99 protein-coding genes and 4 pseudogenes (2 of these 103 running past the window's edge) are annotated in these 115,343 nt (G+C 59.7%); 49 read left to right on the forward strand and 54 right to left on the reverse strand.

All coding sequences use genetic code 11. The features are described from left to right. Positions 1-728 carry the 3' portion of a sulfite exporter TauE/SafE family protein gene (locus tag ACA073_RS12155; RefSeq protein ID WP_497403703.1) on the forward strand. Its footprint begins 73 nt before the window's first position, so 728 of the gene's 801 nt are visible here — the last part of the coding sequence; its start codon lies beyond the left edge, outside the window; it ends in the stop codon at positions 726-728. Positions 729-731: 3 nt separating this feature from the next. Here the strand turns inward: ACA073_RS12155 and ACA073_RS12160 are convergent, their stop codons facing one another. From ACA073_RS12160 to copC, 6 genes are all read right to left on the reverse strand, one after another. Continuing rightward, positions 732-1,601 (reverse strand): aldose 1-epimerase, encoded by an 870-nt coding sequence (locus ACA073_RS12160; protein WP_497403705.1) that lies wholly within the window; start codon positions 1,599-1,601, stop codon positions 732-734. Further along, complete coding sequence (locus tag ACA073_RS12165) at positions 1,598-2,482, reverse strand: SMP-30/gluconolactonase/LRE family protein (protein WP_497403707.1); 885 nt, start codon at positions 2,480-2,482, stop codon at positions 1,598-1,600. Before ACA073_RS12165 ends, ACA073_RS12160 begins: the two co-directional genes overlap by 4 nt. 53 nt (positions 2,483-2,535) lie before the next feature. Next, positions 2,536-3,354 carry an NAD-dependent epimerase/dehydratase family protein gene (locus ACA073_RS12170; protein WP_497403708.1) on the reverse strand — a complete coding sequence of 273 codons (819 nt, stop codon included), beginning with the start codon at positions 3,352-3,354 and terminating at the stop codon, positions 2,536-2,538. Between the two features lie 271 nt (positions 3,355-3,625). Next, the gene (locus ACA073_RS12175; RefSeq protein WP_497403709.1) at positions 3,626-4,927 is read right to left on the reverse strand and encodes an OprD family porin; all 1,302 of its coding nucleotides are present in this window, start codon (positions 4,925-4,927) and stop codon (positions 3,626-3,628) included. A 236-nt stretch (positions 4,928-5,163) separates the two neighbouring features. Beyond that, the gene (copD, locus tag ACA073_RS12180) at positions 5,164-6,021 is read right to left on the reverse strand and encodes a copper homeostasis membrane protein CopD (protein WP_497403711.1); all 858 of its coding nucleotides are present in this window, start codon (positions 6,019-6,021) and stop codon (positions 5,164-5,166) included. A gap of 3 nt (positions 6,022-6,024) precedes the next feature. Next, positions 6,025-6,390 (reverse strand): copper homeostasis periplasmic binding protein CopC, encoded by a 366-nt coding sequence (gene copC / locus ACA073_RS12185; protein ID WP_497403713.1) that lies wholly within the window; start codon positions 6,388-6,390, stop codon positions 6,025-6,027. A 146-nt stretch (positions 6,391-6,536) separates the two neighbouring features. On the opposite strand from copC, the gene ACA073_RS12190 reads away from it, so the two are divergent. Then, the gene (locus ACA073_RS12190; protein ID WP_084320882.1) at positions 6,537-7,157 is read left to right on the forward strand and encodes a TetR/AcrR family transcriptional regulator; all 621 of its coding nucleotides are present in this window, start codon (positions 6,537-6,539) and stop codon (positions 7,155-7,157) included. Positions 7,158-7,272: 115 nt separating this feature from the next. On the opposite strand, the gene preA is transcribed toward ACA073_RS12190, so the two are convergent. The 3 genes from preA to hydA all read right to left on the reverse strand — a co-directional run bounded on the left by preA (position 7,273) and on the right by hydA (position 11,511). Then, positions 7,273-8,547, reverse strand: a complete 1,275-nt coding sequence (gene preA / locus ACA073_RS12195; protein WP_497403715.1) for an NAD-dependent dihydropyrimidine dehydrogenase subunit PreA — start codon at positions 8,545-8,547, stop codon at positions 7,273-7,275. Continuing rightward, complete coding sequence (locus ACA073_RS12200; protein WP_497404074.1) at positions 8,548-9,915, reverse strand: NAD(P)-dependent oxidoreductase; 1,368 nt, start codon at positions 9,913-9,915, stop codon at positions 8,548-8,550. Positions 9,916-10,071: 156 nt separating this feature from the next. After that, complete coding sequence (gene hydA, locus ACA073_RS12205) at positions 10,072-11,511, reverse strand: dihydropyrimidinase (protein WP_497403717.1); 1,440 nt, start codon at positions 11,509-11,511, stop codon at positions 10,072-10,074. A 549-nt stretch (positions 11,512-12,060) separates the two neighbouring features. On the opposite strand from hydA, the gene ACA073_RS12210 reads away from it, so the two are divergent. From ACA073_RS12210 to ACA073_RS12235, 6 genes are all read left to right on the forward strand, one after another. Beyond that, positions 12,061-13,545: an NCS1 family nucleobase:cation symporter-1 gene (locus ACA073_RS12210; protein WP_497403719.1), complete on the forward strand. Its 1,485-nt coding sequence runs from the start codon at positions 12,061-12,063 to the stop codon at positions 13,543-13,545. A 142-nt stretch (positions 13,546-13,687) separates the two neighbouring features. After that, entirely contained in the window at positions 13,688-14,971 is a 1,284-nt protein-coding gene (locus tag ACA073_RS12215) for a Zn-dependent hydrolase (RefSeq protein WP_497403721.1), read from the forward strand. Positions 14,972-15,152: 181 nt separating this feature from the next. Then, complete coding sequence (locus ACA073_RS12220; protein ID WP_497403723.1) at positions 15,153-15,866, forward strand: hypothetical protein; 714 nt, start codon at positions 15,153-15,155, stop codon at positions 15,864-15,866. A gap of 83 nt (positions 15,867-15,949) precedes the next feature. Continuing rightward, the gene (locus tag ACA073_RS12225; protein WP_497403725.1) at positions 15,950-17,446 is read left to right on the forward strand and encodes a helix-turn-helix transcriptional regulator; all 1,497 of its coding nucleotides are present in this window, start codon (positions 15,950-15,952) and stop codon (positions 17,444-17,446) included. Between the two features lie 175 nt (positions 17,447-17,621). Next, the gene (locus ACA073_RS12230) at positions 17,622-17,885 is read left to right on the forward strand and encodes a DUF1652 domain-containing protein (RefSeq protein WP_497403727.1); all 264 of its coding nucleotides are present in this window, start codon (positions 17,622-17,624) and stop codon (positions 17,883-17,885) included. A 489-nt stretch (positions 17,886-18,374) separates the two neighbouring features. Then, complete coding sequence (locus ACA073_RS12235) at positions 18,375-19,037, forward strand: hypothetical protein (RefSeq protein ID WP_497403729.1); 663 nt, start codon at positions 18,375-18,377, stop codon at positions 19,035-19,037. Between the two features lie 78 nt (positions 19,038-19,115). Here the strand turns inward: ACA073_RS12235 and ACA073_RS12240 are convergent. After that, positions 19,116-19,265: pseudogene (locus tag ACA073_RS12240) on the reverse strand (SDR family oxidoreductase); the annotation flags it as partial. 314 nt (positions 19,266-19,579) lie between these two features. Between ACA073_RS12240 and ACA073_RS12245 the strand changes: the two are divergent. Then, complete coding sequence (locus ACA073_RS12245) at positions 19,580-21,280, forward strand: hypothetical protein (protein WP_497403730.1); 1,701 nt, start codon at positions 19,580-19,582, stop codon at positions 21,278-21,280. Positions 21,281-21,512: 232 nt separating this feature from the next. On the opposite strand, the gene ACA073_RS12250 is transcribed toward ACA073_RS12245, so the two are convergent. Continuing rightward, positions 21,513-22,280 (reverse strand): SDR family oxidoreductase, encoded by a 768-nt coding sequence (locus tag ACA073_RS12250; RefSeq protein ID WP_497403731.1) that lies wholly within the window; start codon positions 22,278-22,280, stop codon positions 21,513-21,515. A gap of 188 nt (positions 22,281-22,468) precedes the next feature. Continuing rightward, positions 22,469-23,536 carry a phosphotransferase family protein gene (locus tag ACA073_RS12255; RefSeq protein WP_497403732.1) on the reverse strand — a complete coding sequence of 356 codons (1,068 nt, stop codon included), beginning with the start codon at positions 23,534-23,536 and terminating at the stop codon, positions 22,469-22,471. A 190-nt stretch (positions 23,537-23,726) separates the two neighbouring features. Here ACA073_RS12255 and ACA073_RS12260 point away from each other — a divergent pair, with 190 nt between their 5' ends. Continuing rightward, positions 23,727-24,119, forward strand: a complete 393-nt coding sequence (locus ACA073_RS12260) for a DUF4280 domain-containing protein (protein WP_497403734.1) — start codon at positions 23,727-23,729, stop codon at positions 24,117-24,119. A gap of 135 nt (positions 24,120-24,254) precedes the next feature. Here ACA073_RS12260 and ACA073_RS12265 read toward each other — a convergent pair whose 3' ends face one another. From ACA073_RS12265 to tssB, 11 genes are all read right to left on the reverse strand, one after another. Continuing rightward, positions 24,255-24,797, reverse strand: coding sequence for a toxin-antitoxin system YwqK family antitoxin (locus tag ACA073_RS12265; protein WP_497403736.1), 543 nt, complete (start codon positions 24,795-24,797; stop codon positions 24,255-24,257). A 14-nt stretch (positions 24,798-24,811) separates the two neighbouring features. Then, a complete protein-coding gene (locus ACA073_RS12270; RefSeq protein ID WP_497403738.1) occupies positions 24,812-26,821 on the reverse strand; it encodes a type VI secretion system Vgr family protein in 2,010 nt (669 codons plus the stop codon). 59 nt (positions 26,822-26,880) lie between these two features. Further along, on the reverse strand, positions 26,881-27,918 hold the full coding sequence (locus ACA073_RS12275; RefSeq protein ID WP_497403739.1) for a hypothetical protein: 1,038 nt from the start codon (positions 27,916-27,918) through the stop codon (positions 26,881-26,883). Between the two features lie 10 nt (positions 27,919-27,928). Next, positions 27,929-28,339, reverse strand: coding sequence for a Fic family protein (locus tag ACA073_RS12280; RefSeq protein WP_497403741.1), 411 nt, complete (start codon positions 28,337-28,339; stop codon positions 27,929-27,931). Between the two features lie 24 nt (positions 28,340-28,363). Beyond that, complete coding sequence (gene tssH, locus ACA073_RS12285) at positions 28,364-30,907, reverse strand: type VI secretion system ATPase TssH (RefSeq protein WP_497403742.1); 2,544 nt, start codon at positions 30,905-30,907, stop codon at positions 28,364-28,366. A gap of 2 nt (positions 30,908-30,909) precedes the next feature. Next, positions 30,910-31,935 (reverse strand): type VI secretion system baseplate subunit TssG, encoded by a 1,026-nt coding sequence (gene tssG / locus ACA073_RS12290; RefSeq protein ID WP_497403743.1) that lies wholly within the window; start codon positions 31,933-31,935, stop codon positions 30,910-30,912. Next, positions 31,899-33,692 carry a type VI secretion system baseplate subunit TssF gene (gene tssF / locus ACA073_RS12295; RefSeq protein ID WP_497403744.1) on the reverse strand — a complete coding sequence of 598 codons (1,794 nt, stop codon included), beginning with the start codon at positions 33,690-33,692 and terminating at the stop codon, positions 31,899-31,901. The genes tssG and tssF overlap by 37 nt, the downstream gene beginning before the upstream one ends. Continuing rightward, positions 33,676-34,119 carry a type VI secretion system baseplate subunit TssE gene (gene tssE, locus ACA073_RS12300; RefSeq protein ID WP_497403746.1) on the reverse strand — a complete coding sequence of 148 codons (444 nt, stop codon included), beginning with the start codon at positions 34,117-34,119 and terminating at the stop codon, positions 33,676-33,678. The genes tssF and tssE overlap by 17 nt, the downstream gene beginning before the upstream one ends. A gap of 15 nt (positions 34,120-34,134) precedes the next feature. Beyond that, complete coding sequence (locus ACA073_RS12305; protein WP_497403747.1) at positions 34,135-34,632, reverse strand: Hcp family type VI secretion system effector; 498 nt, start codon at positions 34,630-34,632, stop codon at positions 34,135-34,137. Between the two features lie 230 nt (positions 34,633-34,862). Further along, positions 34,863-36,344 (reverse strand): type VI secretion system contractile sheath large subunit, encoded by a 1,482-nt coding sequence (tssC, locus tag ACA073_RS12310; protein ID WP_497403748.1) that lies wholly within the window; start codon positions 36,342-36,344, stop codon positions 34,863-34,865. 28 nt (positions 36,345-36,372) lie between these two features. Then, complete coding sequence (gene tssB / locus ACA073_RS12315) at positions 36,373-36,921, reverse strand: type VI secretion system contractile sheath small subunit (protein WP_497403749.1); 549 nt, start codon at positions 36,919-36,921, stop codon at positions 36,373-36,375. A 226-nt stretch (positions 36,922-37,147) separates the two neighbouring features. On the opposite strand from tssB, the gene ACA073_RS12320 reads away from it, so the two are divergent. The 5 genes from ACA073_RS12320 to tssA are packed head-to-tail and all read left to right on the forward strand — an operon-like array spanning position 37,148 to position 44,667. After that, the gene (locus ACA073_RS12320; RefSeq protein WP_497404076.1) at positions 37,148-37,597 is read left to right on the forward strand and encodes a type VI secretion protein; all 450 of its coding nucleotides are present in this window, start codon (positions 37,148-37,150) and stop codon (positions 37,595-37,597) included. Positions 37,598-37,652: 55 nt separating this feature from the next. Next, positions 37,653-38,984: a type VI secretion system baseplate subunit TssK gene (gene tssK, locus ACA073_RS12325; RefSeq protein ID WP_497403750.1), complete on the forward strand. Its 1,332-nt coding sequence runs from the start codon at positions 37,653-37,655 to the stop codon at positions 38,982-38,984. A gap of 18 nt (positions 38,985-39,002) precedes the next feature. After that, positions 39,003-39,770 (forward strand): DotU family type IV/VI secretion system protein, encoded by a 768-nt coding sequence (locus ACA073_RS12330; protein ID WP_497403751.1) that lies wholly within the window; start codon positions 39,003-39,005, stop codon positions 39,768-39,770. Further along, the gene (locus ACA073_RS12335; RefSeq protein ID WP_497403752.1) at positions 39,767-43,582 is read left to right on the forward strand and encodes a type VI secretion system protein; all 3,816 of its coding nucleotides are present in this window, start codon (positions 39,767-39,769) and stop codon (positions 43,580-43,582) included. The genes ACA073_RS12330 and ACA073_RS12335 overlap by 4 nt, the downstream gene beginning before the upstream one ends. Next, complete coding sequence (gene tssA / locus ACA073_RS12340) at positions 43,579-44,667, forward strand: type VI secretion system protein TssA (RefSeq protein ID WP_497403753.1); 1,089 nt, start codon at positions 43,579-43,581, stop codon at positions 44,665-44,667. Before ACA073_RS12335 ends, tssA begins: the two co-directional genes overlap by 4 nt. Here tssA and ACA073_RS12345 read toward each other — a convergent pair whose 3' ends face one another. The 3 genes from ACA073_RS12345 to ACA073_RS12355 form a co-directional block, all read right to left on the reverse strand. Continuing rightward, complete coding sequence (locus tag ACA073_RS12345; protein WP_497403755.1) at positions 44,668-45,636, reverse strand: 2-hydroxyacid dehydrogenase; 969 nt, start codon at positions 45,634-45,636, stop codon at positions 44,668-44,670. It lies immediately after the preceding gene. A 112-nt stretch (positions 45,637-45,748) separates the two neighbouring features. Beyond that, positions 45,749-46,333 (reverse strand): TetR/AcrR family transcriptional regulator, encoded by a 585-nt coding sequence (locus ACA073_RS12350; RefSeq protein WP_497403757.1) that lies wholly within the window; start codon positions 46,331-46,333, stop codon positions 45,749-45,751. Between the two features lie 29 nt (positions 46,334-46,362). Continuing rightward, positions 46,363-46,746: a tautomerase family protein gene (locus tag ACA073_RS12355; RefSeq protein ID WP_497403759.1), complete on the reverse strand. Its 384-nt coding sequence runs from the start codon at positions 46,744-46,746 to the stop codon at positions 46,363-46,365. A gap of 387 nt (positions 46,747-47,133) precedes the next feature. Between ACA073_RS12355 and ACA073_RS12360 the strand changes: the two genes are divergently transcribed. Further along, a complete protein-coding gene (locus tag ACA073_RS12360; RefSeq protein ID WP_497403761.1) occupies positions 47,134-48,414 on the forward strand; it encodes a serine/threonine transporter in 1,281 nt (426 codons plus the stop codon). A 1,066-nt stretch (positions 48,415-49,480) separates the two neighbouring features. On the opposite strand, the gene acnB is transcribed toward ACA073_RS12360, so the two are convergent. Then, positions 49,481-52,090 carry a bifunctional aconitate hydratase 2/2-methylisocitrate dehydratase gene (gene acnB / locus ACA073_RS12365; RefSeq protein WP_497404078.1) on the reverse strand — a complete coding sequence of 870 codons (2,610 nt, stop codon included), beginning with the start codon at positions 52,088-52,090 and terminating at the stop codon, positions 49,481-49,483. Positions 52,091-52,497: 407 nt separating this feature from the next. Here acnB and ACA073_RS12370 point away from each other — a divergent pair, with 407 nt between their 5' ends. Then, positions 52,498-52,968: a DUF1289 domain-containing protein gene (locus ACA073_RS12370; RefSeq protein ID WP_497403763.1), complete on the forward strand. Its 471-nt coding sequence runs from the start codon at positions 52,498-52,500 to the stop codon at positions 52,966-52,968. 112 nt (positions 52,969-53,080) lie between these two features. Here ACA073_RS12370 and uspL read toward each other — a convergent pair whose 3' ends face one another. Next, positions 53,081-53,944: a universal stress protein UspL gene (gene uspL / locus ACA073_RS12375; RefSeq protein WP_497403765.1), complete on the reverse strand. Its 864-nt coding sequence runs from the start codon at positions 53,942-53,944 to the stop codon at positions 53,081-53,083. Between the two features lie 159 nt (positions 53,945-54,103). On the opposite strand from uspL, the gene ACA073_RS12380 reads away from it, so the two are divergent. Further along, positions 54,104-54,712: a MiaE family protein gene (locus tag ACA073_RS12380; RefSeq protein WP_497403767.1), complete on the forward strand. Its 609-nt coding sequence runs from the start codon at positions 54,104-54,106 to the stop codon at positions 54,710-54,712. A gap of 94 nt (positions 54,713-54,806) precedes the next feature. Here ACA073_RS12380 and ACA073_RS12385 read toward each other — a convergent pair whose 3' ends face one another. Next, the gene (locus tag ACA073_RS12385) at positions 54,807-57,056 is read right to left on the reverse strand and encodes a TonB-dependent siderophore receptor (protein ID WP_497403769.1); all 2,250 of its coding nucleotides are present in this window, start codon (positions 57,054-57,056) and stop codon (positions 54,807-54,809) included. Between the two features lie 120 nt (positions 57,057-57,176). Beyond that, on the reverse strand, positions 57,177-57,665 hold the full coding sequence (locus tag ACA073_RS12390; RefSeq protein WP_497403770.1) for a GFA family protein: 489 nt from the start codon (positions 57,663-57,665) through the stop codon (positions 57,177-57,179). Positions 57,666-57,884: 219 nt separating this feature from the next. On the opposite strand from ACA073_RS12390, the gene ACA073_RS12395 reads away from it, so the two are divergent. The 3 genes from ACA073_RS12395 to ACA073_RS12405 all read left to right on the forward strand — a co-directional run bounded on the left by ACA073_RS12395 (position 57,885) and on the right by ACA073_RS12405 (position 61,078). After that, the gene (locus ACA073_RS12395) at positions 57,885-58,769 is read left to right on the forward strand and encodes a LysR substrate-binding domain-containing protein (protein WP_497403772.1); all 885 of its coding nucleotides are present in this window, start codon (positions 57,885-57,887) and stop codon (positions 58,767-58,769) included. 99 nt (positions 58,770-58,868) lie between these two features. Continuing rightward, a complete protein-coding gene (gene aguA / locus ACA073_RS12400) occupies positions 58,869-59,978 on the forward strand; it encodes an agmatine deiminase (RefSeq protein WP_497403773.1) in 1,110 nt (369 codons plus the stop codon). A gap of 2 nt (positions 59,979-59,980) precedes the next feature. Next, positions 59,981-61,078: an extracellular solute-binding protein gene (locus ACA073_RS12405; RefSeq protein ID WP_497403775.1), complete on the forward strand. Its 1,098-nt coding sequence runs from the start codon at positions 59,981-59,983 to the stop codon at positions 61,076-61,078. A gap of 124 nt (positions 61,079-61,202) precedes the next feature. On the opposite strand, the gene ACA073_RS12410 is transcribed toward ACA073_RS12405, so the two are convergent. The 4 genes and pseudogenes from ACA073_RS12410 to ACA073_RS12425 all read right to left on the reverse strand — a co-directional run bounded on the left by ACA073_RS12410 (position 61,203) and on the right by ACA073_RS12425 (position 64,233). After that, the gene (locus ACA073_RS12410; RefSeq protein WP_497403777.1) at positions 61,203-61,820 is read right to left on the reverse strand and encodes a DNA-3-methyladenine glycosylase family protein; all 618 of its coding nucleotides are present in this window, start codon (positions 61,818-61,820) and stop codon (positions 61,203-61,205) included. After that, positions 61,817-62,629 carry an isocitrate lyase/PEP mutase family protein gene (locus ACA073_RS12415; protein WP_497403779.1) on the reverse strand — a complete coding sequence of 271 codons (813 nt, stop codon included), beginning with the start codon at positions 62,627-62,629 and terminating at the stop codon, positions 61,817-61,819. Before ACA073_RS12415 ends, ACA073_RS12410 begins: the two co-directional genes overlap by 4 nt. A 29-nt stretch (positions 62,630-62,658) precedes the next feature. Further along, positions 62,659-63,741, reverse strand: coding sequence for a bifunctional transcriptional activator/DNA repair enzyme AdaA (locus tag ACA073_RS12420; protein WP_497403781.1), 1,083 nt, complete (start codon positions 63,739-63,741; stop codon positions 62,659-62,661). A gap of 282 nt (positions 63,742-64,023) precedes the next feature. Beyond that, positions 64,024-64,233 (reverse strand): annotated as a pseudogene (locus ACA073_RS12425) (hypothetical protein). Between the two features lie 202 nt (positions 64,234-64,435). Here ACA073_RS12425 and ACA073_RS12430 point away from each other — a divergent pair. Beyond that, positions 64,436-66,571, forward strand: coding sequence for a calcium-binding protein (locus ACA073_RS12430; RefSeq protein ID WP_497403783.1), 2,136 nt, complete (start codon positions 64,436-64,438; stop codon positions 66,569-66,571). A gap of 195 nt (positions 66,572-66,766) precedes the next feature. On the opposite strand, the gene ACA073_RS12435 is transcribed toward ACA073_RS12430, so the two are convergent. Beyond that, positions 66,767-67,126: a DUF6124 family protein gene (locus tag ACA073_RS12435; protein WP_497403785.1), complete on the reverse strand. Its 360-nt coding sequence runs from the start codon at positions 67,124-67,126 to the stop codon at positions 66,767-66,769. 378 nt (positions 67,127-67,504) lie between these two features. Beyond that, positions 67,505-68,401: a DMT family transporter gene (locus ACA073_RS12440; RefSeq protein WP_497403787.1), complete on the reverse strand. Its 897-nt coding sequence runs from the start codon at positions 68,399-68,401 to the stop codon at positions 67,505-67,507. Positions 68,402-68,504: 103 nt separating this feature from the next. Between ACA073_RS12440 and ACA073_RS12445 the strand changes: the two genes are divergently transcribed. Further along, positions 68,505-69,836 (forward strand): aminotransferase-like domain-containing protein, encoded by a 1,332-nt coding sequence (locus ACA073_RS12445; RefSeq protein WP_497403788.1) that lies wholly within the window; start codon positions 68,505-68,507, stop codon positions 69,834-69,836. A 274-nt stretch (positions 69,837-70,110) separates the two neighbouring features. After that, positions 70,111-70,698 (forward strand): LysE family translocator, encoded by a 588-nt coding sequence (locus ACA073_RS12450; RefSeq protein ID WP_497403790.1) that lies wholly within the window; start codon positions 70,111-70,113, stop codon positions 70,696-70,698. 221 nt (positions 70,699-70,919) lie between these two features. On the opposite strand, the gene ACA073_RS12455 is transcribed toward ACA073_RS12450, so the two are convergent. The 5 genes from ACA073_RS12455 to ACA073_RS12475 all read right to left on the reverse strand — a co-directional run bounded on the left by ACA073_RS12455 (position 70,920) and on the right by ACA073_RS12475 (position 76,527). Continuing rightward, the gene (locus ACA073_RS12455; protein ID WP_497403792.1) at positions 70,920-71,753 is read right to left on the reverse strand and encodes an AraC family transcriptional regulator; all 834 of its coding nucleotides are present in this window, start codon (positions 71,751-71,753) and stop codon (positions 70,920-70,922) included. Positions 71,754-71,788: 35 nt separating this feature from the next. Continuing rightward, complete coding sequence (locus ACA073_RS12460; RefSeq protein WP_497403794.1) at positions 71,789-72,292, reverse strand: VOC family protein; 504 nt, start codon at positions 72,290-72,292, stop codon at positions 71,789-71,791. A gap of 91 nt (positions 72,293-72,383) precedes the next feature. Next, positions 72,384-74,864 (reverse strand): TonB-dependent siderophore receptor, encoded by a 2,481-nt coding sequence (locus ACA073_RS12465; protein WP_497403796.1) that lies wholly within the window; start codon positions 74,862-74,864, stop codon positions 72,384-72,386. Positions 74,865-74,984: 120 nt separating this feature from the next. Further along, positions 74,985-75,998, reverse strand: a complete 1,014-nt coding sequence (locus ACA073_RS12470; protein WP_497403798.1) for a FecR domain-containing protein — start codon at positions 75,996-75,998, stop codon at positions 74,985-74,987. Between the two features lie 4 nt (positions 75,999-76,002). Next, the gene (locus ACA073_RS12475) at positions 76,003-76,527 is read right to left on the reverse strand and encodes a sigma-70 family RNA polymerase sigma factor (protein ID WP_497403800.1); all 525 of its coding nucleotides are present in this window, start codon (positions 76,525-76,527) and stop codon (positions 76,003-76,005) included. A 281-nt stretch (positions 76,528-76,808) separates the two neighbouring features. On the opposite strand from ACA073_RS12475, the gene ACA073_RS12480 reads away from it, so the two are divergent. From ACA073_RS12480 to ACA073_RS12490, 3 genes and pseudogenes are all read left to right on the forward strand, one after another. After that, positions 76,809-77,057 carry a transmembrane sensor/regulator PpyR gene (locus ACA073_RS12480; protein ID WP_497403802.1) on the forward strand — a complete coding sequence of 83 codons (249 nt, stop codon included), beginning with the start codon at positions 76,809-76,811 and terminating at the stop codon, positions 77,055-77,057. Next, positions 77,057-77,398, forward strand: a pseudogene (locus tag ACA073_RS12485) (NnrS family protein); the annotation flags it as partial. The gene ACA073_RS12480 and the pseudogene ACA073_RS12485, both read left to right, overlap by 1 nt. A gap of 407 nt (positions 77,399-77,805) precedes the next feature. Beyond that, positions 77,806-78,387, forward strand: a complete 582-nt coding sequence (locus ACA073_RS12490) for a GGDEF domain-containing protein (RefSeq protein ID WP_497403804.1) — start codon at positions 77,806-77,808, stop codon at positions 78,385-78,387. Between the two features lie 133 nt (positions 78,388-78,520). Here ACA073_RS12490 and ACA073_RS12495 read toward each other — a convergent pair whose 3' ends face one another. Then, the gene (locus ACA073_RS12495; RefSeq protein ID WP_497403806.1) at positions 78,521-78,946 is read right to left on the reverse strand and encodes a VOC family protein; all 426 of its coding nucleotides are present in this window, start codon (positions 78,944-78,946) and stop codon (positions 78,521-78,523) included. Between the two features lie 114 nt (positions 78,947-79,060). On the opposite strand from ACA073_RS12495, the gene ACA073_RS12500 reads away from it, so the two are divergent. After that, a complete protein-coding gene (locus tag ACA073_RS12500) occupies positions 79,061-79,927 on the forward strand; it encodes a LysR family transcriptional regulator (protein ID WP_497403808.1) in 867 nt (288 codons plus the stop codon). Positions 79,928-80,107: 180 nt separating this feature from the next. On the opposite strand, the gene fabI is transcribed toward ACA073_RS12500, so the two are convergent. The 8 genes from fabI to gloB all read right to left on the reverse strand — a co-directional run bounded on the left by fabI (position 80,108) and on the right by gloB (position 90,846). Further along, positions 80,108-80,902 (reverse strand): enoyl-ACP reductase FabI, encoded by a 795-nt coding sequence (gene fabI / locus ACA073_RS12505; RefSeq protein WP_008152082.1) that lies wholly within the window; start codon positions 80,900-80,902, stop codon positions 80,108-80,110. Positions 80,903-80,923: 21 nt separating this feature from the next. Further along, positions 80,924-82,534, reverse strand: a complete 1,611-nt coding sequence (locus ACA073_RS12510; protein ID WP_497403810.1) for an ABC transporter ATP-binding protein — start codon at positions 82,532-82,534, stop codon at positions 80,924-80,926. Between the two features lies 1 nt (position 82,535). Next, entirely contained in the window at positions 82,536-83,555 is a 1,020-nt protein-coding gene (locus ACA073_RS12515; RefSeq protein ID WP_461950270.1) for an ABC transporter permease, read from the reverse strand. 1 nt (position 83,556) lies between these two features. Next, positions 83,557-84,630: a microcin C ABC transporter permease YejB gene (locus tag ACA073_RS12520; protein WP_150630560.1), complete on the reverse strand. Its 1,074-nt coding sequence runs from the start codon at positions 84,628-84,630 to the stop codon at positions 83,557-83,559. Positions 84,631-84,633: 3 nt separating this feature from the next. Further along, a complete protein-coding gene (locus tag ACA073_RS12525) occupies positions 84,634-86,475 on the reverse strand; it encodes an extracellular solute-binding protein (protein ID WP_497403812.1) in 1,842 nt (613 codons plus the stop codon). Further along, complete coding sequence (locus ACA073_RS12530; protein ID WP_497404080.1) at positions 86,472-88,286, reverse strand: extracellular solute-binding protein; 1,815 nt, start codon at positions 88,284-88,286, stop codon at positions 86,472-86,474. The genes ACA073_RS12525 and ACA073_RS12530 overlap by 4 nt, the downstream gene beginning before the upstream one ends. Positions 88,287-88,536: 250 nt before the next feature. Next, complete coding sequence (locus ACA073_RS12535; protein ID WP_497403813.1) at positions 88,537-89,979, reverse strand: transglycosylase SLT domain-containing protein; 1,443 nt, start codon at positions 89,977-89,979, stop codon at positions 88,537-88,539. Positions 89,980-90,078: 99 nt separating this feature from the next. Beyond that, complete coding sequence (gene gloB / locus ACA073_RS12540; RefSeq protein ID WP_497403815.1) at positions 90,079-90,846, reverse strand: hydroxyacylglutathione hydrolase; 768 nt, start codon at positions 90,844-90,846, stop codon at positions 90,079-90,081. A gap of 65 nt (positions 90,847-90,911) precedes the next feature. Between gloB and ACA073_RS12545 the strand changes: the two genes are divergently transcribed. From ACA073_RS12545 to ACA073_RS12565, 5 genes are all read left to right on the forward strand, one after another. Further along, positions 90,912-91,670, forward strand: a complete 759-nt coding sequence (locus tag ACA073_RS12545; protein ID WP_017338266.1) for a methyltransferase domain-containing protein — start codon at positions 90,912-90,914, stop codon at positions 91,668-91,670. 91 nt (positions 91,671-91,761) lie between these two features. After that, entirely contained in the window at positions 91,762-92,214 is a 453-nt protein-coding gene (rnhA, locus tag ACA073_RS12550; protein WP_008028618.1) for a ribonuclease HI, read from the forward strand. A 213-nt stretch (positions 92,215-92,427) separates the two neighbouring features. Continuing rightward, positions 92,428-93,186: a DNA polymerase III subunit epsilon gene (dnaQ, locus tag ACA073_RS12555; protein ID WP_497403817.1), complete on the forward strand. Its 759-nt coding sequence runs from the start codon at positions 92,428-92,430 to the stop codon at positions 93,184-93,186. Between the two features lie 226 nt (positions 93,187-93,412). Further along, positions 93,413-95,668 (forward strand): Orn/Lys/Arg family decarboxylase, encoded by a 2,256-nt coding sequence (locus ACA073_RS12560; protein ID WP_497403818.1) that lies wholly within the window; start codon positions 93,413-93,415, stop codon positions 95,666-95,668. Positions 95,669-95,682: 14 nt separating this feature from the next. Beyond that, entirely contained in the window at positions 95,683-96,297 is a 615-nt protein-coding gene (locus tag ACA073_RS12565) for a GNAT family N-acetyltransferase (RefSeq protein WP_497403820.1), read from the forward strand. On the opposite strand, the gene ACA073_RS12570 is transcribed toward ACA073_RS12565, so the two are convergent. Then, the gene (locus ACA073_RS12570) at positions 96,263-97,156 is read right to left on the reverse strand and encodes a LysR family transcriptional regulator (protein WP_497403822.1); all 894 of its coding nucleotides are present in this window, start codon (positions 97,154-97,156) and stop codon (positions 96,263-96,265) included. The genes ACA073_RS12565 and ACA073_RS12570 overlap by 35 nt on opposite strands. Positions 97,157-97,244: 88 nt before the next feature. Then, positions 97,245-97,496 (reverse strand): hypothetical protein, encoded by a 252-nt coding sequence (locus ACA073_RS12575; protein ID WP_497403824.1) that lies wholly within the window; start codon positions 97,494-97,496, stop codon positions 97,245-97,247. Between the two features lie 174 nt (positions 97,497-97,670). On the opposite strand from ACA073_RS12575, the gene ACA073_RS12580 reads away from it, so the two are divergent. Beyond that, positions 97,671-98,231, forward strand: coding sequence for an NADPH-dependent FMN reductase (locus ACA073_RS12580; RefSeq protein WP_497403825.1), 561 nt, complete (start codon positions 97,671-97,673; stop codon positions 98,229-98,231). Between the two features lie 30 nt (positions 98,232-98,261). After that, positions 98,262-99,272: pseudogene (locus tag ACA073_RS12585) on the forward strand (arsenic transporter); the annotation flags it as partial. Between the two features lie 115 nt (positions 99,273-99,387). Here ACA073_RS12585 and ACA073_RS12590 read toward each other — a convergent pair. Next, positions 99,388-100,338 carry a DUF1853 family protein gene (locus ACA073_RS12590; protein WP_497403827.1) on the reverse strand — a complete coding sequence of 317 codons (951 nt, stop codon included), beginning with the start codon at positions 100,336-100,338 and terminating at the stop codon, positions 99,388-99,390. 123 nt (positions 100,339-100,461) lie between these two features. Between ACA073_RS12590 and ACA073_RS12595 the strand changes: the two genes are divergently transcribed. From ACA073_RS12595 to ACA073_RS12630, 8 genes are all read left to right on the forward strand, one after another. After that, entirely contained in the window at positions 100,462-101,352 is an 891-nt protein-coding gene (locus ACA073_RS12595) for an NAD(+) kinase (protein ID WP_162436772.1), read from the forward strand. Continuing rightward, positions 101,349-102,323, forward strand: coding sequence for a metallophosphoesterase (locus ACA073_RS12600; RefSeq protein WP_497404081.1), 975 nt, complete (start codon positions 101,349-101,351; stop codon positions 102,321-102,323). Before ACA073_RS12595 ends, ACA073_RS12600 begins: the two co-directional genes overlap by 4 nt. Beyond that, complete coding sequence (locus ACA073_RS12605; RefSeq protein WP_497403829.1) at positions 102,320-103,201, forward strand: rhomboid family intramembrane serine protease; 882 nt, start codon at positions 102,320-102,322, stop codon at positions 103,199-103,201. Before ACA073_RS12600 ends, ACA073_RS12605 begins: the two co-directional genes overlap by 4 nt. Positions 103,202-103,223: 22 nt before the next feature. Further along, a complete protein-coding gene (locus ACA073_RS12610) occupies positions 103,224-103,484 on the forward strand; it encodes a YeaC family protein (RefSeq protein WP_427580296.1) in 261 nt (86 codons plus the stop codon). Next, on the forward strand, positions 103,481-104,311 hold the full coding sequence (locus ACA073_RS12615; protein ID WP_497403831.1) for a DUF2797 domain-containing protein: 831 nt from the start codon (positions 103,481-103,483) through the stop codon (positions 104,309-104,311). Before ACA073_RS12610 ends, ACA073_RS12615 begins: the two co-directional genes overlap by 4 nt. A gap of 10 nt (positions 104,312-104,321) precedes the next feature. Beyond that, positions 104,322-106,979, forward strand: a complete 2,658-nt coding sequence (pepN, locus tag ACA073_RS12620; protein ID WP_497403832.1) for an aminopeptidase N — start codon at positions 104,322-104,324, stop codon at positions 106,977-106,979. 1,083 nt (positions 106,980-108,062) lie between these two features. After that, positions 108,063-109,115 carry a WD40/YVTN/BNR-like repeat-containing protein gene (locus tag ACA073_RS12625; RefSeq protein ID WP_497403834.1) on the forward strand — a complete coding sequence of 351 codons (1,053 nt, stop codon included), beginning with the start codon at positions 108,063-108,065 and terminating at the stop codon, positions 109,113-109,115. Positions 109,116-109,140: 25 nt separating this feature from the next. After that, positions 109,141-111,516: an efflux RND transporter permease subunit gene (locus ACA073_RS12630; RefSeq protein ID WP_497403835.1), complete on the forward strand. Its 2,376-nt coding sequence runs from the start codon at positions 109,141-109,143 to the stop codon at positions 111,514-111,516. Between the two features lie 180 nt (positions 111,517-111,696). Here the strand turns inward: ACA073_RS12630 and ACA073_RS12635 are convergent, their stop codons facing one another. Next, positions 111,697-112,416: a FadR/GntR family transcriptional regulator gene (locus ACA073_RS12635; RefSeq protein WP_497403837.1), complete on the reverse strand. Its 720-nt coding sequence runs from the start codon at positions 112,414-112,416 to the stop codon at positions 111,697-111,699. A gap of 263 nt (positions 112,417-112,679) precedes the next feature. On the opposite strand from ACA073_RS12635, the gene ACA073_RS12640 reads away from it, so the two are divergent. The 6 genes from ACA073_RS12640 to ACA073_RS12665 form a co-directional block, all read left to right on the forward strand. Then, a complete protein-coding gene (locus ACA073_RS12640; RefSeq protein ID WP_497403838.1) occupies positions 112,680-112,976 on the forward strand; it encodes a DUF5629 family protein in 297 nt (98 codons plus the stop codon). Then, the gene (locus ACA073_RS12645) at positions 112,969-114,138 is read left to right on the forward strand and encodes a lactonase family protein (RefSeq protein WP_497404083.1); all 1,170 of its coding nucleotides are present in this window, start codon (positions 112,969-112,971) and stop codon (positions 114,136-114,138) included. Before ACA073_RS12640 ends, ACA073_RS12645 begins: the two co-directional genes overlap by 8 nt. A 155-nt stretch (positions 114,139-114,293) precedes the next feature. After that, a complete protein-coding gene (locus tag ACA073_RS12650) occupies positions 114,294-114,473 on the forward strand; it encodes a hypothetical protein (protein ID WP_031318838.1) in 180 nt (59 codons plus the stop codon). 211 nt (positions 114,474-114,684) lie between these two features. Further along, positions 114,685-114,810: a hypothetical protein gene (locus tag ACA073_RS12655; RefSeq protein ID WP_497403840.1), complete on the forward strand. Its 126-nt coding sequence runs from the start codon at positions 114,685-114,687 to the stop codon at positions 114,808-114,810. A gap of 115 nt (positions 114,811-114,925) precedes the next feature. After that, positions 114,926-115,138, forward strand: a complete 213-nt coding sequence (locus ACA073_RS12660) for a hypothetical protein (protein WP_497403841.1) — start codon at positions 114,926-114,928, stop codon at positions 115,136-115,138. Then, positions 115,135-115,343: the 5' portion of a hypothetical protein gene (locus tag ACA073_RS12665; protein WP_497403843.1), read on the forward strand. 49 nt of this gene lie beyond the right edge of the window; 209 of the gene's 258 nt are visible here — the first part of the coding sequence; its start codon is at positions 115,135-115,137; its stop codon lies off the right edge, out of view. Before ACA073_RS12660 ends, ACA073_RS12665 begins: the two co-directional genes overlap by 4 nt.

The raw sequence follows: 115,343 nt of genomic DNA on the forward strand, positions 1-115,343 counted from the left end.
TTGCTGTCCCGGCCCTGGTGCTGGGGTTGGGGTTGACCATGACTCAGGCGGCGCCCGTCGCCTTGTTTGCAGTGGGAAGCGCGGCGGCGGTCGGGGCGATTGACGGGTTGCGCCATGGTCTGGTGCGTTACCGCGCAGCGCTGTTGATTGCTTTGCTGGGGGCGATTTTTTCGCCAGTCGGCATCTACTTTGCCCATCAGTTGCCGGAAAAGATTCTGATGATTCTGTTCAGCCTGCTGATGGTCATGGTGGCCTGGCGGATGCTGCGCCGCGAGCGCCAGGAAGAAGGCCCGAGCGACCACGGCCACGCCAACTGGGGCCAGAAAAACTGTATGCTCGATCACCAGACCGGACGCTTTTCCTGGACCGCAAAATGCACCGCGACCCTGGCGGCACTCGGCGCGGTGACTGGTGTTGTTTCCGGGTTGCTGGGGGTTGGCGGCGGGTTTCTGATCGTCCCGGCGTTCAAGCAACTGACCGATGTGCAGATGCGCGGGATTGTGGCGACGTCCCTGATGGTGATCAGCCTGATTTCCGCCATCGGCGTGATCGGTGCGTTCCATGCCGGGGTGCGGATCGATGGTTTAGGCGTGGCGTTCATCATCGCCAGTGTGGTCGGCATGATCATTGGCCGACAGCTTTGCGCGCGCGTACCGGCCCGGGCGTTGCAGGTAGGATTCGCCAGCGTCTGCGTGATCGTCGCGGTGTATATGCTGGTTCGGGCCTGAGGCCTACAACGGGCGATACTGCAGACTGAACGCCAGTTCAGCGGACTGATCCTGCTCCAGCAAGACCAGCCCCGGACGGCCGGGCAAGTGGTGCGCATTGACCGGATGGCTCACAGGTTCGATGCAGAAAAATGCCAGGTCAACCGGGCAATAGAGCAGGTAGTAATCGCTGCCACTGGCCTGGCATTCCAGTTCATAACCGAGGTCGGATTGCTGGATCAGGCAGTGGCCATCCCATTGGCAGAAACCGTTATCGACCAGTGTGTCGGGCAATGTCTTGAGTTGTTGGAAATTCCAATCGGCAGGCAATGAACCCAGGCGTGTAGGCAGCCTGGACGCATCGCACAACCAGACTTGTTCAGCCTTTGCCTGCAACCGCGTGCCAGCGGTGCGCGGCAAATAAGGATGTAACCCAAGGCCATGCCACGCCGCACGCTCGGCCAGGTGCGTGACGTGCAACTCGATGCTCAGTTTGCCCTCGCTCAGATGAAAACGTTGCCGGGCGCGATACGCGAACGGCGTGGTGCTGTCGAGTTGCAGGACGACTTCATCATGCGTCTGCGAAACCACCTGCCACGGTTGCTGCCAGGCGCTGCCGTGAATCGGCAGCGGATCGGTGAGGCTGTTGGGCTCGAGTGCCAGGCAACCATCCGGGCGATCGAAACCACCGTCGGAAATGCGGTTCGACCATGGCGCCAGGGGAAAGCAACCGAGCTTGCCCGGCAGGCCGGTGTTCAGCGCGTGCGTATCACTGTGGCGCAGTAGCGGTTGACCCGAGCTGCGCACGGTCCAGTTGACGATGCTGCCGCCGGTTTCGGGGGCGAGGGTGAGGTGGGTGAACACGTCTTTGAGTTCGAGCAGTGTTGGCGTCATGTGAAGTAAGGTTCCGGCAAGCCTTTCACTCCGGGGTCAACGGCGAACACGCCTCCGGCCAGAGACTGTGAATCCTGGTCGTCACCGGGGCGGATCGAGGTCACGAACAGCGTGTCCAGTCGACTGCCACCGAAGGCGCACATGGTCGGTTTTTTCACGGGTACGGCGAGGGAGCGATCGAGGCGGCCATCGGGGGTGAAACGGTGAATCAGCCCGGCGTCGTTGGCGCAGGTCCAGTAACAGCCGTCAGCATCTACAGCGGCGCCGTCGGGGCGGCCGGGGAATTGATGCATGTCGACGAACAGCCGCCGGTTGGACGGCGTGCCGCTGTCGGTGTCGTAATCGAAAGCCCAGATTTGCTGGACCAGGGGATGCGAGTCCGACAGGTACATCGTCTGGCCATCCGGGCTGAAACCAAGGCCGTTGGGCACGATGAATCCGCCCAGTTGCGCATCGAGTGGCCCGCGTTGTCCGGCACTGTAGCGATACAGCGCGCCGTCGGCCGCATTGGCGCCCATATTCAGTACCATGCTGCCGGCCCAGAAGCGCCCCTGACGGTCACAACGACCATCGTTCAGGCGCATGTCCGTGCGGGCGTGGTCGACGTGCGCCAGCAATTCACTGTCAAGGCTGCCGTCGCTGTGCGTATGCAGGCGAAAGAATCCGCTTTCCATTCCTGCGACCCAACTGCCGTCAGGATTGCGCACGATGCAGGCAAGCATTTCCGGCGCGGTCCAGGCCTCGACATGCCCGCTTTCGGCACTCCAGCGTTGCAGGCGCCCGGTGGGAATATCGACCCAGTACAGGGCGTTTTCCTCGGGAACCCAGATCGGGCTTTCACCGACCGCGTTACGGGCATCGACAATCAATTCGGCTTGCATGGCGACTCATTCCCTTGGGTTTTTGTTGTGGGGATCAAGTGAAACACAGTGGTTCAGTCGCCGAACGGGCCTGACGCGACAAAGGCGCCGCCCTGGTAAACCATCGCCGGGTCATCCGCGGCCGGCATCGGTTGGGCTTCGACTTTTTCGCGGAACACTTCAGAGGTGTCCTGTGGTGCGTAACCCAAGGCGGTAGCGTAGCGGTTATCCCACCAGACCTTCTTGTTGTCGGAGGCGCCGTAGACCACGGTGTGGCCGACGTTCGGCGCGTACAACGCGCGTTCGATCAATCGGGTCAGGTCGCCGAAGCTCAGCCAGGTGCTCATCATCCGACGGTTTTGCGGTTCCGGGAACGAGGAGCCGATGCGGATGCTGACGGTCTCGATGCCATAGCGATCGAAGTAGAAACTGGCCATGTCTTCGCCGTAAGACTTGGACAAGCCGTAGTAGCTGTCCGGGCGGCGAGGGGAGCGGGCGTCGATCACTTCATCCTGTTTGTAGAAACCGATGACGTGGTTGGAACTGGCGAAAATGACCCGCTTCACGCCATGGCGGCGCGCGGCTTCGTAGATGTGAAACACGCCGCAGATGTTGGCGCCGAGGATGTCTTCGAACGCATGCTCCGTCGAGACGCCGCCGAAGTGCAGGATCGCGTCCACGCCTTCAACCAGTTGATGCACGGCTTGCTTGTCCGCGAGGTCGCAGGTCACGACTTCTTCGCGGTCATCGATGGCGGGTGCGATGTCGGCGATGTCCGACAGGCGAATCACGTTGGCGTAAGGCCGCAGGCTTTCGCGCAGGACTTTACCGAGGCCACCGGCAGCACCGGTCAGCAGCAGGCGATTGAAAGGGGCATTGGGCGTGGTGGTCATGGCTGTTCCTGGACGCAAAATTATTGTTGTTGGATTCGTTGTAGGTTGTCGTACGACTGTGCCGAAGTATCGTTAGGGTCTCCGGGTCTTGTCAACGCGACTTTTGTGGAAATTGACGGAGGGTTGTCTCTCTCTCTGGGTAAACGCAGGCCCCCTGTGGGAGCGAGCCTGCTCGCGATGGTCGTAAACGATAACGCGTGCTTCCTGAATAAGCGCGTCGTCCTTGAGCCCATCGCGAGCAGGCTCGCTCCCACAGGGAAGGTGCCTAGCCTTACAGCAACGAAATCGGATAGCTGACGAAAATCCGGTTCTCATCGAATTCGTTGGTACTGAAGTCCTTGCGGATGCTCGCGTTGCGCCATTTGACGTTGAGGTTTTTCAGCGGGCCGCTCTGTACGGTGTAGGCCAGTTCCGATTCGCGCCCCCATTCCTTGCCGTCGGTAATGACGCCCGTGTGCACGTTATCGCCGCTGATGTAGCGGTTCATCATCGTCAGGCCGGGAATGCCGAGTGCCACGAAGTTGTAGTCATGACGCAGCTGCCAGGATTTCTCCTTGGCATTGTCGTAGCTGGAGTTGTAGCTGTCGTTGGCCAGAGTGCCGCCGCTGGTGCCGTTGACGCGCATCCAGACATCGTCGCCGCTGAGTTTTTGCAGGCCGACATAGAACGTGCTGCCACCGTATTTGGCCGAGAGCATGGCGAACGCGGTTTTGTTGTCGAGGTCGCCGGCCAGGGCACTGCCGTCTTCCTTGCCGATGAAGTAACCGAGGTTGGCGCCGAGGGTCCAGTCGCCAATGGGCTGACTGTGGCTCAGGTTGAAATACTGCTGTTGATAGATGTCGCTGAGTTCTGCGTACCAGACGCCGACCTGGGTGCGCTTCTCGTTGAACGCATATTCACCGCCGCCGAAGTTGAAACGGTCCGAGGTAAAGGCTGCCGATTTGCCGTTCATGAACATGTCTTCCATGCTCGCATCGTTACGCGGGCTGTTCTGACGGAACTGGCCGCCGTAGAGCGTCAGGCCGCTGATCTCGTTGGACGTCACCTGGCCGCCGCGAAAGGTTTGCGGCAACGAGCGACCGTCGTCGGAGCGCAGAATCGGCAGCACCGGCATCCATTCTCCGACCTTCAATTCGGTTTTCGAGATTTTGCCTTTCAGCGCCACGCCCATCCGGCCGAAATTGTCCGCCGGGCGGCCGTCGTCGTGGATCGGCAGCAACTGGGTGCCGCCCGTGCCTTTGCCGCCGTCAAGCTTCTGCGAGTACAGACCGAGCACATCCATGCCGAAACCGACCGGGCCCGAGGTGAAGCCGGATTTGGCGTCGAGGATGAAGCTCTGCGTCCATTCTTCAGCCTTGCCCTGAGGGTAAGCCGGGTTGGTGTAGTTTCGATTGAAGTAGGCGTTACGCAGGTTCAACGTGGCCTTGGCGTCATCGACGAAACCTTCGGCGTTGCTGGTCATGGGCATAGCGAGTATGGCCAGGCTGCTGCAACCGATCAGGCTCAGGGTATGACGGCGTGCGAAGGTTGGGCGAGGGGTGCAGGCGAAGGAATTACGGACGTGCTTGCTCACTGTGACGCTCCCGTTGTTTCTTGTTCTTATTGTCGTTATACGTCGTCGTACAACATTGGAGGCGATTATTTGCGAGGGTTTCAGGGATTGTCAATTAGAAGTTATACGATGACTTGTAGGAGGCGCATAACCCGGTGGGAGCGGGCTTGCTCGCGAAGAGGCCGTCACATTCGACATCTTTGCTGCCTGATCCACCGCTTTCGCGAGCAAGCCCGCTCCCACAGGGGATCGTGTTGTCAGCTCGAAATCATGGGAGGCATAGTGCCCAGGAGGGAGACCGCCGCCACTGCGCCAATCCCAAGCAACCATTCCAGGATCACACTGGTCTTGAGCGTTGCGAGACGCTCTTCGCAATCCCTGATCCGCAACCGATTGAACAGCGCCAGCCCCAGCATGACGGCGACCAGCACAACCTTGATCAGCAGAATCAGTGCGAAACCGGACAGTAGCGGTGTGGGCCAGAATTGCCCGGTCAGTACCCGCACATTGATCAGCCCGGTGATGACCAATCCGCCAACCAATGCGTAACCCACGCCGCTGAAGCGTTGCAGTATTTCGCGAACGGCATGGCCAGCCGGTTGCCGCAGAATCATCACCAGCAACATCAGCCCACCCAACCAGGCACCGACACAAATCAGGTGAACGATCTGATTGAGGATCAGCAATTGGCCACTGAGACCATCAAGCATCGCCCCGTGGCCGACCGGTGCCAGCGTGGCGAGCAACAGGCCGCCGAGGATCAGGCGCAAAGGCAGGTGGGTGCGGAGCCGCGTCAGCAGCACAATCAACAGCAAACCATTGAGCAACAGATGCCAGGTCCAGACCTGACCAAAAAACGTATTGCCCAGCACCAACCCCAGGGTCGGCGGATCGAATGCCGCCGCCCAGTCCCCGGCCATGCTGGCGGTGATCAGCAGCAACCAGCTGATGCCGCTGACCAATGCCACTGCCGCGAGCCAACGGCTGACTCGCGCCAGGGGTGGATCCAGCAACGTCTCACGGCCCAACAGTAATGGCCTGAATACCCAGGCCCCGAACAGCATCAGCACCACGGTGAAATGCAGGAAGCGGCACAGCACCATCGTGCTCGTCATGAATTACTGGCCAACCTTGAAGCTGTAAGCGCCTTCGCTTTTGTGGGTATCGACCGACACCGCATGCCATTCAACTTTGTAGGCACCCGACGTCAACGGCGCTGCCGGGGTGACGATCAAGGTCTTTTTATCGCTGCCTTCGGTGGCCAGGCTTTTCACCGGTACGTCGGCGCCGTCCTTGCTGATCGTGACTTTGGTGAACGTCGCTTCGACACCTTCGGAAAACTCCAGACGCAGTTCAGACGGCGCACTCACGGTGCTGTTGGCAGCCGGGGTCTGGCTTTTCAGGTGGGCGTGGGCAAAGACCGACGAAGCGGCGAGCAGCGAGCCGAGCAGGGCGGCGGTGGACAGGGTTTTCTTGAAAAGCATCGTAGGTACCTCAGAGGCAGGTTCGAAGAAGTGGCACAGTTTAGCTGCGAGCGAGAGCGGACGGGTGTACGAAGTTTCGTTTTCCCCTGTCGCCGCGAGGTAGAGCGAATGCTAGTCTTGAGCAACGCTGTTGTCAGGGAGCCCTCATGGGCAATCACAAGATCGAGATTCGCCGCAGTAACGTCGAAAAAATCCTGCTCGGGGCGGAAAAGGTCTTTGCCGAAAAAGGCTTCGGCGGTACGGCCATGGCCGATATCGCTGCTGAAGTGCAACTGCCGCGTTCCAATCTGCATTACTACTTCAGCACCAAGACCGAGTTGTACAGCGCCGTGCTGTTCGATTTGCTGGAGGTGTGGAAGCAGGACGCGCTGTGTTTCGAGATGTTCGATGACCCGCGCGTGGTACTCAGCAGCTACATCCGTGCGAAGATGAACCACTCCCGCAGCCGGCCTTACGGCTCCAAAGTCTGGGCCAACGAAATCATCCACGGCGCGCCGACGTTGGGCGTGGCACTGGACGCCAGCCTGTACGACTGGGCCAAGATGAAAGAAGCAAAAATTCGCCAGTGGGTGGACGACAAACGCATCCTGCCGGTGGAGCCTTCAAGCCTGCTGTACATGATCTGGGCCTCGACCCAGCATTACGCTGACTTTGATCATCAGGTGAATATTTTGAATGATCATCAGCCGCTGTCGGACATGCAGTTCGAGCGGGCGGTGCAGACGGTGACGAGTGTGATTTTGCGGGGGATCGGGTTGGAGCCTTGAGATCTCGAGTGTTGCTACCGGCCTCTTCGCGAGCAAGCCCGCTCCCACATTTGAAATGCATTCCAATGTGGGAGCGGGCTTGCTCGCGAAGGCGTCAGCTCAGGCGACGCAAATCTCAAACAGCGACGTGATACGGATTCCTCGGATCATGATTCCAATCCAGAAACGGCTTCCCGTTTTCCATCGGCACCATCTCGATGCAATCCTGTACCGGGCAGGTGATCTGGCACAAATTGCAGCCCACACAGTCCTCATCGACCACTTCATACTTGTGCGTGCCGTCCGCCTGCTTGAGGCTCGCCACCGCCTGATGCGAAGTGTCTTCGCAGGCGATATGGCAACGCCCACACCCAATACACGCGTCCTGATCGATCTTCGCAATCACCTGATAGTTGATGTCCAGGTACTTCCAGTCCGTGGTATTGCCCACAGCGCGCCCGGAAAAATCCGACACGCTGGCGTAACCCTGACTGTCCATCCAGCGTGACAAGCCGTCCTTCATCTCTTCGACAATACGGAAGCCATGCAGCATGGCCGCCGTGCACACTTGCACCGAGCCGCTGCCCAGCGCGATGAATTCCGCCGCGTCGCGCCAGTTGCCGATGCCGCCGATGCCGGAAATCGGCAGGCCTTGCGTCTGCGGATCGCGGGCGATTTCAGCGACCATGTTCAGCGCAATCGGCTTCACCGCCGAACCGCAATAACCGCCGTGGGTGCTTTGGCTGCCGACGATGGGATTGGCGACCATGCGCTCCAGGTTGACGCTGGTGATCGAGTTGATCGTGTTGATCAGCGACACCGCATCGGCACCACCACGATGGGCCGCACGGGCCGCGACGCGGATGTCGGTGATGTTCGGCGTGAGCTTGACGATTACCGGCAGCGAGCAATAGGTCTTGCACCAGCGGGTGACCTGCTCGACATACTCCGGCACCTGACCGACCGCCGCGCCCATGCCCCTTTCCGGCATGCCGTGCGGACAGCCGAAATTCAATTCAATGCCATCGGCGCCGGTAGCCTCCACCAACGGCAGGATGTGTTTCCAGGACTCTTCGACGCAGGGCACCATCAGCGACACGATCAGTGCGCGATCCGGCCAGTCCTTTTTGACCTGAGTGATTTCCCTCAGGTTGATCTCCAGCGAGCGGTCGGTAATCAGCTCGATGTTGTTGAAACCCAGCACCTCACGGTTGGCACCGAAGTGCGCCGAGTAGCGCGACGACACGTTGACCGCCGCCGGGTCTTCACCCAGGGTTTTCCAGACCACGCCACCCCAACCGGCTTCGAAGGCGCGAACCACGTTGTAGGCTTTGTCAGTCGGTGGCGCGGAAGCCAGCCAGAACGGATTGGGGCTTTTGATGCCGGCGAAGACAATCGACAGATCGGCCATTTACGCAGCCTCCACATTGAGCATCAGTTGAGCGTTGATGGCCTCGGCGGCCAGTTTGCCGTGCTGCACCGCCTGCACGGTGAGGTCCTGATCGAGGCTGGTGCAGTCACCGCCGGCATACACGCCCGGAATGCTGGTGCGCAGGTGTTCATCGACTTGAATCCGATCGCCCTGGCGCTTGAGTTCGCGAGCCAGCGGATCGCTGAGGGAGTTTGAGTCGAAGGCCTGGCCGATGGCTTTGAAGATCGCATCGGCGGCCAGTTCGAAGGTTTCGCCAGTGGTTTGCAGGCGACCTTCCACCAAATGTGTGCGGGCAAAGCGCATGCCGCGCACGTTGCCTTGATCGTCGAGCAGCACTTCTTCGGGTTGCGCCCACGTCAGCAAGCGCACCTGATTGGCTTTGGCGATGGCTTGTTCGTGGTGGGTGGCGCCCATGTCCTCGACACCGCGGCGATACACCAGATTCACGTCACGTGCGCCGAGGCGGGCCATTTGCACGGCCATGTCGATGGCGGTGTTGCCGGCACCCAGGACGATGCAGTGGTCGGCTAAAGGCAGTTGTGTCAGATCATCGGCCTGGCGCAATTCACGGATGTACTCGGTGGCGGGGAGCAGACCGGGCGCATCTTCGTGGGCCAGTCCCAGCTGATTGCTGGCATTGAGGCCGAGGCCGAGAAACACCGCGTCGAATTGCTGATGCAGTTCGCTGAGGGTCAGGTTTTCACCGAGTTTATGTCCGTGACGGATTTCGATGCCACCGATCTGCAACAGGAAATCCAGCTCCTTTTGCGCGTAATCGTCCACCAGTTTGTACTTGGCGATTCCGTATTCGTTGAGGCCGCCAGCCTTTTCCCGTGCTTCGAAAATCACCACGTCATGTCCGTGCATGGCGCTGCGATGGGCGCAGGACAAACCGGCCGGGCCGGCACCGACCACGGCGATGCGCTTGCCGGTGGCTGCGGCGCGAGGGAAGGGGTGTTCGCTGAAGTGCGCGTTGTCCACGGCGTAGCGCTGTAACAGGCCGATCAACACCGGCGCGCATTCATGGGCGTTGTTGCGCACACAGGCTTGCTGGCAAAGGATTTCCGTCGGGCAGACCCGGGCGCAACTGCCGCCGAGAATGTTCGCCGAGAGGATTTTCTGCGCCGCGCCTTGCACGTTGTCCTGATGGATATTGCGGATGAACGAAGGAATGTCGATGTCGCTTGGACAGGCATTCACGCACGGCGCGTCGTAGCAATACAGGCAGCGCGAGGCTTCCAGATGCGCCTGGCGGTCGTTTAACGGCGGCGCCAGATCGGTGAAATGGCCGGCGAGGGTGGCCGCATTCTCGTAGGGATGCGGGAGGTGGTTCAGGGTTTTGATCACGGTGTTGGCCTCACGGTTGTTGAGGTAACTGCCTCTGGTGGGCATTGGTTTTTGTGTCGCCTGTGCCGGCCTCTTCGCGAGCAAGCCCGCTCCCACATTTGGAATGCATTCCCCCTGTGGGAGCGGGCTTGCTCGCGAAGGCCGAAGGCCTCGATTTCAGCGTTTCACAGCAGTCGGCCTGTTCAACTCCGCCCGCTTGCTCAGCAAATCAAACACCGCCGGATACGCCGGCCGTTCGACATACCGCCCGGCCCCACGCTCGGCGCGCAAATCCCCATCGGCCCAGACCACCCGGCCCTGGCTGATCGTATGGCTCGGCACACCGCGTACGGTCTTGCCTTCGAAGATATTGAAGTCGACTTGGTGGTGATGCGTCTTCGCCGAAATCGTCCGCGAACCTTCGGGATCCCACAGCACCAGATCCGCATCGGCACCGACGCGAATCGCACCCTTGCGCGGGTAGAGGTTGAAGATCTTCGCGGTGTTGGTGGAGGTGAGCGCGACAAATTGCTGCATCGAGAAGCGCCCGGTGTTCACCCCTTCATCCCACAGCAAGGCCATGCGGTCTTCGATACCGGCGGTGCCATTGGGGATCTTGCTGAAGTCATCACGCCCCACGGCTTTTTGTTCGGCGCAGAAGCAGCAGTGGTCGGTGGCGGTGGTGTGCAGGTTGCCGGATTGCAGCCCATGCCAAAGCGCTTCCTGATGACCGCGAGGACGGAAGGGCGGGCTCATCACGTAACCGGCGGCGGTCTGCCAGTCAGGGTGTTGATAGACGCTGTCGTCCAGCAGCAGATGCCCGGCCAGCACTTCACCGTAGACTGGCTGGCCCTTGCTGCGGGCGTAGGTGATTTCGTCGAGGGCTTCCTTGGTCGAGACATGCACCAGATACAGCGGCGTGCCCAGCGTTTCGGCGATGCGGATTGCCCGGCTCGCCGCTTCACCTTCAACTTGAGAAGGGCGCGACAGCGGATGCGCCTCAGGGCCGGTCATGCCCTGGGCCATCAGCTTGCGTTGCAGGTGATAAACCAGTTCGCCGTTTTCCGCATGCACGGTCGGCACGGCGCCCAGCTCCAGGCAACGCTCGAAGCTTGCCACCAGCGTGTCATCGGCCGCCATGATCGCGTTCTTGTAGGCCATGAAATGCTTGAAGCTGTTGACGCCGTGATGGCTGACCAGCTCGGCCATTTCCTCGCGGACCTGCTCGCTCCACCAGGTGACCGCGACGTGGAAACCGTAATCCGAGGCCGACTTCTCCGCCCAGCCGCGCCACTGATGAAAGGCTTCCATCAGCGACTGCTGCGGATTGGGAATCACGAAGTCGATGATCGACGTGGTGCCTCCGGCAAGACCTGCCGCCGTGCCGCTGAAAAAGTCTTCACTGGCCACGGTGCCCATGAAGGGCAGTTGCATGTGCGTGTGCGGGTCGATGCCACCGGGCATCAGGTATTGGCCGCTGCCGTCGAGCACTTCGGCGCCCGCCGGAACATCAAGATTTTCACCGATGGCTTTGATCACGCCGTCGGCGCAATAGACGTCGGCGCGATAACTTTCATCGTGGGTAATAACGGTGGCGCCACGGATTAACAGTGACATTCCGAGTTCCTCGCAGGCATGACCGACTGGTGCCGGTTCTAAATGTTTTTTATGAGGCAGACGCAAAAAGGCGTATTCCTGTCAACGCTGTCAGGAATAGAAACTAGTATGAGTTCATGGAATCAGCAAGAATATTTTTTATAAGCATATAGCCGATCTAAGTTGCTGAAAAATAATGATTTAAATGATAAAACACCAAAATGGTGAGGCCCCTCACCATTTTGACGCACTTGACAGGTTCTAAAAATGGTCAAGATTTCTTATGTGAAATCAGCCGCTTGAGGATGGTCTATGGTTGATGCGCAACTTTGAAAAAAAGATCGATGCACCAGATTGAGTCCTGACGGTTCGGACAACTTGCCTGGCTTTTGGCCTGAGGGAGCAGGCAAGTCACCGAAGACTCACCAGATAAATAAATAAAACTGATAAATATCAGTGATATACAGCGTTTTATGGAACTGCCCGATGCGCAATCGGGGCGCCCGGCATGTTTATTGATGACGCCAGCCCCTGATGAGCAAAAACAATTCAAAGAACAATGGAGCGGCCATGCAACAGATCAGATCACAAGTGACCGAGCGCGACGGCTTGTTCGAGCTCGAAGCCGGCAGCGACGTCCTCGACAGTCCCCGTTACAACCACGACATGGCACCGACCAAGGTGCGCGAACGAACCTGGAACAAATGGCACATCACCGCGCTGTGGGTCGGCATGGCAATCTGCGTGCCGACCTACACCCTCGGCGGGGTGCTGACCGCGTATTTCGGCCTGACGGTCGGCGAAGCGCTCCTGGCGATTCTGTTCGCCAACATCATTGTGTTGATCCCTCTGACACTGAATGCTTTCCCCGGCACCAAATACGGCATTCCGTTTCCCGTATTGCTTCGCTCGTCATTCGGCGTTCTGGGTTCCAACATTCCCTGCCTGATTCGTGCCCTGGTGGCGTGTGGCTGGTTCGGCATCCAGACGATGTTCGGCGGGTTGGCGATTCACCTGTTTCTGGGCTCGGTGTTCGAAGGCTGGAAATCCCTCGGCGGCACCGGCGAAGTCATCGGCTTCATGATCTTCTGGGCGCTGAACCTGTGGGTGGTGATTCGCGGCGCCGACTCGATCAAATGGCTTGAAACGCTTTCCGCTCCGCTGCTGGTGCTGGTCGGTGTCGGCCTGCTGGTGTGGGCGATGCCGAACGTGTCGATGAGCGAATTGCTGGCGATCCCGGCCAAGCGTCCGGAAGGGGCGAGCGTGGTCAGTTACTTCGCCGCCGGTCTGACCGCCATGGTCGGGTTCTGGGCCACGTTGTCCCTGAACATTCCGGACTTCAGCCGCTACGCCAAAAGCCAGAAGGACCAGATCGTCGGGCAGATCATCGGTTTGCCACTGACCATGTTCCTGTTCGCCTCGCTGGGCGTGGTGATGACCGCCGCGTCGGTGAAACTGGTGGGCGTGACCGTCTCCGATCCGGTGACGTTGATCGGCCATATCCAGAGCCCGGTCTGGGTCGCGGTGGCCATGGCACTGATCATCATCGCCACGCTGTCCACCAACACCGCCGCCAACATTGTTTCGCCGACCAACGACTTCCAGAACATCGCGCCGAAAGTGATCAACCGCACCAAAGCCGTGTTGCTCACCGGTCTGGTGGGGTTGTTGCTGATGGGCCATGAACTGCTGAAGAAGCTTGGGCTGATTGTCTCGGACCTGAGCCTGGAAACGGTCTATTCGAACTGGCTGCTGGGCTATTCCAGCCTGCTCGGCCCGATCGCGGGGATCATGGTGGTGGACTATTTCCTGATCAAGAAACAGCAACTGGATCTGGCCGGGCTTTATCGCGATGACGTTTATCCGGCGTGGAACTGGTTCGGGTTTATCGCGTTTGGTGTGCCGGTGGTGTTGACGCTGCTGTCGCTGGGCAGCGATGCGTTCAGCTGGTTTTACAGCTATGGCTGGTTTACCGGCTCGGCGCTGGGCGGTGTGATTTATTACGGGTTGTGCTCGCTGCGGCCGAGTCCGTCAGTGGCGAAATCTGCGGTGTAGCGGATGACCCCTTCGCGAGCAAGCCCGCTCCCACAGTTGAAATGCATTCTCCTGTGGGAGCGGGCTTGCTCGCGAAGACGGCCTCAAAAACACCAGAAAAAAGCCTGAAAAAAACCTATAACAACAGCCTGAGGAGATCACCATGAACGCTGCCGTAGACGTTCTGCAATCCACCCATCAGCACATCAACCGTGACCGCCTCTGGCAGTCACTCATGGACCTCGCCAGGCTCGGCGCCACCGTCAAGGGCGGCGTCTGTCGCCTGGCCCTGACCGACCTCGATCGCCAGGCCCGCGACATCTTCGTCAAGTGGTGTGAAGAGGCCGGCTGCACCGTCAGCATCGACGCCGTCGGCAACATCTTCGCCCGCCGCCCTGGCCGCAACCCGAACCTGCCCCCCGTCATGACCGGCAGCCACATCGACACCCAACCTACTGGCGGCAAATTCGACGGCTGCTTCGGGGTGCTCGCCGGCGTCGAAGTCCTGCGCACCCTCAACGACCTCGGCGTAGAAACCGAAGCACCGCTGGAAGTAGTGGTCTGGACCAACGAAGAAGGCTCGCGCTTCGCTCCGTGCATGATGGGCTCCGGCGTGTTCGCGGAAAAATTCACCCTCGAAGAAACCCTGGCCAAAGTCGACGCAGAAGGCGTCACCGTCGGCGAAGCTCTGAACGCGATCGGCTACGCCGGTCCACGCGCGGTCAGCGGTCACGCCGTCGGCGCCTATTTCGAAGCCCACATCGAACAAGGCCCGATCCTCGAAGACGAACGTAAAACCATCGGCGTCGTCATGGGTGCCCTCGGCCAGAAATGGTTCGACCTGAAACTGCGCGGCGTCGAAGCCCACGCCGGCCCGACCCCGATGCACCTGCGCAAGGATGCACTGGTCGGTGCCGCCGTGATCGTCGGCGCCGTCAATCGTGCCGCCCACGGCCATCAACCCCACGCCTGCGGCACCGTCGGTTGCCTGCAAGCCTACCCCGGCTCACGCAACGTCATCCCCGGCGAAGTGCGCATGACCCTCGATTTCCGTCACCTGGAACCGGCACGCCTGGACTCGATGATCGCCGAAGTCCGCGAGGTCATCGAAACCACCTGCGAAGAACACGGCCTGACCTTCGAACTCACACCGACTGCCGACTTCCCGCCGCTGTACTTCGACAAGGGCTGCGTAGACGCCGTACGCGGTGCCGCGCAAGGTCTCGGCTTGTCGCACATGGACATCGTCAGCGGAGCAGGGCACGACGCAATCTTCCTCGCCGAACTCGGCCCGGCCGGGATGATCTTCGTCCCGTGCGAAGGCGGCATCAGCCATAACGAAATCGAAAACGCCGCACCGGATGACCTCGCGGCCGGGTGTGCGGTGTTGTTGCGGGCGATGCTGGCGGCTTCGGCGGCGATTGCTGAGGGGCAACTCGCGACTTGAAGCGGTCTATTACGATTAGGATTTTTAGTTATTTAAATTATCCGATTGCGGCTATTTAATAATAAAAAACTGTCATATTTGACAGTGGTGCTGAGGCCGATTTTCTTCGATATTAGACGTGTTGTTTAGCGCGTTATCTAATGTAGAGGTTTTAATCATGGGGAATGGCTCAGCAATCGAAATGCCCGACGACCCGCTTGAAAAAGCGACAATGATGGTGAACGGCCTATTTTATACTTTGAACTCGCCGATGCTGTTGCAGAAAGGTATTCAGAACAAATTTCAGATTGATGGTGTGACGGTGAGTGCAACTGTTCGCCTGGTGGATGTTTCTGGAAAATCTCTAATCGAGCCTGAAGGATGGGTAAATCTTGGCGGGGCAAAATGGTCGATAACCCCTGCAGTTGAACAGAGCCAATCCACATTCGTATTATTTAGCCGGGAATTTGTAAAGCCCTGGGAAATTAGTTGCGAGTTCTTTGGCGCTGATCACCCCTTTTACATAAGCACCACTTTTGGAGTAAGTGGGCCATTCGTGTGGGGGTATCCAACTCACAAAGCGGTAATTCCCTTACCTCGAACTCTGCAATACAGTAGCCTCTCCATTTTGGCTGATAGCCGGATTGGTGAAAGCGTAAGGTTGATATTCACTGGGGATGATGGAATACCTGAAATTACGTCCGCCAACCCCCAGCCTATGACTCGCGGAGGAGTTACCTGGAACTTTAATTTTAAAAAGTTAGAAGGAGTAACGCAGTTTAGAGCTTCGGTTGAATGTGAAGATGGTTCAAAGCCCTATTTGGACTATGTACCCACTGATAGGGTCGAAACCGGGTCTAGCCTGTCGGAGCATTCAGAGACAATTGAGAGCTCCACAGATTCAGCCAAGGAGTAGAAACAACGCACGATCACAACCCCCTGCGGTCGTAATCTTCACAGAGCGCCACACACAGGCGCGACCGGAGTTGTGGAGACCCAATGAGCCAGGACGTCCTGACCACAGAAACCAATCGTCGCCAGTTGCAGCAGATCATTGCCGGGCTATCTGACGGGGTGATTCTGCTGGAACTCGACCAATCCATCCTCTGGGCCAACGAAGCCGCGCTGACCATGCACGGTGTCAGCCAAATCAGCGAACTGGGCGCCAATGCCAAGGAATACGCCAAGCGCTTCACCTTGCGCTATCGCAACAATCATCCGGTGCCGTCCGATAACTACCCGATCAACCGCGTGGCACGCGGTGAGACGTTCAGCGATGTGCTGGTGGAAGTGACACCGGCAGACGACGAAGAGCGAAACTGGGTCCACAACGTGCGCAGCATGGTGTTGGCCGACAGCCGCGGTGAGCCGGAGTCGTTGGTATTGATCATGGATGACGTCACCGAATGGGCCAGCGCCGAGCAGCGCTTCGAAAAGACCTTCAACGCCAACCCGGCTCCGGCAGTAATCTGCCGCCTCAGCGATCTGCGCTACATCAAGGTCAATGCGGGTTTTCTGGAAATGACCGGCTACACCCGCGATCAGGTTATCGGCGTTTCGACCTATGAGCTCGACATCCTCGAAGGCGCCGAAAAGAAAGACCTGGCGATCGAACGCCTGCGAGCGCACGCCACCATTCCGCAGATGCAGGCCGAGCTGAAGTTGCCCGAAGGCGGCAGCAAGCAGGTGATCGTCGCAGGCCAGCCTCTTGAGCTCAATGACGAAGACTGCATGCTGTTTTCTTTCGTCGACATGGAGCCCCGGTACATGGCTGAAGTCGCCCTTCGCCAGAGCGAGGAGCGGTTCGCCAAGGCTTTCCGACTGACGCCGGTGCCGATCCTGGTGTGTAACGCCAGTGATCAGGTGGTGCTGGACGTCAACGAAGCCTTCCTCGAAACCCTCACTTATCCAAGTGAGGAAGTGCTCGGCAAAACCATCGCCGAAATCGATTTCATCCATGACGCGGGCACACGCACACAACTGTTCGCGGCGCTGGAGAAAACCGGCAGCCTGGATCGCATCGATGTTCGGGTGCGTAAAAAAGATACCGAACTGATCGATTGCGCGATTTCGGCCGACACCGTGAACATTCAGGACAGCCCGTGCTACCTGCTGGTGTTGATGAACATTACCGAGCGCAAACGCACGGAGCTGGAACTGGTGGCGGCGATTGAAGAGGTGATGAAAGACGCGTCCTGGTTCAGCCGCACGCTGATCGAAAAACTCGCCAATGTGAAAAGCGTCAACTCGCCGAACCTGCCCAGTGTGTCCTTCACCGACCTGACGGCGCGAGAGCGCGATGTGTTGGGTTTGATTTGCGAAGGCCTGGCCGACAAAGAAATTGCTGCGCGACTGAAACTGGCACCGAACACCGTGCGCAATCACGTCGCGACGGTTTACTCCAAGCTCGATGTGCACAGCCGCAGCGAGGCGATCGTCTGGGCGCGCGAACGCGGATTGTTCTCCAGCGAACGCCGACCGAAGGGGCAGAGCTAAGGTACAAATGCACTAGTTGGGGTGGTGCAAATGGATGTTTTGATCCGGCACAGTGGTTCTTAGGCTTTAAGGGTGCGACATGAGTCTTCGTGTCACTTCGAAACAAGCAAAGGATCCGTCACATGGTTAAGTACAAAGCGTACGGGTTTATGCGCCGCCGCCAAGGTGAATCGCAATGATTTCCCTGGCGCAATTACGCCTGCAACTGGAACGCAGTTTTTCGCCGCTGGCCTGTGAGTGTGCGCTCACGGGGGATCATTCGTTGACGGTGAAACTTTATCACCCGGTGTCCGGGCAGGTGGATTTGGTTGTCAGCGGGTTAAGCGTGACAACGCTCGGGACGCCGGACTCTGTGCTGGCACTGATCGAAGAACTGCGCTACGAACTCGAAAGCAACACCCTGCATCAATGTGCCCTACATACTTTTGGAAATAACTGACAGTTCAAACGGAAGAGCACATTATTTTTTTTGTGGCCGGATCGTGAACTTTCCAGCGTAGTTTTGATGTCACAAAAAATGAGTACATCATTTCTCGCAGGTCAGCCTAATGAACAGTCTTGGGAAACGCGTTTCTTCACCGTTATCACTCGCCTTCTGCGCCGCCCTACTCGGCGGTTGCGCAAGCCCGCCACCTCCGCTACCAGCCACACCGCCACCGATTCCCCAACGCAACTGTGAAACGTCTGAAAAGACTGATGTGCTGGGTGATGCAAGGGCTGACGGGCAAGTGACGAGAGAGACCACGTTGACTCGTTGTGTTACTCAGTGAATCCACTTTGCGTTTCGGTGATTTGTATTTACGTATATCCTTTTTATCGCCAATCGTTCTAACCGAACTGTCAAATCTGACAGTACCGGAGTTCGGCATTTTCCTTGATAGTCGAGTGGCCTGATTTCTCTCGCCACTTCGATTATCGAGACAATGCCATGATCCAAGACAACAATTCAAAATCACCGCATTTTTCGTGGGCCAAGTTGTTCGTTAACGATAAGCCGGTCCCGGTAGGCGAGGAAATAACCTTGTACGGCGGGCAGGTCAACACGATCCAGATAGAAGATACCTCGGGCCAGGTGAAGCAAGTCAGGGTTGGCTTGGCGCATAGCGCCGTGAAGATCGATGCGACTCCTGATTTTTTAGAAGGAGTAAGTCCTGTCGATAGCTTCTTCAATTGGTCACTCAAGCCCGAGGACAACCGCAGTGGTACAGCGGCGCTCGTTTTTTTCACCCCTGATGATGTGACTACACGGGAGGTTAACTGCAAGATTGAGCCGAGCATTTCTTTTAGATTCATTGACCTAATACACAAGCCGTTGCCTGTTCCACCGGCGGTAGTTGATACCTTCATCAATTTGTATCTATTCCCTGGTGTGTTGCTGACGTCAAAAGGATCACCGGTGGAAGGAGTAACGGTGGATTTTACCGTCCCAGAGCATGAACCTTCGCAAGGCTTGACCGGTCCCGCGGGAATAACAACCGCGGGAAACGTTCGATACACCACCGTTGGTCAGCGTACACTCCGTGCAGTAGCTGCGCTTGAAGAGGGGAACGTATCGGTAGAGCTGTTATTGAATTTCAAGGCGCCGTCGTGATTTCGAAGTACGTGAACGCATAAAAAAGGCAGCCAAAGGCTGCCTTCTGTTATCCATCGGTAGATAAGGACAGGAAACCCCATCCACATCCAATGAAACCCCAGTCGTATAACTGGAAGCATCACTCGCCAAATACAAAACCGCCCCCGCCATCTCACTCGGATCTGCCTCGTGCTTGAGCGGAATCTGCGCCAGCGCGGTCTTCAAAATCGCGGTGCTTTTGACCAGGATGTTGAGGCGGCCGAACTGTTTGCGGATGCCGGCGAAGACCTGGTTGACCTGTTCCAATACGCCGATGTTGCTCGCAACGATGCTAAGTCGCCATCGCCAGTAACTTTGCGGCCTACTGATCGACGAGCTTTGAAGCGCCTGAAAACCGATATCAGGCCGATGTGAGGGGGAGTGCATAATGGTTGTTCAAGATGCCGTTTAATCGCAATTTGTTCTAATCGATCTGTCAGATATGACAGTTATGTAAACTCCTTTTTTTCTCGATAGTTGCGTGGCGCCACTTCTAAGCCACCCGACGTCGAGACTTCGCCATGACCATCGAAGATAAATCCGGATCAACCACTCCAGACCATCAGTGCACTCTTGATGTTCTTACCAGCAAGGCTGCCGCCATGTCCGTATCACGATACGGAACCAATCCCTGGGAGCAGTTCGAACTCAAGGTCAACGGCGAAATCGTGGAGTTTGGTAGTCCAGTTCCATTAAAGCGTGGCGAAGATAACGAGGTAAGCCTGAAGGGGCCGTCGGAAATCAAGCGCGTGCGAATCGGGTTGGCCGACGGCGGAGGCATGACTATCCATGCGGATCCACCTTTCCAAACACCCCTTCCGCAAGAGGATGATGTTTTCCGTTGCACGATCACCACCGGGGCGGAACTGAGCGGGCTTGGAAGGCTGGTCGTGTACAGCAGTGACGTGCCGCTTCCATGGGAGCGGGAATTCGCAGTGATGTGGCGGGATTTGGCGAAAGAAGTGGAAAGTGTCCTGGTGGACGGTGAAGAGTATGACAAAGCGGCGTGGTTTTTCCGTGGTGTCGCCCAAACAATCGAGGTGGTGCCCCAAGCAGGTAGCCCCCTGAACAGCATGGGCCTCACGCCCGAGTTCATACCGCTCACCGGGTTGCAGGGCGGCGACGGGGTAGTCGCTGAGACTGGGCTAAATGAGTCGACACTCACAGTTCTGAATCGAAGCGGCACGTTCAGAGTTCAACTAGTGGGTCCGTTAGGCTTTACGGCCATGGCATTGCCGGAGAGTAAGGCGATGTCCACCAATTTGCGCCATGAAGTGAGAGAGATTCGATTGAATGGACTAGTGTATCCGCCCAATCATGCGTATCTCAGGGGCGTGAGCGGGACACTTACGCTGATCTACCATACCCACAGCCCCATAGCGGGTTACACACTGGACTGGGTCATCACCCTTTTGTCCGGATTGCAACCTGGCGACGTGGTCATCACGCTGACTGCGCCACATACGTGGACGATTACTGCCTCCCGCAACAGTGGCACGTTCAAGTTCGAGTTGGGTGGGGAGGGGTTCACTACAGGGATACAGTCGGCCATCAACAAAGTGATTTCTCCCAATCTGGACGACGAAGTAAAGGTTTTGGTGAATGGAGAACTGATCCCGGTAGGGGCTGACCTCACAGGAGGGGACAACGTAACACTAACGTTGCAGTACCTGAACGGCGACGTAATGAAAAGCGTGGACCTTGCGCTGGACGTTAACCTGAAGGAGGGACTCGCACCCGGTGATATTTCCACTCAGCCGCCACTGCGTCAATTAACACGGCAGCATGAGTGGGGATTCGTGGCTCCGAATAAAAAAGGAGTATTTAATTTTAAGGTGTACACGAAAGACGAGAGCGCTACGCTGCTCACCCCGGAGAACAGAATCGAGAGAAAAGTAGAAGAAGTTGTTTTTGTTTTTTATAAAGAGGTAGGGCAAGATCCTTTGGATGAATTCGTGTTGCCCTATGCCCAGATTTTGGATCAATTCTACGTTTTTCTAAAAACGAAAGATGGTATTCCGATGGCTGGTGTAACTGTAAATATCCTACAAGAAGATGTTGGTAATGGTTTAAGCACTGATTGGGTAACAAAAGCTGACGGAGGTACGAGAATTTTCATTACCAATGACATGTGGATCGCTGGATATGTCACCAGCGTGCATGCTACCGCTTCATCGCTTCCCGGAAAACCACACGTGGAAATACCGTTAAGGATTGTTTAGACAGACTCAATGTAGGGGTTAAATATATGGATTGTTTTTTTAGCTATTTGGAGTGACCGGCGCGATAAATCCGAGATCGGTGCATGTTTTGCTGTGCGCACCGTTGTCCCATCTTATGGGTTCGGATAGGCGAAATTACGGGTTGGAACTGTTGAAGCCGAAAACGAAATCTGATGCAAAATGTGGACTTACATCTGGCGCCCCGTTTTGATGGGGCGCCTTTCTCCGCTAGTTACGATAAAAACCCCCCATCCACATTCAACGAAACCCCAGTCGTATAACTGGAAGCATCACTCGCCAAATACAAAACCGCCCCCGCCATCTCACTCGGATCCGCCACGCGCTTCAACGGGATCTGCGCCAACGCAGTCTTTAAAATCGCATCATTCTTCACCAGCGCCGAAGCAAACTTGGTATCCGTCAACCCCGGCAACAACGCATTACAACGAATCCCGAACTGTGCGCATTCCTTGGCGAACACTTTGGTCATGTTGATCACGGCCGCTTTGGTCACCGAATAGATGCCCTGGAAAACTCCCGGCGAGACGCCGTTGATCGACGCCACGTTGATGATGCTGCCGCCGCCGTTGTCGCGCATCAGCTTGCCGGCTTCGACCGACATGAAGAAGTAGCCGCGGATGTTCACGTCGACGGTTTTCTGGAACGCGCCAAGGTCGGTGTCGAGCACGTTGCAGAACTGCGGATTGGTCGCGGCGTTGTTGACCAGGATGTCGAGGCGGCCGAACTGTTCGCGGATGCCGGCGAAGACCTGGCTGATCTGCTCCATTTCACCGATGTGGCACGCAACGGCGGTGGCTTTACCGCCGGCGGCGATGATCGCGTCGGCGACGTGTTGGCAGCCCTCGAGTTTGCGACTGGAAACGATAACGTGAGCGCCTTGCTGGGCCAGCAGTTTGGCGATGGCTTCACCGATGCCGCGGCTGGCGCCGGAGACGAAAGCGATCTTGCCGTCGAGGTCGAACAACTGAGTCTTGGACATGGGATTTTCCTTATTGGAGATCTGGATCAGAGGCTAATGCTGTTCACTTAAGCGAATAAGGTCCCTGTAGGAGCGAGCTTGTTCCGGGCGGCGTTCCGACGATGGACTCGAGGGCGCAGCGTTTAACCAGCAAACACGCGTTATCGTTAACGACCATCGCGAGCAGGCTCGCTCCTACAGGGGGCCGGTCAGAGGCTGGATTTCTGGATGACCTGCAGGCTCATCTGCTCCAGCAGTTTGTTCATGTGAATGAACTGCGCGAAGCGTTTGTCCTGGGTCTGGCCATGGAAGAAGCGGTAGTAGATCTGCTGCACGATGCCGGCGAGGCGGAACAGGCCGTAGGTGTAGTAGAAGTCGAAATTGTCGATCTGAATGCCTGCGCGTTCGGCGTAGTAATCGACGAACTCGCGGCGGGTCAGCATGCCGGGTGCGTGGCTCGGCTGGCGACGCATCAGTTGCACCGGCGCCGGGTCGTCGGCTTCGATCCAGTAGGCGAGGGTGTTGCCCAGGTCCATCAGCGGGTCGCCGAGGGTGGTGAGCTCCCAGTCGAGCACGCCGATGATCTGCATCGGGTTGTTCGGGTCGAGGATCACGTTGTCGAAGCGGTAGTCGTTATGGACGATGCTCGACGTCGGGTGATCGGCTGGCATCTTGTCGTTGAGCCAGGCCTTGACCACATCCCACTTCGGCGCATCAGGCGTCAGGGCTTTTTCGTAGCGGTCGCTCCAGCCTTTGATTTGCCGCGCCACGTAACCTTCGGGTTTGCCGAGGTCACCGAGGCCATAGGCGTTGTAATCCACCCGGTGCAGTTCGACGAACTTGTCGATGAAGCTCTTGCACAGGGCTTCGGTCTTCGCCGAATCCAGGCCCAGTTCCGGTGGCAGTTCGGAGCGCAGGATGATCCCGTTGACCCGTTCCATCACATAGAACTCGGCGCCGATCACCGATTCGTCGGTGCAGTGCACGTAGGCTTTCGGGCAGTACGGAAAGCCGTCGCGCAGTTGATTGAGGATACGAAATTCGCGACCCATGTCGTGGGCGGATTTGGCCTTGTGGCCGAACGGCGGCCGGCGCAGGACGAACTCCTGTTCGGGGTATTCCAGCAAATAGGTGAGGTTCGATGCACCGCCGGGAAACTGGCTGATCTGCGGCAAACCGCTGAGACCCGGAATGTGGGCCTTGAGGTACGGATCGATCAGGCTGGCATCGAGTTCTTCGCCGGTGCGGATACGGGTGGACTGGTCAGTAAGCGCCATGCTTATCCCTTCTACTTATTTTGGAGGCCAGACATCATTGGCTAATCTAATGGTGCGCCGGGGCAGCCACAAGCGTGGCAAGGTCTTATAGGTTAGCGTGTTGCTGGATAATCAGCGTTCCTGATGTGCGAGAACAGACACGGCGGACTATGGTTCAGGGGAAAGGATACTTCCAGGAAGGAGGTTTGAAATGGGCTGTCCGCAAGTGTGTGCCACCGCCACTCTGCAATGCAGTTTCGGTGCGGCGCCGGCCGTGCTCAACGTGCTGCCGGTCAATCGCGTGATGACCGCGGGCATGCCGGCGGCGAACATCATGGATCACATCCCGTTGGTCAACGTCATGCCGTTCGGCATGTGCATGAGCATGGCTAACCCCATGGTCGCCGCCGCCACTGCCGCAGCGCTTGGCGTGCTGACACCGATGCCCTGCATCCCGGCCACTGCCTCCCCGTGGCTTCCCGGTGCGCCAACAGTGCTGCTGGGTAACATGCCGGCGTTGGACGCCAACAGCCTATTGATGTGCAACTGGGCGGGGGTGATCAAGATCGCCATGCCGGGGCAGATGCAGATGCTGATTCCCTGACACTTTCATCCTTGATGGTGGATGTACCGGCTCCTTCGCGAGCAAGCCCGCTCCCACATTGGATGTGTGAACGCCACAGATCCCCTGTGGGAGCGGGCTTGCTCGCGAAGAGGCCAGCACTGTCGACACAAGACTTCAGGCCAGCTCGGGATCCGTCCAGCGCCGAAACCACCAACGCACCCGCGAAATCGGCTTGCCCTCGGCATCCAGCGGCCGTCCATCGTTGGCAAATCCCTGTTCCGGCTCAACCAACTGCCCATTGAGATAACGCGCATCAACCGCCGGTTTACCGTTGGGATGAAAGCGCTGATAACGCCCCTCACGCACACCGTCGCGGTAGAACTCGGCCTCGGCCAGTTGCCCGTCAGGGAAGTAGTTGTTCGCTTCACCGTTCAGCAAGCCCCGGCTATAAGAAGCCTTGCGCTGCAACCAGCCCTCGGGCGCATAAAAACTGGCCACGCCTTGCAGTTTGTCGTGCACATAAGGCAATTGCGCAGAGACCTTGCCATTGGGGTGATACAGCACGCTCGTGCCTTGCAGTTCGCCCTGGCTGTAGTTCAGATCCGCCTGTGGCCGGCCGGCTTCTTTGATGTGCAGCGGGCCTTCGAGTTGACCTTCAAGCAAGCGACCGTCCAGATGACTGTCACCGCGGTCCAGGTCCAGTTTGCTGGATGACATCGGGGTCGTTCTCCTCAGTTAACCTTCACCAGCCCGCCCTTGATGGTCAGCATGCCACCGCCGTCCACGGTCTGATCGGCCGCGGCCTTATTCATCAGGCTGATCCCGGCGTCATTGGTCAATGTAGTGCCGGCCTTGTTTTCCAGGGCAGTTCCGGCCTGATTGCTCAGGGATGTACCGGCCTTCTGACTGATTGACGTACTGGCCTCGGCCGCCAGGTCCGCGCCACTCTTGATCGTAAAGCTGCCGCCGCTTTGCAGGGTCAGGGTGCCGGTCACCTTGATGGTCAGATTGCCGTCCACGGTCAGGCTGTAATCGCCAGTAACCTTGTGTTCGTAATTGCCGCCGGTGCTGTGGGTCTGGTCGGCACCCACCGTCACCGTGCGACTGTCCTTCACGTCGAGATTGTCGCTGCCGGTCTGGATCGTCACGCTGCGCTTGCCTTTCTCCAGCGTCACAGTCTCGTCGCCTTCCTTCACCGTGCGGGTGCGAGCGTTCTGCACCGTCAGGGTTTCGTCGTGGCCGACGGTGGCGGTGGTGTCGTTGAGTACGTTGATCTTGAAGTCCTTTTGCGCCTGGAGAAACACCTCTTCGGCGTCCTTCTTGTCCTCAAAGCGCAATTCGTTGAACCCGCCGCCGCCCTTGGACGATTGGGTCTTGATCCCGGACTGGGTCTGGTTTGCCGGCAAGGCATAGGGCAGGGCGTTGTCACCGTTGTAGACGCAACCGGTCACCAGCGGCCGGTCCGGATCGCCATCGATAAAGGTCACGATCACTTCCTGGCCGATGCGCGGGACGAACTGCATGCCAAACCCCTTGCCGCTCCAGGGCAGCGCCACCCGGACCCAGCAGGAGCTGGTTTCATCGTTCTTGCCATCGCGGTCCCAAGGGAACTGCAACTTGATGCGGCCGTATTCATCGGTCCAGATCTCTTCGCCGGACTTGCCGACGACGATGGCGGTTTGCGTGTGCATTCGTGGTTTCGGTGTGGTTCGCTGCGGCCGGAACGGGGCCGCTTTGGGGATCGCTTCGAAGCGATTCTGATAGCTGTCGTGGCTCGCCTCGTGAGTGACCACCGTCACCACCCAATCAATATTCAGTGCGGTGTCATCATGGCCGGCAAGGGTGAACCAATGCCCCGGCACCAGCCAGCGACAGTCGCTCTCACCGACAAACCGCTTCTCCTGACTCCGCAGGCCATCGACCCGCTGCTTGGTCAACGCATCGCCCCGCGCCTTGGCGTTGTAGCTACCGGGATGCTCGTACATCGACCGTGCCCCGGCGACGGCTTCGGCCTGGCTGTAGAGTGACGTGGTCGGTGTAGTGAACTCGTAATCCGTTGCCCGATACACCCCGGCCACCGCTTGCAAGCACACGTGCCCGGAGCGGATGCCATGCAGTTCGCGCGCTCCCATTTGCTGGCCGACGTAATTCACGTTTGGCCCGTTGGGGATCGGCGGGAATGCATCGTTGCTGTCCCCCAGCACCAGCGTGTGTTTGCCGTCTTCATGGGTGTAAAACCAGAAAATCCCGTCTTCTTCCAGAAGGCGCGAGACAAAGGCGAAGTCGGTTTCGCCGTACTGCACGCAGTACTCGCGAGGGGTGTAACTGCCGGTGAGTTTCAGCAGGAAGTCGGTGAATCCGTGGGCCTGGAAAATCGTGGTGACGATGTCTGAGGTGGAGAGGTTCTGGAATACGCGGTTGTTGCTGGCGAGGGTCAGCCACCAGAGCCAGGGGCGCAGCACTAACTGGTAGCGTTCGGCGGTGGCGTCGGCGGGGAGTTGATGGATTTCGGCGACGAGCGCGTCGAAGGGGCGCAGCAGTGAATCATTGTGCAGGGTGATAGTGAGGTGGGTGGCGATGGCAGTGCTCAGCGTCAATGAAGTCCCATCGTTGAGGCCATTCAGGGTTTGCCGGCCAAGGTGGTTGAGGGTTTCCTCGCCGGAAATGGATGCAGGGTAAAGTGCCGAGAGTGACGAGGCAGTCAGGGAAAGGCTGGTGTTGCTGTCGGTGGATCGTGGCATCGAACAATCTCGAATGGGAGTCCGTGACAAGCACAGGGGCTGGATCAACCCTTAAAAAATCAGCTGCCGTAAGCCGAGTTTCTGAGCAGTGAAACCTTGGCTTTTGAAGGGAAGTAATGCCATTCGAACAAGTCTCCAACCAACGCCAGGATCATGTCGATCAGGTCCTGAATCAGGAGGCCGCGCAATGCGGTTGAAAGGGCTGCTTTTCGGGCCACATTCATGGGCGTCAACAAATTGAGTTGGTCGCGAGTATCGCCGAACGCCGATAACGCAAGAGGTGGAGGACCTTCGGTGCTGGCGCCTGACACCAGAAATCCCGGGGGGTTGGAGAAGTAGTTACCGGGAGTGCCCGGTAACTTGATGACTCTCTTGCCAATCAAGGAATAAATGGCATCGTCGGCAACGCCTTGGATCTGACCGACGATGGCAGGATTGAAGACCGCGGTGAATGCCTTGAAATTTCGATGCAGGGCAATGGTCGTCGCCAGTTCTCCCGAGAGCTTGGTCATCAACATCGCCGCGTGGGTTGAACGGCTGTTTTCCAATAAGCGCAGGCACACCTCGGCATAGCCGTTGACGATTCTATTGAACTGGGGAATGTCCGTTATGAGTTTGATGAGAAAACGGATGTCGAAGAGTGTTACATAGGCCTGCCATGCAACGACCTTGATGGGATGTTTGCTGATCCAGCATTTCCCTATCTTTGAAATATAGGTAGCGCCGTTATCTCCCCGAGCAGTGCCACAACCGATCAGACACAGTTTTTCCATGGGCACATCGACCGGGACCTTGACCGAATACTTCAAAAAGCCTTGTAAAAGCGGCACGAGCAAGTCCGCTTCAAATCCGCCGAAGGTGCCGCCGACGCTATGGGAAATGACATATAACGATACGGTGTCGAATATCGGGTTGTTTGAAGTGGTACACATCAAGGTATGGGTAATAGTGGTGCTGTGTTCTCCAGTTGCCTGAATGTGCGCGTCGTACCAGCTGACGTCGTGACCTCTGGACATGTGTTTGAAATACAGCGCAATCCCGCCCTGATGCGTTTCCTCGTCATAAGCGTTGGATATTGTCAAAATGATGTAGTGCATTGCCCATTCCTCACGCCACTTCGCCAGCTTGTTGCTGGGGAATAAGTTTCTGGAGCGCAGTCGTAAGTTGGCCATTGGCGATGGTCAATGCCGGGTGTGGATCGGCGCACTGGTTGACGACATAGATGGCTTTTTGTTTGCCTCCGGCAATTCCCCTGCCGCTGCGGTTTTTCTTGATGAATTGATCCAGCGCTTCGGTAGCGGTCCTTTTGTTCGCATCATTGAAAGGGTGCCCTTGGGAAATCTCGATGATCAAGGTCGCCGCCTTGTCCGCGAGTGTGGGTCGCAGATCCACGCCTCCAAAACCCATCGCCGGGCCCTCTGCGGCAGCCGTAACCCCCCCGGCGTTGATGGTGGTCGTGCCTCCCGCCGCGCGGTTGATCCGCGTTATTTCCGCTTCGCTCAAATAGACATATGGCATGTCATTTCTCTCCTGGATTAAGTGTTATTCCAGTACCCACTCCGCCAACTTCCCCGTCACCTGGGTCATCAACACGTTCTCGACATCCCGGGCTCCCGCCGCACTGCACTTGGCCAGTACCGCCTGCACAATCCCGGCCTCAAATTCAAACTGCTTGCCGGTCGCGGCTTTATAGCGGCCGCGTAATTTCTCCAGCTTCGCCAACACAATCCCTTCCAGCGTCGCCTCATCCAGCGGCCGATACGCGACCACCGTCATGCGTGCGAGAAACGCCGGGCGGAATGCTTGCAGCAGTACCTTGTGCAACGCTTCGTTGAAAGGATCGGTGCCGAGTTGCGCCGCCGGTGTATCAAGCAACAACTCGGCGCCGACATTGCTGGTGGCTAACATCACAGTGTTCTTGAAGTCCACCACCAATCCGGTCCCGTCCTCCATCACGCCTTTATCGAAGACGTTATAAAAAGCCTCCAACACATCGGGATGAGCCTTTTCGATTTCGTCGAGCAACACCACCGAATAGGGTTTGCGCCGCACCGCTTCCGTCAACACGCCACCGCTGCCGTAGCCGACGTAGCCGGGCGGGGCGCCTTTGAGTTGGCTGACGGTGTGGGCTTCCTGGTATTCGGAAAGGTTGATGCTGATCAGGTTACGTTCCCCGCCGTATAACGCGTCGGCCAACGCATAAGCGGTTTCGGTCTTTCCTACGCCAGTAGGGCCGACCAGCAGGAACACGCCGACCGGTTTTTGCGGATCGGTGAGGCCGGCGCGATAGGCTTGCAGGCGTTGGGCGATGGTGTTCAGCGCGATGCTTTGGCCCATGACCCGTTGGCCCATGCGCTGGCCGAGGGTGCGTACGGCATGGGCTTCGTCGGCGAGCATCTTGCCCACGGGGATGCCGGTCCAGCCGGCAATCACGGCGGCGACGGTTTTCGCGTCTACTTGCTCCGGCACCAGCGGGTCGTCCTGGCGAATGGCGTCCAGTCCGGCCTCCAGGCGTACCAGTTCGGCGGCCAGATGATCGATGCGGCTGTCGGTGACTTCATCCGGTTTGTCGCTGTCGGCGCGTTCGCTCAAGGCCAGCAGTTCGCTGCGGGTTTTCAGCAGTTCGCGCACGGCGACCCGTTCTTCGTTCCAGCGCACTTCCAGTTCGCGAATGGCTTGCACGTTGCTGCGGGATTCGGCTTCCAACAGGGTGATGCGCTCACGGTGATCGAGCCCGGTGGCCTGTTCGCGACGCAGGCGTTCGACTTCGTCCTTGAGGCTGTTCTGGCGGTGGCGCAGGCTTTCCAGCGGTGGCGGCACATCGTGCTGGCCGAGGGCGACCCGGGCGCACGCGGTGTCGAGCACGCTGATGGCTTTGTCCGGTAACTGCCGACCGGAAATGTAGCGGTGGGACAGTTTCACCGCTTCGTGGATGGCGGCGTCCAGCACTTGCACGCCGTGGTGCTGTTCGAGTTTGGCGGCGACCCCACGAAGCATTTCCACGGCGGTCATTTCGTCCGGCTCCTCGACTTGTACCAACTGAAAACGCCGGGCGAGGGCCGGGTCTTTCTCGAAGTATTTTTTGTACTCGAGCCAGGTCGTCGCGGCGAGGGTGCGAAGTTCGCCACGGGCCAGCGCCGGTTTGAGCAGATTGGCCGCGTCGCTGCCACCTTCTGCGCCACCGGCGCCAATCAGAGTATGGGCTTCGTCGATGAACAGAATGATCGGTTTGTCCGCGCTGCGCACTGCGTCGATCACCCCTTTGAGGCGTTGTTCAAACTCGCCCTTGACCCCGGCCCCGGCCTGCAACAGTCCGAGATCGAGTACCCGCAGGCTGACGTCCTGCAACGACGGTGGCACATCCCCGGCGGCAATGCGCAAGGCCAGGCCTTCGACCACGGCGGTCTTGCCGACACCCGGGGCGCCGACCAGGATCGGGTTGTTCTGTCGACGTCGCAGCAGGATGTCGATGCACTGACGGATCTCGCCGTCGCGCCCGACGATGGGGTCGATGCGCCCGGCGTGGGCGTCGTCGGTCAGGTCCTGGGTGTATTGGTCCAGCACGCAATCCTGTTTGGGCGCTGCAGGGCCAGCCACTGAAGGACGTGCCCCGCCGACGTGCTCGCGAGAACTTTCGGTCCACTCCAGCAGGTTGCTGCGCAAGGCTTCCCGGGGAATCTTCAGCAGTGACGAAGCACTGTTGAGCAGCAAGCTGCGGCGCTCGTCACGATCGATCAGGGCCAGCAGCAACAACCCGGAGCGAATGCTGTCCAGCCCCAGCACACTGGCTTGCACCACCGCATCTTCGAGCAGGCCCGTCGTGTGTGCCGAGAGTGCCGGTGTACGCGTGCTGCCGGATTTGAACAGGTCCAGCGCCTTGTTGATTTCCGCCGACAGGGCATCGCGCTCCAGGCCGAAGCGCGGCAGCAGATAAGCAAAGTCGCCGCCCTCGATGTCCAGCAGCTCAAGGAGCAAGTGCTCGATTTCGACGTAATGATGACCTCGTTGCAGGCAGCGTTGTGCCGCGCGCTCCAAGGCGCGGCGGTTGTCCGGGTTGAGGCGTCCGATCAGGCTGGCCAGTTCCATGTTCAGGTGATCTCCAGCTGACGAAGGCGGGTTTCGATCCGTTGCACGGCGAGGCTGGTCTGACGCTGCAAACCGCCGTTCCAACTGAGGAGTGGCGGCATTTCACGACCTAGTTTCATCGGGCCGGCGCCGCGCACCAGCAACACCAGGGTGCAATCCAGGTCCGGGCCGAAGTAGAGCGCGCTGAGGCTGGCCAGCGCCGGGTGGGATTCGCCGTCCGGCAGAAACCGTGCAGCCTGGGCCGAAGATAACGGGCCAAGGGTCAGGCGATAGCCGGCATGTTCATCCCAGACTCGGGTGCCGGCAACCGCCGTGCGGCCCAGTTGCAGATTTCGGCCACCCGGGATCATGCGGCTGCGACTGGCGGGCGGGATATCGCGCCAGGCACCTTCGTAGGCACTCAACTGCACGGGCAATTCGAACTGCTCGCGCACGATCGCGGCGAAACCGGCGAGGGAGCGGCGCCCGTCGGCGAACAGCGCGCTACAGGCCAGCACGGCAGAATCGGGTATGGCCTGACGTTCCTGCAAGGCTTTGGGCAGCAGCCCGGTCAGCGCCCTCAATTGCGCCTGCACCGGGGACGCACCGGGCACGGTGAAACCCACGGCTATCCGGTGTTTGCGCATCACCTTGTACAGCAGGCTCAGCAGCCGATGCTGGAACAGGTCGAGGAATTCGGCCGGTGCATGATCCTTGGCCCGCGCCCGTTGCTGCAGCCATTCCTGATAGGCGTAGGGCAGGGGGCCGTCGGGGCCGCCGAGGCCGAACACCGGCGTGCTGAGGATCGGTGGCTGGCCGGGCTCCTGGGTCAGGCTTTCGATTTCACTGGCGGAAAACAGCGGCGTCAATGGCCCCCGCAAGCGCAGCGCTTCCGCTTGCGGAGCGGTGCCGCTGCCCAGGGATTCGGCCTGGGGATGTTCGCGCTCCAGCAGCAATAACGCCTGCAATAATTCGAAAGACTGGGGATCACGTCGCAGCCGTTGGCTCAGGTTCAGAGGGACAGCGGCATGCCGGCTTGGGGTTGCCATGTCTTGACCTCCTTGTCTGATTGAACCAGCACCGTGCGCACGAAGCGGTTGGCGGTGGCATAGAGTGAAAAGAATTGCGCCAGCACCGCTGAAAACAACACCGCGCTGCTGCCGACGAAATGCTCTGGATCGAGTTGCAGTTGCACTTCTAGCCCATTGCGCCAGCCGCGCCAGGCGTCTTCGCCCACATGGCCGATCACCCGCTCGCAACTCAGGCTCGACAAGCCCTCGATTTGCCGCCAGGCGCTGGCCTCGTCACGCAGGTTGTGCAACTGCAGGATCTCCTTGAGCGCCTCCAGCGCCTGCGGTCCCTCGACCAACGACAAATGATTGAGGGTCAGTTGCGACACCAGCCGCCAACGCGATTCACCGTCCAGTCGCGGCAGACTCTGCGGGCTGGGCGGGTTGCGCAGGCGCGCCCAAGCCACCGGCCCGGGGCGTTCGAAGCCCAACGGTGTGCCGGCTGGAAGGCTCTGGGCCAGGTGGCGATTGGTGCAAAGCAGTTCGGCGGTGAGGCTGTATTCGAAGGCCTCCGACAGCGGATCGAGTCGCGTGTCCACCAGGCTCACCAGCACGTCGGTGCCCAGTCGATTGGGGGTCATGCCGCTGACCCGCCGCGCGTGCCAGTAGCGCTGTTTATCGGCACCACCGTGCTGACTGCCGTAATAGGCCGGCAACCGTTGCACGCCTTGGCTGGAACTGGCGCGCATCGCGCGGATGCTATGGATCTCGACGCTGTTTTCCCGGTGGCTGTCGGCGACCAGGCGATATTCGCTGCGGGTCCCGTCCGGGCGCAGAGGTTCCGAGGTTCGGGGAAACAGGTTGATCACCGGTGCGCAACCCAGTGCAAAGTCACTGGCCTGAAGGTGTAGGCGGCGGGTGGGCGCACGATCGAAAACGATGTACAGAAAAAGCGTCTGGCTGTCGCTGGTGGCGCCTGCCAGCGGAAGGTCGAAGAAGTTGAATTTGTCCGGGAAGGCAAAGTACTCGGCGAGCAGACGCATGCCCGGGTGCACGCCGTCTTCGTCCGGCAGCAGCACTTCATCGCTGGCAAAGCCGACGATCTGCGGCAGCCCCGTCAGCGCGTCGGGCACGCGGCCGGCCGGACCGGCCAGTACTTTTACGGCATGGGCGGCGAGCAGGTCATAGAGGCAGGCGTTGATCATGGGAGAGGCGGTCAAATGCACGCGCAACTGTTCGATGCCGAGCGCTGACCATTGACTTTCACCGAGGCAACGCAAACTCAGGCGCAACGCCGAGCGCGCTTGAACAACACCTGTCAGGGCCTGGGCTTCGTCGCTGCCCAGCAGCAGCGCTTCGTTGATTTCCACGGGCCACAGCCGAACCGCAGCGCTGGTGCGAAAGTGAATGCTTTCGCCTTTGCCGGTGGTGACGAACAGCGGTGTGTCCCGGGGCAGCGGATAGCCGCCGGCCAGGTTGCCTTTACTCGGGTCCGGCTCGAACTGCACGATGGCGCAGGACGGCAGCGGGCGCATGGCCAACGGGTAAAGTTGTTCAAGCAACGCGTCGCTGAATTCGGCGTAGTCGTCATCCAGTCGACGTTGCAGGCGTGCCGCCAAAAGCGCAAAACCTTCCAGCAGCCGTTCGACATGCGGGTCCGGGCATTCGCCGGGTGACAGTTCCAGGCGCCTGGCGACCTTGGGATAACGCTCGGCGAAAACGCTACCGGCGTGACGCAGCCAGGTCAGTTCGCGCTGATAGTAGTCGAGCAGTTGCGGGTCAATCGAGTCGCTCATGATGCACCTCAAGGCCATCGCTGGCCCGCTCGATGACAAATGCCACGGGCCAATGCTGCTGGCCGCTGCGCAGCTCACCGACCAGGCGAATGCTCAGTTGCTGCGGATGGCCCGGCACCGGATCGACCTGAACCTCGCCCAGGCGCAGGCGCGGTTCGAAATGGCTGATGGCCTCGCGCACTTGACGCGCCAACTGACGACGGTCATCGCTGCGCTGCTGTTGCAAGGCAGTCCAGTCAGCAATGCCGTAGTCGAGAATGCTCGGCGGGGAGGTCAGTGGGCGAGGGCCGCGTCGGCTGTTGAACAGGCGCAGCAACTCCGTGCGGACCGACTCGAGCAACCCCTGGCGGTCGAACACCTGCACAGTGTCGACCTCGCTTGAGGCGAGTCGCTCGAATAACGGTGGGAGTATGCCGGTGCCTGCCATGGCCGACGCGCCCGCTTACTTGACGATCTTGTTGGCAGCCATGTCCCAGGTCGAGGCGGCGGTGCCTTCCTTGGTGCCGTCGTCTTTCTGGGCGGTGAGCTCCCATTTGATCTTGGTGAAGTTCAAGGAAATGGTTTCCACCGGTTTACCACCCGTACCGCCACTGACGCTGACGTTCGACAGCACGACATTAGTCAGGGTGTAGATGATGAACGGCAGCAGCTGACCGCTGCCTTCGGAGGCGTTACGGCCGATGGTGATCTTGGCTTCCGGGATCGGTTTGCCGGCGCAGCAATATTCGTTGAGGGACGGTGTTGAGCTGTCGACGAATTTGGTCAGGGTGAACTCGCCGATGTGCGGCTTGCCGGAGGTTCGTTCCGAGTTGCTGACATCGTTTGTCACCTGCATCGCCACGTTGTGGCTGTAGGACATGACTTCGATCTTGTCCGTGTAGCCCTCGAGCAGACTGTCGCCTTTGATGTCGCCGCCGAGGTCGAGAATGATTGCATCCATCGCATGAAACTCCTGAAGGTTATCGCTATAGGCAAGTGGTTGAATGCTCAATGCCGATCAATTGAGCCGAACACCGAACCTGTTAGGCCAAACGCCGAATCTGTGGCGAGGGAGCTTGCTCCCGCTGGACTGCGTAGCAGTCCCATTGTCAGGGCCGCTTCGCACCCCAACGGGAGCAAGCTCCCTCGCCACAGATGTCAGCGGTGCCACAGGTTTCAGTGGTGCAGCGGTCAGGCGGCTACCGGTGGCGGCAGGGACGCGACCAGGCGGATCGACGCGGTCAGTTCTTCGAGCTGGAAGTGTGGCCGCAGGAACACCGTGGCCTTGTAGGCGCCCGGCTTGCCGGCGACTTCGGTCACATCCACCCGGGCTTCACGCAACGGGTATTGCGCCTTGATCTCTTGCGGCGCGTTGTCGTTGATCAGCACGTAGTCGGCGATCCAGTTGTTGAGGTAGGTCTGCACGTTGTCGCGGGTCATGAAGCTGCCGACCTTGTCGCGCATGATGACCTTCAGGTAGTGCGCGAAGCGCGAGGCGGCAAGCACGTAGGGCAACATCGCCGAAATCCGCGCGTTGGCGTTGGCCTCGTTGGTGTTGTAGAACTTGGATTTGTTGGTGGTCTGGCCACCGAAGAACACCGCCACGTCGCTGTTTTTCTTGTGGCACAGGGCGATGAAGCCGAGGTCGTTGAGTTCTTTTTCACGGCGGTCGGTGATCGCCACTTCGGTCGGGCACTTGAGCGACAGGTCGCCGGAAGTGGTGCGGAAGGTGTGAGCCGGCAATCCTTCAACGGCGCCACCGCCTTCAGCGCCGCGAATCGCCGCGCACCAGCCGTACTTGGCGAAGGCTTCGGTGATGCGCTGCGACAGAGCCCAGGCGGCATTGCCCCACAGGTACTTGCCGTGGTCGCTGCCGTTGACGTCTTCGACGTAATTGATCCCTTCCACCGGCGAGGTGTCCGGGCCGTACGGCAGGCGCAGCAGGAAATGCGGCAACACCAGCGACACGTAGCGCGAATCTTCGCTCTCGCGGAAGGAGCGCCATTTGATCAGTTCCTGACTCTCGAAGACTTTCGACAAATCGCGTGGCACCGCTAATTCGGTGAAGCTGTTCATGTCGAACAGTCTTGGACTGGCGGCGGCAATGAACGGTGCATGGGCGGCAGCGGCGACGTTCGACAGTTTTTCCAGCAGGCCGATGTCCTGCGGGTGCCGGCCGAAGGTGTAGTCACCCACCAGCAGGCTGAACGGGTGGCCGCCGAAGGTGCCGTATTCTTCTTCATAGATCTTTTTGAACAGCGCGCTCTGGTCGAACTCGACGGCTTTTTCCAGATCGTTCTGCAGCTCCTTCTGCGTCACGTTGAGCAGGCGCAGTTTCAGCCGGGAACTGGTTTCGGTGTTTTGCACCAGCAGGTGCAGACCGCGCCAGGAGGCTTCGAGTTTTTGCAGGTCCGGATGGTGCAACACCTCGTTGAGCTGAGCGCTGATCAGCTTGTCGATCTGGCTGATGCGGTCATTGATCATCGCCACGGTGTCCTTGTCGATGGCCATGCCTTCGTCGAGAACCTGGGTGGCGAATTCCGCGAGCATGTCGCGGGCGTAATCCTGCTGACTGTCGTCATGGGCCATGCGGCCTTCGGCGATGATGCGGTCTAGCAGGGACAGACTTTCAGTGGTGCTTTCACTGGTTTTGGCGGCGGCTGAAGCGGGCATGGCGACATCTCCCTAAATGAATGAGTGATCAGGCTTGCGGTTCAGCCGGGGCTTCGGTGTCGCCTGCGGGAGCAGCGGCAGCGGTTTCGGGACGCGCAGACTTGATCTCTTGCAGGCCTTCGGTGTTGGCGATGACATCGCGCAACAGCTTGTCCAGATCATCGTTGCCATCAAGCTTGGTCAGCAGGTCGCGCAGACGCTGGCGGGCTTCGAACAGGCGCCGCAACGGGGTCACTTGCTCGACGACCTTGACCGGGTCGAAATCGTCGATGTGCTTGAAGTTGAGCTCGATGTTGAGCTTGCTGTCGTCGCCGCTGAGGGTGTTGGTGACCTGCAAGGTGGCGCGGGGGGCGATCGAGGCGAGCACTTCGTTGAAGTTGTCGCGGTCGATCTCGGTGAAGCGCCGTTCGTTCAGTTTGGGGAGAGGCTCAAGGGGTTTGCCGGACAGGTCGGCGAGGATGCCGACGACCAGTGGCAGTTCTTTTTTCTCGATGGCGTTGCCGATTTCGACGTCGTAGGTGATTTGCACCCTGGGCGGGCGGACCCTGTCGAGCTTGTGCTGAGTACTTTCTGCCATGTTGGCTGACTCCGATGCATGAGCGGGCGCAATGCATCGGGAGGCCCGTTCATCGCTTTCCCTTGCTGGACCGTAGGTTAGAAAGGGTGGCAGATGGACCTGTCGTTCCTTTGACAAACCTTCCACATTCGGCATGTGCGCCGAACTATCCAAGACGCTAGAACAGGTCTATAAAAAAGCAAGCAAAAAACATTTTTGGACTGACTCGAGAAAAGGAAAATTCATTTTGGTTACTCGTTTTTTTGCTTTGGTCTTGCTCCTGACCCTCGCCGGATGTTCGTTATTCGGACCTCGCGTGGACCTCGATAACCTGACGTTGGACGTCGCCCCGCGAGCGAACGACGACACCCCGATTGCCGTGGATTTCATTGCGGTGAACGATCCGGATTTGCTCAAGCAGTTGTCGGGTATTACCGCGCAGCAGTGGTTTACCGAGCGCGAACAGTATCAACGCGACTACCGGCAACTGATGACGGTGTGGGGGCTTGAGCTGGTCCCCGGTCAATTCATCGACAAACAACCCTTCCCGCTGGGGGGCAAGCGGGCGGCTGGACTTTTGGTCTTCGCCAGCTATAACACTCCCGGAGCACACCGGTTGCGGCTGGATGACCAGAGCAATGCCTGGCTCAAGTTCGACAGTCGCGAGATGACGCTGGTCAGCAACAACCCGAACTGAATACATGGCCAGGCCGCCGGTTTGCGCGGCGACACTAGACGTCGAAGGGAATCGTATGAGCCTGTTACCTGACGCGGTTTGCTGGCATGAGGGCATGCAATTGCTGCCCCAGCATTTTCAGTTGCAAGGGTTGCGGGCCGAGGCGCTGGTCGCGCATTTTGCCCAAGCCTGCAATCCTTGGTTCTGGGGCGTAACCCGAGTCGATTTCGACCCCGGTGCATTGAGTGCCGGGCTGGTGCGGTTAATCAATTTGCAGGCGACGATGCCTGACGGGTTGCCGGTCAATGTGCAGGCCGGTATCGGGCCGCTGCTGGAGCTAGATGTCAACGAAGCGGTCAACGCTTCGGAAAACGCCACGGTCACCGTTTACCTCGCCGTCAGCCCGTTGTGGCGTGCCGGTCAGTTGTTGCCACTCAAGGGCCGACTGCAATCGGTGGTCGGCGATGCGTTGCCGGATTTGACCAGCGGCGAGTACCCCGAATCGATTACGGTCTGGCGCCCGAACCCGCGGTTGTGTACGCAATTGAATAAAGCCGATTCCATTTGCCTGCCGCTGCTGAAAATCCGTAGGGAGGGTGGCGGTTTTATCCCGTTGCCTTACACACCGCCCACGCCAATTCTGTTACCGGAGTCGGTCATCGGCCATCGGGTGGCGGGTTTGTGTGCTCGGGCGCGGGAGCAATGCATGTTCCTGGCCGGTCGTTTGCGTCAGGCGCAGCAGGCCGGCAATCAGGACGACGCGATGGAAATTCGTCGTCAGTTGACGGCGCTTTGGGCGCGGTTGCCAGAGGTTGAAGGCGCGCTGAGCAGCCGAGTGGCCAACCCTCAGACACTGTACGGTTTGTTGCTCGGGTTGGCGGGTGCCTGGTCGGCCCTCGACCCATTGGCCGGGGTGCCGCCGTTCGCCCCGCTGGATTTTCTGGAGCTGCAACGCGGTTATGAAGCGGTCCTCGACTGGCTGGAGAAAGCCCTCGAATTGATTCGCGCCGGCTATCGCAGTCTGCCGTTTGCCAGCAGTGAGCACAGCTTTTCGATTCAATTGCCCGACGATCAGCCAAGCCAGCGCCTGGTGATCGGTTTGCGCATGCCCAACGGTGTTGGCGAGCACGCCGCCAGCGAATGGCTGAGCGGCGCGATCATCGCTTCGCAGCCGCATATCCCGTTGCTCAGCCGCCAGCGCATGAGCGGTTTGCCGCATCAGGCCATGAGCCGCAATGAACAAGTGGCCTACAGCGTCGGCGACGATACGCGGCTGTTTGTGGTGACGGCCGAAGGCCCATGGTTCGACGGGCAATCGCCGTTGCTGATTGTCGCGCCGGCCTCAAAACCGGCGAGCAGCCCGTGGCAAGTGGTGTTGTTTGTGGCCCAGGCGAGTGAAAGTGCTTGATCAAGGAAGGGGCGTCATATGTCTGAGGGGAATGCCGGGGCGGTTACACGGGGCCTCCACGAAGCACCGCTGAGCAGTGCCTTTCGCGAGGCCTGGCTGCAATGGTCCGAGCAATGGAGCGAGTTGCCCAAGGACAGTGACGACGAGGCGCTGGTGGAGGCGGTGGTCGACCTGTCGACGCAAATCTCCCAGCGCCTGTGGCGAACGGCGTTCGCCCGGGTCGGCGATGCGGCGACCGAACAGGTCAAGGCGCTGGTCTATGCCTTTGTCGCCCTGATCGATGAAACCTTGGTGTTTACCCCGTGGCCGGGCCAGTCCGCGTGGCAGGAGAAACCCCTGGAGTCGAGGATGTACGCCAGCCGTCAGGCCGGTGAAAAGCTGCCGGTGGCGATCAAGGCGTTGCTGGACGAGCAGATGCCTGCCAACCGTGATCTGGCCAATGTCTATTTGCAGTGCCTGGTGTTGGGATTCGAGGGGCGGCTGCGAGGCGAGCAGAGTCAGGCTCAACATGAAAAATTACGCCTGGCGCTGTTCACCTTTGCCTGGCAGCACGAGGCGGATTATGCCGATGTCAGCGCCAGGCTCACGCAACCTTCAGCGGTGCCGCCGGTGCAGTTGCCGGTGCGCCAGTCGTTGCCCGATGGCTTTCGCCTGGGCGTGGGGATTCTCGCCATGGTTTTGTTACTGACCGGGTTGGGGCAGTTGTTCTGGCGTGATATCCGCCAGGAGCTCGAGCCGGTCTTGCAGATGACCGATTCGGTTGCCGCATCGGAGCAAGACTCATGAGTACTTTGGAGATTATCGGTCTGGTCATCGCCGTGCTGGTGGTACTGGCCATTATCGCGGTGGCGGTCTGGTGGTTGCGCACCCAGAGCGGGGCGGCGATCCGTAGTTTTTATGCCTCGGTACGGCACATGGAACAGGAGCAGGGTGCCCATGACCGCTACCAGATTCCCTGGTTACTGATGCTCGGCAATGAAACCCAGGGCACGCAGTTATGCAGCCAGTGGCGCCTGCAATCGACGGACAAACCGGCGTGGTTCGGGCGCTGGTGGTCGGACCCCGAAGGCGCTGTATTGGTGGTGCCGCAGGCGCTGTTTCTGCCGGATGAAGGCATGAGCCTGCAACGCGGCGGCTGGTGGCGCTTGTTGGGGTTGATCTTGCGTTTGCGCAGCAGACGTCCGCTGGACGGGGTGATCTGGACTGTGCCGGTGAGTCGCCTGGGCAATATCGAGCAGGCCTCGGCCCTTGGTCTGGCGGCTCGCCGACGCTTTATCGACCTGTTGCAGCGATTCGGACTGAGCCTGCCGGTGTACGTGGTCATTACCGGCATGGAAGAGTTGCCGGGTTTCCAGGAGTTGATCACTGCATTGCCGGTCGAGACCCGCGAGCGGGTATTGGGCTGGTCATCGCCTCACGGCCCCGATGCCGTCTGGCAATCGCAATGGAGTGATCAGGCGCTGGACCAGGTTAACCGGGCCTTGTCGGAGTCGATCATCGAGATCGGTGCCTTGTCCGGTCATTTGAGTGGCGAACTGTACGGTTTGCCGGAACGTCTTGAAGCCTTGCGGCGCAATCTGCAAACCCTTTTGGAACCGGTTTTTCAGGGCAATGCCCAAGGCGAAGCGCCACGTTTTCGAGGGGTTTATTTCACCGCCAACCAGCCTGCGAAAGACGCGGTCGACGGGTTCTCGGCCTACGACAGCGGGTTACAGGAGAGCGCGTTCGCCCGACAGTTGTGGCAACGGCGGGTGGTCGCCGAACGCGGGCTGGCCCAGGTCGTGCCCCGGTTATTGCGCCTGCGGCAGCGTTGGCAGCGCTTGACCGGTGCGGTGGCGTTGGTGGTCGGTGTGATCTGGGTCGCTGGCATGCTGTGGGTCTGGCAGGAGTCGGTCAAGGATGCTCATGAGTTGTCGCGCCTGCTGCAAGGCGCACAGAAGAATTATTTGGCGGTCACGGACGAGTCGCATCGACTGGAGTCGACCCGGCGCAATGTCCAGGGTTTCTGGCGGGTGCTGGACAAAGCTCCGCGCTGGAGCTTTACGTCGGTGGCGTTACCCACTTCGTGGTTTTCGTCGCTGGACGTGCAACTGGAGGATCAACTGCGCCTGACCGCACACAGCCATTTGTTGCAGCCGTTGCACGACCTGCTGAACGCGGAGCTGGTGCAACTCAAGGCTATCCGCAACACGGAACGACGTGGCAACGTCGAAAGCGAAGACCCGGCTCAATGGCAGAACTATGCCAAGGCCAAGGAACTGGTGGAACGTGCGGTACGTCTTGAGCAACAGAACCAATGGTTCAATCAGGCGCTGAACACCCCTAAGGCACCGCTCGAAGACCTGGCGTTGCTGAGTAACAACGCCTTGTCCCTGAACTTCAATATCGGCACGTTGCGCCGTGCCGGTTATTACAATCGGGTGTTGCTCGATACCGATGGCGGCGACTTGAAACCGCTGGACCTGGCCATGGAGCGTTCGACGATCGAGGAAAACTTTTCCGGGCTGATGGAACGCTGGCTCGACCAGTATTTTCTGGCGGACAACTTCGTGCGCCAGGCCGGTTATCTCAAGTTGCACCTTGAGCGGCTGGAGGCTGGAAGTGGCAATTCCCTGACGGAGCTTGAGGACCTGCGGGCGCTGATCGACGACCTGCAAGCGCTGATTGGCCTGACCAACTCGGCGTGGGGTCGCGGCAAGGGCCAGGACCTCGTCCCGGGCTATCGCGAGATGATGGACAAAGTGCGCCAGAGCACTTTGCTCGGCCCGCAAGTGGAGCAACAACTGGATCAGCGAGCGTCGAAGTTGCAGCAGAGTTTTCGCGATCAGTGGATCGCCCAGGCAGGGGCCAGAGGTAACTTGCTGGTGCAACAAGGCAGCGGGCAACTGGCGTTGCAAGAGCATGTCAGCCAGTTGAATAACGCGGTGCAGGCCCTGTTCAAACGTGATTTCGTGGCCATCGCCTTACAGGCCGATCAGTCCGATGCGCCGAACGGGCAGGGACAGGGCGTTGATGGCGACGACCTCGCCAATGCGCTGAACTATTTTGCCAGTTACAAGAGTTACGCCGCTGAAGAACTGCCACGAATTCCCCCCGCGTATCGTGGCGCCTTGCTGCAAGCGGCTGAAGTCGCCGTGGTCAAGGCCATGTTGACCAGCCTGCGGGAACACAATGCGCAGGCCAACCGGGGGGTATTCAATGTGCAGGCGTCACAGGCCATTGACTTGCAGAAAGCCTTTATCGAAGTGCGTCGCAGCGATCTGGCGACGCGTTTGCAAAGTGCCTTGAATCGCCGGGCCATGGCCGAAGTCACCAGCGGTCTCGAGGAAATCGTCGCCCAGCCGCTGTTCAGCGGGCGCACTGAAATAAGCCAGTGGGACGGCTCGAAAAACCTCGGTCTGCAACTGTATGGCGCCAGCGATGTGCAGGATTTGAAACTGAGCCTCAAGCAGCAGTTCAACACCATGCTGGGCATCACCGAACGACGCACCTCGGCGCTGGAGTGGTTGAAAACCCAGCAGCAGAATCTCTCGGCGCTGGATTACGAGCGCGTGACGCAATTCAGCGCCCTCAACGATGAACTGCTCAAGTACAAGGAGCAGAATCCCGCCAGTTCGCCGGCCCAGATCGAGCAGTTGGTGAGCCGCGACTTCATCGAAATGGATGCCACGTCCTGCGGTCAGATCCTGCAAACCGCCAATCTGTCCGGCGGGCGAGGGACGTTGGCCCTTCGCGCGCTGGATCTGCAACAAAGTGCCCTGCAACGCTGCCAGTACCTGCAACAGCGTCAGGCCTCGGCGGCGTGGAACGATCTCGCCAACTATTTCAATCAGTACCTGAGTGAGCGCTTTCCATTTGCCAATGGTCTCCAGGCTTCCGACGCCGACCCTGCGCGGGTCCAGCATTTCCTCGAACTGATCGACAAGCGTTTACCAGTGGCCCAGGCCGGGTTGCAGTTCAGCCAGACGCCGGAGCGCCTGGCCGCCGAGGATTTTCTTAACCGGTTGAAGCAGGCCAGTACCTGGCTGGCCCCTTTGTTTGTGCGAGACAAGAGCGGGATCCTGGGTGTTGAAATGGACGTGCGCTGGCGCACTGATCGAGAGGAGGAACGCGGTGCGGATCAAGTGATCGCCTGGGGGCTGGACGCCGGCAATCAACGGATCAGCTATCCCGGCGAGGCCCAGCCGAACCTGCGCTGGACGGTCGGCCAACCTGTGCGGCTGACCTTGCGTTGGGCCAGGAACGGCTACCAGCGCCCGGCCAACGATCCGTTGCAGCCAAGTCTGGTGGTGCGCGATCTTGAAGCCGGTTGGGAGTACAGCGGTCCGTGGTCGTTGCTGCGTTTGATCCGTTCGCATCAGTCGGTGCAGCGCCAGCCGAATATGGATTACACCGATTTTCCCCTGACGTTGCGCTTGCCGGTGACGGCGCAGACCAGCACGGCTGTGCAGACGTTGATGTTTGTGCGCCTGTCGTTGATGACCCAGGGCTCGAAGCTGCCGTTATCCATTGCACCGCTGCCCATCCGGGCTCCGCGCTCACCGTTCATGGTGACCGGGGCAACCGCGAACCTGGTGAACAATGAGGAGGGGCTATGAGCCTGCCTTCAAAAACGTTGCCGGACCTGATTGACCGGTTGCTTGAGCCGATCAGCGAGCAGGCGCCTTGCGGCGTCGATTTGCGCTATGAACGTGAATTTGACCAGGCCCGCGAACTGCGCCGGGAGGACGACACCAGCCTGCCGACGGGCGTCTGGCAGTCGTCCATCAAACGGGCGCAATGGCCGGAGCTGGAAAAACTGACCACGTCCTTGTTGCTGGAGCGCAGCAAGGACCTGATGCTCAGCGCCTGGCTCGGTGAGGCCTGGTTGCATCAGGACGGGCTGGAAGGGTTGCCGGGCAGTCTCGCCCTGATCGCCGGGTTATGTGAACGCTATCCCGGGCAGCTTCATCCTCAGGCTGAGGACGGCGATCAGTCATGGCGGGTGATCCCGCTTGAATGGCTGGCCCGTCGCTACAGTGAAGTGCTGCTGACCCGGGTGCCGCTGCTCGATCCGCGTAACGGCGAGTTCGATGGCTTGTGTCTGGATGCCTGGCGGCGGTTGCAGCTGCAACAGGTGCTGGCCAACGACAGCAAAGCGGCGAAAACCTCGGCGGAAACCGCGCGCAGTGAACAGAAAAAACTCACCGAGCAGATTCGCATCACGCCCCTGTCGTTCTGGTTGCACAGCCAGGGCAATCTGCTGATGAGCCTGCAGCATCTGCAACGGCTGGAAGACTGGAGCGATGCTTATCTCGGCACCCAGGCGCCGGGTTTCAAAGCCTTGCAGGATGTGATCAAGGCGTTATTGATGCTGGTTCAGGAGTTCATCGCCATGCACCCACGACAGTCAACCGGGATACCCGCCGAGGCGCCGCCCGTGGTGGCGGCAGGTCCCGCCGATTTGCCGACGGCCCCCTCGGCGCCTCAGGTGTTTCGTGAGCCAGCGAGTCGAGAAGAGGCGTATCGGCAATTGTTGTTGATTGCCGAGTACCTGGCGCGCACCGAACCCCACAGCCCCGTGCCGTATTTGATCAAGCGCGGGGTGGAATGGGGCAACAAACCCCTGAGCGAGCTGTTGGGCGAACTGATCTCGGCCGACGCCGAATCCCGGCGCCTCTGGACGCTGCTGGGCGTCCTTTAGTCAGTGAGCCTGCACGGCGGTGGCCGGCGCGGGTAAGGCAATGGGTGTCAACACCGGTTGGCCGGCAAAGAACGCCATCAAGTTTTTCCCCACCAATTCCACGGTGCCTTGGGTCGCTTCCGGGGACAGTCCCGCGACATGCGGCGTCAGGATCACGTTGGTCAGCGTCTTGAGTGCATCCGGCACCTGAGGCTCGGCATCGAACACATCCAGTGCGGCACCCGCAATGCGTCGTTGTTCAAGCGCGCTGACCAGGTCTGCCGTGACGATCACCGAGGCTCGGGCGATGTTCACGACAAACCCCTTGGGGCCCAAGGCGTCAAGTACTTGCTTGTTAATCAGGTGTTTGGTGCCAAGGCCGCCGGGTGTGGCGATGATCAAAAAGTCGGAGGCGCGTGCCAGTTCGGTCGGCGTCGAGCAGAAGCTATAAGGGATGTCGCTGCGGTGCTGGCGGTTGTGGTAGCTGATGGTCATGTCGAAACCGTTGGCGGCGCGTTTGGCGATGGCCATTCCGACAGCGCCGAGGCCGAGGATGCCCAGGCGTTTGCCGGCCAGGGAAGGGCGCATGATTTTCGGCCACTCGCCTCGGCGCACGGCGGCGTCGCAGCGAGGGATGTCACGCACCATCGCAAGCAGCATGGCCATCGCGTGGTCTGCCACCGAAGAGGCGTTGACCCCCGCGCCATTGGTGACCGTAATACCCCGGTCGGCAGCGGCCTGCAGGTCGACATGCTCGTAACCGGCGCCAATCACGCAAATGATCTTCAGCGCCGGCAGCGCAGCGATTTCATCGGTATACAGCCCCAGCGGGCCGCGGGTCAGCACTGCATCGATACGCGCGCCATGGGTCGCTATGGCCTCGGCGCGCTCGGCGGGGGTCGGCGCCAGAATCAGGTGAAAGCCCTGATGTTCGAGAATCGGCAGGTAATCGTTGATGGTTTCGACCAGTACCAGGACGGTTGCGGGCATGCTGGGCTCCTGTGGCTTGAATATCCCTAGAGATGGCTGGCTTCAAAAGGCATTGGCAACGACCAAAGATCGCAGCACTGTCAGATGATCATAGCGGAACAGGAGAGGGAGGCTATGGCGCTGTCAAAAAGGTGCGCGCAGCTTGCAGAACTTCATCGGACAAAGCGTCGCCCCGGGTAGCCCGGGCGAGCGTCAGTGCGCCGACCATGAGGGAGTATTGCACCAGCGCCTGTTGACGATCGCGGGCATCGTCGCCCGTGTTCATCAGGGGAGTGAGCGTGTCGAGCAATGAGCCGAGGCCTTCCATGAAGGTTTGGCGCAGGCCGCTTTCGGCGGCTTCGTGGCACATGTCACCGGCAAACGCCACCACCGGGCAGCTTTCGCCCGGATTGTCGCGGCTGGCGGCCGACAGGTAGGGTTCAATCAAGGCCAGACGGGCGGCGGTCTTGTCGTCGCTGGCGGCGATCCAGTCTTTCCAGCGGTCTGTCGATTGCTGGAACGCGCGGCCGCTGGCTTCCTGGGCCAGGGCCTCTTTGGATTCGAAATGCCCATAAAATCCGCCATGGGTCAGGCCCGCTGCCGCCATGATGTCGATGACGCTGATGCCGTGCACCCCCCGTTCGCGAAACAGGCGCGTGGCCGCCTCGACGATGATCTCGCGGTTGAGTTCGGCTTGCTTGCGGGAAACACGGGGCATTGGCGGCTCACAAAGATAAAGGATGGCGATCAGAGGGCGTACTGGGCAATTCCGTTGCCGAACGACCAGTTTTCTTTTTTCACTTCGACCAGATTGATGAAAACATCCTCCAGGCGCACTGCCAGTTCAGCGTGCAGGCTCTCGGCGATGGTTTTGTAGAGCAGTTTCTTCTGCTCGACGGTTCGGCCTTCGCTCAGGGTGATCTGAATCACCACCAGTTGGTCGGTGCGATTGATCCCGAGGTATTGCGGATCAAAGATGAAGTGCTGCTCGTCGTGTTCGGCGAGGATCTGGAAATTATCGTTTTCCGGCACGCCAATCGCGCTGTGCATGGCGGCGTAAATCAGTTGGCCGATGCGTTTGGCGTGGGTGGGGTCCTGATGCTTTTTGATGTCGATACGAACCAGTGGCATGGGAGGTCTCCGGAAGGGATACGGTTACTTAAAAATACATGATGATTGACCTTTATCAAGTGGAGACTGCTGTTCGGCGATCCAAGGCCGACAAACTGGGGTCTTTGAAAATACAAATAGCCAATGTGGGAGCGGGCTTGCTCGCGAAAGCGGTGTTTCAGTTAACGATGATGGGGACTGATGCGCCGCTTTCGCGAGCAAGCCCGCTCCCACATTGGAATGTGTTGAATCCAACTGATCCGCACCACCATTCCTCAGCTAAGTCTTTGCTTCTGTTCATTAATCCCGGACAATCGCGCCCCTGTTTCGGCCAGGGCGCTGCCTGTCGGATTTTTCCGACTCGTCCTGACCGGGTAGCAACTGACCGGAATGCGGAGGTCCCACCGGATGAATGATCAGGCCAATAGCGTCAACGAACGTTATGTAGCGGCGAAACCTGTCAGCCTTGAAGGCTGGAATCGCCATGACACCACCTGGATGCTGGGCCTGTTCGGCACGGCCATCGGGGCCGGTACCCTGTTTTTGCCGATCAACGCGGGTTTGGGCGGTTTCTGGCCGTTGCTGCTCCTGGCGCTGCTGGCGTTCCCCATGACTTTTTACGCACACCGTGGACTGACCCGCTTCGTGTTGTCCGGACGCGAAGGCGCGGACATCACCGAAGTGGTGGAAGAACACTTCGGCATCAAGGCGGGTGCGCTGATCACCTTGCTGTACTTCTTCGCGATCTTCCCGATCCTGCTGATCTACAGCGTGGCGCTGACCAACACTGTGGGCAGCTTCCTTGAGCATCAGCTGCACATCATGCCGCCACCGCGCGCCGTGTTATCGTTCGTGCTGATCCTCGGCCTGCTGTCGGTGGTGCGTTGCGGTGAGCAGGTGATCGTCAAGGCCATGAGCCTGATGGTGTATCCGTTTATCGTGGCGTTGCTGTTTCTGGCGGTGTTCCTGGTTCCGCACTGGAATGGCGGCATCCTGACCACCGCATCGACGCTGCCTGAGCCGTCGGCGCTGTTGCACACCTTGTGGCTGGCGATTCCGGTGATGGTGTTCTCGTTCAACCATTCGCCGATCATCTCGGCGTTCGCGGTGGACCAGAAGCGTCGCTACGGTGACCACGCCGAAGAGCGCAGCTCGCAGATCCTGTCCCGCGCGCACGTGTTGATGGTGGTGATGGTGCTGTTCTTCGTGTTTAGTTGCGTGTTGACCCTGTCGCCGGCGCAACTGGCGGAAGCGAAGGCGCAGAACCTGTCGATCCTGTCGTATCTGGCCAACCACTTCAGCAACCCGACCATCGCGTTTGCGGCGCCGTTGATTGCGTTCGTGGCCATTTCCAAATCGTTCCTGGGGCACTACATCGGTGCCAGTGAAGGCCTGAAGGGGCTGATCGTGAAGAGCGGCAAGCGTCCGGCGCCCAAGACGCTGGACCGTATGACCGCGGCGTTCATGTTGGTGGTGTGCTGGATCGTTGCCACGCTGAATCCGAGCATTCTGGGGATGATTGAGACACTGGGTGGTCCGGTCATTGCGGCGATTCTGTTTCTGATGCCGATGTATGCGATTCGCAAGGTGCCGGCGATGGCGCGGTTTCGTGGTCAGGCGTCCAATGTGTTTGTGACGGCGGTGGGTTTGGTGGCTATTTCGGCGTTGATTTATTCGTTGAGTGCCTGATCGTTGCGGCTCGTTTGATTTGATTTGATTTGATTTGATGAAATGAATGACGGCTGATCCGCTTTGCGGGTTGGCCGTTTTTTTTGGGGAGAGTGTCGGGGATTGCGGTTGTCCACCGGGTCTATGGGAGCTGGCTTGTCGGGCCGCCGCATCGCTGTGATGGCGGCCTGACAGCCGGCCTCTCCTTGCAGATGTGCCCGGAACCATTGTGGGAGTGGGCTTGCTCGCGAAGGCGGTGTGTCAGGTGGCGAGTTTTTTGATGGGGTACATATCCGTTGCTGCGGTAACGGCGGCTGGCGGTTTCGCCCTTACGGCGAGTCCCTTTTCCAAACGCCGAAAAGGAACCAAAAGGCTTTGCCCCTGACGTACGGTGCCTCGCTAAGGCTCGGCATGCCCTCGCTCCGGTCCTGCTCCGTGGGCCCGCCGCGATCGGCCATCCATGGCCGTGCGCGGCTAACCCGGCATCCATGCCGGGTTGCCCACTGCGCAGAACCTGCGCTCGGCCTTCCGACGGGGCAGATCAAGATCAAAAGCCAAAGCAAAGCAAAGCAAAGCAAAGCAAAGCAAAAGCAGTGCAGATACCCATCTTGCGCCGGACAAAATTCCAAATGTGGGAGCGGGCTTGCTCGCGAATGCGGTTTGGTATCCGCCATTGATGTCGACTGACACGGCCCCTTCGCGAGCAAGCCCGCTCCCACAGTGGATCGGCGTACGGCTGTCGCTTTTCACCAATCATCAGGTCGAACGTTAGCTCGCCTGCAGCTTTTGATCTTGCGGTGTACGCCCCCTCGAGAGGCCGAGTGGAGGTTCTGCGCAGTGGGCAACCCGGCATGGATGGCGGCGGGCCCACGGAGCAGGACCGGAGCGAGGGCATGCCGAGCCTTAGCGAGGTACCGAACGAAAGGGCAAGAGCCCTTGGTTACTTGGGGCTCTTCCAAGTGACTCGCCGTAAGGGCGAAACCGTCAGCAGCCCTGACCGCAGCAACGGATATGTACACAAAAACCCAGCCATAAAAAAAACGCCGCACATCTCGCGATGGGCGGCGTTTCCTACAGCCTTGTAACGTTACGCTTGAACAACCGGAATATTGGCGTTCGCAGCAGCCTCACGGAACTCGGCGATCTGGTCGAAGGACAGGTAGCGGTAAACATCGGCCGCCATGCTGTCGATCTTGCCAGCGTACTCCATGTACTCCTCGACGGTCGGCAAGCGACCCAGGATGGACGCAACGGACGCCAACTCAGCCGAAGCCAGGTAAACGTTCGCGCCGTCACCCAGACGGTTCGGGAAGTTACGGGTCGACGTCGACACCACAGTCGAGTTCGGCTCTACACGTGCCTGGTTACCCATGCACAGCGAGCAGCCCGGCATTTCCATGCGAGCGCCGGCCTTGCCGTAGATGCCGTAGTAGCCTTCCTCGGTCAGCTGGTGAGCGTCCATTTTGGTCGGCGGCGACAGCCATAGACGGGTTGGAAGCTGACCTTTGACCTGATCCAGCAGCTTACCGGCAGCGCGGAAGTGACCGATGTTGGTCATGCACGAACCGATGAACACTTCGTCGATCTTCTCGCCAGCAACGCTGGACAGCAGACGGGCGTCGTCCGGATCGTTTGGCGCGCAGAGCACAGGTTCTTTGATGTCGGCCAGGTCGATTTCGATGACTTCAGCGTATTCGGCGTCAGCATCGGCAACCATCAACTCAGGGTTGGCAACCCAGGCTTCCATCGCTTGAGCGCGACGTTCCAGAGTCCGTGCATCGCCGTAACCTTCGCCGATCATCCAGCGCAGCAGGGTGATGTTGGAGTTCAGGTACTCGGTGATCGATTCTTTCGACAGCTTGATGGTGCAACCGGCAGCCGAACGTTCGGCCGAGGCGTCGGACAGCTCGAAAGCTTGTTCGATGCTCAGGTCGTCCAGGCCTTCGATTTCCAGGATGCGGCCGGAGAAGGCGTTCTTCTTGCCTTTCTTTTCAACGGTCAACAGGCCAGCCTGAATCGCGAAGTAAGGAATGGCGTGAACCAGGTCACGCAGGGTGACGCCCGGTTGCATTTTGCCTTTGAAGCGCACCAGGATCGATTCCGGCATGTCCAGCGGCATAACGCCGGTGGCTGCGGCAAACGCAACCAGACCGGAACCGGCCGGGAACGAAATGCCCATCGGGAAACGGGTGTGCGAGTCACCACCGGTGCCGACGGTGTCCGGCAGCAGCATGCGGTTCAGCCAGCTGTGGATGATGCCGTCGCCCGGACGCAGGGAAACGCCGCCGCGGGTCATGATGAAGTCTGGCAGGGTGTGGTGGGTGGTCACGTCGATCGGCTTAGGGTAAGCCGCGGTGTGGCAGAAGGACTGCATCACCAGATCGGTCGAGAAGCCCAGGCACGCCAGGTCTTTCAGTTCGTCACGGGTCATCGGACCGGTGGTGTCCTGAGAGCCCACGGTGGTCATTTTCGGTTCGCAGTAAGTACCTGGACGAACGCCTTTGCCTTCCGGCAGACCGCAAGCCTTGCCGACCATTTTCTGTGCCAGGGTGAAGCCCTTGCCGGTGTCGACAGGTGCTTCTGGCAGTTTGAACAGATCGGTAGGGCCCAGGCCCAGCTCGGCACGGGCCTTGTCGGTCAGACCGCGACCGATGATCAGCGGGATACGGCCGCCGGCACGAACTTCGTCCAACAGTACCGGAGTCTTCATTTCGAAGGTGGTCAGGACTTCGTCAGTGCCGTGTTTGCAGACTTTGCCAGCATGTGGGTACAGGTCGATCACGTCGCCCATGTTCATGTTGGTAACGTCGAACTCGATCGGCAGTGCGCCGGCATCTTCCATGGTGTTGTAGAAGATCGGAGCGATCTTGCTGCCGAAGCAGAAACCGCCAGCACGCTTGTTCGGCACGTAAGGAACGTCGTCGCCGAAGAACCACAGCACCGAGTTGGTGGCGGATTTACGCGAAGAACCGGTACCGACCACGTCACCAACGTAGGCGATAGGGAAGCCTTGACCGCGCATTTCTTCGATCTGCTTCATCGGGCCGGTAACGCCTTGGGCGTCAGGCACGATGCCTTCGCGGGCCATTTTCAGCATGGCGAGGGCGTGCAGCGGGATGTCCGGGCGGGACCAGGCGTCTGGAGCAGGGGACAGGTCGTCGGTGTTGGTTTCGCCGGTGACCTTGAACACGCGCAGGCTGATCTTGTCGGCCAGGACAGGGCGGTTCTTGAACCACTCGCCGTCGGCCCAGGACTGGATCACGCCTTTGGCGTGTTCGTTGCCGTTACGGGCTTTTTCCGCGACATCGTGGAACGCATCGAACATCAGCAGGGTGTGCTTCAGTTGAGCAGCAGCGACAGCAGCCAGTTCGGCGTCGTCGAGCAGGTCAACCAGGGTCACGATGTTGTAGCCGCCCTGCATGGTGCCGAGCAGTTCAACAGCGCGTTTCTTGTCGATCAGAGGGGATTTTGCTTCGCCTTTGGCCAGGGCAGAGAGGAAACCGGCTTTTACATAGGCCGCTTCGTCCACGCCAGGCGGAATGCGATTGGTGATCAGGTCAACGAGGAAAGCTTCTTCGCCAGCCGGGGGATTCTTCAGCAGCTCAACCAGGCCTGCAGTTTGTTCGGCGTTAAGCGGCTGGGGAACGATACCCAGTGCTGCACGCTCTTCGATATGTTTGCGGTAGGCTTCAAGCACAGTTATTACCCTCATCAGTGGTCCCAAATGGGTGTCCGGGACGCTCATCCCGAAATTGCCGTACTCATGCGCTGCGTGGCGTTGTGGGCCACTTAGCCAGAATTACCGACAATTCCTTACAGAAGCTGCTTTCAAAGTTTTACGCCTGCAGAACGGGGAGCTGATGAGGGTTGGCGTAGAGCTTTTCCCCGCTGGAAAAACCCTTCGCCAACACCGCTCTGAAGGAACGACTGTGCTCGTGACGCTTTGAAAACAGCTTCTAACGGACATTGGCGCCTTAAAAGGCTGGCTGATTCTACGGCAAAAAAAATTTAAAGGTAAGTTCGCCTCGGAACTTTGAGGGGTGATGAATGTTAGACAAAGGGCTAACATGCCGACCTGTTCTGCTTTCCCGTGTTCTCTGACCTATGCCCAATCAGACCATCAAGACCCCCTGCGTCGGCCTTTGCTCCACTGTTTACGGTGACCTGGTCTGCCGTGGCTGCAAGCGTTTCCACCATGAAGTGATCCATTGGAACGGTTACAACGAGGAGGAAAAACGCGCGGTGTGGCTGCGTCTTGAGCAGCTGTTGTCCCAGGTGATGGCCAGCAAACTGGAGGTTTTCGACCCGCAGCGCCTGCGCCTGCAGCTGGAACAGCGCAAGATTCGCTTCGTGCCGCATCAGTCGGAATATTGCTGGGCGTACCAGCTGATCGCCCGGGGCGCGCGGGTGATCAACAATCTGGAGGCCTACGGGATGGTGCTGCTGCCGGAGTTTCGCGACTGGAACCTGCCTGAGCTGCGGGATGCGATCGATCGGGAGTTCTTTTTGCTCTCGGAGGCGCATTACCAGCGTTATATAGCACCCGGGTTTCTAAAGGATGCGTTCGGCGGTTAATTTTAAAAGCTTCGCGAGCAAGCCCGCTCCCACATTTGATCTGCGTTGTTCACAAAACCATTGTGGGAGCGGGCTTGCTCGCGAAGGTGGCCCGATTGGCGCCGCAAAAATCTCAATGCTGCGTCACGATCTCCTCCAGATGATCCATGATCGTATCCGGCTTCAACACCAGCACATCGCTCTCCACCGCATCCAGCACCACTTCCGCCGTATTCCCGATCAACGCCCCGGACAACCCGGACCGCGCGACCGTGCCAATTACCGTCACCGCCGCACCCAGCTTATGCACCGTGTACGGAATCAACACATCCGCCGGACCTTCCGCGATATGCAGGTGGTCGTCATCGATGTCGAACTCGGCCTGAAACGCCTTGCACTGTTCGCGATAGCGCGCCTCGATCGTTTCACTGAGCTGCAACGTAGGATCCGCCGCCGACAGCATTGGTGACGGATGGGCGCTGACCACATGCAGATGAGCCTTGGCCAGGCTGGCGATGTCGTAGCCGTGATCGACAATGCTGGCGTGCAAGGTGCGGTGTTCATCATCGGTATTGCCGACGTCGATCGCCGCCAGAATGACCCCGCCCGTCCAGGGCTTCGAGGTTTTGACCAGCAGCACCGGCGTCGGGCAAGAGCGCAGCAGTTTCCAGTCCGCCGGGGTCAGCAGGGCCTTTTTCAGCGGGCTGTCGGGATAGTGCTGCTTGATCACCAGCCCGCAACCTTCCGCTTGCTGAACATCGACGATGGTCTCGTGCAGGCTTTCGTTCCACGCCTGCTCGGTGGTAACGCTGTAGCCGTCCTCGAGCAGCGCCGCCTTGAGCACACCGAGCATGCCGCTATGGTCATGCTTGCGGTCGCACACCAGCAGATGCAAATGAGCCTGGGTCACGCCGGCAATCAGTTTGGCCCGTTTGAGCGCCAGGCTTTCCGAGTGTTCGGGGTCGATGACCACCAGAATGCTGCGAATGGCTTGCATGATCGGGATCTCCAGGAAGTAAAAAACACTGAGTTGGACAACTATAGTTGCTGGTCGCGCATCCGGGGCTTGATGCATATCAACGGTCGCGACTGGTGGTCTGGCCGCGGGCCGGTATAATCGGCGCCCTTCGTTTTAACCTATATGTCCGTGAGCCCCATGATCCTTCCCGAAATTCACGAGTTCCTTGGCTGCCGCACCCCCGACGGCTGGGTCCGGGCCGCGCTGGCCGATCAGGAAACCTTGTTGATCGACCACAAGAACTGCGAATTCAAGGCCGCCAGCACAGCATTGAGCCTGATTGCCAAGTACCACTCCCACGTCGACCTGATCAACCTGATGTCGCGTCTGGCCCGGGAAGAACTGGTGCACCACGAACAAGTCATGCGCCTGATGAAAAAGCGCAAGATCGAACTGCGCCAGCTGTCCGCCGGACGTTACGCCTCGGGCCTGCGCAAAGTGGTGCGCAGTCACGAGCCGGTCAAACTGGTGGATACACTGGTGGTCGGCGCGTTCATCGAAGCCCGCAGTTGCGAGCGTTTCGAGGCGCTGGTGCCGCACTTGGACGATGAACTGGGCAAGTTCTATTTCGGTCTGCTGAAAAGCGAGGCGCGGCATTTTCAGGGTTATTTGAAACTGGCGTATCAGTATGGTGATGCCAAGGACATCGCCCAGGTGATCGACCGGGTCCGTGCCGCTGAGCAGGATTTGATCGAGTCACCGGACGTGGAATTCCGCTTCCACAGCGGTGTCCCAGCCGCCGCATAACCCGTAGGAGCACGGCTTGCCGGCGAAGGCGTCCCAGGAATTGCCTTCGCGGCAAGCCTGGCTCCTACGGGTCGGGTTACGGCCCAACCGAGAATTAGAAATCCCACTTCGTGGTCAGCATCAGGTTGCGCGGTTCGCCGTAGAACGTGGTGCCGTAGTTGCCCAGGCCCGTCAGATACTTCTTGTCGAAGACGTTGTTGGCGTTGGCGGTGAAGCTCAGGTGCTCGTTGTACTGATAACGGGTCATCAGGTCGATGAGGGTGTAGCCGCCTTGTTTGAGCGAAGTGCCACCTTCGGTAGGGCTGGAGCTCTGACCGTAAAACGCGCTCTGCCAGCTGACGCCGCCACCGACGGTGACTTTGTCCAGTGCGCCAGGCAGGCGGTAGGTGGTGAACGTCCGCACGACGTGTTCCGGTTTGGTGGTGGCCAGCGGGAAACCGTAGATCCGTTGCTCGTCCTTGTCGCGAGTGCGGGCATAGGTGTAGCCGGCCGACAGGTTCCAGCCCTCGGACAGTTCACCCGCCAGTTCCAGTTCCACGCCTTTGGTGGTGGCGCCGGGAATGGCTTCGTAAACATCCTGCCCGGTGCCGTCGGTGGTGACGTATTGGGCGATGTTCTCCTGCTCGATGCGAAAGAAAGCCAGGCTGGCGTTCAGTTTGCCTTCGAGGTAGGCCGCTTTCAGGCCGGTCTCGTAGCTGTTGCCTTCAACCGGCTTCAGGGTCGAACCGGCAGCGTCCTTGTAGGTCTGTGGCTGGTAGATGTTGGTGTAGCTGGCGTAGACCGAATAGGTGTCATCCAGGTCGTAGATCACACCGGCGTAAGGGGTGACGACGCCGTGTTCCTTGTAGCTGGTTTGGGTGTCGGGCTGGCCGGCGCCCGGGTAGTAGCTGTAATCCTCGTTGTACTTGAAGGTGCTCACGCGGCTGCCGAGGATGATCGACAGATCGTCGGTCGGGCGCAGGCGCGTGGCCAGGTAAGCACCGTTCTGACTGGTGGTGCGCTCGTACTTGCCGTTCTTCGGGAAATCCTGTTCCGGCAGGTTGCCTTTCCAGTCATAGATGCTGCCCGGCACACCTCCGGCTCCGGGGATGACGCTGTCGAATGTCGCGCCGGTCTGGCGGGCATGGGACGTCATGAAACCGGCCACCAGTTCGTGCTCGCGACCGCCGAGGGTGAAGGGCCCGGAAACGTTCACGTCAGCGGTGTTCTGCACGCGATGACCTTCCCAGCGACCCCAGTAAAGGGACATGCCTTCACCGGTGGCGCGGTCCGGGAAGCCACCGCTGGCTGAGGCCAGGCGCGTATCGTGATCGGTGGTTTTCTGGTTGAGATTGACCTTGAGTTTCCAGTCATTGGCCAACGCCTGTTCCAGCGACGTGAAGTAGGTGACCGTGTTGAAATCACGACGGCTCCAGTCGGCGCCCGGGTTGAAGCTGCGCGAGAAGTCGGTACGGCCACCGTCTGCGAAGTACACCGTGTTGCCGGTCCAGGAGGTGCCGCGTGGGGTGGCACTGGACTTGTCGATGCCGAAGTTCAGCAAGGTGTCGTCCGTCAGGTCAGCTTCGAGGATGCCGTAAAACAGGTCTTTCTTCTGGTTGTAGTGATCGATGTAGGAATTTTTGTCCTGGTACGAACCCACGAAGCGGCCGCGTACGCTGCCGGTATCATTCAGTGGACCGGAAATGTCGCCGGTAGTGCGGTAGCTGTCCCACGAGCCGACGGTGCCGCTGATCGAGGCCTTGAATTCCTTCGTCGGCTTCTTGCGAATCAGGTTGACGGTGGCGGACGGGTCGCCTGAACCGGTCATCAGACCGGTCGAGCCCTTGACGATTTCGATGCGGTCGAGGCTGGCTGCGTCATCGCTGTTGTTCGGGTTTTCACCGTAGACACCGTCGTACGGCTGGTTGACCCCGTCGTACTGGAAGTTGGTGATGGCAAAGCCGCGGGCAGAAAACTCGGTACGGTCGCTGTCGTATTTTTGCGTCGAGACGCCGGGGGCGTTGCGTAGCGCATCGCTGACACTCTGCACGCCGCGATCGTCCATTTGCTGACGGGTCACCACGGTGACCGATTGCGGCGTTTCACGGGGCGACAAAGCCAGGCCAGTGGCGGAAGACGTTGAGCCCGTGGTGTAGGAATGGGTGTCCTCGGTGGTCTCGCCCAGGCCTACGGCAGAAATACTCGTCGCACCCAGTTGCAGCGCGCCGTCGTCTTTGGGCGCCGGTTTGCTTTCTACCGTTTCGGCGGCATGGGCGGTGTAGGAAAGGCTCAGGAGCGCGGCTGGCAGGGCCAGTGCCAAGGGGCGCAGGGCAAAACGAAAACGTGCGGCGAGTGGGTGCGACATGGAGATCCCTTTGTATCGAATCGGTCGGTAAGTGAAAGGCTTCTGAGGGTTAACCGAACGAAAAACGCAAAAGGGAACTGCTGTGTGCAAAAAAATTCGAGGTCCGTGTTTTTCTTGGGTTTAGCGGACCAAATCAAGACGCTCATGCCACTGCGCGATGGATTCTTCCGGCCAGATTTCGCACTGCCGATCACCATGATGCGCCGGGACCTCCACCCACGGCGCTTTCGAACCGAGCATCACGTGCGTGTACTCGGGTGGTACGGGCAGCGCGGTGTCGATGGCCGAGGCGAACGGGTGAATCAGTTCCGGCCATTCAGGGCTGAACAGCCACAACCCCGAGCCACACACCGAACAGAAGTGCCGCTCTGCCGTGCTGCGGTGGGCGCGTTTGTCGCCGTCATCCTTGAGCCGCGCGTGGTAGATCGCGATGGATTTGCGACCGCGCACCTTGAGGCTGGCGGCATCGCCAGCGATGTTGACCGAGTAACCGCCACCGCCCTGGGTCTTGCGGCAGATTGAGCAGTAGCAACGTTGATAAGGGTAGGGGTGGGCGCTGGTCAGACTGAACGACACGGCGCCGCAGTGGCAGGAGCCTTCGAGTTGCATGGGGGGCCTCCGGTGGGGTGAAGTTATGCGGTTCAGCCTAGAAGATTTGTGGTGCAAGTGCTGACGCCTTCGCGAGCAAGCCCGCTCCCACATTGGATTTGTGAACGACATAGATCCAATGTGGGAGCGGGCTTGCTCGCGAAGAACGATAACGCGGTCCCACTGGACGCCCACCGATAGCCCAGTCAGCATGGCAATTCAAAACCGGGACCTGATCTGATGCGCCGACTACCTTCCCTTGCAGCACTGAAAACCTTCGAATGCGCCGCCCGTCACGCCCACTTCGGCCGGGCCGCCGCAGAGCTGTGCGTCACCGACAGCGCCGTCAGCCATCAGATCCGCCAGCTCGAAGAGCAACTGGGCGTGTCGCTGTTCATCCGCGAAGGCCGGCAAATCCGCCCGACCATGGCCGCCGGACGCCTGATGCAAAGCCTGCAGCAAGCCTTCGAACTGATCGGCGAGGCCTGCGATGAACTGCGCGACCCCTCATCGCTGGCGGTGTTGCGCCTTGCGGTGACCGCCGAACTCGCGCAAAAGTGGTTGATGCGTCGCCTCACGGATTTCTACGCGCGCTACCCGCACATCACCTTGCACCTCTACGAACAACCGATCGACGCCACCGCGCCGGGGGAAGATATCGACTTGGCGATCACTTACGGCACCGGCCCGGTGGACAGCAGCGCGTACTTCGTCCGGCCATTGCCGGCCTTGCAGTTCTTCCCGGTGTGCAGCCCCGGCCTGTTCAATCAGGGAACCTTGAAAACCCCAAAGGACCTGGCGCGCCACTGCCTGTTGCACGACGATCAGGACGGCAAGACCTGGACCGCGTGGCTCACCAGTCATGCCGGCGATCAACGCCCCGAACGGCAACTGTATTTCGCCCACGCCGGTTTGGCGCTCGAAGCAGCAGCCCAAGGGCAGGGCGTGGCCATGGGCGATAACCTCACGGCCCAGGAAGATTTGCTCAGCGGTCGGCTGGTCCGGCCGTTTACTTCAAGCATGACCGCGCTGGGCCAATACGCGCTGGTGTGCGAACGGGTGCGGCTGGAGCGTCCGGCGATGGCGCAGATGCTGGAATGGTTCAACGATCAGCTGATCGATTGATGAGTTGAATTCAAGTATTCCGAAATAATCATCGTTGGCGAGGAGGGCGCCGGCGACCTTAGCCTGTGGTCATCCAATCCCCGTTGATGAGGTTTGACCATGGCACGTTTGCTCGACTCCACCCCCAAGCATGACGGTTTCCGCCTGCCCGGCGAATTCGAAACCAAGGCCGGTTGCTGGCTCGGCTGGCCGGAGCGCACCGACGTCTGGCGCAACGGCGCCAAGCCTGCACAGAAAGTCTGGGTGCAGATCGTCACCGCCATCTCTCAAAGTGAACCGGTCACCGTGTGTGCCTCCGCCGCGCAATTCGCCACGGCGCGCCGTCAGTTGCCACCGCAAGTGCGCGTGGTGGAGATGACCTGCAACGACACCTGGTTCCGCGACAGCGGCCCGTGCTTTGTGGTGAATGACGCCAGCGGTGAAGTGCGTGGCGTCGACTTCGAATTCAACGCTTACGGCGGGCTCGACGGAGGCTTGTATTACCCGTGGGACAAGGACGACCAGATCGCCAGCAAAATCCTCGAAATCGAACGCTGCGACCGCTACCGTGCGCCGCTGATTGCCGAACTCGGTGGCATCCAGAGCGACGGCCAGGGCAGCATCCTCACCACCGAACAGTGCCTGCTCAACCGCAATCGTAACCAGCACCTGGGCAAGGAAGAAGCCACCCGCCGACTGACCGACTACCTCGGCGCCGAGCAAGTCATCTGGCTGCCGCGCGGTTGCAAGTTCGATGAAACCGACGGTCACGTCGACGACCTCGCGTGCTTCGTGCGCCCCGGCGAAGTGGTGCTGCAATGGACCAATAACCGCGATGACCCGCAATGGGAAATCTATCAGGAAGCCTACGACATCCTGCGCAGCACCCGTGACAGCCGTGGCCGCGAGTTGATCGTGCACAAGTTGCCGCAGCCCGATGTGCTGGAATGGACCGCTGAGGAAGCCGAAGGTTTGGACCAGCAAGACAGCACCCACACCCGTCAGGCCGGCACCAAAATCTGCGCGTCGTACATCAACTACTACGCCGGCAACACCTCGATCGTGGTGCCGCTGTTTGGCGATCGCAACGATCAGGTGGCGCTGGCGACACTGGCCGAACTGTTCCCGCAGCGCAAGATCGTCGGCATCGAAAACTCCCGGGAAATCCTGCTCGGCGGCGGTAACGTCGCGTGCATCACCATGCCGCAATATGCCGGTAAAGGAGTGTAATCATGGGCCTGCACAAACTGACTCAAGCGTTATCGCTGGTGCTTGCACCTTTGTGTGTGCAGGCCGCCGACAGCGCCAGACCGGTGGTGAACCTGTACATCTGGGGCGAGTACCTGGCCCCGGATACCCTGACCAATTTCGAGAAGAAGACCGGCATCCATGTGGTCGCCGATCACTTCGATTCCCTGGAAACCGTCGAGACCAAACTGCTCACTGGCCGCAGTGGCTATGACCTGGTGCTGACGGCGGGGCAGCATTTGTCCCGGGCGATCCAGAGCGGGGCCATTCAAACCTTGAACCCGCAACAGCTGCCGCACTTTGCCGGCGTCGGTGACGAATTCCGCCAGCACATGGCGGTGTTCGATCCGGGCAATCGCTACGCCGGGATTTATGCTTGGGGCACGACCGGTGTGGGTTATCAGGAAGAGGCGATCAGAAAGCGTTTGCCGGACGCCCCAACCGACAGTTGGGCGATGCTGTTCGATCCGGCAGTGGTGTCGAAATTTGCCGATTGCGGTGTGAGTTTGCTCAATGATCCCAACGAGGTGTTCGCGGCGGTGATGAAGTACATGGGGCTGGACATCAACCGCCAGAACCTCGATGACCTGAAGCTGGCCGAGCAGCAACTGGCGAAGATTCGGCCGTACATCCGTTACTTCGACAATGACCTGAACATCAGCGACCTGGCGAACGGCAACACCTGCGTGGCGATGTCGTGGAACGGCAACGTGGCCATCGCAGCGGGGCAGGCAGAGGCTGCGAAAAAGCCGTTCACGTTGACCTACCGGATACCGAAGGAGGGGACCTTGATCTGGTTCGACGCCATGGTCATTCCCAAGGATGCGCCGCATCCCGAGGCCGGTCTGGCGTTGATGGACTACCTGATGACGCCGGAAGTGATTGCGCCGATTACCGACACCATCCATTACGCCAATGCGATTACGGCGGCGGATGGCTTGATCGACCCGGCGATTCGTAATGACCCGGGGACCTATCCGTCGGCGCAGGTGCGGGCTTCGTTGTATAGCAAGAATGACAATGGCAAGGCATTCAATCGGGCGTTGATTCGGGCGTTCAGTCGGTTGAAATCCGGGTTGTGACTGGCTCTGGATGATGGGTTGAATGGGCTGACGCCTTCGCGAGCAAGCCCGCTCCCACATTGGATCTCAGTGTTCACGAAATCCCTGTGGGAGCGGGCTTGCTCGCGAAGAACGATAACGCGGTCTATTTGGCCGGCACCCGCCACAAATACCAGGAAGCCACCGTCCGATAAGGACTCCACCCCAACCCGATCTCCACCATTTGCTTGCGGGTCGGTTGCACCTCCAGCCCCTTCAACCGCCGATACCCCTCACGCACCCCAAAGTCATCCGCCGGCAGAATATCCGGCCGCTCCAGGCTGTAAATCAGCAGCATCTCCACCGTCCAGCGCCCAACCCCGCGCAACGTAATCAACCGCTCGATCAACGCCTCATCATCCATCGCCAACGCCGTCGCATAATCCGGCACGACCCCATCCAGCGCCGCCTGAGCAATGCCCTGAATGGTCGCGATCTTGCTCGCGGAAAAGCCGCACCCGCGCAACTGATCGAACCCGGTCGCCAGAATCTGCTCAGGTCGCGGAAACGCCGTCGATGGAAACAACGCCAGCAGCCGACCGACAATCGCATCCCCGGCTTTGGCGTGCAGTTGCTGATAGGCAATCGCCCGCACCAGCGATTCATACGGATCGCGCGCCGCATGCGGCTGGTGCAGGCAAGGGCCGATGGCCGCGATGTGGCGCGCCCAGTCTTCATCAATGGACGCGAGAAACGCCGTCGCGGGCAAGTAAGGATCGGTCAAGCGTTCACCGCCGTTTTCAGCAACGCGTTCACTTCCCCGTAGGAGAACGCCTTGAGGTGGCTGCTATCGAGTTTGCCGGTTTCCAGAAAACTTTTGGCCAGGCCAGCCATCGCACCGTAAAGAAACTCGGCGATACCGGAACCTGCGCTCAACCGGCGAACGCCCAGCGCTTTCAACGCTTCAGGCGACGGCAACCCCGGCAGCCCCAGTACGTTCACCGGCAGCGTAGTGCCATGGCACAGCGCAGCAATTTCGTACTCGGCCGAAACGCCGGCCGCAAACAGCCCGTCAGCACCCGCCGCCTGATACAGTGCCGCACGTTTGAGCGTTTCCGCGACGCGATCTTCGGCCGGCACCAGACCCTTGAGGTACACGTCGGTGCGAGCGTTGATGAACAACTTCACTTCGCGGCGCTCGGCAACCTGACGGGCGATTTCGATCTTGCGGGCCAGCAGTTCGGGCGGAGAAGCACCGTCTTCGATATTGATGCCGACGGCACCGGCGGCGATCACCGCATCAATCACTTCGGCAACCCGTGTCAGGTCATCGGAATAACCGGCCTCGATGTCCACGGTCAGCGGTAGCGAAATCACGCGTGCGATGGACTCGACGGTCGAGACCAGGCGTTCGATGGGCAGGGCATTGCCGTCCGCATAACCGTGAGCCCAGGCCACTGCCGCACTGCTGGTGGCCACCGCTTTGCAGCCCAGTTGCTCGACGATGCGCGCCCCGGCGGCATCGGCGACGTTGGTGAGAATCAGCAGACCGTCCTGATGCAGCCTGTGGAATTGCTGGTCGAGCATGTCCATCGAATTTCCTTATGAAAAACACCGAAGCGTCAGAGCGCGAGTTGTTGTTTGACCTGTACCGCCGCGTTTTCCAGCCTGAGCAGAAACGCCTTGCGCGGTTGTCCTCCACCATAGCCCGTCAGCGAGCCATCCGCACCGATCACCCGGTGGCAGGGCAAGACGATCGAAATCCGGTTATGCCCGTTGGCCAGACCCACGGCACGGCTGGCGCCGGGTTTGCCCAACAGCGCGGCGATGGTGCCGTAGGTGCTGGTCTGGCCGTAGGGAATTTTCGCCAGTTCGGCCCAGACCTGCCGGGAGAACTCAGTGCCGGGCAAGTGCAGCGGCACCTTGAATTCGGTCAGCTTGCCGGCGAAGTACTGGGCCAGTTCCTCTTCAATCTGCCGCAAGTGCGCGTTGTGCCCGGGCGCTACCGCATAGCCATGACGGTTCTGCAACGCTTCGACTTCCCGAGTCAGCGCCGGCCGGTCGAGAAACTCCAGCAGGACAAGCCCGCGCCGCTCGGCCATGGCGATCATCGGCCCCAGCGGCGTGGTCAGGCGCGTGAACAGCAGGGGCTCGCTGTTGGCCGCACGACCGGGGGTGATGTGGAAGGATTTTTGAAAGGCATCACGAAAACCGCTCAAGGATTCGTAACCGGAATCGAACGCCGCGTTGTCGATGGAATCGCCCTGCTTGATCCCGCCCAGCGCCATGCCAAGGCGTCGGGTGCGCAGCCACGCGTGAAAGGTCATGCCGAAATGCTGCTTGAACCAGCGCCGCAGTTTCAGCGGTTCGATGCCTTCGGCCAGCAACTGCGCATCGGTCCAGCGCAGTTCGGGATCGGCGTCCACTGATTTGAGCAGCGTCTGCACCCAGTCCGGGGCGATGGCGGCCGCGTCCAGCGGTTTGCAGCGCAGGCAGGCGCGGTAGCCGGCAGACAGGCAGTCATCGGCATGGGCGAAGAACTCGACGTTCTCCGGTTTCGGTTTGCGCGCCGTGCAACTGGGGCGGCAGAAGATGCCGGTGGTTTTGACCGCAGTAAAAAACACCCCCTCGTAGGTGGTGTCTCGTTCGAGCATGGCGCGAACCATCTCGGCGTGGGGCGGAAGCATCGTGTTTTGTAGGTTCATGGATTCAGCATAGGGCGCCCCGCCTCAGGCCTCCACCGACAAATCGACAGGAAACTTTCTAATGTGGGAGCGGGCTTGCTCGCGAAGAGGCCATCACATTCACCATCATCATTGACTGGCAGACCGCTTTCGCGAGCAAGCCCGCTCCCACAAGTAGGTAACCAGTCTTTCAGGCCCGGAGCAACACCAATCAGCGGCAGGGCAAGGCTATGTTTTTGCTTGGCTTTATTGTGCAAAAAAATTGTACGAGCGTCCGCTTTTAGGTGTGCTGCCTGTCAGTATTCACTGCGGCGACATAAGGAGGGCCAGGGTTACCCTGATGAACTCCTCATTCTTGTCGATCGTATCCAGTGCGCCCCGCCCGTTGTGGGCGACATCGCCTGAACCGCGCTATTCGACCCAGTTGGACAGTTCCATGATTGCGGCCTCAAGGGTCAGCTGATTTTCGTTGATTTTGTAGAGCAGGGAAGGGATCAGGTCGGAATTTGGCATCGCGAATCCTCCGTGGAGAACTCAGCGTAGCGGTGGAAAATCGGGGACGACCTAGCTAGGCTCCTTGTAAGAACAGGAATCGTTCTCGTACCAATTTTCGGACCAGTAGGTGGGTTTTAACGTGTTGAATCGAGTGAGGTTACGTATGAAACCGCTGTAACGCAGTTCACGCTTACCATTTCCTTCGAGGGAGGGTAGAACCATGGCTGTAATCAATGGGACCGAACAAGGCGACTTTATATTTGCCAACCCGGAGGCCGATCAGATCTTCGGCCTTGGTGGCGACGACTTTATTCTGGGTGAAGGAGGTAACGACACAATAGAAGGTGGTGACGGCAACGATGATATCTCCGGTGGTGACGGCGACGACCTCCTTCGCGGTGGCATCGGACTCGACAGGCTCACGGGCAATGCCGGTGCAGATACCCTGACCGGTGGCGCGGATAATGACTCTTTCCACTGGTTTGTCGGCAGTGGCTCGGATTCCTCTTCCCTGGCCCGCGACACGGTTACCGACTTCCAGGGCGCTGGCGTTCCAGGTGGTGACACCCTGGTCCTCTCCGCCAACAACCGGCTGGTTTTCGAGGGGGCTCGCACCACGGTACCTACGCTGGGCGCTGCGCTCGGTTTCGGCGGCAACGGCTTCACCGAGGTCTTCTATGTCGCAGGTGCCGCCAGCACGCTGCTGTTCGCGGATTCCAACGACAACGGCGTGTTTGACGCCACGGACTTCTCCGTACAACTGACGGGGCGGCACAACCTCGTAAAAGCCGATTTCGGCACCACGACCTTTGTCCTGCGTGGCACCGAAGGCAATGACGTGATCAACGGCACCGCAGAGATCGACAGGATCTTCGCGCTCGGTGGAAACGATGTGGTTAACGCTGGTAACGGCAATGACATCGTCGACGGCGGCGCCGGCAACGACATCCTGAACGGTGACGCGGGCAACGATCTGCTGACCGGTGGGCTCGGCAATGACATCCTGAACGGTGGCGACGACCGCGATAGCATCACGGGCAACGACGGAAACGACATCATTGACGGTGGTGCCGGCAATGACCCGCTGCTTTCCGGCGGCAACGGCAATGACATAGTGAGAGGCGGTGCAGGCAACGACACGATGGACGGCGATGCCGGTAACGACCAGTTGTTCGGCGGCATCGGTAACGACGACTTGTTCGGCGAAGACGGCAACGACCAGATGTTTGGCGAGGACGGCAACGACGAACTGTTCGGCGATGCCGGCAACGACCAGTTGTCCGGCGGCAATGGTGACGACGTGCTCGAAGGCGACGCCGGGGCAGACCAGTTGAACGGCGGCGCCGGCAATGACGAGTTCGAGTTCTTCCTCGGTTCGTTCAACCCGAACTCGCCCTTCGCAACCTTCGATACGGTCCAGGACTTCCAGGGTGCAGGTGTGGCCGGGGGCGATACGCTCGAGCTGAACGATGAGTTCGTATTTCGTGGCCAGGTCACGCTCAATCCACAGCTTGGCGCGGTACTGGTCGGCGGCGGCAACGGCATCACCGACCTGCTCTACACGGTCCGCCAGGGCAACACCTGGCTGATTGCGGATGAGAATGACAATGGCCTGCTCGACAGCACCGACTTCACCGTGAAGTTCCTCGGCGTCAACAACTTCACAGTGGGCGACTTCGGTAACAATACCGACTTCGTCACGGCCGGCACCAATGGGAACGACATCATCGTCGGCACCGATGGCGACGACAAAATCTTCGGCCTCGGTGGCAACGACCAGTTGTTCGGCCAGGCGGGCGAGGACCTGCTCGATGGCGGTAGCGGTGACGACGTGCTGCTGAGCGGCACCGGCCTGGATAATCTGTTCGGCGGCGAGGGTAACGACACGCTCACCATCGAGGATTTCGGCAGTGCCTTCGGCGGTGCCGGGAACGACCTGGTGATCGGCAGCAGCGCCGAGTTCGCTTTCCAGACGACCCTTGAGGGTAATGAAGGCAACGACACACTGCAGTCCGGCAGCGCCGGCGCCTTCATGATCGGTGGTACGGGGGAAGACCTGCTGGTGGGCAGTGCGGCGGATGACTTCATGGTCGGCAGCCTTCAGTTCGAACCCGGTCTCGATGCGGACAGGTTCCAGTTCGGTGCCCTCTGGGGAACGGACACTATCGCCGACTTCGAGGACGGCACTGACCTGATCGACCTGAGCACCAGCGGTTTGACCTTCGCGGATCTCACCATTGGAGAACAGTTCGGCGAGGCGGTCATCAGCGTCACTGGCCAGCCGGATGTGGGCAGCATCACCTTGAGCGGCGTGCCACCGGCCGCCATCACCGAGGCGGACTTCGCCTTTACCTGAGTGATCGGCGCATGCTCACGCCCGGTGATGGCGTGAGCATGCAGAGGCAAAGGGGGCTGATTTATTTTCTTGCTGCGAATGCCAGCTTTGGCTCTAGGCTGTGTGAAAACCCCCGATGAAATTCAAGGTTCGCGTTGCTACGCTGACCCGTACAGTCGTGAACCGCAGGCACCGTACAATCATGGGAGGCAGTGTCTATTCGATCGGGTCGAGTTGATCCAGCGCCCGGTTCACCGCCAGTTCGCCGAGCATGATGACTTGCGCAATGCCCAGCAGGGTATTGCGACTCGGCCCGTCCATGTGGTCCGCCAAATCCATGGTCATGACATTGGCCGAGGCCAGTGACTCGCAGGCATGGGCCAGCAGGGTTTCGGTGTCGAGCTCAGGGTTGACGATGAACATGGTGCCGGGTGTGCGCGGGGTGGCTCTGAGGTCGGCAGCCGACGGGAAGTGAAAGTCGAGGGCTCGTTCGGCGGCCTCGTTGAGTTTGTTTGAATCGGGTTCGTAGGGGGAGGCCGGATCGGTGTCTGGCGGGTTGGGAGAGTGCTTTTTCATTGGCTAGATCCACATTTGGAGCGCCATCCCTTTTGCTGCTAAACGAAAGGGAGGCAGCTGTACGCAGGTTAGCAGACCGGGGATCTAGCGAACCGGCGCACCCGAAGGTGCCCTGCGCACAGCTACCATCAAGTCCAGGCATGACGATGCCTGACTGATACAGCTTGCGCACTTCACTAGAAAACCACGGGCTGCTAAACCCGATCACTGATGGGCAGTGACGGGAATCAAGTTACCGAGTGGCCCCGAAGCGCACAAGCCGGCGGATTCTGGCGTACCCGTAGGCAACGACGCAAGGTTGTGTAGCTTTCAGGAAGTAAATCTGGCCGCGCTTAAACAAGCAGCTTAAACGGCCAGATCCGATAAGAAACAGATCGATTACTTCGCGAACTTCTTCGCGCCAGCCACGCACAAAATCACCGCAACGGTCACCGCCAGCATCCCGATGCTGACCTGCTCATGAAGCAACGTCGCCGCCAGCGCCAAGCCAAAAAACGGCTGCAGAAGTTGCAGCTGCCCCACGGCGGCAATCCCGCCTTGCGCCAGCCCGCGATACCAGAACACAAACCCGATCAGCATGCTGAACAGCGACACATAACCCAGGCTAAACCACGCTGGCATGCTGATCCCGGCAAACGAAACGGGTGTGCGCCACAAGGTCAACAGCGCCATCACCGGCAGCGACAACACCAGCGCCCAACAAATCACCTGCCAGCCGCCGAGTGTCCGGGACAGCTTCGCCCCTTCGGCATAACCGAGGCCGCAGGCCAGGATTGCCGCCAGCATCAGGAGGTCGCCTTCCGGCGAGGCGGTCAGTCCTTGGGACACGGCAAACCCCACCACCAGCAGGCTGCCCAGAATCGAGAAAAACCAGAACACCGGACGAGGGCGCTCGCCACCGCGAACCACACCGAACACGGCAGTCGCGAGTGGCAACAGTCCCACGAAGACAATCGAGTGCGCCGAGGTCACGTATTGCAAGGCCAGCGCCGTCAACAGCGGAAACCCCACCACCACACCCATGGCTACGATGACCAGCGGCAGCAACTGGTTGCGCGCCGGACGTTTTTCCTTGAACAGCCACAGCATGCACAGCGCGAGCACGCCAGCGATGGTGGCCCGGGCAACCGTCAGGAACACCGGATCGAATTCCAGCACCGCGACCCGCGTGGCGGGCAGCGAGCCGCTGAAGATCACCACGCCGATCAGTCCGTTGAGCCAGCCGCTGGTGGTGTTTTCCAGAGCCTGGGTGTTCAGATTCGATACTCGTTCCATTGAGAGTCACACTCGACAAAGGGTTTAAGCGGCGGGTTGCCTTAGGCGCATCGTATGACCGACTATTAAGACAATCAAAAAATTGTCATGGATACATCGGCCTATGCCTCGCTTGCGCTACAAGTCGCTGGTCGACACCTTTGCCGCAGACATCCGTTCAGGACATTTGCCGCCCGGTACGCGCCTGCCAACCCATCGTCAGCTCGCCGCTGAGCACGGGTTGGCGCTGGTCACCGCCAGCCGCGTGTACGCGGAGCTTGAGGCGATGGGCCTGGTCAGTGGCGAAACGGGGCGGGGCACATTCGTCAGGGAGACGTCGCTTCCACCCGGTCAGGGCGTCAGCCAGCACGTGGTGGCTGTGGGCATGGCCGATCTCAACTTCAACTACCAGTCATTGCCCGGTCAGGCCGATCTGTTGCGAACGGCCTTGCGTCAGCTCGCGTTGTCCGGCGACCTGGAATCCCATTTGCGCTATCAGCCCCATGCCGGGCGCCTGCATGAGCGGGCCTCGATCGCAAACCATCTGGCTTCACGCGGGTTGAGCGTCCAGGCCGAACAGGTGTTGATTGTCAGTGGTGCGCAGCATGGGTTGGCAGTGACGATGATGGCGTTGCTGAAACCGGGCGATGTGATCGCGGCGGATGCGTTGACCTACACCGGTTTCAAGGTGCTGGCCGAATCGCTGCACCTGGAAATCGTGCCCATTCCCGCCACGGATACCGGGCCTGATCTTGAGGCGTTGGAAGCGCTTTGCCGGCGCCGCTCGGTGCGGGCCGTCTACACCATGCCGACGCTGCATAACCCGCTGGGCTGGGTGATGGATGCGCAATGGCGCAACCAGTTCGTGTCGATTGCGCGCCAGCATGACCTGTTGATCATTGAAGACGCCGCCTACGCCTTCCTGGTCGAAGACGCCCCGGCACCCTTGGCCGAATTGGCACCGGAACGGACCGTCTACGTGTCGGGGTTCTCCAAGAATGTCGCTACGGGACTGCGCGTCGGTTTCGTTGCCGCGCCGGTCGAAAAGGTGCCTGCACTGGAGTGTGCGATCAGGGCAACCACCTGGAACACTCCCGGCGTGATGACGGCCATCACCTGCGCATGGCTCGACGATGGAACCGTGAGCCAACTGGAAGCGCAAAAGCGTGCGGATGCTCAGGCCCGGCAAGCCATGGCCGCCGAGCTGTTGAAAGGGCTGCGCTGCATGACTCATCCCAATTCGTACTTTCTGTGGTTGCCTCTGGCGGAAGACGCCAGAGCGGATCAGATCGCCATGGAGTTGATGCACGAGCAAGTCGCCGTCTCCACCGCCGAACCTTTCGCAACCTCTGTCCACGTACCGCATGCAATCCGCTTGGCGCTGGGGTCGGTGGATATGGATTCGCTTCGACAAGCGCTGATCAAAGTGAAACGGGTGGTGGGCGCTTACTCCTGAGATAACCACGACCTCCTGTAGGAGCGAGCTTGCTCGCGATGGACTTCAGGGCGACGCCTGTATCCAGAGAATACGCGTTATCGTTGGCGTCCATCGCGAGCAAGCTCGCTCCTACAAAAGGCAGCTTTCGCTTAACTGACTGGCATTAGGGCAAGCCCGCCCCCACAAGGGGAAGTGTTTGACCATACCCGTCAGTGGGCAGTTTTCTTCAATACGTGGGCCAGACCGCTCTTTACCTTGAGCTCTGGTTCAACTGAATTGAAGAAGGTATGCGATGAGTCTGATTATTTCGATGGCAGCGTTTGCGCTGGTGGCGTCCATCACGCCGGGGCCGGTGAATATTGTGGCGTTGAGTTCCGGCGCACAGTTCGGTTTTCGCGCCAGTCAGCGACACGTGGCCGGGGCGACGCTGGGTTTTGTGTTGTTGCTGGTGCTGATGGGGCTGGGTCTGCATGAGGTGTTGCAGTTGTGGCCGGCGCTGACGCGGGTAGTGCAACTGGCCGGCGTGGCGTTTTTGCTGTTCATGGCGTGGAAACTGGCGGCGGACAACGGGCAGCTCGATGCCAAGGATTCAGCACGGGCGCCGTCGATGCTGTACGGCGCGGTCATGCAATGGCTCAACCCGAAAGCCTGGCTGGCCTGCGTCGCCGGCATGGGCGCGTTTGTCGCGGACGGCGAGACGCGGCTGGTCTGGCAGTTTGCGGCGGTGTATCTGGTGATCTGCTACTTGTCCGTGGGCTGCTGGGCGTATGCCGGGACTTTTTTGCGCGGTTATTTGAACAACCCGGCGGGTATGCGGCTGTTCAACCGGATCATGGCGGCGTTGCTGGCCATGAGTGCGATCTACCTGTTGTTGCCTTAGACGCCCATAAGATCGGCTTCTGTGGTGATGGGGCTTTTTGTGGTGAGGGGATTTATCCCCGTTCGGCGGCGGAGCCGTCGCAAGACCTGAATGTGAGGTTTCCCAGACACAATGCTGGGGCCGCTTCGCAGCCCAACGGGGATAAATCCCCTCGCCACAAAAGCCCCCTCACCACAGATGTCAGCTAGGGTTGGCGCTGGCCACAGGGATGTGCGCTGACCTCAGCCGCGATACTGCCCCGGCGTGGCCGCCAGATGCTGTTTGAACGCCCGCTGAAAATGCGCCTGATCGGCAAACCCCGCTTCCAGCGCCACGTCGGCGATCAGCTGGCCGCTGCGCAGTCGCTCCCGGGCGAACTGGATGCGCCGGTTGACCAGAAAGGCGTGGGGCGTCATGCCGTAATGCTGTTTGAACGCGCGGATCAGGTACGACGGCGACAGTTGCGCGGCGTCGCAAATGTCTTCGAGCTTGAGCAGTTGCGTGCAGTGGTCACGGATGAAATCCGCCGCGCGTTCCAGTTTGAAATTGGGTTCGCGCAGCGGTTGATCACCGGGATTGAGTCGTTGCTGCACCTCGGTGAAAAACTCCACCGCCGCACTGTGTTTGCGCAGCACGTCCTGCTCGCTATCGACCAGTATTTCGTACAACGCGGTCAGGCCATTAAACAGGCTGGCGTCACACGTATGGGTGATGGAAAACCGCCGAAATGCCTGGTCGTCGTTGAACCCGAGCTGATGCTGCAAATCGGTGAGCCACGGCGTATCGACGTACAACATCAAATACGACCACGGCTGGTCGTCGATCGGATTGCAGGCGTGGACATCGCCGGGATTCATCAGCACCACCGTGCCGGCGCTGACCTCAAACGCCGATTGTTCATGGATGTAGGTACTGCGCCCGCCGGTAATCGCACCGATGGAAAAATGCTCGTGGGCATGCCGGGTGTAGCAGACCTCGCGGCCGTCGGCGATGGAGCGGGCCTCGATGAAGGGCAGGGCGTCGTCGCGCCAGAAGCGCGGGGACTTGTCAGCGTCTTTGGCAGGGGTGGACTTCATCGTCGGTGTCCTCGGCAGGTCAGCGTCGGAGTGTATTAGCTCTCGCCGTCAAAGGCTCGTTGCAGTGCCGCGATGTCGAGCTTTTTCATCTGCATCATCGCCGCCATGGCGCGCTGGGATTTTACCGTGTCGGGGCTTTTCAGCATGTCCATCATCGCGATGGGCACGATCTGCCACGACACGCCGAACTTGTCCTTGACCCAGCCGCATTGCTGGGCCTCGACAGGACCACCCGCCGACAGACGCCCCCAGAAGTGGTCGACTTCTTCCTGGGTCTGGCAATTGACCTGAAACGAGATCGCTTCGTTGAACGTGAAGACCGGGCCACCGTTGAGGCCGGTGAAGCTTTGCCCATCGAGTTCGAAACTGACCGTCAGGACCGAGCCGTCGGGCTGACCGTGGACTTCCTGACCGGCTTTGCCGTAGTGGGTGATGGCGGTGATTTTCGAATGATCGAAGATGCCGCAGTAGTACTTCGCGGCCTCTTCGGCCTGATGGTCGAACCAAAGGCAGGGCGTGAGTTTTTGAACGCGTTGCATGGCGCTGCTCCTCTACACGGGATTCATGCTGAGCTTTCAGCGTAGCCAGCCTGTCGTCGTCCGGGAGTACCGTAGATCGACAAATCGCCGGTCAGAAATCCCAGCGGGTGGTCAGTTGCAGGCTGCGCGGTTCGCCATAGAACCCGGTGCCGAAGTTGCCGAGCCCGGTGTAATAGGTCTTGTCGAACAGGTTCTTCACGTTCAGCGTCGTGCTCAGGTGATCGTGGAAGCGGTAGCGCGCCATGACGTCCACCAGGGTGTAGCTTTGCTGGGTGATCGTCGAGGACTGGCCGAAGTTGACGGTGTCCTTGGGGTTGGGCTGGAACACGTTGCCGAAGAATTCGCTCTGCCAGTTCACGCCGCCGCCGACGGTGAGCTTTTCCAGCGCGCCCGACAGGCGATAAGTGCTGAACACCCGAACCACCTGTTCCGGCGCGGTGGTTTGCAGGATCGAGCCGTAGACGTTATCGCCTTTGGCATCGCGGGTGTGGTTGTAGCTGTAGCCGGCCGACAGGTTCCAGCCTTCCATCACTTCGCCGGCCAGTTCGACCTCGAAGCCCTTTGTGGTCGCGCCTTGTACCGCACGGTACACCGACTCGGAATCGACGCCGCTGACGTAATGGGCCAGGTTGTCCTGCTCGATGCGGAACACGGCGAAACTGGCGTTCAGGCGCCCACCAAAATATTCGGCCTTGATCCCCGCTTCGTAGCTGTCGCCCTGCACAGGGTCGAGCAATTTGCGCTGGGCATCCTTGCTCATCTGCGGCTGATAAATGCTGGTGTAGCTGGTGTACACCGAATACGTGTCATCGAGGTCGTAGACCAGCCCGGCGTACGGCGTGACCACGCCGGTCTGGTGGTAGCTGTCGCGCAGGTCCGGGGTGTTTGGATCGCTGTAATCCAGGTCATCGTTGGCCTTGAACTGACTGACGCGGGTGCCGAGGATGACCGCCAGATCGTCGGTGGGCTTGAGTCGCGTGGCGAGGTAGGCACCGGTTTGCCGCTGGACGATGTCGTTGTCGCCAACCTTGGCAATGTCCGGTTTCGGGAACTCGCCGCGCCAGTCGTAGATGCTGCCGTCGACGGGCGGATAGACCGAGCCGTGCACCGGAATGTCCTGGCGGGTGTTCATCGACATGAAGCCGGCAATCAACTCGTGCTCGCGACCGAACAGGCGGAACGCGTCGCTGAAGTTGACGTCGAGGTTGTCCTGCACCTGATCGCCCTTGAATTGGCCCATGTACATGAACATGCCGTTGCCGCTGACCGGGTCCGGGTTGCCGCCACTGGCCGAGGCGAGGAAGGTGTCGTGCTGGCGATGCTTACGATCGTAGCTGACCTTGAGTGTCCAGTCGTTCGCCAGCTGCTGTTCCACCGAGGCGAAGAGCGTCTGGTTGGTGAAGTCGCGACGGCTCCAGTCGGTGGCCGGGTTGAACGAGCGGGAAAAACGCGTCCGTGAACCGTCGCTGTTGTACATCGGGAAACCGGTCCAGCTGGCGCCACGGGAGCGGGTGTTTTGCTGGTCGATACCGAAGGTCAGCAGGGTGTCCGGCGTGAGGTCCGCTTCGAGGATGCCGTAGGCAATGTCCCGGGTGTTCCGGTAGTTATCCAGGTTGGCGCTGCGGTCCTGATAAGCCCCGACAAACCGCCCGCGCACATTGCCGCGCTCGCTCAGCGGCCCGGCGACATCGGCCGTGCTCCGATAGTTGTCCCAGGAACCGACGGCGCCGGTGATCGAGGCCTTGAACGTTTTGGTGGGACGTTTGCGGATCAGGTTGACGGTGGCCGACGGATCGCCCGAACCGGTCATCAGGCCGGTCGCACCCTTGATGATTTCGACGCGGTCGAAGGTCGCCATGTCGGTGCTGGTGGTGCCGTAATCGTAGACGCCGTCGTAGTCGGTATTGACGCCGTCGTACTGGAAGTTGGTGATCGGCAGGCCACGGCTGGAAAACTCCCAGCGTTCGCTGTCGTAATTCTGCACGCTGATGCCGGGCACGCGACGCAAGGCGTCGGCGATGCTGGTGGAGCCCTGATCGTCCAGTTGCTGACGGGTAATGATCGTCACGGATTGCGGCGTTTCGCGCAGGGACAGTGGCAGGCCGGTGGCTGAAGAGGTTGATCCGGTGGTGTAGGAATGGGTGTCTTCAGTAATGGCGCCCAGCGCCTGGCTGGAAATGTTGGTGGCGCCCAGTTCCAGCGGACCTTCAGTTGCGGCTTTGAGCACGTAGCCGCGGTCGCCCTGAGGCTGGGCTTGCAAGCCGCTGCCTTGCAACAGGCGCTGCAAACTCTGCTGCGCGGTGAACTCGCCATTAAGTCCCGAACTGCGTTTATCGCTTGCCAGATCGTTATGACCGGCGAGGAAAATCCCCGCTTGTTCGGCGAAGCTGTTCAGTACGCTCACCAGCGAACCGGCAGCGATCGCGTAATAACGCGTGTGGCTGCCTGACTGTTCATTGGTGGCGGATGTTTCGGCGAGGGCATGCGTCGCGACAAGGGTGAGCAACGCGACCGGAAGGGCCAGGGCCAACGGTCGCAAGGTAAAACGAGTGCGAATGGAGGCGTCGCGCAAATGGGTGTTCCCTGGCATCAAATCGAACGGCAATTGAAGGGCTTCACAGGGTTAACCGAACGAGAAACGCAAAAGGGAACTGCGGCGTGAAAGTTTTTCGCTCACGCAGGGGAGACCGCGTCATCGTTCTTCGCGAGCAAGCCCGCTCCCACGGGGGCCGATGCTGACCCACCAGCTCAGGGTTTTCTCCACGCGTATCGGTAGCGCCGCTTCCAGCAGGCGCAAAGCCTGATCGGAGTCCTTGAGCGGGAACGAACCCATGACCGGCAACCCGGCGATGGCAGGGTCGCAGGCCAGATGCCCGTGACGGTAGCGGCTCAATTCCTCGATCAACTGCCCCAGCGGCAGGTTATCCGCCAGCAACACACCGCGACGCCAGGCTTCGCGGCCCGCCGCAGCCTCGGAGGATGGCGGGATGTGGCTTTGCGTGAACGCCAATTGCCGTCCGGCCTCGACCACCTGCACCTGCACCTGGCCCAGAGTGGTTCGGACTTCGACCGCGCCTTTGTAGACGTTGAGCAACGTATGCTGCGCTTCCTGACGCACACTGAAACGCGTGCCGAGCGCGCGCATCCGACCCTGGGCGGTTTGCACCAGAAACGGTCGGCTGCTGTCCTTGGCGGTGTCGATCAGTACTTCCCCGGCACTCAACAGCAACAGGCGTTGCGTGGTGTCGAAACGCACATTCAATGCACTCAGGGCGTTGAGCCAGATCCGGCTGCCGTCGCTGAGCAGGCTTTCGCGGGTTTCGCCGGTGCCGGTAGAAAGGTCGGCAGTCCAGCGGCCCAAGGCGTCCGGCAGCGAAGTTTCGCGCCAGGCATTCCAGCCCAGCAGGCCGCCCGAGGCGAGGATGAGCAGGCTCTTGAGCGTTTGCCGGCGGGTGATTGGCGAGCGCGCGGTGTTGCGCAGTACCAGGCCGGCGGCCTGTGACTGATCGTCCTGCAACGCGGCGAAGCGCTGGCCCACGCGCTCGACGTACCGCCAGGCCGCCTGATGATCGCCACTTTGCGCCAGCCAGGCTTGCCAGCGCTGACGCTCGTGTTCGCCGACCTGCTGATCGTTGAGTTGCACATACCATTGCGCCGCCTGTTCGAGGCTGGCATGGCTGATGGTGTTGGAGGCGGCAGATGGCATGCGGTTACTCGATCAACAGGCCGTCAAGCTCGGCCTCGAGCATCGCGCAATGCATCAGCGCTTGCGCCAGGTACTTTTTCACCATGCGCTCGCACACGCCGATTTCTTCGGCGATGGCGCGGTAGGGCAGGCCGTGCAACTGGGCGAGGATGAACGCGTCGCGCACATTCTTGGGCAGGCGCAGCAGCATGGCGTCTACTTCGTACAGGGTTTCGACGATGATCGCCCGTTGCTCCGGCGACGGTTGGACCGCCTGCGGGCGCGAGGCCAGCGTCTCCAGCCATGCCTGTTCCAGTTGCCGACGGCGCCAGTGATCGATGCACAAGCCCCGGGCAATGGTTGCCAGGTAGGAGCGTTCGCGGGTTTCGCAATCGAACACCTGCGGGCGCTTGAGCACCCGGATGAAGATGTCATGGGCCAGGTCAGCGGCATCGAACGCATTGCTCAAGCGACGGCGCAGCAGCTCATGCAACCAGCGGTGATGAGTGACGTAGAGGTTCTGAACGCTGGAAGAATCGGCGACCATCATCGTGAGCACATGTCCATGGGCGCCAGGCGCCTTCGGTGCAAATAAGAATTGGTCGCGATTAAAACAAAAGGTTTGGTTGCATGCAAATGATATTGGTTTGCTTTTAGGGTGCATGAGTCTGCATGCGGTCAATATGACTTCTATGGGTGTCAAATTGACAATTATCGGACTTGGTCAAATTGACTTCTACAGCCCTAACCCTTTGATTTATAGCCATGAAAAACCTGGCACAAAACCTGAAATAACAAACGTACAACTGGTCTGATTCAGGAGTACGGAAAATGTTCGCTTACTTCGGCAATCCTCAGAATGTTCTGCACCTGTCGAGCCAAGTCCTGGGCGTGGGTCTGGCGCTGCTGCTGGCGGGTATCTACGGCGCTTATCTTTACGCCGGGCATTTGCCGATCGTGGTGCTGGTCTCGATGCATGCCATGACCATCATCGGCCCGACCCTGATCAAGATCGGCTACGTCATGCGCCTGCTGGCCCAGCATAGGATGGGCTCCGGCCTGGTCAGGGCGGTGGCCTGATGCGCCGGCTCGCTGCTGCACCGGTTTTCAGCCTCGGCTTTCGCCCGTTCTTTTTGGCCGGTGCCGGGTTTGCAGCCATCGCCGTGGCGGTCTGGGCGTTGTGGTTGTACGGGCGCTTGCCCGGTGCACAACCGGTCGGCGGCATGCTGAGCTGGCATCGGCATGAGATGCCGTTCGGGTTCGCCGCAGCGATCATCGCCGGTTTCCTGTTGACGGCGGTGCCGAACTGGACCGGGCGTCCGGGGCTCAACGGCTGGCCTTTGATCGGTCTGCTGCTGGTATGGCTGTTGGCGCGACTGGCGTGGCTGATGCCAATCCCTGCGGTCGCGTTGCTTGCGGTTGCCGCTGGACAGCGACTGCGTTGCGGCGATCGAAGCGAAAAACAGCTTTGTCGACGATGAGTGCAGGTTTGGCGTGAAGTGTCGGTGTCGACCGACTTCTAAGGATCAAACGCGAAGTTTGTGGCGAGGGGATTTATCCCCGTTCGGCTGCGAAGCAGTCGTCAATCCGGACAATTCATTCTGTTGGCCGGACGCTGGGGCCGCTTCGCGACCCAACGGGGATAAATCCCCTCGCCACAGGTGTGACCGGTGGTCGATGAACCGGTCTCGCCCGGCAATTTGCGCTTAGCTGAAGGATAGAGCCGACTCGCAAACGTACGGGCGTCACCGTGACCGGCGGTCAGTTAGCAGGGAGTCAAAGCGGGTAGGGACGACTCTAAAGAACATACCCGCCACTGGAGTAAGTAATGCTGATCCCAGGCAAACCGGTAAAACAGGGCGTTAGCGCAGACCCTTCGCTTTCGCCGCAACAGGAACGCGAAGTACTGCGTGACAGGGCTCGCCAAGCCGAGCAGGAAGTGATGGGCGTGACCATGGCGAGCATGGATGAGCTGACCCTGCTCTCCAACCGCCACGGCTTCACTTCACTGGCCCAACTGGGGCTGGATGACTGTCAGCGACTGGAAATACCGGCCACCTTGCTGTTTTTCGACCTCGATAACTTCAAGCATATCAACTATCTGTACGGTCGTGCCGAGGGTGACGATGCGCTGAAAACCTTCGCTGACGTGCTGCGTATCGCCTTTCGCGAAAGCGATGTGATCGGTCGACTGGGTGATGACGAATTTGTCGCTTTGTTAACGGGTTCAAGCCCCGTGGAGCTAACTGCTATCAAGGCGCGGCTCGAAGAAATCCTCGACGAGCGCAACGCCACGATGCGTCGCGGGTATGACATTCGATTCAGCATTGGGCAGGTTGAATACGACAGCCATGTCCACCACTCGATCGATGAACTGCTGATTGAGGTTGAGAAGGCGTTGCATCGGTAGGCTGGAATTGCGGTGGTGTATGAGCGGGCCTCTTCGCGAGCAAGCCCGCTCCCACATTGGATCTATATCGTTCACAAATCCAATGTGGGAGCGGGCTTGCTCGCGAAGAGGCCCTCAAAATCACCCATTTTCCTCACTTTGCAAACAATTGGCTGATGTCCTTGAACGCCTTGAACTCCAGCGCATTACCGCAGGGATCGAACAGAAACATCGTCGCCTGTTCACCCACCAACCCCTGAAACCGAATGCCCGGTTCAATCACGAATCGGGTATCAAGCGCCTTCAGCCGTTCAGCCAGGCCTTCCCATTCGTCCATCCCCAGCACCACGCCAAAATGCGGCACCGGCACGTCATGCCCGTCCACGGCGTTGGTGTGCGCCGCTTCCTGAGAGGCGTTTTTGGGTGCCAGGTGAATCACCAACTGGTGGCCGAAGAAGTTGAAGTCGACCCAATGCTCGCTTGAGCGGCCTTCCTCCAGACCGAAGACGTCACGGTAAAAAGTCCGGGCTGCAGCAAGGTCATACACCGGGATAGCCAAGTGAAAAGGGGAGAGTTGCATCGCTGTGCCTCGCAGATTGACGGTGGTTGAAGTGAAGTTTAGCGCTGTGATTTTCGATTGAAAGACGATATTTTTTGCGTCGAGCCCAAATAATTTCGATTAATCGAGAATGCCATGCTGCGTGAATTGAAAACCTTCATTGCCGTGACGCGCTATGGCACGTTCGCGGCCGCCGGGATGCACATCGGCCTGACTCAGTCGGCAGTCAGCGCGCAGATGCGCAACCTGGAACAGGCGCTGGGTATCCGTTTATTTGATCGCACCGGGCGTCAGGCGATTCTCAATGCGGCGGGGCAACGGGCGTTACCGATGGCCAGGGAAATGCTGGAAACCTTCAGCCGCATGGCGGTCAGCGATGATGTCAGCGAGTACCGCGGCGAGTTGAAAATCGGCGCCGTGGCCACGGCCCAGACCGGATTGCTGCCCCAGGCGTTGCTGCGGCTGCGCCAGCAAGCACCGCTGCTTGAACCGAAACTGGTGCCCGGCGTTTCGCTGAACCTGTTGAGCCAGGTGGATACCGGGGAGGTTGATCTGGCAATCCTGATCAAACCGCCCTTTGAACTGCCCAAGGAGCTGTCGGCACAGGTCATCCGCAGGGAACCGTTTGTGCTGATCGTGCCACCGGAGTTTGAGGGTGATGACCCGTTGCAGATCCTCGCGAGCCATCCCCATGTGCGTTACGACCGCAATTCATTCGGCGGACGCCTGGTGACGCGGTTTCTGCGCGAGCAGCAGATTGATGTGCAAGTGGCCCTGGAACTGGATGAGTTGGAGGCCATCGTCAAAATGGTTGAATGCGGATTGGGCGTGTCCCTGCTTCCCGAAGCCGGGTTGTGGCTTGAGTATGGCGCGAAGGTCAGGATCATCCCGTTGGGCGAGTTGACGTTCTACCGCGAGATTGTGCTGTTGCAGCGCTACAGCCAGCGCACGCAGCCGATCCAGCAACTGTTTGCCAGTTGCCTGACACCAATCGATGGTTAAACACAGAACCCCTGTGGGAGCGGGCTTGCTCGCGAATACGGTTGATCATTCAACATTTATGTCGACGGACACGCCGCCTTCGCGAGCAAGCCCGCTCCCACAGAGGATTGCATCAGGGCTGAAATCGCGGGCACAAAAAACCCGCCTGAAGAGACGGGTTTTTTAGTGGCTGGCCGAAGATTACTCTTCGAGGCTGCCCATGGCCGTGGTGTTGAAGCCACCGTCCACGTACATGATTTCACCGCTGATGCCGGACGCCAGGTCCGAGCACAGGAAGGCGCCAGCGTTGCCGACTTCGTCGATGGTGACGTTGCGACGCAGCGGGGTTTGCGCTTCGTTGGCAGCCAGCATCTTGCGGAAGTTCTTGATGCCGGAAGCGGCGAGGGTGCGGATCGGGCCGGCCGATACGCAGTTGACGCGAGTGCCGTCCGGGCCCAGGGAACCGGCCAGGTAACGCACGCCAGCTTCCAGCGAAGCCTTGGCCATGCCCATCACGTTGTAGTTCGGCATGGTACGCTCGGCGCCCAGGTACGACAGGGTCAGCAGGCTGCCGTTGCGGCCCTTCATCATTTCGCGACCGGCTTTGGCCAGGGCCACGAAGCTGTAGGCGCTGATGTCGTGAGCGATGCGGAAACCTTCACGGGTGGTGGCTTCGGTGAAGTCGCCGTCCAGTTGGTCGCCCGGGGCGAAGCCAACGGAGTGCACGATGCAGTCCAGGCCATCCCACTTTTTGCCCAGCTCAACGAAGACCTTGGCGATTTCTTCATCGCTGGCCACGTCGCACGGGAAGCACAGGTCCGGGTTGGAACCCCAGCTCTGTGCGAATTCTTCGACACGACCCTTGAGTTTGTCGTTCTGATAAGTGAAGGCAAGCTCAGCGCCCTCGCGATGCATGGCGGCAGCGATGCCGGATGCGATGGACAGCTTGCTGGCGACACCGACGATCAGTACGCGCTTACCGGCGAGAAAACCCATGTGTTGCTCCTCTCTTTCAGGTTATTGCGCAGTGGCTGGTGCCAGAAAAGCGGCTTCCAGCAACTGCTGTGTATACGGATGTTGGGGGGCGGCAAAGATACTTTGCGCGTCTCCCTGTTCGACCACTTGGCCATGCTTGACCACCATCAGCTGGTGGCTCAGCGCTTTGACGACAGCCAGGTCATGGCTGATAAACAGATACGTCAGGTTGTACTTGGTTTGCAGTGAACGCAGCAGCTCCACCACTTGGCGCTGCACTGTCCGGTCGAGGGCCGAGGTCGGCTCGTCCAGCAATATCAGCGCCGGTTTTAGCACTAATGCCCGGGCAATGGCGATTCTCTGCCGCTGCCCACCGGAAAATTCGTGGGGGTAGCGGTGCCGGGTTTCCGGATCCAGACCTACCTCCTTCAATGCCGCAATAATCGCTTGTTCCTGTTCCGCCTCGGTGCCCATCTTGTGGATCCGCAGCCCTTCACCGACGATCTGGCTCACGCACATCCTCGGGCTCAGGCTGCCGAACGGGTCCTGAAACACCACCTGCATCTCCCGACGCAGCGGTCGAACCTGTTGCTGCGTCAGGCAGTCTAGCTGCTTGCCTTCAAAACGGATCGCACCTTTGCTGCCAATCAGCCGCAAAATCGCCAAACCGAGTGTCGACTTGCCCGAACCACTTTCTCCCACAATCCCCAGGGTCTGTCCCTGAGGCAGGCTGAAATTGATCCCGTCCACCGCTTTGATGTGATCGACGGTCTTTTTCAGCAAGCCTTTCTTGATCGGGAACCAGACTTTCAGGTCCTCGACCTGCAGCAATGGCGGCCCGATTACATTGGTCGCAGGCGTCCCGCTGGGCTCCGCTGCCAGCAGTTCCCGAGTGTACGGATGCTGCGGCGCGCGGAACAACTCTTCGCACGATGCCTGTTCGACGATGCAACCGCGCTGCATGACACATACGCGATGCGCAATTCTTCGCACAAGGTTCAAATCGTGACTGATCAGTAGCAACGCCATGCCCAGACGGGCCTGCAATTCCTTGAGCAATTCGAGGATTTTCAGCTGAACGGTCACGTCCAGCGCGGTGGTCGGTTCATCGGCGATCAGCAGTTCCGGCTCGTTGGCCAGGGCCATGGCGATCATCACCCGCTGACGCTGGCCACCGGACAATTCGTGGGGCAAGGCTTTCAGGCGTTTCTCGGGTTCCGGAATGCCGACCATTTCCAGCAGTTCCAGCGTGCGTTTGGTCGCGACTTTGCCGATCAAACCTTTGTGAACGCCGAGGACTTCGTTGATCTGCTTCTCGATCGAGTGCAGCGGATTCAGCGAAGTCATCGGCTCCTGAAAGATCATTGCGATCCGGTTGCCGCGAATGTGGCGGATGGTTTTCTCTTTCAGGCTCAGCAGGTCTTGCCCGGAATACTCGATGGTGCCGGACGGATGCCGGGCGAGCGGGTAGGGCAGCAGGCGCAGGATCGAGTGAGCGGTGACCGATTTGCCGGAACCGCTTTCACCGACCAGCGCCAGGGTTTCGCCGCGCTTGATGTCGAAACTGACACCTTCGACCACACGCTGACAACGTTCGCCGACGACGAATTCGACGGACAGGTCGCGCACTTCGATCAGATTGTCCTGATTCATTTCACTTCCTCGGGTCGAAGGCATCGCGAGCGGACTCGCCGATGAACACCAGCAAACTCAACATCAATGCCAACACCGCAAACGCGCTCATACCGAGCCATGGCGCTTGCAGGTTGGATTTGCCCTGGGCCACCAGCTCACCGAGCGATGGCGCGCCCGGCGGCAAACCGAAGCCGAGGAAGTCCAGCGCGGTCAGCGTGCCGATGGCGCCGGTCAGGATGAACGGCATGAAGGTCATGGTCGAGACCATGGCGTTGGGCAAAATGTGGCGGAACATGATCGCACCATTCTGCATTCCCAGCGCGCGGGCGGCGCGTACGTATTCGAGGTTACGCCCGCGCAGGAACTCGGCACGCACCACATCCACCAGGCTCATCCACGAGAACAGCAGCATGATCCCCAGCAGCCACCAGAAGTTCGGCTGGACGAAACTGGCCAGAATGATCAGTAGATACAGCACCGGCAATCCGGACCAGATCTCCAGAAAACGCTGCCCGGCCAGATCGACCCAGCCGCCGTAGAAACCCTGCAACGCACCGGCAATGACGCCGATGATCGAGCTGAGAATGGTCAGCGTGAGTGCGAACAACACCGAAATCCGGAAGCCGTAAATCACCCGCGCCAACACGTCGCGACCCTGATCGTCGGTGCCCAGCAGGTTGTCGGTCGACGGCGGCGCCGGAGCCGGGACTTTCAGGTCGTAGTTGATGCTTTGGTAACTGTAAGGAATCGGCGCCCACAGCACCCAGGCCTCCTTGGCCTTGAGCAGTTCGCGGATGTACGGGCTCTTGTAGTTGGCTTCCAGCGGGAACTCGCCACCGAACGTAGTTTCCGGGTAACGCTTGAGCGCCGGGAAATACCAGCTGTTGTCGTAATGCACCACCAGCGGTTTGTCGTTGGCAATCAGCTCGGCACCGAGGCTCAGGCCGAACAGCAGCAGAAACAGCCACAGCGACCACCAGCCGCGCTTGTTGGCCTTGAACAGTTCGAAACGTCGGCGATTGAGAGGGGACAGGTTCATCTCAATGCTCCCGGCTTTCGAAATCGATGCGTGGATCGACAAAGGTGTACGTGAGATCGCCGATCAGTTTCACCACCAGCCCCAGCAGCGTGAAGATGAACAGCGTGCCGAAGACCACCGGGTAATCGCGGTTGATCGCGGCTTCGAAACTCATCAGCCCCAGTCCGTCGAGGGAGAAGATCACTTCCACCAGCAATGAGCCGGTGAAGAAAATCCCGATAAAAGCCGAGGGGAAACCGGCAATCACCAGCAGCATGGCGTTGCGGAAAACATGGCCGTAAAGCACGCGGTGATTGGTCAGACCTTTGGCTTTCGCCGTCACCACGTACTGCTTGTTGATTTCGTCGAGGAAACTGTTTTTGGTCAGCAAGGTCATGGTCGCGAAGTTGCCGATCACCAGCGCCGTCACCGGCAACGCCAGGTGCCAGAAGTAATCGAGCACCTTGCCGCCCATGCTCAGTTCGTCGAAGTTGTTCGAGGTCAGGCCCCGTAGCGGGAACCAGTCGAAATAGCTGCCGCCGGCGAACACCACAATCAACAGGATGGCGAACAGGAACGCCGGGATCGCGTAGCCGACGATGATCGCCGAGCTGGTCCAGACATCGAAGTGGCTGCCGTGCCGCGTGGCCTTGGCGATCCCCAGCGGGATCGACACCAGGTACATGATCAGCGTGCTCCACAGCCCGAGGGAGATCGACACCGGCATCTTTTCCTTGATCAGGTCGATGACCTTGGCGTCGCGGAAGAAGCTGTCGCCGAAGTCCAGGGTGGCGTAGTTCTTGACCATGATCCACAAACGTTCCGGCGCCGATTTGTCGAAGCCGTACATGTGCTCGATTTCCTTGACCAGCGCCGGGTCCAGGCCCTGCGCGCCGCGATAGGCGGATCCGGCCACCGACACTTCGGCACCGCCGCCGGCAATGCGGCTGGTGGCGCCTTCGAAGCCTTCGAGCTTGGCAATCATCTGCTCCACCGGCCCACCGGGGGCGGCCTGGATGATCACGAAGTTGATCAGCAAAATGCCGAGCAAGGTCGGGATGATCAGCAGCAGTCGCCGAAAAATATACGCCAGCATCTATTACTCCGTGCCCGCAGGGTCGGCTTGCAGTTTGGTTTCGACTTCTATCGCCGGTGTCACGTTTGGCTTGATCCACCAGGTGGCCGTGCCGATGTCGTACCTGGGTGAGATTTTCGGGTGGCCGATATGGTTCCAGTAAGCCACGCGCCAGGTCTTGATGTGCCAGTTGGGGATCACGTAATAGCCCCATTGCAGCACGCGGTCCAGTGCGCGGGCGTGGGCCACCAGACTGTTGCGCGAGTCGGCGTTGATCAACTGTTCGACCAATTGGTCCACCACCGGGTCTTTCAGGCCCATGGAATTGCGGCTGCCGGGTTTGTCGGCGGCGGCAGACATCCAGAATTCACGCTGTTCGTTACCCGGCGAGTTGGACTGCGGGAAGCTGCCGACGATCATGTCGAAGTCCCGCGAACGCACGCGGTTGATGTACTGCGAGACGTCGACCCGGCGGATCACCAGGTCGATGCCCAGATCGCTGAGGTTGCGCTTGAACGGCAGCAGCACCCGTTCGAATTCGGTCTGGGCCAGCAGGAATTCGATGGTCACCGGCTTGCCGTTGGCGTCGACCATTTTGTCATCGACGATCCGCCAGCCTGCCTCTTGCAGCAGTTGATAAGCCTTGCGCTGCTGCGTGCGGATCATGCCGCTGGCATCGGTTACCGGGTTCTGGAAAGCCTCGGTGAACACTTGCTCCGGGATCTTGCCACGGAACGGGTCGAGAATGGCCAACTGGTCGGCATCCGGCAAACCGGTAGCGGCCATTTCCGAGTTTTCGAAGTAACTGCGGGTGCGCACGTAGGCGCCGTTGAACAGTTGCTTGTTGGTCCATTCAAAGTCCAGCAACAGCGTCAGAGCCTGGCGCACGCGCATATCCTGGAACACCGGTCGGCGCAGGTTGAACACAAAACCCTGCATGCCGGTCGGGTTGCCGTTGGGAATCTGTTCCTTGTTCAGCCGACCTTCGCTGACCGCCGGGATGTTGTAGGCGTTGGCCCAGTTCTTTGCGCTCATTTCCAGCCAGTAATCGAACTGACCGGCCTTGAGTGCTTCCAGGGCCACGGTGTTGTCGCGGTAGTAATCGGTGGTCATCACGTCGAAGTTGTAGAAACCACGGTTGGCCGGCAGGTCCTTGCCCCAGTAATCCTTGACCCGCTCGTAGCGAATCGAGCGCCCGGCCTTCACCTCGCTGACCTTGTACGGACCGCTGCCCAACGGAATTTCCAGGTTGCCCTTGTTGAAATCCCGGGTCGCCCACCAGTGCTTGGGCAGTACCGGCAACTGGCCGAGGATCAGCGGCAGCTCGCGGTTGTTGCTGTGTTTGAACTTGAACAGCACGGTGAGCGGGTCTTCGGCGACCGCTTCGTCGACATCGTTGTAGTAACCGCGATAAAGCGGCGCACCGTCCTTGATCAGGGTCTGGAAGCTGAACACCACGTCTTCGGCACGGATCGGATGGCCGTCGTGGAAACGCGCTTCGGGGCGCAGGTAGAAACGCACCCAGCTGTTGTCCGGGGCCTTTTCGATCTTGCCGGCGACCAATCCGTATTCGGTGAACGGCTCATCCAGGCCTTGTTTGGCCAGGGTGTCGTAGATCAGGTCGATGTCGCCGGCGGACACGCCTTTGCTGATAAACGGGTTGAGGCTGTCGAAGCCACCGAACCCGGCCTGACGAAAGATTCCACCCTTGGGCGCATCCGGGTTCACATAGTCGAAATGCTTGAAGTCGGCCGGGTATTTCGGCGGCTCGTTGTACAAGGTCAGGGCGTGTTGCGGGGCGGCGCAGGCCAGCCCGGCGAACAACAGGCCGCTGGCCTGCAAGAGCAGGGCGCGTACGGGTTTCATCGATCTTTCTCCGAAGATTTCAGCCACCACGCGCTCAGGCCCAAGGTGTAGGGCGGCGTAGTGACGAAGGCGAACCGGTTGCGGTAGGCCAGGCGGTGATAATTGAGGTACCAGTTGGGAATGATGTAGTGCTGCCACAACAACACGCGGTCCAGGGCTTTGCCGGCGGCAACCTGTTCATCGCGGGTCTGGGCGGCGAGCAATTGTTCAAGTAAATGATCGACCACCGGGTTGGCGATGCCCGCGTAGTTTTTGCTGCCCTTGACCCCGACCTGGCTGGAGTGGAAATACTGCCATTGCTCCAGGCCTGGGCTGAGCGTCTGGTTGAGGGTCATCAGGATCATGTCGAAGTCGAACTGGTCGAGGCGCTGTTTGTACTGGGCGCGATCCACCGTACGCAACCGGGCGTCGATGCCGATGCTGGCGAGGTTCTCGACATAAGGCTGGAGGATGCGTTCGAGGTTCGGGTTGACCAGCAGGATTTCCAGGCGCAGCGGTTGTCCGGCAGCGTTCTGTACGTGTTGGCCCTCAAGCTTCCAGCCGGCTTCGGCGAGCAGGCCCAGGGCCTTGCGCATGGTTTCTCTTGGAATGCCGCGCCCTTGGGTCTGCGGCAGGCTGAACGGCTCGGTGAGCAGTTTGGCGGGCAATTGCTCGCGGTACGGCTTGAGCATCAGCCATTCGTGACCGACTGGCAGGCCGGTGGCGGAAAATTCGCTGTTGGGGTAGTAGCTCATGGCGCGTTTGTAGGCGCCGCTGAACAGCGTGCGATTGGTCCACTCGAAATCGAACATCAACCCCAGCGCTTCACGGACCTTCGGGTCGGAGAAAGTCGGTCGCCGGGTGTTCATGAACAGGCCCTGGCTCTGGGTCGGGATCTGATGCGGGATCTGCGCCTTGATGACATCGCCCCGTCGCACGGCCGGGAAGTTGTAACCGTTTTCCCAGTTCTTCGCCTGATGCTCGATATAGATATCGAACTCGCCGGCCTTGAACGCTTCGAACGCGACGTCGCTGTCGCGGTAGAACTCGACTTCCATGCGATCGACGTTGTACTTGCCGCGATTGACCGGCAGGTCTTTGCCCCAGTAATCCTTGACCCGTTCGAACACGATCTGGCGCCCGGGCGTGACCGAGGTGATGCGATAAGGGCCGCTGCCCAGCGGCGGCTCGAAGGTGGTGGCCTTGAAGTCGCGACCTTTCCAGTAATGCTGCGGCAGCACCGGCAACTCGCCGAGGCGCAGGATCAGCAGCGGATTACCGGAGCGCTTGAAAACAAAACGGACGCGCTGCGGGTTGAGCACGTCGACCCGCAACACTTCCTGAAGATTGGTGCGGTATTGCGGATGGCCTTCCTTGAGCAGCAACCGGTAGGAGAACGCGACGTCGTACGCGGTGATCGGCGTGCCATCGTGAAATCGTGCTTCGGGGCGCAGGTTGAACACCACCCAACTGCGGTCTTCGCTGTATTCCACCGATTGGGCGATCAGGCCATAACTGGACGTGGGCTCGTCGCCGGACGGTGCGTATTGGCCAGTGCCGACCATCAGCGGTTCGTTCAGCTCATTGATGCCGTATTGCAGGAAATTCGCGGTGGAGACCGGGCTCGAACCCTTGAATGTGTAGGGATTGAGCGTATCGAAGGTGCCAAACGCCATCACCCGCAACGTACCGCCCTTGGGCGCTTGCGGGTTGACCCAGTCGAAGTGGGTAAATCTGGCCGGGTACTTGAGCGTGCCGAACTGCGCATAACCATGGCTTTCGCTGATCGTCGCACTTGCGGAGGAGCTCAAGGCCAGGCTGATCAGGAGCAGGAGGAGGGGACGCTTCAAGTCAGAGATCCGATCCAGGCGGCTTGGGCTTTGTGGGCCGTACAGTAACAGCTTGTATGGACAGGAAAAAGACGGGGATTTGAGGTGACTCCTGTAGGAGCGAGCTTGCTCGCGATGGTCGTCAACGATAACGCTGGTAGCCTGACACCCCGCGGCGCTATCAGATCCATCGCGAGCAAGCTCGCTCCTACAGTTACAAGCGAAAAAAAGCCCCTGAAGTCAGGGGCTGTTTTTAGTGCGGCGAAGCCACCGTCAGCATCTGCCCAGGTTTGAGGGCTTGACCAACACGCGGATTCCAGCGCTTGAGGTGTTGCATTTCAACGTTGAAACGCTTGGCCACGATGTACAGCGAGTCACCTTGCTGGACCTTGTATTGGGTCTGCGGCTTCTGGGTCTTCGTCTTGGTATTGGCCGCCACGACGGTGTTGACGCGTCCGGCGCTGCGTTTGGTCTTGTCCTGCATCACCAGCGTCTGGCCGACCTTGAGGTTCTTGCCGGTCATTTTGTTCCAGCGCTGCAGGTCCTTGACGTCGACCTTGTTGGCCTTGGCGATGGCGGCCAGGTTGTCGCCGCGTTTTACACGGTAGGCACGTTTGAGGCTGGCGATTTCGGATTCATCAGCGCCTTCGAAAACCGGCTTGAGCGACTTCTTGCTGATCAACTCTTCGGGACGCATGGTCGACAGGCTGGTGGTCAGCAGCTGCGCCTTGGACGTCGGCACCAGCAAATGCTGGGGCCCGTCGATGGTAGTGCGTTGCTTGAAAGCCGGATTGAGCTGAAACAGTTCGTCTTCGTCGATGTTGGCCACCGCGGCCACTTTGGACAGGTCCATGCGCTGGTTGATTTCGACGACCTGGAAGTACGGTTCGTTGGCGATCGGGTTGAGGTTCACGCCATAGGCTTCCGGCGCCAGCACCACTTGCGACAAGGCCAGCAGCTTCGGCACATAGGCCTGGGTTTCGGCTGGCAGCGGCAGGTTCCAGTAATCGGTTGGCAGGCCGAGCTTTTCGTTGCGCTCGATAGCCCGGCTGACCGTGCCTTCACCGGCGTTGTAAGCCGCGAGGGCCAGTAGCCAGTCGCCGTTGAACATGTCGTGCAGGCGCGTCAGGTAATCCATCGCGGCGGTGGTCGAAGCGGTGATGTCGCGACGGCCATCATAGAATCGGGTTTGACGCAGGTTGAAGTAACGCCCGGTGGAAGGAATGAATTGCCACAAGCCAACCGCATCGGCCCGGGAATAGGCCATCGGGTTGTAGGCGCTTTCAATCACTGGCAGCAGCGCCAGTTCCAGCGGCATGTTGCGTTCTTCAAGGCGTTCGACGATGTAGTGAATGTAGAGGCTGCCGCGTTCGCCGGCGTTTTCGAGGAAAGACGGGTTACTGGCGAACCACAGGCGCTGTTGCTCGATGCGCGGGTTGACGCCCAGGCTTTCCTGCAACTGGAAGCCCTGGCGCATGCGCTCCCAGACGTCCTGTGGAATTTGCGGGGTCGGCTTTTCGCTGAGCCAGATGGGCTTCTGTTTGGCTCGAGCGGCGATATTCGGGGTGTGCGCCGCGTCGGTCTGCGGCACATGGCTGGAACAGCCCGCCAGAGTGGCGGACACAGCTACCGCTATGGCTTGAGCCAAGCGGGTCAATGCGTCTGAATTGATGGCTTTACGAATAGATGACGACATTGGCTGGAAGTAAGTTCCGGGCAAAAATGTCGGGCGATTCTAGAAAGCGCACCCCCTGCGGTCAACCATTCAGATTTTCAGCGCCATCGGCACGCTCCGTCAGAACTTATCTTTCCAAGCCCGAAGGGCAGCAAAAACCGCACTGGAAGCCCGGTTATCGGGGCCGTTCCGTTCGTCCACTTTTTCTTTAACGGATGTTTCGCCGGTACGCAAAAACGGGTTTGTCAGCTTTTCCAGAGCGATCGTCGATGGCAGCGTGATGATCCCGGCTTCCCGTTGTTGCATGACTTTTGCCAGACGTTCGGCGGTATGCAAATTGTCGGGTTCGACTGCCACGGCAAACTTGAGGTTGCTGAGGGTATATTCGTGGGTGCAGTAAACCCGCGTATCTTCAGGCAACGCGGCGAGTTGTGTCAGCGAGGTGTGCATTTGCTCGGGCGTGCCTTCGAACAGGCGCCCGCAACCGGCGGCGAACAGGGTGTCACCGCAAAACAGCGTTCCCTCATGGTAAAAGGCGATGTGCCCCAGGGTATGGCCGGGAACGGCGAGCACATCGAAGTCCCAGCCCAGCACGTTGATGCGATCGTTGTTCTTGAGCGCGACGTCCCGCGCCGGGATGGTTTCGCTGGCCGGGCCGTAGACCTTCGCGTCTGTCGCTTTTTTCAGCTGCTCGACGCCGCCGACATGGTCGTGATGATGGTGAGTGATCAGAATGTCACTCAGCACCCAACCCGGATTGGCCGCGAGCCAGGCCTGAACCGGCGCGGCATCGCCGGGGTCAACCACCGCGCAGCGCCGGGTGCCGGGGTCTTGTAACAACCAGATGTAGTTGTCGGTGAAGGCGGGCAGGGCTGTGATCTGTATCATCGTCGGATTCGCCAAGCGGAAAACAATGGCGCATCTTAGAACTTCCTGGCGCGTTGGAGAATGCAATGACCGATAAAGCGTTCGCTCAGGCTGATCCTGACTGGCTGGCCTTGATCAGCGCGGCCCGTGAATGGCTGTCCGGCCCCCTTGGGCAATTTCTGCTGGATGAAGAGCGCCGCATGCTCGAAGACGAGTTGGGGCGCTTCTTCGGTGGCTATCTGGTGCATTACGGTCCTTCGGCCGAGACGCCGCCGTCGGCACCGCAGGTCCAGCGCAATGTGCGGCTCGGCGCGCCGTTGCCGGGTGTCGAAATCGTCTGTGAAGAACAAGCCTGGCCGTTGAGCGAACATGCCGCCGATGTGGTGGTGTTGCAGCATGGTCTGGATTTTTGCCTCTCGCCCCACGGTTTGCTGCGTGAAGCGGCGAGCAGTGTCCGCCCCGGCGGGCACTTGCTGATTGTCGGGATCAACCCCTGGAGCACTTGGGGTTTGCGTCACGTGTTCGCCCATGACGCCTTGCGCAAGGCCCGTTGCATTTCGCCGTCACGGGTCGGCGACTGGCTGAATCTGCTGGGCTTCGCGCTGGAGAAACGCCGCTTCGGGTGCTATCGTCCGCCGCTTGCGTCCCCCGCCTGGCAAGCCCGTCTGGCCGGCTGGGAGCGCAAGGCCGGTGATTGGCAATTGTCTGGCGGCGGCTTCTATTTATTGGTGGCGCGCAAGATTGTGGTGGGCTTGCGTCCGCTTCGTCAGGAGCGTCGTGAACCGATGGGCAAGCTGATTCCCCTGCCAATGGCCAAGGTCAACAGGCGAAATATCGAACCGTAATTCCTGTTTTTATTCCCGGCCGGGTTTGCCCCGGCCTCGGGCATCGTCGATCGCGGATCGGCGAGCCACCGCATTTTCTGGATAGATTGGCATGAGCGATAGCGTAGAACTCTTCACTGACGGCGCCTGCAAAGGCAACCCTGGCCCAGGCGGCTGGGGCGCATTGCTGGTGTGCAAGGGCGTTGAAAAAGAACTCTGGGGCGGCGAAGCCAATACCACCAACAACCGCATGGAACTGATGGGCGCGATCCGTGGGCTGGAAGAACTCAAGCGCTCCTGCGACGTGCTGTTGGTGACGGACTCGCAGTACGTGATGAAAGGCATCAACGAGTGGATGGATAACTGGAAGAAACGCGGCTGGAAAACGGCGGCGAAAGAACCGGTGAAAAATGCTGACTTGTGGAAGCTGCTGGATGAGCAGGTCAACCGTCACAACGTCACGTGGAAATGGGTGCGCGGGCACATCGGGCATCATGGCAACGAGCGGGCTGACCAATTGGCGAATCGTGGCGTGGATGAAGTGCGTGGGTACAAGCAAGCCTGATTCTGGTACCGCCGCTATACCGCGTCGCGTTCTTCGCGAGCAAGCCCGCTCCCACATTCGATCGTTGCCGAACACAAATTCTGTGTTCACTGAAGATCTAGGGTGGGAGCGGGCTTGCTCGCGAATGCCGCAACACGGTCTATCTGAAAGACCCCGGCGAGCGTGTTAACATCGCCGCTTTTGCACGATTGACCCGTTGAGAGCTGAGCACTGATGGCCACCAGATCCGTTGTACTCGATACCGAAACCACCGGCATGCCGGTGACCGATGGCCACCGGATTATCGAAATCGGTTGTGTCGAGTTGATCGGTCGGCGCCTGACGGGCCGGCATTTCCACGTTTACCTGCAACCGGACCGCGAAAGTGACGAAGGCGCCATCGGTGTCCACGGCATCACCAACGAATTCCTGGTGGGCAAGCCGCGCTTCCCTGAAGTGGCCGATGAGTTTTTCGAGTTCATCAAGGGCGCGCAGTTGATCATCCACAACGCGGCGTTCGACGTTGGCTTCATCAACAACGAATTCGCCCTGATGGGTCAGCACGATCGTGCGGACATCACGCAACACTGCTCGATCCTCGACACCCTGATGATGGCCCGGGAACGTCACCCGGGACAGCGCAACAGCCTTGACGCCTTGTGCAAACGTTATGGCGTCGACAACTCGGGCCGTGAACTCCACGGCGCCTTGCTCGACTCCGAGATCCTGGCCGACGTTTACCTGACCATGACTGGCGGCCAGACCAGCCTGTCGCTGGCCGGTAATGCGTCCGACGGTAATGGCTCCGGTGAAGGCGCGGACAACTCCGCTACTGAAATCCGCCGCTTGCCGGCCGATCGTCAGCCGACGCGGATCATTCGCGCCAGCGAAGACGATCTGGCCCGGCATGTGGCGCGGATGGAAGCCATTGCCAAATCTGCCGGCGCCCCGGCACTGTGGGTGCAACTCGCCGAGGCTGAAGCTCAGGCTTAGGTCCTTCAAAAAGATCGCAGCCTCGTTTCACTCGACAGCTCCTACAATGGAATGCGTAACCCCGTAGGAGCTGTCGAGTGAAACGAGGCTGCGATCTTTTGATCTTAATAAAGCCACCGCGTCCCAATGACCCCTCTCAGGGCATTACACTCGCCACATCCGCCTCAACCCTCTACCCTGAGGTTATTGGCAAGCCAAGGTCTGCCGCCTCAGGACACTGAGCCCCATGTATAAAGATTTGAAATTCCCGGTCCTGATCGTCCATCGCGACATCAAGGCCGACACCGTCGCCGGTGATCGCGTGCGTGGCATCGCCCGGGAGCTGGAGCAGGAAGGCTTCAGCATTGTCTCGGCGGTGGATTACACCGAGGGGCGGCTGGTCGCGTCGACCCATCACGGCCTCTCGTGCATGTTGATCGCCGCCGAAGACCCCAGCGCCAATTCCCATCTGCTGCAGAACATGGCCGAACTGATCGGCCTGGCGCGGGTGCGTGCGCCGGATTTGCCGATCTTCGCCCTCGGCGAGCAAGTGACGCTGGAAAACGCCCCGGCCGATGCCATGGACGAGCTCAATCAGCTGCGTGGCATTCTTTATCTGTTCGAAGACACCGTGCCGTTCCTGGCGCGGCAGGTTGCGCGAGCGGCGCGCAAATACCTGGATGGTCTGCTGCCACCGTTTTTCAAGGCGCTGGTGCAGCACACCGCCGATTCCAACTATTCCTGGCACACGCCCGGGCATGGCGGCGGCGTGGCGTATCACAAGAGCCCGGTGGGGCAGGCGTTCCACCAGTTTTTCGGGGAAAACACCCTGCGTTCGGATTTGTCGGTGTCGGTGCCGGAACTGGGCTCGCTGCTCGATCACACTGGCCCGCTGGCCGAGGCGGAGGCGCGAGCGGCGCGAAACTTCGGCGCCGATCACACTTTTTTCGTGATCAATGGCACCTCGACCGCCAACAAGATTGTCTGGCACTCCATGGTTGCTCGCGATGACCTGGTGCTGGTGGATCGCAACTGCCACAAGTCGGTGTTGCACTCGATCATCATGACCGGCGCCATTCCGCTGTACCTGTGCCCGGAGCGCAACGAACTGGGGATCATCGGTCCGATTCCGCTGAGCGAATTCAGTCGCGAGTCGATCCAGGCCAAGATCGACGCCAGCCCGCTGACCAAGGGCCGCGCACCCAAGGTCAAACTGGCGGTGGTCACCAATTCGACCTACGACGGCCTCTGCTACAACGCCGAACTGATCAAGCAAAACCTGGGCAACAGCGTCGAAGTGCTGCATTTCGATGAGGCCTGGTATGCCTACGCGGCGTTTCATGAATTCTTCGCCGGGCGTTACGGTATGGGCACTTCTCGCAGCGCAGACAGCCCGCTGGTGTTCACCACCCATTCCACGCACAAGCTGTTGGCGGCGTTCAGTCAGGCCTCGATGATTCACGTTCAGGACGGCGGCGCGCGGCAACTGGACCGCGACCGCTTCAACGAAGCGTTCATGATGCACATTTCCACGTCGCCGCAGTACAGCATCATTGCCTCGCTGGATGTGGCATCGGCCATGATGGAAGGCCCGGCCGGTCGTTCCTTGTTACAGGAAATGTTCGACGAAGCCTTGAGTTTCCGTCGGGCGCTGGCCAACCTGCGGCAGCACATCGCGGCGGATGACTGGTGGTTTTCGATCTGGCAGCCGCCGTCGGTGGAAGGCATCGAGCGGGTCGTCACCGAAGACTGGCTGCTGCAACCCGATGCCGACTGGCACGGTTTTGGCGGCGTGACCGACGACTATGTGCTGCTCGATCCGATCAAGGTCACCCTGGTGATGCCGGGTCTGACGGCGGGCGGTGCGTTGAGTGAGCGCGGGATTCCGGCGGCGGTGGTCAGCAAGTTCCTCTGGGAGCGCGGGCTGGTCGTCGAAAAGACCGGTTTGTATTCATTCCTGGTGCTGTTTTCCATGGGTATCACCAAGGGCAAATGGAGCACGCTGTTGACCGAGTTGCTGGAGTTCAAGCGCAGCTATGACGCCAACGTCAGCCTATCGAGTTGCCTGCCGTGCGTGGCGCAGCAGGACGGCGCGCGTTACAAGGGCATGGGGTTGCGCGATCTGTGCGATCAACTGCACGCCTGTTACCGCAGCAATGCCACGGCCAAACATCTCAAGCGCATGTACACAGTGCTGCCGGAAATCGCCATGAAGCCGGCCGACGCCTATGATCAACTGGTACGTGGCGAAGTGGAGGCGGTGTCGATCGATGCGCTGGATGGCCGAATCGCCGCAGTCATGCTGGTGCCGTACCCGCCGGGGATCCCGTTGATCATGCCCGGCGAACGCTTCACCGCGTCGACCCGCTCGATCATCGATTACCTGGCGTTTGCCCGCACGTTCGACAGTAGTTTCCCGGGGTTTGTCGCCGATGTGCACGGCTTGCAACACGAAGACGAGGGCAATGGGCGGCATTACACCGTCGATTGCATCAAGGAGTGAGGACCTTTCCCAGTATGCAACCGGTCATGAATCCGAAATACCCAGGGCTGTCGGTGCGTGTTGCCGACGATGGCTTTGCTGCTTACATCTGGGGCAGTGATTTCAGTTTTGAAGTCGCGGCCTATGGCGCAGCCGAAATCGGCAAGCCGGTGGAGCAGTGGCCGGTAACGCCGATCACCCCTTACCGCAAGTGCTACGGCATTGATCCCGAGGAATTCAGCAGTTTCCGCGATGCCGCCGACAGTGCGATTTTCATGGCTTATCTCGACGATGAGCCGGTGGGTCACCTGGTCATCAGCACTAACTGGAACGGCTTTGCCCACATCGACGAGTTGGCGGTACACGCGCCGGCCCGGCGGCATGGCGTGGCCAAGGCGCTGCTGGACGTGGCGCAGTTCTGGAGTCGCAAGAAAAAACTGCCGGGCATCATGCTCGAAACCCAGAACAACAACCTGGGAGCGTGTCGACTGTATGAGCGCTGCGGTTACGCGGTTGGCGGAATCGATCACCTGCGTTATCGCGGCATCGACCCCAACACCGCCGAGATCGCGTTGTTCTGGTATCGATTGTTCGATAACCCGCTGGAAAACCCGATCAGCTCGCCAACATCGCCACGGCTTGTTCCGTGACGATATCCAGCAATGCCTGAACGGCCGGGGAAGGTTCGCCGTTCTTCAAGGTCAGGGCGTAGACGCTGATCGGCACGGCGGGCGCCAACGGGCAGGCATCCAGGCCAGCGGATTTGGCACCGAGCGCGGTGAACGGGTCGACAATTGCCAGACCTTCCCCGGCCTCGACCATGCTGCGCATCATCTGGTGCGTTTGAACCCGGGTGTGGACGACGGGGGCAGGGCGCAAGCCGTGCAGTTTGTTGTCGAGCGCCGGGCTCAGCGGATCATGACCTTCCAGGCCGACCATCGACTGGCCCGCCAGGTCTTGCAGCGAAATGTACTTCTGTTTCGGTTGCAGCCAGCCGTGGGGGGCCAACAGTTGCAGTTTGCCCTGGGCAATGACCTGACAATGAATATCCGCGTGATCGGGATCGTGCAGGCTCAACCCCAGATCGCTTTCGCGCAGCAGCAGGCTTCTGACGATGTCGCGGGTGGGTTGGCTCAAAAGGCTGCAGGGCACGTCGGGGAGACGCCGGCGCAGGGCCGCGATGCTCTGGGGCAATAACTGTTGAGCCAGGGGCGGTGTGCAGATGATGCGAAGGGGCGGAGCCTGATACTGCTTGAGGCTGCTGGCCAGACGCTGGACCGGATCGAGCGCCTCGTAGACGTGGGCGATTTCGACCTGCAACTCCCGCGCCTCGCGCGTGGCCTGCAGGCGTCCACGCACGCTGGAAAACAACATGAAGCCCAACTGACTCTCGGCGTCACGCAAAATGCTTTCGACCTCGGCCACTGGCAACTGCAACCATTCGGCGGCGGTGCCCAGGTGACCGGTCTGCAGGAGCGCCTGTATCACTTCGATATGACGTAAACGCATGCGTGAAGTCCATGTTCAGCAGGAGAGGGAGTCAGTGACTGAATCCTAACCCAAGTCCGCGCATAAGACTTCTGCTCATAACGCGAGGTTATGAGGCGACGTTGGTTTCCGGTACGCCGGCAATGAAGGTGTCGGGTTCGCGAACGATGGTGACGCCCGATTGCACCAGCAGAAACTCGTTTTCATCGAGCTTGTTGACGCGGTCGCCAATGGCCAGTTTGTAAGTGGTGACAGCGGTGAGACCGTCTGCCGACGGGGTGGATTCCTGGAACTCATGCACGGAATAGACACGGCCTTCCGCGTCTCTTGCATGGAACTGACCGACGAGTACTGCTGCCATCTGCTTAGAACCTCTGGAGATAAATCACTCAATTTGCGGCTCTGTAGACCGTGGTTGGGCGAGGTAAGTTTTCCTACAGGAAAAAAATAGTCAGGGACGGTATTTTCAGTCGTCCGCTGTGTGAATCGTCATCTATAACTACAAGCTCTTTCATCGGACAGTCGAGAATCTTCCATGAGCAACGTCTATACGATCGCCGTTCTGGTCGGCAGCTTGAGAAAGGAATCGATCAATCGCAAGGTCGCGTTGGCCCTGGCCGATCTTGCGCCTGCGAATCTCAAACTGAAAATCATCGAAATTGGCGACTTGCCACTGTACAACGAAGACATCGATGGTGCTTCACCGCCGGCAGCCTACAGCACTTTCCGACAACAAGTGAGTTCATCCGACGCGTTGCTGTTCGTCACCCCGGAATACAACCGTTCGGTGCCGGCGCCCCTGAAGAATGCGATCGACGTCGGTTCGCGGCCCTATGGCAAGAGCGCCTGGGGTGGCAAGCCTGGGGCGGTGATCAGCGTTTCACCGGGGGCGATCGGCGGGTTTGGCGCCAACCATCATCTGCGCCAGTCCATGGTGTTTCTCGATGTGCCCTGCATGCAGCAACCGGAATCTTACTTGAGCGGCGCCGGTTCGGCTTTCGATGAGGCGGGCAAACTGTCCGAGACGGTGAAGCCGTTTTTGCAGAAATTCATCAACGCTTATGGCCAGTGGGTCGAGCAGCACAAGAAGGTTTGACTGTAGCAGCCAGCCTCGCAAGCTCGCCTGCGGCTATTGTTTGCCTACATGGTGCTGCTTGGCGCGCTGGTCTCGGTACTGTTTGCCAATGACGGCGCGGCGCTGATCCTCACGCCTATCGTGATTTCCATGTTGCTGGCGCTGCGTTTCTCGCCGGCGGCGACGCTGGCGTTCGTGATGGGCGTCGGGTTCATCGCCGACACCGCGAGCCTGCCACTGGTGGTGTCGAACCTGGTGAACATCGTTTCCGCCGACTTCTTCCACATCACCTTCAATCGCTACGCGGCGGTGATGATCCCGGTCAATCTGGTCAGCGTCGCGGCGACACTGGTGGTGTTGATGTGGTTCTTCCGGCGCGACATTCCCCAGGATTACGATCCGGAGCAACTGGCGCATCCGGCCAGCGCGATCCATGACAAGGCGACTTTTTTCGCGGGCTGGGCGGTGTTGCTGATCCTGTTGCTTGGCTGTTTTGCGCTGGAACCGCTGGGCGTTCCCATCAGTGCCATTTCGGCGGTGTGCGCGGCGTTGATGCTGGCCATCGCGGCCCGAGGTCACAAGATTTCAACGCGAAAGGTAATGAAAGAGGCGCCGTGGCAGATCGTGATTTTCTCGCTGGGCATGTATCTGGTGGTCTACGGTTTACGGAACGCCGGACTCACCGGGTATCTGGCGGGTTGGCTGGACGGTTTTGCCGGTTATGGCGTCTGGGGGGCAGCGATGGGCACCGGGGTGCTGACTGCGTTGCTGTCGTCGATGATGAACAATCTGCCGACGGTGCTGATTGGTTTGCTGTCGATTGATGCCAGTCAGGCAGCGGGCGTGGTGAAGGAGGCGATGATCTACGCCAACGTCATCGGCAGTGATCTGGGGCCGAAAACCACGCCGATCGGCAGTCTGGCGACGTTGTTGTGGCTGCATGTGCTGGAGCGCAAGAGTATCCGGATCGGGTGGGGGTATTACTTCAAGGTCGGGATGGTGTTGACGGTGCCGGTGTTGCTGGTGACGTTGGCGGCGTTGGCTGTGCGGTTGTCCATTTAGACCGGGTTGGCCTCTTCGCGGGCAAGCCTCGCTCCTACAGGGGTTTTGTGAACGCCGCAAATCCACTGTGGGAGCGGGCTTGCTCGCGAAGAGGCCGGCCCAGACACCGCAAATCTCATCCATTCCCCGGAACGTTAGGCCAAAGATCCGCCACCAGAAACAACCGCTCCGCTTCCTCCCAATCCCCATCGGCATTCTCAATCAACCGCACCAACAACTGCGCCGGTGCCAGCGATTCCAGATCGCTGAGCCACGCTTCCAGCTGTTCCGTGTTCCAGGCCTGCTCCACCGGATAATGTGCCGGAGCCAGCCAGGCATGCCGGGGCAGGGGTTGCCAGCGCCCGAACGGACGCTGTGCGACAAAATCCTTCCAGTCCTTTTGATGCAGCCAGCTTCCGCGCAAATGTTGCGGATGTGCGCCGTCCGGTGATTGGGACTGCCCCGGCCACGGATACAACAAATACCCACCCAGCCACAAATGCGCGCTGAACTGCTGGATATCCAGCGCCGCCAGCACTTCACGGCTCTCCGGACGAGCGGAAATCGGCAACTGATGCTGACTCAAGTGCGCCAGTTTGCGGTCCAGCCGATCGTGGCAGCCCGGACCTAGCCACTTCGCCGTGTCGTGCCCGTCGCCGTCTTGCGGGCCGAGGTAAAGCTTGATCGCCAGTTCCAGGTGATGCACGCCGTCGCGATCACGCAGCAGCATGTCCAGCTCGCCCAGGGTGTGACCCTCGCGGCGGATCGGCATATTGGCGGCAATCAGATCGATGCCCGGCGCATGCCGCACGGCGTATTGCCACAGCCGTTCATAGTACAGACCCAGACGCCGGGTCCGGGCCTGGGCCAGCCAGTGCAGCAGGTCATAACTGTCGCGATCCAGTTGCCGCAGCCAAAGTTCCAGCCGTTCCGGCGTTTGCACCCAGTCACTGCCGGTCAGCGGATGGCGTTGCGGCCACGGCGTGACCTCGAGCATCGGCGGCGCGAGGATGACCCAGGCCAGGTCGCGCACCTCAGGGTGGCGCAACTGGTGGGGTAACTGCAGCAAATCGGGAAATAGGATCATCTTGCGAGCATAGCCCTAAACATGAGTACACCCTTGTCGCTGAAAGGATTTTGTCTATCCCGCGCTTTCGCCCATAATCGTGTTTTTCGCCGTCGCAGGCCCCCGCGTCCCAATAGGAGCCCCATGGAGCAATTTCGTAATATCGGCATCATCGGTCGCCTGGGCAGTTCGCAGGTGCTGGATACCGTCCGCCGACTGAAACGGTTTCTGCTCGATCGTCACCTGCACGTGATCCTCGAAGACACCATCGCCGAAGTCCTGCCGGGTCATGGCCTGCAAACCTCGTCGCGCAAGATGCTCGGCGAAGTCTGTGACATGGTGATTGTGGTCGGCGGTGACGGCAGCCTGCTCGGCGCCGCGCGCGCACTGGCCCGACACAATATTCCGGTGCTCGGGATCAACCGGGGCAGCCTGGGTTTCCTGACCGATATTCGTCCCGACGAGCTCGAAGTCAAAGTCGCCGAAGTGCTCGACGGCCACTACCTGGTGGAAAACCGCTTCCTGCTGCAAGCCGAAGTCCGGCGCCATGCCGAAGCCATTGGCCAGGGCGATGCACTGAACGACGTGGTGCTGCACCCCGGCAAATCGACGCGGATGATCGAGTTCGAGCTGTACATCGACGGCCAGTTCGTCTGCAGCCAGAAGGCCGACGGCCTGATCGTCGCCACGCCGACCGGTTCGACCGCTTACGCGCTGTCGGCGGGCGGCCCGATCATGCACCCCAAGCTCGACGCTATTGTGATTGTGCCGATGTACCCCCATACCCTGTCGGGCAGGCCGATTGTGGTCGATGGCAACAGTGAGCTGAAAATCGTCGTGTCCAAGGATATGCAGATCTACCCGCAAGTCTCCTGTGACGGGCAGAACCACTTCACCTGCGCGCCGGGTGACACCATCACCGTCAGCAAGAAAGCGCAGAAGCTGCGGCTGATTCACCCGCTCGACCACAACTACTACGAAGTCTGCCGGACCAAGCTCGGCTGGGGTAGCAGGTTGGGGGGTGGAGGCGACTGATGCTCGATCCCGCGCGAAGTTACGACCTGATCGGTGACGTGCACGGATGCGCTCTGACCCTTGAGCACTTGCTCGACCGGCTCGGTTACCGCAAACAAGGTGGTGTCTGGCGGCATGCGTCGCGTATGGCGGTGTTCGTCGGTGACATCATCGACCGTGGCCCGCGGATTCGCGAGGCGCTGCACATCGTCCATGACATGGTCGAGGCTGGTCAGGCGCTGTGCATCATGGGCAACCACGAATTCAACGCACTCGGCTGGAGCACGCCGGCGCCGCCGGGCAGCGGCAAGCAGTTCGTCCGTGAGCACACGCCGCGGCACGCGCGCCTGCTGGGTGAAACCCTGACTCAATTTGAAGATCATCCCGCCGACTGGCATGACTTTCAGCAATGGTTCTACGAATTGCCGCTGTTTGTGGATGCCGGGCGTTTCCGCGTGGTGCATGCCTGTTGGGACTCGGGCCTGATCGAGCCGTTGCGCGCGCTGTTTCCCGATGGCTGCGTCGATGAACATTTCCTCCAGGCCTCCGCGGTGCCGGGCAGTTTCGCCTGCACCGTGTTCGACCGCTTGCTGCGTGGCACCGACATGCGTTTGCCCCACGGGTTGACCATGACCAGCGGCGATGGCCTGACGCGCTCGTTCTTCCGCACCAAGTTCTGGGAAGACGACCCGCAAACCTACGGAGACATCGTGTTCCAGCCTGATGCCTTGCCGGAACCCGTGGCCCGAACGCCGCTGTCTTCCACCGAAAAAGACACCTTGCTGCGCTATGGCGTTGACGAGCCCTTGTTGTTCGTCGGCCACTACTGGCGCAGCGGAAAACCAGCGCCGATCCGCCCGAACCTGGCCTGCCTGGATTACAGCGCGGTGCTCTACGGCAAGCTGGTTGCCTATCGCCTGGACCAGGAAACCCGGCTCGATCCGCATAAATTTGTCTGGGTCGATGTCGAACGGCCGGAGGTGCTGCGATGAGCGCCGTTGCCGTGTTGCGCCTGCCGCTGGCGGTGGATCTGAGCGGGTTCGTCAAACTGCTGCAACGCATGCAGGTGCCGCATCGGGTCAGCGAAGAGCAGGGCGAGCAGGTGCTGTGGGTGCCCGCCAATATCAGTGAAGACGTGCGCGCGTTGTACGAGCGTTTCCCGGCGGGTGATCCTGATCAGCAACTGGACATTCCGCTGGCGAAAACCACAAAGCGTCCCGGGTTCGTCGAGCAATTGCGTCACGCCAAAGCGACTGCACTGGTGCTGCTGCTGAGCCTGATCGTCGGCGCGGTGACGCTGCTGGGGGAAAACCTCGACACGATGCGTTGGTTCACCTTCCTCGATTTCCGGGTGGTCGGCGAGTACATCCATTTCACGCCACTGGCCGACAGCCTGGCGGCGGGGCAGTGGTGGCGGCTGGTGACGCCGATGCTGATCCACTTCGGTTTCCTGCACCTGGCCATGAACGGCATGTGGTATTGGGAGCTGGGACGGCGCATCGAGTCGCGCCAGGGCGGCATCAACCTGATCGGCCTGACCTCGCTGTTCGCCCTCGTGTCGAACTACGCCCAGTTTTACTTCAGTGGCCCGACCTTGTTTGGCGGGTTGTCCGGCGTGCTGTACGGCCTGCTCGGACATTGCTGGATCTTCCAGATTCTGTCGCCGAACCGGGCTTATCGCCTGCCGCGCGGTGTGCTGGTGATGATGCTGGTGTGGTTGCTGCTGTGCCTGTCCGGGCTGGTCTCGATGATCGGCTTCGGTGAAATTGCCAACGCCGCCCACGTCGGCGGGTTGCTCGTCGGATGCTTGACCGGTTTGTTGGGCGGTTTGTACAACCGCCGTAAACTGGCCGTCCAGAATCGTATGTGAATTAAAGAGCGCGGAGACCTTGATGTCCTCTTTTAACGAAATGATCAAAAACATCACCCCGGATATCTACCGGAGCCTGAAACTGGCGGTGGAAATCGGCAAATGGTCGGACGGTGGCAAACTCACCGCCGAGCAACGCGAACTGTCGCTGCAAGCGATGATCGCCTGGGAGATCCAGAACCTTCCCGAAGAAGAGCGCACTGGCTACATGGGCCCGCAGGAGTGCAGCTCCAAATCGATTGAAGTGCCGAATATCCTGTTCAAGTCGGATGCCATCCATTGATCGAGATTGGCCGCGGTGCAATCAGTAAAATGTCGGCCCGCCTGGACGGGGCCGACGTGCAGTATGCGTTTCGTCTGGGCGAAGTCGAGGTGCCGGTCAATCCATTGATTGGCTCTACGGTTCGTCTGGAATACCTGGGGGCGATCCACTGCTCCCATTGCGGGCGCAAGACCAAAACCAGTTTCAGCCAGGGTTACTGCTACCCGTGCATGACCAAACTGGCGCAGTGCGATATCTGCATCATGAGCCCGGAGCGTTGCCACTACGACGCCGGCACCTGCCGTGAGCCGGAGTGGGGCGAGAAGTTCTGCATGACCGATCACATTGTGTATCTGTCGAACTCGTCCGGGGTGAAAGTCGGGATTACCCGCGCCACCCAGCTGCCGACCCGCTGGATCGATCAGGGCGCTCGTCAGGCGTTGCCGATCATGCGTGTTTCGACCCGCCAGCAGTCGGGTTTCGTCGAAGACCTGTTCCGCAGTCAGGTCGCCGACAAGACCAACTGGCGTGCATTACTCAAGGGCGAAGCGGTTTCGGTGGATCTGGCAGCGGTTCGCGATCAGCTGTTTGAAAGCTGCGCCGAAGGCCTGCAAAACTTGCAGGAACGATTTGGCCTGCAAGCCATCCAGACCATTGCCGACGTGGAACCGCTCGAAATCCGCTATCCGGTCGAGCAATACCCGGCCAAGATCGTCAGCTTCAACCTGGACAAGAACCCGATTGCCGAAGGCACGCTGCTGGGAATCAAGGGCCAGTACCTGATTTTCGACACCGGCGTGATCAATATTCGTAAATACACGGCTTATCAGCTCGCCGTGCATCAGTAAGGACTCCAGCATGCGCACCGAACAACCGAAGATGATCTACCTGAAGGACTATCAGGCGCCCGAGTACCTGATCGACGAAACGCACCTGACCTTCGAGTTGTTCGAGGACCACAGCCTGGTCCATGCGCAACTGGTGATGCGCCGTAACCCTGAACGTGGTCCGGGCCTGCCGCCGTTGGTACTCGATGGTCAGCAGCTCGAATTGCTGTCGGTCACTTTGGCTGATCGCGAGCTGAGTGATGCTGATTACCAACTGACTGAAAATCACCTGACCCTGCACCCGACCAGCACCACCTTCACGGTCGACACCAGCGTCCGGATTCACCCGGAAACCAACACGGCGCTGGAAGGTTTGTACAAATCCAGCGGCATGTTCTGCACCCAGTGCGAGGCCGAAGGTTTCCGCAAGATCACCTATTACCTCGACCGCCCGGACGTGATGAGCAAGTTCACCACCACGGTGGTCGCCGAGCAGCACAGCTATCCAGTGCTGCTGTCCAACGGCAACCCGATTGCCAGCGGGCCAGGCGAAGACGGCCGTCATTGGGCGACGTGGGAAGACCCGTTCATGAAACCGGCGTACCTGTTTGCGCTGGTGGCCGGTGACTTGTGGTGCGTCGAAGACACCTTCACCACCATGACCGAGCGCTCCGTAGCGCTGCGTATTTATGTCGAGCCGGAAAACATCGACAAGTGCCAGCACGCCATGAACAGCCTGAAGAAGTCGATGCGCTGGGACGAAGAGGTCTACGGTCGCGAGTACGATCTGGACATCTTCATGATCGTTGCGGTCAACGACTTCAACATGGGCGCCATGGAGAACAAGGGTCTCAACATCTTCAACTCCAGCGCCGTGCTGGCCCGCGCCGAAACCGCGACCGACGCCGCGCACCAGCGCGTCGAAGCGATCGTTGCCCACGAATACTTCCACAACTGGTCGGGCAACCGCGTGACCTGCCGCGACTGGTTCCAGTTGTCGCTGAAGGAAGGCTTCACCGTGTTCCGTGATTCCGGTTTTTCCGCCGACATGAACTCGGCCACCGTGAAACGCATCCAGGACGTGGCTTACCTGCGCACCCACCAGTTCGCCGAAGACGCTGGCCCGATGGCTCACGCCGTACGCCCGGACAGCTTCATCGAAATCTCCAACTTCTACACCCTGACCGTGTACGAAAAGGGCTCGGAAGTGGTCGGCATGATCCACACCTTGCTCGGCGCCGAAGGGTTCCGCAAAGGCAGCGACCTGTATTTCGAGCGTCATGACGGTCAGGCCGTAACCTGCGACGACTTCATCAAAGCCATGGAAGATGCCAACGGTGTCGACCTGACCCAGTTCAAACGCTGGTACAGCCAGGCCGGTACACCGCGATTGGCAGTGAGCGAGTCCTACGACGCCGCCGCGAAAACCTATAGCCTGACGTTCCGCCAGAGCTGCCCGGCCACCCCGGACAAAGTTGAAAAACTGCCGTTCGTGATTCCTGTCGAGTTGGGCCTGCTGGACTCCAAAGGCGCGGCCATTGCCTTGCGTCTTTCCGGTGAAGCCAGCGCTCAGGGCACTTCGCGGGTGATTTCGGTGACTGAGGCCGAGCAGACCTTCACCTTCCTCGACATCACTGAACAACCGCTGCCTTCGTTGCTGCGCGGCTTCTCGGCGCCGGTGAAACTGAGCTTCCCGTACAACCGCGACCAACTGATGTTCCTGATGCAGCACGACAGCGACGGCTTCAATCGCTGGGATGCCGGTCAGCAATTGTCGGTTCAAGTGCTGCAAGAACTGATCGCCCAGCAGCAGAAGGGCGAGACGCTGGTGCTGGATCAGCGTCTGGTTTCTGCCTTGCGCACGGTGTTGTCGGACGAGACGCTGGATCAGGCGATGGTCGCCGAAATGCTCTCGCTGCCGGGCGAGGCGTATCTGACTGAAATCAGCGAAGTGGCGGACGTTGACGCGATTCACATCGCTCGCGAGTTTGCGCGTAAACAATTGGCTGAAGGTCTGTTCGAGGCGTTGTGGCTGCGTTACCAGGCCAATCGTGATCTGTCGAAACAAACCCCATACGTAGCCGAAGCCGAGCACTTTGCCCGTCGCGCGTTGCAGAATATTGCGCTGTCTTACCTGATGTTGAGTGGCAAGCCAGAAGTCCTGGCGGCGACGCTTGAGCAGTTCGAGACCAGCGACAACATGACCGAGCGCCTGACGGCATTGGCCGTGCTGGTCAACTCGTCGTTCGAAGAAGACAAGGCGCGGGCGCTGGCGAGTTTTGCCGAACACTTCAAGGACAACCCGCTGGTCATGGACCAGTGGTTCAGTGTTCAGGCGGGCAGCACGTTGCCGGGTGGGCTGGAGCGTGTGCGTCAGTTGATGCAACATCCGGCCTTCAATATCAAGAACCCGAATAAGGTGCGGGCGCTGGTTGGTGCGTTTGCGGGGCAGAACCTGATCAACTTCCATGCGGCGGATGGTTCGGGGTATCGCTTCCTCGCGGATCTGGTGATCGAACTGAACGGCTTCAACCCGCAGATCGCTTCTCGCCAACTGGCGCCGCTGACGCGCTGGCGCAAGTATGACGATGCTCGTCAGGCGCTGATGAAAGGTGAACTGGAGCGGATTCGTGCTTCGGGTCAGCTGTCCAGCGATGTGTTTGAAGTGGTCAGCAAAAGCCTGGCCTGAGTTTGGCTTCGCCCCCGCAGGTGTTCACTCGAACCCTGTGGGGGCGGCGGTGCGACGATTCGACTTGCTCGCGATGGCTGCGTATCAGGTGGTGAGCTTTTTTACGGGGTACATATCCATTTCTGCGGTAACGGCTGATATTGGTTCCGCTTTTACAGCGGGTCACTTGGAAAAGCGCCAAGTAACCAAGCGCTTTTGCCCCTTTCGTTCGGTGCCTCGCGAGGGGGCGTGCACCGCAACAGCAAAAGCGAGGCGGCCTCTGGGCCGGCCGGGGCATCAAGCGGGCGCGCTTCGCTGGTTTGGCCGTGCACACCCTTTGGCCTGATGTGAATTCCCTGTGGGAGCGGGCTTGCTCGCGAAGAGGCAGTGTCAGTCACCATCAATGTTGAATGACACACCGCATTCGCGAGCAAGCCCGCTCCCACATTGGATATCTGTTGGGCATGAGATTGGTGTTTACCGTCCACCGCCGATGACATGACGGACTAGACATCAGGTCGGCTATCAGGCCGCCTCGACTTGGCTTTTGATTTGGCTTTTGATTTGGCTTTTGAGGTACTCGCCCCCTCGAGAGGCCGAGTGGAGGTTCTGCGCAGTGGGCAACCCGGCATGGATGCCGGGTTAGCCGCCCCCGGCCATGGATGGCCGATGGCGGCGGGCCCACGGAGCAGGACCGGAGCGAGGGCATGCCGAGCCTTAGCGAGGCACCGAACGAAAGGGGCAAGAGCGCTTGGTTACTTGGCGCTTTTCCAAGTGACCCGCTGTAAGAGCGGAACCCTAGGTGGCCGTTGCCGCAGAAACGGATATGTACACCAACCACCAACCACCAACCACCAACCGACAACCCAATCACCCAGCCTGATACCCCACCATTCAGAAAAACCCCATCCACCCCAGGTTAACAAAAGATAACGCGGCGTCGATTGTCAGACCTTTCCAAACACCGATAGGATAAGCCAGCTTCCGAAGGGGCTCTGGATTGCGGGTTTCAGGACTATGCTCCGAACCATTCAATCCCGATGAGCAACCCTAACGGCGCCCTGAAAGGTCGAACGACCTAACAATAAAAATGGGGGAAGGTCTATGAGTGAGCCTGTCATGGGTGTGGGTACCTGCCGCCCGCCGGCACTGCGCAAATTCGCGTTGCTGGCTACAGCGCTCTCGCTGTTGGGCTGTGCCGTGTTGTCGGCACCTGTGCTGGCCGCCGCGGCGCCGGCATCTGGCGTTGGCTATTCCGTTGAATCCACCAAGGCCAGCAAAAGCCTGATGCTCGACGTCGTGCATGCCGGCAAGCGCCTGGTGGCGGTTGGCGATCGCGGGCACATTCTGTATTCCGATGACCAGGGCGCGACCTGGACCCAGGCCAAGGTGCCGACCCGGCAACTGCTGACCTCGGTCTATTTTGTCGACGACAAACATGGCTGGGCCGTCGGCCATGACGCACAGATCCTCGCCAGTGAGGACGGCGGCATCACCTGGACCAAGCAATTCGAAGATCTGAAGCGCGAATCGCCGCTGCTCGACGTCTGGTTCCAGGACGCCAACAGCGGCTTTGCCGTGGGCGCTTACGGCGCGCTGCTGGCCACCACCGATGGCGGTAAAAACTGGGAAGACGCCAGCGATCGCCTCGATAACGAAGACCAGTACCACCTAAACGGCATTGCCGCGGTCAAGGATGCCGGGCTGTTCATCGTCGGGGAGCAGGGCAGCATGTTCCGCTCCTCCGACTGGGGCCAGACCTGGGAAAAGCTTGAAGGCCCATACGAAGGTTCGTTGTTCGGCGTGGTCGGCACCGCTCAAGCCAACACCCTGCTGGCGTACGGTCTGCGCGGCAACCTGTTTCGCTCCACCGACTTCGGCAGCACCTGGGAACCGGTCGAGCTGAAAGCGACCCGCGGTGCACTGGAGTTCGGTCTGTCCGGCGCAACGCTGCTCGAAGACGGTTCCATCGTGATCGTCGGCAACGGTGGCAGCGTGATCCGCAGCAACGACAACGGCGAAACCTTCAGCGTGTTCAACCGACCGGATCGCATTTCCGTGTCGGCGGTGACTGCAGCGGGCAACGGCAATCTGATTCTGGCAGGACAGGGCGGCGTTCGCGCTACTTCGCCAACCGGCTCAGAGCTGGGTAAATAATAAGAAGGGCGGAGCTATGACATCCATGACAAGCCATCACCAAGACAAGGCGACGTTTCTTGAGCGTCTGATTTTCAACAACCGCCCGGCAGTGATATTCATCTGCCTGCTGGTCAGTATTTTCCTGTTCTGGCAGGCGACGCTGATCCGGCCGTCCACCAGTTTCGAAAAAATGATCCCGCTCGAGCATCCGTTCATTCAAAAGATGATGGAGCACCGCAACGATCTGGCGAACCTGGGCAACACCGTGCGGATCTCGGTGGAAGCCACCGACGGCGACATCTTCTCCAAGGAGTACATGGAGACCCTGCGTCAGATCAACGACGAAGTGTTCTACATCTCCGGCGTCGACCGTTCCGGTCTCAAGTCGCTGTGGAGTCCGAGCGTACGCTGGACCGAGGTGACGGAGGAGGGCTTCGCCGGTGGTGAAGTGATCCCGCAGAGCTATAACGGCTCCCAGCAAAGCCTCGACCTGCTGCGCAACAACGTGCTCAAGTCCGGGCAGGTCGGGCGTCTGGTGTCCAACGACTTCAAATCGAGCATTGTCGATATCCCGCTGCTGGAGTCCTACCCGGACCCAGAGGACCAGGGCAAGTTGCTGGCGCTGGACTACCGCAAGTTTTCCCACGAGCTGGAAGAAAAGATCCGCGACAAGTTTGAAAAACAAAACCCCAACGTGCAGATCCACATCGTCGGTTTCGCCAAGAAAGTCGGCGACCTGATCGATGGACTGGTGATGGTGGTGATGTTCTTCGGTGTCGCCTTTGTCATCACCCTGATCCTGCTGTACTGGTTCACCAACTGCATGCGCAGCACCGTGGCGGTATTGAGCACGACGCTGGTGGCGGTGGTCTGGCAGCTCGGCCTGATGCACTTCTTCGGTTTCGGGCTTGATCCGTACTCGATGCTGGTGCCGTTCCTGATCTTCGCCATCGGTATTTCCCATGGCGTGCAGAAGATCAACGGCATCGCCCTGCAGTCAAGCGAGGCCGACAACGCGCTGACCGCCGCGCGGCGCACCTTCCGCCAGCTGTTCCTGCCGGGGATGATTGCGATCCTCGCGGATGCGGTGGGTTTCATCACGTTGCTGATCATCGATATCGGTGTGATCCGCGAGCTGGCCATCGGCGCGTCCATCGGCGTGGCGGTGATCGTGTTCACCAACCTGATCCTGTTGCCGGTGGCGATTTCCTACGTCGGCATCAGCAATCGCGCCGTCGAGCGCAGCAAGAAAGACGCGCACCGCGAACACCCGTTCTGGCGCCTGCTGTCGAACTTTGCCAGCCCGAAAGTTGCGCCGGTGTCGATCGTGTTGGCATTGTTGGCCTTCGGTGGCGGCCTCTGGTACAGCCAGAACCTGAAAATCGGCGACCTCGACCAGGGTGCTCCAGAGCTGCGTCCGGACTCGCGCTACAACAAGGACAACAACTTCATCATCAGCAACTACTCCACCAGCTCCGATGTGTTGGTGGTGATGGTCAAGACCAAGTCCGAAGGCTGCTCGCGCTACGAAGCCATGGCGCCGATCGACGAGCTGATGTGGAAGATGCAGAACACCGAGGGCGTGCAATCGGCGATTTCCCTGGTGACCGTGTCCAAGCAGATGATCAAGGGCATGAACGAGGGCAACCTGAAATGGGAAACCCTGTCGCGCAACCCGGACGTGCTGAACAACTCCATCGCTCGTGCCGATGGTCTGTACAACAACAGTTGCTCCCTGGCGCCGGTGCTGGTGTTCCTCAACGATCACAAGGCTGCAACGCTGGATCGCGCAGTGCATGCGGTGCAGGACTTCGCCAAGGAAAACAACAAGGAGGGCCTGGAATTCATCCTCGCCGCCGGTAACGCCGGCATCGAGGCGGCCACCAACGAAGTGATCAAGGAATCCGAGCTGACCATCCTGATCCTCGTCTACATCTGCGTCGCGACCATGTGCATGATCACCTTCCGTTCGTGGGCGGCGACCTTGTGCATCGTGCTGCCGCTGGTGCTGACTTCGGTGCTCGGTAACGCCCTGATGGCCTTCATGGGCATCGGCGTGAAAGTCGCGACATTGCCGGTGGTGGCGCTGGGCGTAGGGATTGGCGTGGACTACGGGATTTACATCTACAGCCGACTGGAAAGTTTCCTGCGTGCCGGTCTGCCGTTGCAGGAAGCCTATTACCAGACCTTGAAATCCACGGGTAAAGCCGTGTTGTTCACCGGTCTGTGCCTGGCCATCGGTGTATGCACCTGGATCTTCTCGGCCATCAAGTTCCAGGCCGACATGGGCCTGATGCTGACCTTCATGCTGCTGTGGAACATGTTCGGCGCGCTGTGGCTGTTGCCAGCGTTGGCGCGGTTCCTGATCAAACCGGAGAAACTGGCGGGGCAGAAGGGCAATTCGTTGTTCGCTCACTGACCCCAACCTGAAATAAAAAAGCCGCAACCTTGGTTGCGGCTTTTTTACATCTCAAATTTCACACCAAACCCCTGTGGGAGCGGGCTTGCTCGCGAAATCGGTGGGCCAGTCAACGCAAATGTTGAATGTACGACCGCTTTCGCGAGCAAGCCCGCTCCCACATTTTTTGATTTGTGGTGGTCAGGAAGGATCGGTGCCCAACACCACATTCAACGCACTGCGCGCATCATCCAGCTGCACCAGCGTCGCATGCCGTGCGCCCAGTGCATCGCGATTCTCGATCGCCGTGAGAATCGCCTTGTGCCGTGGTAATGCGAGTTCATGCAGATTCGGACGCTGGTTGGAATGTTTCAACGTTTCGGCAATCGCCACCGACAGCATGTTGCACAGGTTCGCCAACAGGTCGTTGTGGGTGGCATCGGCGATCCGGCTGTGGAAATCCAGGTCTGGTTGCAACAGCGCTTCGGGAGTCGGCGCGGCTTCCATGCGTTGGTAGGCTTCACCGATGGAGGCGATGTCCGCGTCGGTGGCGAACTGCGCGGCGAGGGCCGCCGCTGCCGGTTCGATGATGCTGCGCACGCTGGTGAGCAGATCGAAGAATTGATTTTGCGGGCTGCTTTGCATCAACCAGTGCAGCACGTCCGGGTCGAGCATGTGCCATTCCTTGCGCTGCTTCACCACTGTGCCCACCCGCGGACGGCAATACACCAGGCCTTTGGCGACCAACACACGAGTGGCTTCGCGCAGCACCGGCCGACTGACCGCGTATTCCTCGCACAACAGGGCTTCGGCGGGCAGTTTGTCGTCCGGTTTGAAGCGTCCCGAGACAATCTGCATGCCCAGTTCCTGGACGATGCGCGAATGCATGCTTTTGCGGTCGGAGAGTTTGCGGTAATCCATGGGGAACGGCGCGATCCTGTGCGATGGAGATGCCGCGCATGATAACAGGCGCCGCGCAATCATGAGGCAGGCGTAGAGCAAATGTGGGAGCGAGCTTGCTCGAAAGCGGAGTGTCAGTCACCAATGATGTTGGATTTGACGGCCCCTTCGCGAGCAAGCCCGCTCCCACATTGGTCCAGGTTGTATGGAGTTTTTTGACCGGCACTGAGCCACCCCCTGCATTGAGCTATCATTGCGTCTTTCCCTTTTAAAGATTGACTGCCATGACTGCCGCAACCGACACCTTGCTCAACACCCTCGAACACTGCGACATGGTGGAAATCGACGGGCTGCATGCTTTTGAATTCTCCCTTGATGAAGACGACAACCTGCACATCGAATGCATCGACGGCCGTGTGTCCAAGCACTGGGAGTTCACCCCGGCCCAGGTCGAGGCCGCGACCTTCGATTCAACCTTGCAAAGTTGGCTGATCACCGGTGATTCCGGCGAACACCGGCTGGTGTGCATGACCGCGTTTCGCGGTGATGACGACGAGGATGATGTGAATGAGGATGCGTAATTTCTGGCCACTGTTGATGGCTGGCAGCGTCGGCGCCATGGGCGTTCAGGCGGCGCCGGCCGATCATTATCAGTTGCTGGTGGGCTCGTACACCGCCGGCCAGAGCCAGGGCATTTACCGCCTGAATTTCGACAGCGCCAACGGGCAGATCGACGCCAAACCTCTGCAGGTCGTCAAGAGTGAAAACCCGTCCTGGCTGACCCTGTCCCAAGATCATCGTCACCTGTTCGTGGTCAACGAAAATGGCCCGGGACAGAAAGACCCGGTCGGGCGCGTCAGCAGTTATGCGATCGATCCCAAGATCCAGGAATTGAGCCTGATCAGTCAGGTGCAAAGTCTGGGCAACGAGCCGACGCATTCGAGCCTCAGCGGCGACGTCGGTCACTTGTTCGTCAGCAACTACTCGGTGGCTGAAGATCCGGGCGGCACCTTGGCCGTGTTGCCGGTGGGCGCCGACGGTAAGCTGAAAACCGTGGTGCAGATGAGCAGCCATCCGTCCAGCCGGGTCAATCCCGAGCGGCAGATGTCGGCGCATGTGCATTCGACGGTGTCCTCGCCGGACGGCAAGTTTGTGTTCTCCAATGACCTTGGCGCGGACAAGATCTTTGTCTATCGCTTCGATCCCAAGGCCAATCCGGATCTGCCCTTGACTGCCGCGACACCTGCTTCGGTCCAGTTGCCACCCGGCAGCGGACCCCGGCATTTGCTGTTCAGCGCGGACGGCAAGCACGCCTGGCTGACCATGGAAATGAGCGCGCAGGTCGCCGTGTTCGATTACCAGAACGGCAAGCTTGAGCAAACGCAAATGGTCGATTTGGCAGCCGGGCAACCGACGTCAGACAAAGCGGCCGCGGCGTTACATGCATCAACGGATGGCAAGTTCCTCTATGTCAGCAATCGCGGCACTGCCAATCAGTTGCTGGTGTTTGCCATTGACCCAGCCACCGGCCACCTCAAGGAGCTGCAACGCCGTTCGGTGGAAGGTGATCACCCGCGCGAGTTCAGCCTCGACCCGAGTGGCAAGTTCGTGCTGATTGCCAATCAGAAGAGCAACCAGATTGTCGTCGTCGAGCGCGATGCCAAGAGCGGTCTGCTGGGTAAAACCGTACAGAAACTGCCGATGGATGCCCCGAGCGATCTCAAGTTCCTGGTGCGTCAATAGGCCGCAGGCCCCGGTTGATGGGGCCTGCCTCCTTCTATTAATGACGCTGATATCTGCTAATGCTACAAAAGATTTCAAGGTGCCAGCCTCGACGGTTAAGTTTGCTTCACGGCCCCATCGGGCAAGCAAGCCAACTGTCGTCGAGGAATACCGCCATGAACTTCAATCTCTTCTCTGTAATCGCCGCTTCCGCTATCTCTGCCACTGTTGCTCTGCCAGCCAGTGCCAACGTTGAAATCAGCGACAAAAAATCCCACACCCAGAGCTACACCCAGAAATACCTGCAACAGAGCGCCAACTTCTACGCGGCCCTGGATCACAAAACCCAAGCCTGAAATCCGAGCCCTGCACCCTTTATGCAGGAGCGAAGTCACTTGCGCGGATCAAGCTGAAAAGCTTCGAGAATGCCTGAGTGATGTCGCTCCTGCATAACGCGTTTACGACAGCATCATATTGCTATCAAACCTTTGCTTGATATCACATGGCCATGAGTTTAAATTTGACGCTGATTTTTTGACTCCTTCTCTCATAAAAAGGATCGACAGCATGGCGATGCGTCTGGCCGTGGTACTTCTGTTTCTCTATTCGACCCCGATCTTATCGGCTGCGACGCCCGTTCCAGACGAGCCCGACGCTGCGCACGAGCGCATGATGAGTTTTATTGAAGGCTGAAATAGACTGGCTTAATGATTAACGAAGCTGATGGTTACTATGGATAACCCTGAGTGGTTATCACGGCTTTTTTGATCGAATCTGTGGGCATCGAAACATGCCCACGGAGAACACCATGGCCAGCGCAATCCTCACTTCTGCCAAACACGGCGCCTACCTGGCCATCGGTCTTTACGTGGCACTGGTGTTGGTCGTCAGCCTTTCGGCTCACTCGCAGAACGACATCGAAGCACCGATTCAAGTCGTTTATCCCGCCATCCAGTTCGAACACCGCGCACAAAACGCCGTGGTCGATCACGCAGACGTGGCGGGAGTGGCTGGGGCATGAAAGGGGGCAAACTCTGGGTCATCGCCTTTCTGGCGTTCATGACCAATGGATCTTCCCTGCTGGGGATCGGGCAAGCATCGGCAGGTTCTGTAGCGCGGTCGATCGAGGCCAACCACAACCTCGCTCGAAGCATCGAAACCGACAAGGCCATGGGCTTGCTGGCCGGTAATCCGCCGATGAAACGCCAAGGTGATTTCTTCGGGCC

Source organism: Pseudomonas sp. LBUM1670, assembly GCF_059695695.1.

What these genes read in the sequence shown, in the direction of transcription:
- ACA073_RS12160 (WP_497403705.1), bottom strand. Translation starts at nt 1,601, where the DNA reads ATGACGCCAACACTGCTCGAACTCAAAGACGTGTTCACCCACCTCACC.
- ACA073_RS12165 (WP_497403707.1), bottom strand. Translation starts at nt 2,482, where the DNA reads ATGCAAGCCGAATTGATTGTCGATGCCCGTAACGCGGTCGGTGAAAGC.
- ACA073_RS12170 (WP_497403708.1), bottom strand. Translation starts at nt 3,354, where the DNA reads ATGACCACCACGCCCAATGCCCCTTTCAATCGCCTGCTGCTGACCGGT.
- copD (WP_497403711.1), bottom strand. Translation starts at nt 6,021, where the DNA reads ATGACGAGCACGATGGTGCTGTGCCGCTTCCTGCATTTCACCGTGGTG.
- copC (WP_497403713.1), bottom strand. Translation starts at nt 6,390, where the DNA reads ATGCTTTTCAAGAAAACCCTGTCCACCGCCGCCCTGCTCGGCTCGCTG.
- ACA073_RS12190 (WP_084320882.1), top strand. Translation starts at nt 6,537, where the DNA reads ATGGGCAATCACAAGATCGAGATTCGCCGCAGTAACGTCGAAAAAATC.
- preA (WP_497403715.1), bottom strand. Translation starts at nt 8,547, where the DNA reads ATGGCCGATCTGTCGATTGTCTTCGCCGGCATCAAAAGCCCCAATCCG.
- hydA (WP_497403717.1), bottom strand. Translation starts at nt 11,511, where the DNA reads ATGTCACTGTTAATCCGTGGCGCCACCGTTATTACCCACGATGAAAGT.
- ACA073_RS12210 (WP_497403719.1), top strand. Translation starts at nt 12,061, where the DNA reads ATGCAACAGATCAGATCACAAGTGACCGAGCGCGACGGCTTGTTCGAG.
- ACA073_RS12215 (WP_497403721.1), top strand. Translation starts at nt 13,688, where the DNA reads ATGAACGCTGCCGTAGACGTTCTGCAATCCACCCATCAGCACATCAAC.
- ACA073_RS12220 (WP_497403723.1), top strand. Translation starts at nt 15,153, where the DNA reads ATGCCCGACGACCCGCTTGAAAAAGCGACAATGATGGTGAACGGCCTA.
- ACA073_RS12225 (WP_497403725.1), top strand. Translation starts at nt 15,950, where the DNA reads ATGAGCCAGGACGTCCTGACCACAGAAACCAATCGTCGCCAGTTGCAG.
- ACA073_RS12230 (WP_497403727.1), top strand. Translation starts at nt 17,622, where the DNA reads ATGATTTCCCTGGCGCAATTACGCCTGCAACTGGAACGCAGTTTTTCG.
- ACA073_RS12235 (WP_497403729.1), top strand. Translation starts at nt 18,375, where the DNA reads ATGATCCAAGACAACAATTCAAAATCACCGCATTTTTCGTGGGCCAAG.
- ACA073_RS12245 (WP_497403730.1), top strand. Translation starts at nt 19,580, where the DNA reads ATGACCATCGAAGATAAATCCGGATCAACCACTCCAGACCATCAGTGC.
- ACA073_RS12250 (WP_497403731.1), bottom strand. Translation starts at nt 22,280, where the DNA reads ATGTCCAAGACTCAGTTGTTCGACCTCGACGGCAAGATCGCTTTCGTC.
- ACA073_RS12255 (WP_497403732.1), bottom strand. Translation starts at nt 23,536, where the DNA reads ATGGCGCTTACTGACCAGTCCACCCGTATCCGCACCGGCGAAGAACTC.
- ACA073_RS12260 (WP_497403734.1), top strand. Translation starts at nt 23,727, where the DNA reads ATGGGCTGTCCGCAAGTGTGTGCCACCGCCACTCTGCAATGCAGTTTC.
- ACA073_RS12265 (WP_497403736.1), bottom strand. Translation starts at nt 24,797, where the DNA reads ATGTCATCCAGCAAACTGGACCTGGACCGCGGTGACAGTCATCTGGAC.
- ACA073_RS12270 (WP_497403738.1), bottom strand. Translation starts at nt 26,821, where the DNA reads ATGCCACGATCCACCGACAGCAACACCAGCCTTTCCCTGACTGCCTCG.
- ACA073_RS12275 (WP_497403739.1), bottom strand. Translation starts at nt 27,918, where the DNA reads ATGCACTACATCATTTTGACAATATCCAACGCTTATGACGAGGAAACG.
- ACA073_RS12280 (WP_497403741.1), bottom strand. Translation starts at nt 28,339, where the DNA reads ATGCCATATGTCTATTTGAGCGAAGCGGAAATAACGCGGATCAACCGC.
- tssH (WP_497403742.1), bottom strand. Translation starts at nt 30,907, where the DNA reads ATGGAACTGGCCAGCCTGATCGGACGCCTCAACCCGGACAACCGCCGC.
- tssG (WP_497403743.1), bottom strand. Translation starts at nt 31,935, where the DNA reads ATGGCAACCCCAAGCCGGCATGCCGCTGTCCCTCTGAACCTGAGCCAA.
- tssF (WP_497403744.1), bottom strand. Translation starts at nt 33,692, where the DNA reads ATGAGCGACTCGATTGACCCGCAACTGCTCGACTACTATCAGCGCGAA.
- tssE (WP_497403746.1), bottom strand. Translation starts at nt 34,119, where the DNA reads ATGGCAGGCACCGGCATACTCCCACCGTTATTCGAGCGACTCGCCTCA.
- ACA073_RS12305 (WP_497403747.1), bottom strand. Translation starts at nt 34,632, where the DNA reads ATGGATGCAATCATTCTCGACCTCGGCGGCGACATCAAAGGCGACAGT.
- tssC (WP_497403748.1), bottom strand. Translation starts at nt 36,344, where the DNA reads ATGCCCGCTTCAGCCGCCGCCAAAACCAGTGAAAGCACCACTGAAAGT.
- tssB (WP_497403749.1), bottom strand. Translation starts at nt 36,921, where the DNA reads ATGGCAGAAAGTACTCAGCACAAGCTCGACAGGGTCCGCCCGCCCAGG.
- tssK (WP_497403750.1), top strand. Translation starts at nt 37,653, where the DNA reads ATGAGCCTGTTACCTGACGCGGTTTGCTGGCATGAGGGCATGCAATTG.
- ACA073_RS12330 (WP_497403751.1), top strand. Translation starts at nt 39,003, where the DNA reads ATGTCTGAGGGGAATGCCGGGGCGGTTACACGGGGCCTCCACGAAGCA.
- ACA073_RS12335 (WP_497403752.1), top strand. Translation starts at nt 39,767, where the DNA reads ATGAGTACTTTGGAGATTATCGGTCTGGTCATCGCCGTGCTGGTGGTA.
- tssA (WP_497403753.1), top strand. Translation starts at nt 43,579, where the DNA reads ATGAGCCTGCCTTCAAAAACGTTGCCGGACCTGATTGACCGGTTGCTT.
- ACA073_RS12345 (WP_497403755.1), bottom strand. Translation starts at nt 45,636, where the DNA reads ATGCCCGCAACCGTCCTGGTACTGGTCGAAACCATCAACGATTACCTG.
- ACA073_RS12350 (WP_497403757.1), bottom strand. Translation starts at nt 46,333, where the DNA reads ATGCCCCGTGTTTCCCGCAAGCAAGCCGAACTCAACCGCGAGATCATC.
- ACA073_RS12355 (WP_497403759.1), bottom strand. Translation starts at nt 46,746, where the DNA reads ATGCCACTGGTTCGTATCGACATCAAAAAGCATCAGGACCCCACCCAC.
- ACA073_RS12360 (WP_497403761.1), top strand. Translation starts at nt 47,134, where the DNA reads ATGAATGATCAGGCCAATAGCGTCAACGAACGTTATGTAGCGGCGAAA.
- ACA073_RS12370 (WP_497403763.1), top strand. Translation starts at nt 52,498, where the DNA reads ATGCCCAATCAGACCATCAAGACCCCCTGCGTCGGCCTTTGCTCCACT.
- uspL (WP_497403765.1), bottom strand. Translation starts at nt 53,944, where the DNA reads ATGCAAGCCATTCGCAGCATTCTGGTGGTCATCGACCCCGAACACTCG.
- ACA073_RS12380 (WP_497403767.1), top strand. Translation starts at nt 54,104, where the DNA reads ATGATCCTTCCCGAAATTCACGAGTTCCTTGGCTGCCGCACCCCCGAC.
- ACA073_RS12385 (WP_497403769.1), bottom strand. Translation starts at nt 57,056, where the DNA reads ATGTCGCACCCACTCGCCGCACGTTTTCGTTTTGCCCTGCGCCCCTTG.
- ACA073_RS12390 (WP_497403770.1), bottom strand. Translation starts at nt 57,665, where the DNA reads ATGCAACTCGAAGGCTCCTGCCACTGCGGCGCCGTGTCGTTCAGTCTG.
- ACA073_RS12395 (WP_497403772.1), top strand. Translation starts at nt 57,885, where the DNA reads ATGCGCCGACTACCTTCCCTTGCAGCACTGAAAACCTTCGAATGCGCC.
- aguA (WP_497403773.1), top strand. Translation starts at nt 58,869, where the DNA reads ATGGCACGTTTGCTCGACTCCACCCCCAAGCATGACGGTTTCCGCCTG.
- ACA073_RS12405 (WP_497403775.1), top strand. Translation starts at nt 59,981, where the DNA reads ATGGGCCTGCACAAACTGACTCAAGCGTTATCGCTGGTGCTTGCACCT.
- ACA073_RS12415 (WP_497403779.1), bottom strand. Translation starts at nt 62,629, where the DNA reads ATGGACATGCTCGACCAGCAATTCCACAGGCTGCATCAGGACGGTCTG.
- ACA073_RS12420 (WP_497403781.1), bottom strand. Translation starts at nt 63,741, where the DNA reads ATGAACCTACAAAACACGATGCTTCCGCCCCACGCCGAGATGGTTCGC.
- ACA073_RS12430 (WP_497403783.1), top strand. Translation starts at nt 64,436, where the DNA reads ATGGCTGTAATCAATGGGACCGAACAAGGCGACTTTATATTTGCCAAC.
- ACA073_RS12435 (WP_497403785.1), bottom strand. Translation starts at nt 67,126, where the DNA reads ATGAAAAAGCACTCTCCCAACCCGCCAGACACCGATCCGGCCTCCCCC.
- ACA073_RS12440 (WP_497403787.1), bottom strand. Translation starts at nt 68,401, where the DNA reads ATGGAACGAGTATCGAATCTGAACACCCAGGCTCTGGAAAACACCACC.
- ACA073_RS12445 (WP_497403788.1), top strand. Translation starts at nt 68,505, where the DNA reads ATGCCTCGCTTGCGCTACAAGTCGCTGGTCGACACCTTTGCCGCAGAC.
- ACA073_RS12450 (WP_497403790.1), top strand. Translation starts at nt 70,111, where the DNA reads ATGAGTCTGATTATTTCGATGGCAGCGTTTGCGCTGGTGGCGTCCATC.
- ACA073_RS12455 (WP_497403792.1), bottom strand. Translation starts at nt 71,753, where the DNA reads ATGAAGTCCACCCCTGCCAAAGACGCTGACAAGTCCCCGCGCTTCTGG.
- ACA073_RS12460 (WP_497403794.1), bottom strand. Translation starts at nt 72,292, where the DNA reads ATGCAACGCGTTCAAAAACTCACGCCCTGCCTTTGGTTCGACCATCAG.
- ACA073_RS12470 (WP_497403798.1), bottom strand. Translation starts at nt 75,998, where the DNA reads ATGCCATCTGCCGCCTCCAACACCATCAGCCATGCCAGCCTCGAACAG.
- ACA073_RS12475 (WP_497403800.1), bottom strand. Translation starts at nt 76,527, where the DNA reads ATGATGGTCGCCGATTCTTCCAGCGTTCAGAACCTCTACGTCACTCAT.
- ACA073_RS12480 (WP_497403802.1), top strand. Translation starts at nt 76,809, where the DNA reads ATGTTCGCTTACTTCGGCAATCCTCAGAATGTTCTGCACCTGTCGAGC.
- ACA073_RS12490 (WP_497403804.1), top strand. Translation starts at nt 77,806, where the DNA reads ATGCTGATCCCAGGCAAACCGGTAAAACAGGGCGTTAGCGCAGACCCT.
- ACA073_RS12495 (WP_497403806.1), bottom strand. Translation starts at nt 78,946, where the DNA reads ATGCAACTCTCCCCTTTTCACTTGGCTATCCCGGTGTATGACCTTGCT.
- ACA073_RS12500 (WP_497403808.1), top strand. Translation starts at nt 79,061, where the DNA reads ATGCTGCGTGAATTGAAAACCTTCATTGCCGTGACGCGCTATGGCACG.
- fabI (WP_008152082.1), bottom strand. Translation starts at nt 80,902, where the DNA reads ATGGGTTTTCTCGCCGGTAAGCGCGTACTGATCGTCGGTGTCGCCAGC.
- ACA073_RS12510 (WP_497403810.1), bottom strand. Translation starts at nt 82,534, where the DNA reads ATGAATCAGGACAATCTGATCGAAGTGCGCGACCTGTCCGTCGAATTC.
- ACA073_RS12515 (WP_461950270.1), bottom strand. Translation starts at nt 83,555, where the DNA reads ATGAACCTGTCCCCTCTCAATCGCCGACGTTTCGAACTGTTCAAGGCC.
- ACA073_RS12520 (WP_150630560.1), bottom strand. Translation starts at nt 84,630, where the DNA reads ATGCTGGCGTATATTTTTCGGCGACTGCTGCTGATCATCCCGACCTTG.
- ACA073_RS12525 (WP_497403812.1), bottom strand. Translation starts at nt 86,475, where the DNA reads ATGAAACCCGTACGCGCCCTGCTCTTGCAGGCCAGCGGCCTGTTGTTC.
- ACA073_RS12535 (WP_497403813.1), bottom strand. Translation starts at nt 89,979, where the DNA reads ATGTCGTCATCTATTCGTAAAGCCATCAATTCAGACGCATTGACCCGC.
- gloB (WP_497403815.1), bottom strand. Translation starts at nt 90,846, where the DNA reads ATGATACAGATCACAGCCCTGCCCGCCTTCACCGACAACTACATCTGG.
- ACA073_RS12545 (WP_017338266.1), top strand. Translation starts at nt 90,912, where the DNA reads ATGACCGATAAAGCGTTCGCTCAGGCTGATCCTGACTGGCTGGCCTTG.
- rnhA (WP_008028618.1), top strand. Translation starts at nt 91,762, where the DNA reads ATGAGCGATAGCGTAGAACTCTTCACTGACGGCGCCTGCAAAGGCAAC.
- dnaQ (WP_497403817.1), top strand. Translation starts at nt 92,428, where the DNA reads ATGGCCACCAGATCCGTTGTACTCGATACCGAAACCACCGGCATGCCG.
- ACA073_RS12560 (WP_497403818.1), top strand. Translation starts at nt 93,413, where the DNA reads ATGTATAAAGATTTGAAATTCCCGGTCCTGATCGTCCATCGCGACATC.
- ACA073_RS12565 (WP_497403820.1), top strand. Translation starts at nt 95,683, where the DNA reads ATGCAACCGGTCATGAATCCGAAATACCCAGGGCTGTCGGTGCGTGTT.
- ACA073_RS12570 (WP_497403822.1), bottom strand. Translation starts at nt 97,156, where the DNA reads ATGCGTTTACGTCATATCGAAGTGATACAGGCGCTCCTGCAGACCGGT.
- ACA073_RS12575 (WP_497403824.1), bottom strand. Translation starts at nt 97,496, where the DNA reads ATGGCAGCAGTACTCGTCGGTCAGTTCCATGCAAGAGACGCGGAAGGC.
- ACA073_RS12580 (WP_497403825.1), top strand. Translation starts at nt 97,671, where the DNA reads ATGAGCAACGTCTATACGATCGCCGTTCTGGTCGGCAGCTTGAGAAAG.
- ACA073_RS12590 (WP_497403827.1), bottom strand. Translation starts at nt 100,338, where the DNA reads ATGATCCTATTTCCCGATTTGCTGCAGTTACCCCACCAGTTGCGCCAC.
- ACA073_RS12595 (WP_162436772.1), top strand. Translation starts at nt 100,462, where the DNA reads ATGGAGCAATTTCGTAATATCGGCATCATCGGTCGCCTGGGCAGTTCG.
- ACA073_RS12605 (WP_497403829.1), top strand. Translation starts at nt 102,320, where the DNA reads ATGAGCGCCGTTGCCGTGTTGCGCCTGCCGCTGGCGGTGGATCTGAGC.
- ACA073_RS12610 (WP_427580296.1), top strand. Translation starts at nt 103,224, where the DNA reads ATGTCCTCTTTTAACGAAATGATCAAAAACATCACCCCGGATATCTAC.
- pepN (WP_497403832.1), top strand. Translation starts at nt 104,322, where the DNA reads ATGCGCACCGAACAACCGAAGATGATCTACCTGAAGGACTATCAGGCG.
- ACA073_RS12625 (WP_497403834.1), top strand. Translation starts at nt 108,063, where the DNA reads ATGAGTGAGCCTGTCATGGGTGTGGGTACCTGCCGCCCGCCGGCACTG.
- ACA073_RS12630 (WP_497403835.1), top strand. Translation starts at nt 109,141, where the DNA reads ATGACAAGCCATCACCAAGACAAGGCGACGTTTCTTGAGCGTCTGATT.
- ACA073_RS12635 (WP_497403837.1), bottom strand. Translation starts at nt 112,416, where the DNA reads ATGGATTACCGCAAACTCTCCGACCGCAAAAGCATGCATTCGCGCATC.
- ACA073_RS12640 (WP_497403838.1), top strand. Translation starts at nt 112,680, where the DNA reads ATGACTGCCGCAACCGACACCTTGCTCAACACCCTCGAACACTGCGAC.
- ACA073_RS12645 (WP_497404083.1), top strand. Translation starts at nt 112,969, where the DNA reads ATGCGTAATTTCTGGCCACTGTTGATGGCTGGCAGCGTCGGCGCCATG.
- ACA073_RS12650 (WP_031318838.1), top strand. Translation starts at nt 114,294, where the DNA reads ATGAACTTCAATCTCTTCTCTGTAATCGCCGCTTCCGCTATCTCTGCC.
- ACA073_RS12655 (WP_497403840.1), top strand. Translation starts at nt 114,685, where the DNA reads ATGGCGATGCGTCTGGCCGTGGTACTTCTGTTTCTCTATTCGACCCCG.
- ACA073_RS12660 (WP_497403841.1), top strand. Translation starts at nt 114,926, where the DNA reads ATGGCCAGCGCAATCCTCACTTCTGCCAAACACGGCGCCTACCTGGCC.